This window comes from Pseudomonas sp. efr-133-TYG-5 (genome assembly GCF_030209175.1).
Taxonomy (GTDB): Bacteria; Pseudomonadota; Gammaproteobacteria; order Pseudomonadales; family Pseudomonadaceae; genus Aquipseudomonas.
In genome coordinates this window covers 284,833-396,946 of record NZ_JARVSM010000004.1, presented here as the reverse complement: position 1 = coordinate 396,946, position 112,114 = coordinate 284,833, and the positions used below count along the sequence as shown (strand labels likewise).

The 112,114-nt window shown below is 62.7% G+C and carries 110 protein-coding genes and 2 pseudogenes (1 of these 112 cut by a window edge); 55 read left to right on the top strand and 57 right to left on the bottom strand.

The features are described from left to right. Positions 1-6: 6 nt before the first annotated feature. Entirely contained in the window at positions 7-678 is a 672-nt protein-coding gene (locus QRN70_RS16620; protein ID WP_285419049.1) for a DedA family protein, read from the top strand. Here QRN70_RS16620 and QRN70_RS16615 read toward each other — a convergent pair. Beyond that, complete coding sequence (locus QRN70_RS16615; RefSeq protein ID WP_285419048.1) at positions 659-1,894, bottom strand: sterol desaturase family protein; 1,236 nt, start codon at positions 1,892-1,894, stop codon at positions 659-661. The two genes, QRN70_RS16620 and QRN70_RS16615, sit on opposite strands and share 20 nt — an antisense overlap. Positions 1,895-2,010: 116 nt before the next feature. Between QRN70_RS16615 and elbB the strand changes: the two genes are divergently transcribed. Continuing rightward, positions 2,011-2,679, top strand: coding sequence for an isoprenoid biosynthesis glyoxalase ElbB (gene elbB / locus QRN70_RS16610; RefSeq protein WP_285419047.1), 669 nt, complete (start codon positions 2,011-2,013; stop codon positions 2,677-2,679). Between the two features lie 153 nt (positions 2,680-2,832). On the opposite strand, the gene QRN70_RS16605 is transcribed toward elbB, so the two are convergent. The 4 genes from QRN70_RS16605 to QRN70_RS16590 all read right to left on the bottom strand — a co-directional run bounded on the left by QRN70_RS16605 (position 2,833) and on the right by QRN70_RS16590 (position 7,022). Beyond that, positions 2,833-3,288, bottom strand: coding sequence for a YaiI/YqxD family protein (locus QRN70_RS16605; RefSeq protein ID WP_285419046.1), 456 nt, complete (start codon positions 3,286-3,288; stop codon positions 2,833-2,835). 117 nt (positions 3,289-3,405) lie between these two features. Further along, positions 3,406-5,304 carry a cytochrome c/FTR1 family iron permease gene (locus tag QRN70_RS16600; protein ID WP_285419045.1) on the bottom strand — a complete coding sequence of 633 codons (1,899 nt, stop codon included), beginning with the start codon at positions 5,302-5,304 and terminating at the stop codon, positions 3,406-3,408. 86 nt (positions 5,305-5,390) lie between these two features. Continuing rightward, positions 5,391-6,290, bottom strand: coding sequence for a LysR family transcriptional regulator (locus QRN70_RS16595; protein WP_285419044.1), 900 nt, complete (start codon positions 6,288-6,290; stop codon positions 5,391-5,393). A 12-nt stretch (positions 6,291-6,302) separates the two neighbouring features. Beyond that, the gene (locus QRN70_RS16590; protein WP_285419043.1) at positions 6,303-7,022 is read right to left on the bottom strand and encodes a cysteine hydrolase family protein; all 720 of its coding nucleotides are present in this window, start codon (positions 7,020-7,022) and stop codon (positions 6,303-6,305) included. A 202-nt stretch (positions 7,023-7,224) separates the two neighbouring features. Between QRN70_RS16590 and QRN70_RS16585 the strand changes: the two genes are divergently transcribed. The 5 genes from QRN70_RS16585 (at position 7,225) to QRN70_RS16565 (ending at position 11,961) form a co-directional block, all read left to right on the top strand. Further along, a complete protein-coding gene (locus QRN70_RS16585) occupies positions 7,225-8,598 on the top strand; it encodes a COG3014 family protein (protein WP_285419365.1) in 1,374 nt (457 codons plus the stop codon). Positions 8,599-8,805: 207 nt separating this feature from the next. Continuing rightward, positions 8,806-10,200, top strand: a complete 1,395-nt coding sequence (locus QRN70_RS16580) for a COG3014 family protein (protein WP_285419042.1) — start codon at positions 8,806-8,808, stop codon at positions 10,198-10,200. Positions 10,201-10,215: 15 nt separating this feature from the next. Next, positions 10,216-10,590, top strand: a complete 375-nt coding sequence (locus tag QRN70_RS16575; protein ID WP_025113270.1) for a YcfL family putative periplasmic lipoprotein — start codon at positions 10,216-10,218, stop codon at positions 10,588-10,590. A gap of 36 nt (positions 10,591-10,626) precedes the next feature. Beyond that, a complete protein-coding gene (gene lpoB / locus QRN70_RS16570) occupies positions 10,627-11,214 on the top strand; it encodes a penicillin-binding protein activator LpoB (RefSeq protein ID WP_007951848.1) in 588 nt (195 codons plus the stop codon). Positions 11,215-11,217: 3 nt separating this feature from the next. Further along, entirely contained in the window at positions 11,218-11,961 is a 744-nt protein-coding gene (locus QRN70_RS16565) for a penicillin-binding protein activator LpoB (RefSeq protein WP_285419041.1), read from the top strand. A gap of 112 nt (positions 11,962-12,073) precedes the next feature. On the opposite strand, the gene rhtB is transcribed toward QRN70_RS16565, so the two are convergent. From rhtB to QRN70_RS16550, 3 genes are all read right to left on the bottom strand, one after another. Further along, positions 12,074-12,706: a homoserine/homoserine lactone efflux protein gene (gene rhtB, locus QRN70_RS16560; RefSeq protein ID WP_285419040.1), complete on the bottom strand. Its 633-nt coding sequence runs from the start codon at positions 12,704-12,706 to the stop codon at positions 12,074-12,076. A gap of 220 nt (positions 12,707-12,926) precedes the next feature. Next, on the bottom strand, positions 12,927-13,508 hold the full coding sequence (locus QRN70_RS16555) for a mechanosensitive ion channel family protein (RefSeq protein WP_285419039.1): 582 nt from the start codon (positions 13,506-13,508) through the stop codon (positions 12,927-12,929). Beyond that, positions 13,508-15,418: an ATP-binding cassette domain-containing protein gene (locus tag QRN70_RS16550; RefSeq protein WP_285419038.1), complete on the bottom strand. Its 1,911-nt coding sequence runs from the start codon at positions 15,416-15,418 to the stop codon at positions 13,508-13,510. Before QRN70_RS16550 ends, QRN70_RS16555 begins: the two co-directional genes overlap by 1 nt. A gap of 50 nt (positions 15,419-15,468) precedes the next feature. On the opposite strand from QRN70_RS16550, the gene QRN70_RS16545 reads away from it, so the two are divergent. Further along, positions 15,469-15,930 carry a TIGR02444 family protein gene (locus QRN70_RS16545; RefSeq protein ID WP_285419037.1) on the top strand — a complete coding sequence of 154 codons (462 nt, stop codon included), beginning with the start codon at positions 15,469-15,471 and terminating at the stop codon, positions 15,928-15,930. Here the strand turns inward: QRN70_RS16545 and QRN70_RS16540 are convergent. After that, the gene (locus QRN70_RS16540) at positions 15,927-17,081 is read right to left on the bottom strand and encodes an AlgP family protein (RefSeq protein ID WP_285419036.1); all 1,155 of its coding nucleotides are present in this window, start codon (positions 17,079-17,081) and stop codon (positions 15,927-15,929) included. The genes QRN70_RS16545 and QRN70_RS16540 overlap by 4 nt on opposite strands. A gap of 192 nt (positions 17,082-17,273) precedes the next feature. On the opposite strand from QRN70_RS16540, the gene QRN70_RS16535 reads away from it, so the two are divergent. Beyond that, the gene (locus QRN70_RS16535) at positions 17,274-17,939 is read left to right on the top strand and encodes an FKBP-type peptidyl-prolyl cis-trans isomerase (RefSeq protein ID WP_285419035.1); all 666 of its coding nucleotides are present in this window, start codon (positions 17,274-17,276) and stop codon (positions 17,937-17,939) included. A 60-nt stretch (positions 17,940-17,999) separates the two neighbouring features. Here QRN70_RS16535 and rsd read toward each other — a convergent pair whose 3' ends face one another. From rsd to QRN70_RS16500, 7 genes are all read right to left on the bottom strand, one after another. Next, on the bottom strand, positions 18,000-18,458 hold the full coding sequence (rsd, locus tag QRN70_RS16530) for a sigma D regulator (protein WP_285419364.1): 459 nt from the start codon (positions 18,456-18,458) through the stop codon (positions 18,000-18,002). A 186-nt stretch (positions 18,459-18,644) separates the two neighbouring features. Beyond that, positions 18,645-19,196: a disulfide bond formation protein B gene (locus tag QRN70_RS16525; protein WP_285419034.1), complete on the bottom strand. Its 552-nt coding sequence runs from the start codon at positions 19,194-19,196 to the stop codon at positions 18,645-18,647. 222 nt (positions 19,197-19,418) lie between these two features. Further along, positions 19,419-20,657, bottom strand: coding sequence for a heme biosynthesis protein HemY (locus tag QRN70_RS16520; RefSeq protein WP_285419033.1), 1,239 nt, complete (start codon positions 20,655-20,657; stop codon positions 19,419-19,421). Continuing rightward, the gene (locus QRN70_RS16515) at positions 20,654-21,808 is read right to left on the bottom strand and encodes a uroporphyrinogen-III C-methyltransferase (protein WP_285419032.1); all 1,155 of its coding nucleotides are present in this window, start codon (positions 21,806-21,808) and stop codon (positions 20,654-20,656) included. The genes QRN70_RS16520 and QRN70_RS16515 overlap by 4 nt, the downstream gene beginning before the upstream one ends. Positions 21,809-21,824: 16 nt before the next feature. Further along, positions 21,825-22,589 carry a uroporphyrinogen-III synthase gene (locus QRN70_RS16510; RefSeq protein WP_285419031.1) on the bottom strand — a complete coding sequence of 255 codons (765 nt, stop codon included), beginning with the start codon at positions 22,587-22,589 and terminating at the stop codon, positions 21,825-21,827. Beyond that, positions 22,586-23,527, bottom strand: a complete 942-nt coding sequence (gene hemC, locus QRN70_RS16505) for a hydroxymethylbilane synthase (protein WP_285419030.1) — start codon at positions 23,525-23,527, stop codon at positions 22,586-22,588. Before hemC ends, QRN70_RS16510 begins: the two co-directional genes overlap by 4 nt. A gap of 137 nt (positions 23,528-23,664) precedes the next feature. After that, entirely contained in the window at positions 23,665-24,411 is a 747-nt protein-coding gene (locus tag QRN70_RS16500) for a LytR/AlgR family response regulator transcription factor (protein WP_285419029.1), read from the bottom strand. A gap of 472 nt (positions 24,412-24,883) precedes the next feature. Between QRN70_RS16500 and argH the strand changes: the two genes are divergently transcribed. Then, positions 24,884-26,278: an argininosuccinate lyase gene (gene argH, locus QRN70_RS16495; protein ID WP_285419028.1), complete on the top strand. Its 1,395-nt coding sequence runs from the start codon at positions 24,884-24,886 to the stop codon at positions 26,276-26,278. A 131-nt stretch (positions 26,279-26,409) separates the two neighbouring features. Here argH and QRN70_RS16490 read toward each other — a convergent pair whose 3' ends face one another. Beyond that, entirely contained in the window at positions 26,410-27,069 is a 660-nt protein-coding gene (locus QRN70_RS16490; RefSeq protein ID WP_285419027.1) for a glutathione S-transferase family protein, read from the bottom strand. A gap of 122 nt (positions 27,070-27,191) precedes the next feature. Here QRN70_RS16490 and QRN70_RS16485 point away from each other — a divergent pair, with 122 nt between their 5' ends. The 3 genes from QRN70_RS16485 (at position 27,192) to QRN70_RS16475 (ending at position 30,978) form a co-directional block, all read left to right on the top strand. Then, positions 27,192-27,476, top strand: coding sequence for a hypothetical protein (locus QRN70_RS16485; RefSeq protein WP_285419026.1), 285 nt, complete (start codon positions 27,192-27,194; stop codon positions 27,474-27,476). A 219-nt stretch (positions 27,477-27,695) separates the two neighbouring features. Further along, a complete protein-coding gene (locus tag QRN70_RS16480) occupies positions 27,696-27,941 on the top strand; it encodes a TIGR02647 family protein (RefSeq protein WP_285419025.1) in 246 nt (81 codons plus the stop codon). Positions 27,942-28,134: 193 nt separating this feature from the next. After that, positions 28,135-30,978, top strand: a complete 2,844-nt coding sequence (locus QRN70_RS16475; protein ID WP_285419024.1) for a class I adenylate cyclase — start codon at positions 28,135-28,137, stop codon at positions 30,976-30,978. Between the two features lie 7 nt (positions 30,979-30,985). Here QRN70_RS16475 and rnk read toward each other — a convergent pair whose 3' ends face one another. From rnk to cyaY, 3 genes are all read right to left on the bottom strand, one after another. Next, positions 30,986-31,396, bottom strand: coding sequence for a nucleoside diphosphate kinase regulator (gene rnk / locus QRN70_RS16470; RefSeq protein WP_285419023.1), 411 nt, complete (start codon positions 31,394-31,396; stop codon positions 30,986-30,988). A 147-nt stretch (positions 31,397-31,543) separates the two neighbouring features. Beyond that, the gene (locus tag QRN70_RS16465; protein ID WP_285419022.1) at positions 31,544-31,765 is read right to left on the bottom strand and encodes a DUF1289 domain-containing protein; all 222 of its coding nucleotides are present in this window, start codon (positions 31,763-31,765) and stop codon (positions 31,544-31,546) included. Between the two features lie 4 nt (positions 31,766-31,769). Then, complete coding sequence (cyaY, locus tag QRN70_RS16460) at positions 31,770-32,102, bottom strand: iron donor protein CyaY (protein ID WP_285419021.1); 333 nt, start codon at positions 32,100-32,102, stop codon at positions 31,770-31,772. Positions 32,103-32,417: 315 nt separating this feature from the next. Between cyaY and lptM the strand changes: the two genes are divergently transcribed. Genes lptM through QRN70_RS16430 form a run of 6 tightly spaced genes read left to right on the top strand, consistent with a single transcriptional unit; the run spans position 32,418 to position 37,028 of the window. Further along, positions 32,418-32,591 carry an LPS translocon maturation chaperone LptM gene (gene lptM / locus QRN70_RS16455; protein WP_262193191.1) on the top strand — a complete coding sequence of 58 codons (174 nt, stop codon included), beginning with the start codon at positions 32,418-32,420 and terminating at the stop codon, positions 32,589-32,591. Positions 32,592-32,600: 9 nt separating this feature from the next. Then, positions 32,601-33,848: a diaminopimelate decarboxylase gene (gene lysA / locus QRN70_RS16450; RefSeq protein WP_285419020.1), complete on the top strand. Its 1,248-nt coding sequence runs from the start codon at positions 32,601-32,603 to the stop codon at positions 33,846-33,848. Between the two features lie 4 nt (positions 33,849-33,852). Then, positions 33,853-34,683, top strand: coding sequence for a diaminopimelate epimerase (gene dapF, locus QRN70_RS16445; RefSeq protein ID WP_285419019.1), 831 nt, complete (start codon positions 33,853-33,855; stop codon positions 34,681-34,683). 13 nt (positions 34,684-34,696) lie between these two features. Then, positions 34,697-35,422, top strand: coding sequence for a DUF484 family protein (locus tag QRN70_RS16440; RefSeq protein WP_285419018.1), 726 nt, complete (start codon positions 34,697-34,699; stop codon positions 35,420-35,422). A gap of 2 nt (positions 35,423-35,424) precedes the next feature. After that, positions 35,425-36,324 carry a tyrosine recombinase XerC gene (xerC, locus tag QRN70_RS16435; RefSeq protein WP_285419017.1) on the top strand — a complete coding sequence of 300 codons (900 nt, stop codon included), beginning with the start codon at positions 35,425-35,427 and terminating at the stop codon, positions 36,322-36,324. After that, the gene (locus QRN70_RS16430) at positions 36,321-37,028 is read left to right on the top strand and encodes an HAD family hydrolase (protein WP_285419016.1); all 708 of its coding nucleotides are present in this window, start codon (positions 36,321-36,323) and stop codon (positions 37,026-37,028) included. The genes xerC and QRN70_RS16430 overlap by 4 nt, the downstream gene beginning before the upstream one ends. Before the next feature lie 95 nt (positions 37,029-37,123). On the opposite strand, the gene sutA is transcribed toward QRN70_RS16430, so the two are convergent. From sutA to glnK, 4 genes are all read right to left on the bottom strand, one after another. Further along, positions 37,124-37,447, bottom strand: a complete 324-nt coding sequence (gene sutA / locus QRN70_RS16425) for a dormancy-specific transcriptional regulator SutA (RefSeq protein WP_285419015.1) — start codon at positions 37,445-37,447, stop codon at positions 37,124-37,126. Between the two features lie 101 nt (positions 37,448-37,548). Next, complete coding sequence (locus QRN70_RS16420; RefSeq protein ID WP_102354796.1) at positions 37,549-37,974, bottom strand: secondary thiamine-phosphate synthase enzyme YjbQ; 426 nt, start codon at positions 37,972-37,974, stop codon at positions 37,549-37,551. A 216-nt stretch (positions 37,975-38,190) separates the two neighbouring features. After that, positions 38,191-39,528, bottom strand: coding sequence for an ammonium transporter (locus tag QRN70_RS16415; RefSeq protein WP_285419014.1), 1,338 nt, complete (start codon positions 39,526-39,528; stop codon positions 38,191-38,193). Between the two features lie 35 nt (positions 39,529-39,563). Then, positions 39,564-39,902, bottom strand: a complete 339-nt coding sequence (gene glnK, locus QRN70_RS16410; RefSeq protein WP_002555808.1) for a P-II family nitrogen regulator — start codon at positions 39,900-39,902, stop codon at positions 39,564-39,566. Positions 39,903-40,316: 414 nt separating this feature from the next. Here glnK and QRN70_RS16405 point away from each other — a divergent pair, with 414 nt between their 5' ends. The 10 genes and pseudogenes from QRN70_RS16405 (at position 40,317) to QRN70_RS16360 (ending at position 50,837) form a co-directional block, all read left to right on the top strand. Continuing rightward, on the top strand, positions 40,317-40,577 hold the full coding sequence (locus tag QRN70_RS16405) for an accessory factor UbiK family protein (protein WP_011336527.1): 261 nt from the start codon (positions 40,317-40,319) through the stop codon (positions 40,575-40,577). 362 nt (positions 40,578-40,939) lie between these two features. Then, positions 40,940-41,450 (top strand): annotated as a pseudogene (locus QRN70_RS16400) (BRO-N domain-containing protein). A 195-nt stretch (positions 41,451-41,645) separates the two neighbouring features. After that, positions 41,646-42,230: an N-acetyltransferase gene (locus QRN70_RS16395; protein WP_350224501.1), complete on the top strand. Its 585-nt coding sequence runs from the start codon at positions 41,646-41,648 to the stop codon at positions 42,228-42,230. Positions 42,231-42,784: 554 nt separating this feature from the next. After that, on the top strand, positions 42,785-44,278 hold the full coding sequence (locus tag QRN70_RS16390; protein WP_285419013.1) for a YifB family Mg chelatase-like AAA ATPase: 1,494 nt from the start codon (positions 42,785-42,787) through the stop codon (positions 44,276-44,278). Positions 44,279-44,647: 369 nt separating this feature from the next. Continuing rightward, positions 44,648-45,820 carry a hypothetical protein gene (locus QRN70_RS16385; protein ID WP_285419012.1) on the top strand — a complete coding sequence of 391 codons (1,173 nt, stop codon included), beginning with the start codon at positions 44,648-44,650 and terminating at the stop codon, positions 45,818-45,820. Next, positions 45,817-46,434 (top strand): adenylyl-sulfate kinase, encoded by a 618-nt coding sequence (locus QRN70_RS16380; protein ID WP_285419011.1) that lies wholly within the window; start codon positions 45,817-45,819, stop codon positions 46,432-46,434. Before QRN70_RS16385 ends, QRN70_RS16380 begins: the two co-directional genes overlap by 4 nt. Beyond that, positions 46,431-47,180, top strand: a complete 750-nt coding sequence (locus tag QRN70_RS16375; protein ID WP_285419010.1) for a class I SAM-dependent methyltransferase — start codon at positions 46,431-46,433, stop codon at positions 47,178-47,180. Before QRN70_RS16380 ends, QRN70_RS16375 begins: the two co-directional genes overlap by 4 nt. A 6-nt stretch (positions 47,181-47,186) precedes the next feature. Then, positions 47,187-49,502 (top strand): PEP-utilizing enzyme, encoded by a 2,316-nt coding sequence (locus QRN70_RS16370; RefSeq protein ID WP_285419009.1) that lies wholly within the window; start codon positions 47,187-47,189, stop codon positions 49,500-49,502. After that, complete coding sequence (locus QRN70_RS16365; RefSeq protein ID WP_285419008.1) at positions 49,499-50,116, top strand: gamma-glutamyl-gamma-aminobutyrate hydrolase family protein; 618 nt, start codon at positions 49,499-49,501, stop codon at positions 50,114-50,116. Before QRN70_RS16370 ends, QRN70_RS16365 begins: the two co-directional genes overlap by 4 nt. A gap of 7 nt (positions 50,117-50,123) precedes the next feature. Further along, positions 50,124-50,837 carry a phosphocholine cytidylyltransferase family protein gene (locus QRN70_RS16360; protein ID WP_285419007.1) on the top strand — a complete coding sequence of 238 codons (714 nt, stop codon included), beginning with the start codon at positions 50,124-50,126 and terminating at the stop codon, positions 50,835-50,837. A gap of 17 nt (positions 50,838-50,854) precedes the next feature. Here the strand turns inward: QRN70_RS16360 and QRN70_RS16355 are convergent, their stop codons facing one another. Together QRN70_RS16355 and QRN70_RS16350 are read right to left on the bottom strand one after the other, a co-directional pair. After that, on the bottom strand, positions 50,855-52,831 hold the full coding sequence (locus QRN70_RS16355) for a methyl-accepting chemotaxis protein (RefSeq protein WP_285419006.1): 1,977 nt from the start codon (positions 52,829-52,831) through the stop codon (positions 50,855-50,857). Between the two features lie 186 nt (positions 52,832-53,017). Next, positions 53,018-53,938: a LysR substrate-binding domain-containing protein gene (locus QRN70_RS16350; RefSeq protein WP_285419005.1), complete on the bottom strand. Its 921-nt coding sequence runs from the start codon at positions 53,936-53,938 to the stop codon at positions 53,018-53,020. A gap of 157 nt (positions 53,939-54,095) precedes the next feature. Here QRN70_RS16350 and QRN70_RS16345 point away from each other — a divergent pair, with 157 nt between their 5' ends. Next, on the top strand, positions 54,096-55,493 hold the full coding sequence (locus QRN70_RS16345; protein WP_285419004.1) for a NorM family multidrug efflux MATE transporter: 1,398 nt from the start codon (positions 54,096-54,098) through the stop codon (positions 55,491-55,493). Positions 55,494-55,621: 128 nt separating this feature from the next. Here QRN70_RS16345 and QRN70_RS16340 read toward each other — a convergent pair whose 3' ends face one another. Then, the gene (locus tag QRN70_RS16340) at positions 55,622-57,295 is read right to left on the bottom strand and encodes a putative bifunctional diguanylate cyclase/phosphodiesterase (protein WP_285419003.1); all 1,674 of its coding nucleotides are present in this window, start codon (positions 57,293-57,295) and stop codon (positions 55,622-55,624) included. A gap of 274 nt (positions 57,296-57,569) precedes the next feature. Between QRN70_RS16340 and rep the strand changes: the two genes are divergently transcribed. Both rep and QRN70_RS16330 read left to right on the top strand, forming a co-directional pair. Continuing rightward, a complete protein-coding gene (gene rep, locus QRN70_RS16335; RefSeq protein ID WP_285419002.1) occupies positions 57,570-59,579 on the top strand; it encodes a DNA helicase Rep in 2,010 nt (669 codons plus the stop codon). 57 nt (positions 59,580-59,636) lie between these two features. Continuing rightward, positions 59,637-60,209 carry a xanthine phosphoribosyltransferase gene (locus tag QRN70_RS16330; protein ID WP_285419001.1) on the top strand — a complete coding sequence of 191 codons (573 nt, stop codon included), beginning with the start codon at positions 59,637-59,639 and terminating at the stop codon, positions 60,207-60,209. Positions 60,210-60,337: 128 nt separating this feature from the next. On the opposite strand, the gene QRN70_RS16325 is transcribed toward QRN70_RS16330, so the two are convergent. The 6 genes from QRN70_RS16325 to dadA all read right to left on the bottom strand — a co-directional run bounded on the left by QRN70_RS16325 (position 60,338) and on the right by dadA (position 66,431). Further along, positions 60,338-62,260, bottom strand: a complete 1,923-nt coding sequence (locus tag QRN70_RS16325; RefSeq protein ID WP_285419000.1) for an acetyl-CoA hydrolase/transferase C-terminal domain-containing protein — start codon at positions 62,258-62,260, stop codon at positions 60,338-60,340. 135 nt (positions 62,261-62,395) lie between these two features. Next, the gene (locus QRN70_RS16320; protein WP_064600380.1) at positions 62,396-62,812 is read right to left on the bottom strand and encodes a c-type cytochrome; all 417 of its coding nucleotides are present in this window, start codon (positions 62,810-62,812) and stop codon (positions 62,396-62,398) included. Between the two features lie 182 nt (positions 62,813-62,994). Next, positions 62,995-63,543, bottom strand: a complete 549-nt coding sequence (locus tag QRN70_RS16315) for a cupin domain-containing protein (RefSeq protein WP_003229444.1) — start codon at positions 63,541-63,543, stop codon at positions 62,995-62,997. An 89-nt stretch (positions 63,544-63,632) separates the two neighbouring features. After that, the gene (gene alr / locus QRN70_RS16310) at positions 63,633-64,706 is read right to left on the bottom strand and encodes an alanine racemase (protein ID WP_285418999.1); all 1,074 of its coding nucleotides are present in this window, start codon (positions 64,704-64,706) and stop codon (positions 63,633-63,635) included. Positions 64,707-64,801: 95 nt separating this feature from the next. Further along, on the bottom strand, positions 64,802-65,155 hold the full coding sequence (locus QRN70_RS16305; protein WP_285418998.1) for a RidA family protein: 354 nt from the start codon (positions 65,153-65,155) through the stop codon (positions 64,802-64,804). Continuing rightward, entirely contained in the window at positions 65,127-66,431 is a 1,305-nt protein-coding gene (gene dadA / locus QRN70_RS16300) for a D-amino acid dehydrogenase (RefSeq protein ID WP_285418997.1), read from the bottom strand. The genes QRN70_RS16305 and dadA overlap by 29 nt, the downstream gene beginning before the upstream one ends. Positions 66,432-66,586: 155 nt before the next feature. Between dadA and QRN70_RS16295 the strand changes: the two genes are divergently transcribed. Then, positions 66,587-67,075 carry an Lrp/AsnC ligand binding domain-containing protein gene (locus tag QRN70_RS16295; RefSeq protein ID WP_003177284.1) on the top strand — a complete coding sequence of 163 codons (489 nt, stop codon included), beginning with the start codon at positions 66,587-66,589 and terminating at the stop codon, positions 67,073-67,075. Positions 67,076-67,217: 142 nt separating this feature from the next. Here the strand turns inward: QRN70_RS16295 and QRN70_RS16290 are convergent, their stop codons facing one another. Then, entirely contained in the window at positions 67,218-67,571 is a 354-nt protein-coding gene (locus QRN70_RS16290; RefSeq protein ID WP_285418996.1) for a YkgJ family cysteine cluster protein, read from the bottom strand. Positions 67,572-67,718: 147 nt separating this feature from the next. Between QRN70_RS16290 and QRN70_RS16285 the strand changes: the two genes are divergently transcribed. Next, positions 67,719-69,029 carry an NAD(P)/FAD-dependent oxidoreductase gene (locus QRN70_RS16285; protein ID WP_285418995.1) on the top strand — a complete coding sequence of 437 codons (1,311 nt, stop codon included), beginning with the start codon at positions 67,719-67,721 and terminating at the stop codon, positions 69,027-69,029. Between the two features lie 142 nt (positions 69,030-69,171). On the opposite strand, the gene QRN70_RS16280 is transcribed toward QRN70_RS16285, so the two are convergent. After that, positions 69,172-69,417 carry a DUF1127 domain-containing protein gene (locus QRN70_RS16280; RefSeq protein ID WP_285418994.1) on the bottom strand — a complete coding sequence of 82 codons (246 nt, stop codon included), beginning with the start codon at positions 69,415-69,417 and terminating at the stop codon, positions 69,172-69,174. 179 nt (positions 69,418-69,596) lie between these two features. Here QRN70_RS16280 and QRN70_RS16275 point away from each other — a divergent pair, with 179 nt between their 5' ends. Then, positions 69,597-71,018 (top strand): aminotransferase-like domain-containing protein, encoded by a 1,422-nt coding sequence (locus QRN70_RS16275; RefSeq protein ID WP_285418993.1) that lies wholly within the window; start codon positions 69,597-69,599, stop codon positions 71,016-71,018. Positions 71,019-71,078: 60 nt separating this feature from the next. Next, on the top strand, positions 71,079-72,647 hold the full coding sequence (locus QRN70_RS16270) for a phospholipase D family protein (protein ID WP_285418992.1): 1,569 nt from the start codon (positions 71,079-71,081) through the stop codon (positions 72,645-72,647). Between the two features lie 9 nt (positions 72,648-72,656). Here the strand turns inward: QRN70_RS16270 and QRN70_RS16265 are convergent, their stop codons facing one another. After that, on the bottom strand, positions 72,657-73,799 hold the full coding sequence (locus QRN70_RS16265) for an MFS transporter (RefSeq protein WP_285418991.1): 1,143 nt from the start codon (positions 73,797-73,799) through the stop codon (positions 72,657-72,659). 186 nt (positions 73,800-73,985) lie between these two features. Then, positions 73,986-75,479 carry an aldehyde dehydrogenase gene (locus QRN70_RS16260; protein ID WP_285418990.1) on the bottom strand — a complete coding sequence of 498 codons (1,494 nt, stop codon included), beginning with the start codon at positions 75,477-75,479 and terminating at the stop codon, positions 73,986-73,988. 237 nt (positions 75,480-75,716) lie between these two features. Here QRN70_RS16260 and QRN70_RS16255 point away from each other — a divergent pair, with 237 nt between their 5' ends. Continuing rightward, positions 75,717-76,079 carry a cupin domain-containing protein gene (locus QRN70_RS16255; protein ID WP_025112716.1) on the top strand — a complete coding sequence of 121 codons (363 nt, stop codon included), beginning with the start codon at positions 75,717-75,719 and terminating at the stop codon, positions 76,077-76,079. A gap of 207 nt (positions 76,080-76,286) precedes the next feature. On the opposite strand, the gene rpmG is transcribed toward QRN70_RS16255, so the two are convergent. Beyond that, complete coding sequence (gene rpmG, locus QRN70_RS16250; protein ID WP_003177274.1) at positions 76,287-76,442, bottom strand: 50S ribosomal protein L33; 156 nt, start codon at positions 76,440-76,442, stop codon at positions 76,287-76,289. A gap of 11 nt (positions 76,443-76,453) precedes the next feature. Further along, complete coding sequence (gene rpmB / locus QRN70_RS16245; RefSeq protein WP_003229474.1) at positions 76,454-76,687, bottom strand: 50S ribosomal protein L28; 234 nt, start codon at positions 76,685-76,687, stop codon at positions 76,454-76,456. A gap of 446 nt (positions 76,688-77,133) precedes the next feature. Between rpmB and QRN70_RS16240 the strand changes: the two genes are divergently transcribed. Beyond that, positions 77,134-78,723, top strand: coding sequence for an ABC transporter substrate-binding protein (locus QRN70_RS16240; RefSeq protein ID WP_285418989.1), 1,590 nt, complete (start codon positions 77,134-77,136; stop codon positions 78,721-78,723). A gap of 76 nt (positions 78,724-78,799) precedes the next feature. Here the strand turns inward: QRN70_RS16240 and radC are convergent, their stop codons facing one another. Further along, the gene (radC, locus tag QRN70_RS16235; protein WP_285418988.1) at positions 78,800-79,474 is read right to left on the bottom strand and encodes a RadC family protein; all 675 of its coding nucleotides are present in this window, start codon (positions 79,472-79,474) and stop codon (positions 78,800-78,802) included. A gap of 135 nt (positions 79,475-79,609) precedes the next feature. Between radC and coaBC the strand changes: the two genes are divergently transcribed. The 4 genes and pseudogenes from coaBC to argB all read left to right on the top strand — a co-directional run bounded on the left by coaBC (position 79,610) and on the right by argB (position 83,834). Further along, positions 79,610-80,818 carry a bifunctional phosphopantothenoylcysteine decarboxylase/phosphopantothenate--cysteine ligase CoaBC gene (coaBC, locus tag QRN70_RS16230; RefSeq protein WP_285418987.1) on the top strand — a complete coding sequence of 403 codons (1,209 nt, stop codon included), beginning with the start codon at positions 79,610-79,612 and terminating at the stop codon, positions 80,816-80,818. Positions 80,819-80,823: 5 nt separating this feature from the next. Further along, on the top strand, positions 80,824-81,279 hold the full coding sequence (dut, locus tag QRN70_RS16225; RefSeq protein ID WP_285418986.1) for a dUTP diphosphatase: 456 nt from the start codon (positions 80,824-80,826) through the stop codon (positions 81,277-81,279). 228 nt (positions 81,280-81,507) lie between these two features. After that, positions 81,508-82,911: pseudogene (locus QRN70_RS16220) on the top strand (phosphomannomutase/phosphoglucomutase); the annotation flags it as partial. A 17-nt stretch (positions 82,912-82,928) separates the two neighbouring features. Continuing rightward, positions 82,929-83,834 (top strand): acetylglutamate kinase, encoded by a 906-nt coding sequence (argB, locus tag QRN70_RS16215; protein WP_007962366.1) that lies wholly within the window; start codon positions 82,929-82,931, stop codon positions 83,832-83,834. 165 nt (positions 83,835-83,999) lie between these two features. Here the strand turns inward: argB and pyrE are convergent, their stop codons facing one another. Then, positions 84,000-84,644, bottom strand: coding sequence for an orotate phosphoribosyltransferase (pyrE, locus tag QRN70_RS16210; RefSeq protein ID WP_285418985.1), 645 nt, complete (start codon positions 84,642-84,644; stop codon positions 84,000-84,002). An 82-nt stretch (positions 84,645-84,726) separates the two neighbouring features. Here pyrE and crc point away from each other — a divergent pair, with 82 nt between their 5' ends. After that, positions 84,727-85,506, top strand: a complete 780-nt coding sequence (gene crc, locus QRN70_RS16205; RefSeq protein WP_007920349.1) for a catabolite repression control protein Crc — start codon at positions 84,727-84,729, stop codon at positions 85,504-85,506. Between the two features lie 115 nt (positions 85,507-85,621). Here the strand turns inward: crc and QRN70_RS16200 are convergent, their stop codons facing one another. Together QRN70_RS16200 and rph are read right to left on the bottom strand one after the other, a co-directional pair. Then, positions 85,622-85,990, bottom strand: coding sequence for a DUF4870 domain-containing protein (locus QRN70_RS16200; protein WP_285418984.1), 369 nt, complete (start codon positions 85,988-85,990; stop codon positions 85,622-85,624). 28 nt (positions 85,991-86,018) lie between these two features. Beyond that, on the bottom strand, positions 86,019-86,741 hold the full coding sequence (rph, locus tag QRN70_RS16195; RefSeq protein ID WP_128604619.1) for a ribonuclease PH: 723 nt from the start codon (positions 86,739-86,741) through the stop codon (positions 86,019-86,021). Between the two features lie 268 nt (positions 86,742-87,009). Between rph and QRN70_RS16190 the strand changes: the two genes are divergently transcribed. From QRN70_RS16190 to QRN70_RS16165, 6 genes are all read left to right on the top strand, one after another. Next, a complete protein-coding gene (locus QRN70_RS16190) occupies positions 87,010-87,873 on the top strand; it encodes a YicC/YloC family endoribonuclease (RefSeq protein ID WP_285419362.1) in 864 nt (287 codons plus the stop codon). A 10-nt stretch (positions 87,874-87,883) separates the two neighbouring features. After that, positions 87,884-88,504: a guanylate kinase gene (gene gmk, locus QRN70_RS16185; RefSeq protein ID WP_285418983.1), complete on the top strand. Its 621-nt coding sequence runs from the start codon at positions 87,884-87,886 to the stop codon at positions 88,502-88,504. A 167-nt stretch (positions 88,505-88,671) separates the two neighbouring features. Beyond that, positions 88,672-88,935: a DNA-directed RNA polymerase subunit omega gene (gene rpoZ / locus QRN70_RS16180; RefSeq protein ID WP_285418982.1), complete on the top strand. Its 264-nt coding sequence runs from the start codon at positions 88,672-88,674 to the stop codon at positions 88,933-88,935. Positions 88,936-88,992: 57 nt separating this feature from the next. Continuing rightward, a complete protein-coding gene (spoT, locus tag QRN70_RS16175) occupies positions 88,993-91,098 on the top strand; it encodes a bifunctional GTP diphosphokinase/guanosine-3',5'-bis pyrophosphate 3'-pyrophosphohydrolase (protein ID WP_285418981.1) in 2,106 nt (701 codons plus the stop codon). Positions 91,099-91,125: 27 nt separating this feature from the next. Next, the gene (ridA, locus tag QRN70_RS16170) at positions 91,126-91,506 is read left to right on the top strand and encodes a deaminase RidA (protein WP_003229509.1); all 381 of its coding nucleotides are present in this window, start codon (positions 91,126-91,128) and stop codon (positions 91,504-91,506) included. 73 nt (positions 91,507-91,579) lie between these two features. Next, a complete protein-coding gene (locus QRN70_RS16165) occupies positions 91,580-92,320 on the top strand; it encodes a putative periplasmic lipoprotein (protein WP_285418980.1) in 741 nt (246 codons plus the stop codon). Positions 92,321-92,455: 135 nt separating this feature from the next. Here the strand turns inward: QRN70_RS16165 and QRN70_RS16160 are convergent, their stop codons facing one another. Continuing rightward, positions 92,456-93,313, bottom strand: a complete 858-nt coding sequence (locus QRN70_RS16160) for an SDR family oxidoreductase (protein WP_285418979.1) — start codon at positions 93,311-93,313, stop codon at positions 92,456-92,458. Between the two features lie 188 nt (positions 93,314-93,501). On the opposite strand from QRN70_RS16160, the gene exbB reads away from it, so the two are divergent. From exbB to QRN70_RS16130, 6 genes are all read left to right on the top strand, one after another. Then, positions 93,502-94,464: a tonB-system energizer ExbB gene (exbB, locus tag QRN70_RS16155; protein ID WP_285418978.1), complete on the top strand. Its 963-nt coding sequence runs from the start codon at positions 93,502-93,504 to the stop codon at positions 94,462-94,464. A gap of 6 nt (positions 94,465-94,470) precedes the next feature. Next, a complete protein-coding gene (gene exbD / locus QRN70_RS16150) occupies positions 94,471-94,899 on the top strand; it encodes a TonB system transport protein ExbD (RefSeq protein ID WP_285418977.1) in 429 nt (142 codons plus the stop codon). Then, on the top strand, positions 94,896-95,642 hold the full coding sequence (locus QRN70_RS16145) for an energy transducer TonB family protein (RefSeq protein WP_285418976.1): 747 nt from the start codon (positions 94,896-94,898) through the stop codon (positions 95,640-95,642). Before exbD ends, QRN70_RS16145 begins: the two co-directional genes overlap by 4 nt. A 215-nt stretch (positions 95,643-95,857) precedes the next feature. Further along, complete coding sequence (locus QRN70_RS16140; RefSeq protein ID WP_285418975.1) at positions 95,858-96,787, top strand: hydrogen peroxide-inducible genes activator; 930 nt, start codon at positions 95,858-95,860, stop codon at positions 96,785-96,787. 9 nt (positions 96,788-96,796) lie between these two features. Continuing rightward, positions 96,797-98,872 (top strand): ATP-dependent DNA helicase RecG, encoded by a 2,076-nt coding sequence (recG, locus tag QRN70_RS16135; protein WP_285418974.1) that lies wholly within the window; start codon positions 96,797-96,799, stop codon positions 98,870-98,872. A gap of 79 nt (positions 98,873-98,951) precedes the next feature. Then, entirely contained in the window at positions 98,952-100,352 is a 1,401-nt protein-coding gene (locus QRN70_RS16130; protein ID WP_285418973.1) for an aminoacyl-tRNA deacylase and HDOD domain-containing protein, read from the top strand. Between the two features lie 90 nt (positions 100,353-100,442). Here QRN70_RS16130 and QRN70_RS16125 read toward each other — a convergent pair whose 3' ends face one another. The 13 genes from QRN70_RS16125 to QRN70_RS16065 all read right to left on the bottom strand — a co-directional run. Continuing rightward, a complete protein-coding gene (locus tag QRN70_RS16125) occupies positions 100,443-100,577 on the bottom strand; it encodes a hypothetical protein (protein ID WP_285418972.1) in 135 nt (44 codons plus the stop codon). 36 nt (positions 100,578-100,613) lie between these two features. Next, positions 100,614-101,972, bottom strand: coding sequence for a delta-60 repeat domain-containing protein (locus QRN70_RS16120; RefSeq protein WP_285418971.1), 1,359 nt, complete (start codon positions 101,970-101,972; stop codon positions 100,614-100,616). Positions 101,973-102,225: 253 nt separating this feature from the next. Continuing rightward, positions 102,226-103,587: a delta-60 repeat domain-containing protein gene (locus QRN70_RS16115; RefSeq protein WP_285418970.1), complete on the bottom strand. Its 1,362-nt coding sequence runs from the start codon at positions 103,585-103,587 to the stop codon at positions 102,226-102,228. 141 nt (positions 103,588-103,728) lie between these two features. Next, positions 103,729-104,112, bottom strand: a complete 384-nt coding sequence (locus QRN70_RS16110; RefSeq protein WP_285418969.1) for an SCP2 sterol-binding domain-containing protein — start codon at positions 104,110-104,112, stop codon at positions 103,729-103,731. A gap of 297 nt (positions 104,113-104,409) precedes the next feature. Next, the gene (locus QRN70_RS16105; RefSeq protein WP_285418968.1) at positions 104,410-105,498 is read right to left on the bottom strand and encodes a hypothetical protein; all 1,089 of its coding nucleotides are present in this window, start codon (positions 105,496-105,498) and stop codon (positions 104,410-104,412) included. Positions 105,499-105,526: 28 nt separating this feature from the next. Then, positions 105,527-106,039 (bottom strand): hypothetical protein, encoded by a 513-nt coding sequence (locus tag QRN70_RS16100; protein WP_285418967.1) that lies wholly within the window; start codon positions 106,037-106,039, stop codon positions 105,527-105,529. A gap of 62 nt (positions 106,040-106,101) precedes the next feature. Continuing rightward, the gene (locus tag QRN70_RS16095) at positions 106,102-106,824 is read right to left on the bottom strand and encodes a lysozyme inhibitor LprI family protein (protein WP_350224502.1); all 723 of its coding nucleotides are present in this window, start codon (positions 106,822-106,824) and stop codon (positions 106,102-106,104) included. Between the two features lie 43 nt (positions 106,825-106,867). Further along, on the bottom strand, positions 106,868-107,707 hold the full coding sequence (locus tag QRN70_RS16090; protein WP_285418965.1) for a tetratricopeptide repeat protein: 840 nt from the start codon (positions 107,705-107,707) through the stop codon (positions 106,868-106,870). Continuing rightward, entirely contained in the window at positions 107,694-108,242 is a 549-nt protein-coding gene (locus QRN70_RS16085; protein WP_285418964.1) for a hypothetical protein, read from the bottom strand. The genes QRN70_RS16090 and QRN70_RS16085 overlap by 14 nt, the downstream gene beginning before the upstream one ends. Before the next feature lie 19 nt (positions 108,243-108,261). Then, positions 108,262-108,594, bottom strand: a complete 333-nt coding sequence (locus tag QRN70_RS16080; RefSeq protein WP_285418963.1) for a hypothetical protein — start codon at positions 108,592-108,594, stop codon at positions 108,262-108,264. Positions 108,595-108,667: 73 nt separating this feature from the next. Continuing rightward, positions 108,668-109,117: a hypothetical protein gene (locus QRN70_RS16075; protein WP_285418962.1), complete on the bottom strand. Its 450-nt coding sequence runs from the start codon at positions 109,115-109,117 to the stop codon at positions 108,668-108,670. 55 nt (positions 109,118-109,172) lie between these two features. After that, positions 109,173-109,682, bottom strand: coding sequence for a hypothetical protein (locus tag QRN70_RS16070; protein ID WP_285418961.1), 510 nt, complete (start codon positions 109,680-109,682; stop codon positions 109,173-109,175). Continuing rightward, a protein-coding gene (locus QRN70_RS16065) for an alpha/beta hydrolase (RefSeq protein WP_285418960.1) crosses the window boundary here: on the bottom strand, positions 109,679-112,114 show its 3' portion. The gene runs 15 nt beyond the window's last position; only the last 2,436 of its 2,451 coding nucleotides appear in the window; its start codon lies beyond the right edge, outside the window; the stop codon is at positions 109,679-109,681. Before QRN70_RS16065 ends, QRN70_RS16070 begins: the two co-directional genes overlap by 4 nt.

Genomic DNA, 112,114 nt, shown 5'->3' with positions numbered 1-112,114 from the left:
CAGACAATGCTCCAACAATTTCTGCATGACTTCGGCTACTTTGCCTTGTTTCTCGGCACGTTCTTCGAAGGCGAAACCATTCTGGTGCTCGCGGGCTTCCTCGCGTTCCGTGGATACATGGATATCAACCTGGTGGTGGTCGTGGCGTTCTTCGGCAGCTATGCCGGCGATCAGCTGTGGTACTTCCTGGGGCGCAAGCACGGACGCAAATTGCTGGCGCGCAAGCCGCGCTGGCAGATGATGGGCGACCGCGCGCTGGAACATATCCGCAAGCACCCGGACATCTGGGTCCTGAGCTTCCGCTTCGTCTACGGCCTGCGCACGGTGATGCCAGTGGCGATCGGCCTGTCGGGCTATCCGCCGGGACGCTACCTGCTGCTCAACGGTATCGGCGCGGCCATCTGGGCCACGGCGCTGGCCGCCGCCGCCTACCACTTCGGCGCGGTACTCGAGGGCATGCTCGGCAGCATCAAGAAATACGAACTGTGGGTCCTCGGCGCGCTGCTGATCCTCGGTGTCGTCCTGTGGCTGCGCCGGCGCTTCAAGAATGCACGGCTGGCCAAGCAGGTCTACGAGGACGAGCAACTGCGCAAGCGCACCGAACAGGCGGAAAAGGCCGAGCAACTGCGCCAGGCGGAAATCGCCAAGGCGGCCGACCCTAAGACGCCAGCCGAGTAAGCCGCTGCCGGCAGCAGTACAGGCCGATGCCGCTGAGCAGGCTGTAACTGAGCAGGCCGACCCACGCCAGCGGGCTGGCCGGCCATAGCCCGACCAGCGGCGCCAGCCACACCAGCGGCAGGTTCGCGGCCAGCCGCGACAGCTCCAGCCGGAACGCCCACGGGCGATTCTCCAGGGCCACGCCGAGCACGAATAGACCGAACGCCACCGCCCCCCAGCCGAGCAACAGCGCGGCCGTCGGCAGGCTGCGCTCCAGATTCATCAGGTAGCTGCCCAGCGCAATGTAGACGCCGAACTGCGCCGCCACGTACCACTGCTGGCGGCTGTCGAGCGGCACGTCGAATTTGCGGAACTGGCTCAGGTCCGGCTTGCTCATCGGGTATTTCAACGCGACGTCCGCCGGCCGCCAGCCGGTGCGCATGAACCAGATTCGCAGCTTGTCCCACTTGCGCTCGGCGCGCCGCGCGTCGTGCCACAGTTGCGCGTAGAACTGCAGGTTCGCCCACAGCGGATTCCAGCTCGCCAACGGTGTGGTCACGCCGAAGATCACCGGCTCGTTGTCGTCCTCTTCCTGAAACGAACCGAACAGCCGATCCCAAATAATGAACACCCCGCCGTAGTTGCGATCCATGTAGAGAGCGTTCTGTGCATGGTGGGCCCGATGATTGGACGGCGTGACGAAAAACCACTCGAACCAGCCGAGCTTGGGAATATGCCGGGTGTGCACCCAGAATTGATACAGCAGGTTAAGCGCCGCGACGCTGACGAACACCAGCAATGGCACGCCGAGCACGGCCAGCGGCAGGTAGAAGATCCAGCTCAGCAGAAACCCGGTGCTGGTCTGGCGCAGCGCCGTGGAGAGGTTGTAGTCCTCGCTCTGGTGATGCACCGAATGCGCGGCCCAGAGGATGTTGCGCTCGTGGCCCATGCGGTGCAGCCAGTAGTAGCAGAAGTCGTAGAGCACAAAGGCGAATACCCAGACCCAGACGCTGTCGGCCGGCAGCCTGAACAGCGCCAGGTGCTCGAGGGCAAACGCATAGGTCAGCAGCCCGACACCCTTGGTCAGCAGGCCGGTGGTGGTCGACAGCACCCCGGTGCTGATGCTGTTCACCGCGTCGGCCAGGCGATAGTTGCTGACCCCGCGCCAACGGTCGGCGACGAGCTCCAGCGCAATCAAAACGAAGAAGAACGGCACCGCATACAGAATGAAGTCCATGACGCGCCCTGATCGGAAACTTGAGCACTGATCCTAGGTGTAGCCGCGATTTAACCCTATGGCAACAAGCGACAAATTAGTGGACATTTAGCGCCATGAAACTGGAGAAAGAGCCCATGAGCAAAAAAGTTGCAGTGATCCTGTCCGGCTGTGGCGTATACGACGGCGCCGAGATCCACGAAAGCGTGATCACCCTGCTACGCCTCGACCAGCGCGGCGCCCAGGTGCAGTGCTTCGCGCCGAACATCGCGCAATTGCATGTGATCAACCACCTGACCGGTGAGGAAATGCCCGAGTCGCGCAACGTGCTGGTGGAGTCGGCGCGCATCGTGCGCGGCAACGTCAAGGACATCGCGGAAGCCGACGTCGACGAGTTCGACGCGCTGATTGTGCCGGGCGGCTTCGGCGCGGCGAAGAACCTGTCGAACTTCGCCGTCGAAGGGGCTGGTTGCAGCGTACAGCCGCAAGTGCTGGCGCTGGCCGAAGCGTTTGCCGAAGCAGGCAAACCGGTGGGCCTGATCTGCATCTCGCCGGCGCTGGCGGCGAAAATCTACGGCCCCGGCGTGACCTGCACCATCGGCAACGATGCCGACACCGCGGCGGCAATCGGCAAAATGGGCGCCACCCACGAAGATTGCGCGGTGACCGACATCATCGAGGACAAGGCGCGCAAACTGGTGACCACCCCGGCCTATATGCTGGCGCAGAACATCAGCGAAGCGGCATCGGGGATCAACAAGCTGGTAGATCGGGTGCTGGAACTGACCCACGAAAACGACGCCTGATTGGCGATAGCGATCGTTCCCCACGCTTGGCGTGGGAATGCAGCATTGGATGCGGCTGATCTGCATCGGCGGTGAGGCAGGGACGCGGAGCGTCCCGAGCGGCGTTCCCACGCAGAGCGTGGGAACGATCAAACCCGCCGAGCGTGGCAGCGATCAGACCTGACGGGACAGCCGCGTCAGGATCCGGTCCAGCGCATTGGCGAAAGCCTGCTTCTCCCGCTCGCCGAACGGTGCCGGGCCGCCGCTGACCTGGCCCTGTTCGCGCAGGTCGGTAAACAGGTTGCGCGTCGCCAGCCGCTCACCCATGTTCTGCGCGTCGAACTCCTTGCCTCGCGGGTCGAGCGCTGCCACGCCTTTCTTCACCAGCCGGTCGGCCAGCGGAATGTCGCTGCAGATCACCAGTTCGCCCGGCACCGCGTGCTCCACCAGATAATCGTCCGCCGCATCCGGGCCGCTCGGCACCACGATCAGCTTGACGATCGCCAGCGCCGGTTTGTTCTGCGGCTGCCCCGCCACCAGCACCACTTCGAAGCGGCGCTTGAGGGCGAACTTCACCACCAGTTCCTTGGCCATTTTCGGGCAGGCGTCGGCATCGATCCATACGCGCATGTTTTCTACCTCCAAAAAATTCGCGAGCAAGCTCGCTCCCACAGATTACGCAGCAACTCTGTGGGAGCGCGCTTGCTCCGGGCGGCGATCCGACGAATATGAGCGCAGCGAATGCCTTTAAGCAGCAGACACCCTACGTTTTTCAGCCACCCAACTGCGACCGTACAGCACGATGATCGCTGCAATCGCCACGGCCTGCGCCGTCAGCGAATAGGCATCGGCATGAATCCCCAGCCAATCGAAATCGAAGAACGCCACCGGCCGGGTGCCGAAGATTCCGGCTTCCTGCAGGGCCTTCACGCCATGCCCGGCGAACACCACCGACAACGCGCAGAGCAGCGCCGCGTTGATACTGAAGAACAGCGTCAGCGGCAGTTTCGCCGAGCCGCGCAGGATCACCCACGCCAGACCGAACAGCAGCACCAGCGCCGTCGCGCCGCCGGCCAGCACCGCGTTGTGCCCGGCCGGACCGGCCTGCAGCCACAGGGTTTCGTAGAACAGGATCACTTCGAACAACTCGCGGTACACCGAGAAGAACGCGAGGATCGCGAAGCCGAAACGTCCGCCACCGCCGACCAGGCTCTGCTTGATGTAATCCTGCCAGGCCGCCGCATGCCGGCGGTCGTGCATCCACACGCCGAGCCACAGCACCATGACACTGGCGAACAGTGCCGTGGCGCCTTCGAGCAATTCACGCTGCGAACCGCTGACGTCGATCACATACGCGGCCAGCGCCCAGGTGCCGAGGCCGGCCAGCAGCGCCAGGCCCCAGCCGACGTTGACGCTGCGCACCGCCGACTGCTGGCCGGTGTTGCGCAGGAAGGCGAGGATCGCGGCGAGTACCAGAATCGCTTCGAGGCCTTCACGCAGCAGGATCAGCAGCCCGGAAATGTAGCTCAGCGACCAGCTCAGGCCGTCGCTGCCGAGCAGGCCGGCGGATTCCTTGAGCTTGGCCTTGGCCGCGTCCAGCCGCGCCTCTGCCTGCGCCACCGGCAAGCCGTCCTGCAACGCTTGTCGATAGGCCATCAGCGACTTTTCCGTGTCCTTGCGCACGTTGGCGTCGACGTTATCCAGCGAACTTTCGACCAGCTCGAAGCCTTCCAGATAGGCCGCCACCGACAGGTCGTAGGCCTGGTCGTGCTCACCAGCGCGGTAGGCGGCGAGGCTCTTGTCGAGCGTCGCGGCGGTGTAGTCGAGCAACTGCGCCGGGCCACGCTTGACCTGCGGCGGCTGCGCCCGCTGTGCACGGAAGGTCGCTGCCGCCTCGGGGCCCTCGGCCGCCAGCACTTCGGCCGGGGTCTGCCGGGCCAGGTCAGCGATGTTGTAGGTCTTGTCCGCTTTGGCGCTGGCCGGATCGGCGCTGAACTGCGCGATGTAGGTGGCCAGATCCCAACGCTGACGATCATCGAGCTGATCGGCGAAGGCCGGCATGTCAGTGCCTTCGACGCCCTGCCCAAGGGTGCTGTAGATCGCGAACAGACTCAGGCGATCCATCCGCGCCGCGTCGCGCAGATTGGCCGGCGCCGGGGTCAGGCCGACACCCGCCGGACCGTCGCCGGCACCGCTGGCGCCGTGGCACACCGAGCAATTCTGCGCATACAGCGGCGCGCCACGGCTCGGATCGGGGGTGATGATCGGGGCCTGGCTGACTTCGTACGCCACCGCCAGTTTCGCCCCGAGTTGCCGGGCCTGACGGGCGACTTCGGTGCCGTCCTGCCTGGCGCTGATCGCGGCGTGCAAGGCGTCGACACCTTGCTCCAGTGCAGCCTTCTCCGGTTTGCCCGGCAGACCGGCGATCAGCCCTTGCAGAACCTCGGTGAATTCCAGTTGCTCGTGGTACTCGCCTTCGTCGACGACCTGGCCCGCGGCGACCGTTGGCGGGTAATCGGCGCTGATGTAATCGAGCAGGTGCAGCGCTTGCGGCGCGCCTTCCACGGTGTCGGCCAGCAGATTGAAGCTGCTCAGGGCAAACAGCGGGAACAGCAGCCAGGCCAGAAAGCGGGACGAGGCAGTCATGAATGAGTCTCAAATGGAAATGCGAAGTTACATATTGTTCACTTCGAACGCCTTTCCCTCAAGCTTTCTCGGCTGACCGACGGGTTTTAGCGCAAAGCCGAGCTGGCGTTGCGGTAATGCTCGGCCATGAACTCGACGAACACCTGCACCTTCAATGCGACATGCCGGGCGTGGGGATAGAGCGCGTAGTAATGCCGTTGGCCAAGGCTGTACTGCGGCAGGATCTGCACCAGCCGCCCGCGCAGCAGATCCTCCTGCACCGTGGCCCGGGTGAACGCGGCGATGCCGACCCCGGCCAGCGCCGCCGCATGCAGCGAGCTGATCGAGTCGGCCTTGAACCGGCCCTCGGCCCGCACGGCCGTGGTCACGCCGCGCGCGTCGGTCAACGACCAGTCCCCACCACCGGCAAACCCCAGCAACGCGTGATCCGCCAGGTCGTGCACCTGGCGCACCAGGCCCTGCCGCGCCACATAGGTCGGCGCGGCCACCAGCAGCCTGTCCGACACCGTGAGCAAGCGCGCCACCAGCGACGAATCCGCCAGCGGCCCGCAAATGCGCAGCGCGACGTCGAAACCCTCGGCGATCAGGTCGACAAAGCGGTCGTCGCAGGACAGATCGACCTCGATCTCGGGGTAGCGCTGCTGAAATGCCGGCAACCAGCTCGCCAGTTCCAGCGTGCCGATCACCACCGGTGCGCTGATGCGCAATACGCCACGCGGGCTTTCATGGGCCTGGCCGACCGCCAGCGCGGCCTGATCGAGGCGTTGGAGAATATCCACGCACGCGGCGTAGTACTGCTGTCCGGCGCTGGTCAGGCTGAAGCGCCGGGTGTTGCGGTTGATCAGGCGCGTGCCGAGCTGCGCCTCCAACTGCTGCAGCTGGCGGGAGATCGTCGAATGGGTGGTGTCGAGACGCTCGGCGGCAGCGCTGAAACCGCGACACTCGACGATGCAGCGAAACGCGCGCATGGCCAGCAGTTGATTCATCCAGGCCCCGAATCAGTTGAGCGGCAGGCGAACGATCTGCTGCGTGGTCAGGACGTCACCGAAGGTGTCTTCGATTTCGGCCAGCGCTGCGCGGTGCAGGCTGTCCTTGTCGACGGTGTCGCCGTTGCCGCGGGTGATCGCCCGGGTCGCCGAAGCGTCGGATGCTACCACGACCTGATAACCCAACGGCGCTGCATCCCGGGCTCCGCCGGCGACGCAGGCGTGGGTCATCAGCCCGGCGAAAATCACGGTCTTGACCCCGGCCTGTTTCAACTGCCGATCAAGGTCGGTACTGGCGAACACGCTGACCGTGGTCTTCTGCAGCACGTGATCCTGCGCCCTCGGCTGCATCAGCGGATGAAACTTCACGGTCTCGCCGCCCTGGGCAAACAGCGGCGAGCCGGCGGGCGCGACGTGCTGGACCTGGAACACCGGGATCTTCGCCTGATCGGCAAAGCGGATCAGCTCACGGGCCTTGTTCATGGCCGCGATGCCGTCGGGAATCGGCAGACGTCCGCTGAAGTATTCGTTCTGGAAATCGATCACCACCAGCGCCGTGGTCTTCGGGTCAAGGCGCGCGGTCGGCGCCGCCCCGGACAGGGCGCGCAAGGTTGGATGGGTGGGCGAATCGGCGGCTGTGCTGGCCATGGCGCTGCTGGCGGCCGCGAGGCCGAGACCGGCGAAAAAGGTTGTGAAGAACGAGGCAAAACGCGGCATTTGAGTCAGGCTCATGGTGCGGTTCCTGGACAGGTGCTTGAGGTGGGCGACCAGTCTAGGAAGGCTGCTGATCGCCAACAACGGCGGTTGCCGAACATGATCTGTGCGCGTTGAGCACCAATCCGATCTGACCAAAACAGCGCAGCACATGGCCACTACCGAACTCTATAATGCCCCCACCCTCAGCGCCTCTTCGTCCAAGGAAGAACCTGTCGCCATGCGCCACTGCTTGCTGCTCTGCCTGTTGTTCAGCACGTTCCTGCACTTGAGCGGGTGCGCCGCCTACCGCAATTACGACCAGGAAATGCAGCAGACCAACGAGCGGCTGATGCACGCTGACTACCAGGGTGCCCTGGATCTGCTGGAATGGAACAACCCCTGGGAAGACAAGGATCTGCTGTATTACTTCGAAAAAGGCTCGATCCTCAGCTTCGCCAATGCCCGGCCGCAGAGCCAGAAAGCCTGGCGCAGCGCCGACCGGATGGTGTTCCAGCGCGAAGAGGCCGTACCGTCCGCGCCCATGAAGCTGCTCAATCGCTTCACCTATGAAATGGGCACCATGCTGGTCAACGACAAGCTCAGTCGCTACGAAGGTTACGACTACGAAAAGGTCATGCTGACCACGCAGATGGCCCTCAATCAAGTGGCCGAAAGCGATTTCGACGGCGCCCGGGCCGACATCAAGAAAACCCACGAGCGCGAAACCCTGATCGCCCGCCAGCGGGAACGCCAGTACGAAGCACTCGAGGAGCAGGCCAAGGCTCAGGGCATCGCCGTTCATTACAAAGACTTGCAAGGCTATCCGGTCGCCACCCTCGATGCGCCGGCAGTCATTGAATTGAAGAACGGCTACCAGAGTGCCTTCAGTCATTACCTGGCCGGGTTCACCTACGAAGCGCTGGGCGAACGCGGCCTGGCCGCGCCGGGTTATCGCCAGGCAATCGAGTTGCGCCCGCACACGCCCTTGCTCGAGCAGGCGCTGCGCAATCTCGACCAGCCGCCGCCCAAGGCCGATGAAAGCGACGTGCTGATCGTCGTGCAGAGCGGCCTGGCACCGGCACGCAGCTCGGTGAGCGTGCCGATCCCGGTTCGGCTCAATGAAACCCTGGTCATCACCGCGCCGATCTCGTTCCCCATTCTGCTGCCGGACACCGTCACACCGGCGTTCGACCACATCATGGTGGATGGCCGCAAGCGGCCGCTGACCGTGATCAACAGCGTCACCGACATGGCCTTTCGCACGCTGCGCGACGACATGCCAGCAATCATTTCCCGGGCGATGTTCCGCGCCAACATGGCCGCCATTGCCCAGGCCCAGGAAAACGAACGCAATCCGGCCAAGGCCTCGCTGGTGGTGACCGCGCACGATCCGTTTGAAGAAGCCGACACTCGCACCTGGCGTACCCTGCCGGACAAAACCCTGGTGGCACGGGTGCGCCTGAAAAAAGGCAATCACCAGTTCGGCGCCCCCAATGCCCCGCAAGCGGCGCCGGTCACCCTGCGTATCGACCAGGATCACCAGTTGATCAACCTGCGGGTTCTGAACGACGTCGCCAACGTCATCGGCAACGCCAGACTGCCCGACAAGTAATGGCACCCAACTAATCGGTGCAATTAAAAAGCTATTACATAGCCAGCATCGGCCGCTTATAATGCCGCGCCCGCGCTATCGCGACGAGGCATTGAAGCTCCTCTTTTTATGAGGAATTGGCAGGAGGCCAACGCCACTGCCGATCGGTCACGCCAGCCCGACCCACATCTGTGGCTGGACTTACTCTCAGGGAAGAAGTAACCCCTTATGGCACTCCGCGCCCCCACTCTGCTCGCGCTCAGCGCTGTCACGCTGCTGTCCGGCTGCTCCGCCTTTCGCAACTACGACGCCGAACTGGCCCAGACCAACCAGCAACTGGCCAGCGGCAATGTCGATGCGGCCCTGACCCTGCTGGAAAAGAACAACAGCGGCCCGGACAAGGACCTGCTCTATTACTTCGAGAAGGGTGAGCTGCTGCGCGCCAAGGGCGACCTGTCCGGCAGCCAGAATGCCTGGGGCAGCGCCGACCGGGTAGTCGGGCAATGGGAAGATTCGGTCAAGCTCGACACCGACAAGTACCTGGCCCAGTTCGGCAGTTTCCTGGTCAACGACAAGGTGCGCCGCTACGAAGGCTACGACTACGAAAAAGTCATGCTGACCACGCAGATGGCCCTCAACCTGCTGGCGGTCAACGATTTCGATGGCGCCCGCACCGCGATCAAGAAGACCCACGAGCGCGAAGCGGTGATCGCCGACCTGCGCGACAAGGAATACCTCAAGAGCGAGGAGCAGGCCGAGAAAGAAGGCATCAAGACCCAGTACAAGGACTTGCAGGGCTACCCGGTCGCCAGCCTCGACGCGCCGGAAGTGGTCGGCCTGAAAAACAGCTACCAGAGTGCGTTCAGCCATTACCTGGCCGGTTTCGTCTACGAAGCCCTGGGTGAGAAAGACCTGGCAGCACCGGGCTACCGCAAGGCGGCCGAACTGCGTCCGAACACCCCGCTGCTGGAGCAGGCGCTGGTCAACCTCGACAAGCCGAGCAAATCCGACGACAGCGATATCCTGATCGTGGTGCAAAGCGGCCTGGCGCCAGCGCGCGACTCGATCCGCGTGCCGCTGCCATTGCCGATCTCCAACAACCTGGTGATCACCCCGCTGTCGTTCCCGATCATCAAGCCGGACACCTCCACCGCACCGTTCGCGCAGATTGGCGTCGATGGCCAGCAAGTCAACCTGACCGCCCTCAACAGCACCACCGCCATGTCCCGCCGCGCCCTGCGCGATGACATGCCGGGGATCATCGTGCGCACCACCGTGCGGGCGATCACCAAAGGCGTGGCGCAGAAGAAAATCAACGAAACCAACCCGCTCGCCGGCCTCGCGGTCGGTATTTCTTCAGCCGTGCTCGAAGGTGCCGATACCCGTACGTGGCGCACGCTGCCGGACAACACCCAGGTGGTGCGTCTGCGCTTGAAGAAAGGCGAGCACCAGGTCAGCCTGCCGAGCGCCGTCGGCGGCTCGCTGGTCAAGGTCAACGTCGATCAGCGTTATCAAGTGATCAGCCTGCGCGCCGTGGGCAACCAGGTGTTCGCCGCCGGCCTCGCCGCCCACGTGATCCCGAGCAGCGCCCAGACCGCTGTGGCCAGCCTCAAACAACCTTAAGAACGGAGTCTTTGCATGCGTTTCAAACTCATCGCCGTTGCCGCCCTCGCCGTGCTGGCAAGCGGCTGCGCCACCCCGCCCCCTCCTGAGCCGGGCAGCGCCGCGAGCAAGGTCGTGGCCATGGGCCCGCAGAAACACATTGCGGTCGGCGCCATGCGCGTCGCTCGCGAGAACGGCTTCATGACCGTCAATGTGCAGTTGACCAACACCCTCAACAGCAACAAGACGTTCTACTACCGCTTCGCCTGGTTGGGCCCCGAGGGCTTCCCGATTGCCGAGGAAGAAGTCTGGAAGAGCCAGATGATGTACGGCGCCCAGACCAGCTTCATCCAGGGCATCGCCCCAACCCCGAAAGCCGTGGATTTCCGTCTCGAACTCAAGACGCCGTAAGCCCGCCACCCTATTCCCGATTCAGAGAGCACTCCCATGTTTGCACGCTTTTCCTTCATCGCCGTCCTCGCCTTGCTGGCCAGCGGTTGCGCCAACACTTCGCCGACCCTGGGCAGCAAGAACATCAGCTACGGCGACACCAAAGCGGTTGAAACCGTGACCAACGAATTCGGTTCGACCGACCTGCAGATGATCGCCGAGTCGATGACCCGCTCCCTGGCCCAGTCCGGCATTCTGCAGGGCCGTCCGGTGGTGCAGGTCTACGACGTGAAGAACAAGACCAGCGAGTACATCGACACCCGCGAAATCACCACCAGCATCAAGACCCAGCTGATGAAGTCCGGCACCGCCCGCTTCGCCAGCGACAACACCGCGATGCAGAGCCAGGTCGACCAGCTCAAGCTGCAAAACCAGAGCGGCCTGTACAAGAAGAGCACCGTGGCCAAGACCGGCAACATGATCGCCGCCAAATATCGCCTGGAAGGCTCGATCAGCTCGATCGTCAAGCGCAGCAGCGACTACAAGGACGTCTTCTACAAATTCAGCCTGCAACTGATCGATGTTGAAAGCGGTCTGGCCGAGTGGATGGACGAAAAAGAGATCCGCAAAACCACGGAGCGTTAAGCCATGCGCACATGGATTGGCATGATGGCCCTGGCTTGTGCGTTCAGCGTGCAAGCGGCCCCGAAAGTCGCGGTGACCGACCTGGCGTATCAGGAGCGTGTGGAGCAATACATCCACGTCGTTTCGGCGCAGAGCAATTACCGCGAGGGTTACTACAGCGCCAGTGGCTCGTCGAGCTACAACGAGCTGGAGGCGACCACCAGTTACATCGAGCAGACCGAGCTGCGCAAGTTCACCGGCGACATCAAGGGCGAGATCCTGCGTACCGGCATGTTCCAGCTGGTGCAGGGCACGCCGTACACGGCGGCGTCCAAGGGTGACGTCTACGACGTGATCAAGCGCATCAAGGCCGGCAACTTCAAGGGTGCCGACTACGTGCTGTTCGGCACCGTGTCGGACATCGACTTCACCCAGGACATCAACGAGCTGGCGCACACCGACAGCTATTCGGCGGTGCTGGGCCTGACGCTGGTGGCCGACTTCAGCCTGATCAACACCAAGACCTTCGAGATCACTTCGGCCTTCACGGCGATGGGTGAAGCGCAGGACACCAAACTGGTGAACGGCCGCGACATCAAGATCTCGCTGAACCGTCCCCGGGTGGTGCGCGATGTGTCGAAGGCCCTCGGCGAAGACGTGGCCGGGCAACTGAGCCAGCAGCTCGGCGGCGGCGGTTACGAGCAGCCGCGCGAGCCGCAGCAGCGCAACAACCTGCCGCGCGATACGGCGCCGGTGATTCTGCGCTGATGGTTCCAGGCTGAGCGTTGCCGCGCCGTGCGTGGGAAGGCAGGCGCAGACGCGCGGCGTGCGAGGCACAAAAAAGGCGACCCATCAGGTCGCCTTTTTTTCTGCTGCGGGTCTACACCACCGCTTTGCGCAACGTCGCCATGAACGCTGCCGCACCGATGAACAGCCCGGCAAACGTGCGGTTCATGCGTTTCTGCTGTTTCGGCGTGCGCAACAGGCGCAGCACCTTCGACGCCAGCCCGGTGTAGCCGGCCATGACGATCAGGTCAACGCAGACCATCGTCACACCGATCACCAGGTACTGCATCAGCAGCGGCGCATGCGGATTGATGAACTGCGGCAGCACCGCCAGCATGAACACCAGCGCCTTGGGGTTGCTGATGTTCACCAGGAAACCACGGAACACCAGCGCCAGCGGCTTGCCGATCGGGCGCACCGCCGCGTCATCGCTCATGTCCATGGGCAGCGCACGCCATTGCTTGATCGCCAGGTAGACCAGGTAGGCCACACCGAACCACTTGATCGCATAAAACGCCGTGGCCGACGCCGTGAGAATCGCCCCGACCCCGGCGCCAACGATCGCAATCTGTACCGCCAGACCGATCTGCAGGCCCAGGGCGTTCCAGTAACCGCGCCAGAACCCGTATTGCAGACCGCTGGACATCGACGCAATCGCGCCGGCACCCGGGGACAGACTGATCACCCAACAGGCGGCGAAAAATGCCAGCCATGTCTGAAGCTCCATCGCACACCTCGACTCTGAATCGTGACAGACGTCAAAGCTAATGCGGTTTCGGGCGGATGACTACCGATTTTTGCTGGATGGTCTGAGCGCGGCTGATGGCCTCTGCGCGAGCAAGCCCGCGCCCACCGTGTCCTGGGTGGAACACACATCGTGTGAACACCAATGACCCATGTGGGAGCGGGCTTGCTCGCGAAGGCGTCAGATCAGACGCCCGGGGAATCTATTTTTCGAAACCGCTCGATGGAAACACATCCGTCCCGCGCCAGCGCCGCACCGAGCGCTGGAAGAACAGGCTGTTCGGCACCTGCACCATGGCGCTGCCGGTACCCAGTTCCTCGGCCTCGATCAGCGTGGTGTAGAGCAGGTTGATCGCCACCACCCGGCCCTTGACCCCGGGCTTGTCGGTGGTGTCCACCAGCTCGACCACATCGCCGAGGCGAAACGGCCCGACGGTGAAGATCAGAATCGCGCAGAGCAGGTTCGACAGCACGCTCCACATGGCGAAGAACGCCACCGCCGCCACCGCGACAAACCCGGACAGCGCCGTCCACAGCACCGTGGCCGACACGCCGAGGCGCTCCAGCACGACTATCACCGCGCTGCCCATGATCAGCCAGCGCAACACACCTCGCAGCGGCATCAGCAACTGCGGCGGAAACGGATAGCGCTCACCCAGGCGGGTCAGGCAGCGGGCGACAAAGCGCTGGGCGAAATAGCCGGCCAGCAGGATCAGCAGAATCTGCACGCCGAGCCAGACCGGCTCGACCCACACCGCCGGCAGCGGCAGCTTGAACGCTTCCATCAAGACAGCGACTCCAGCTCCGCCTGCATGCTCTCCAGCGTTTCCAGGGCTTGCATCCACGCTTCTTCGAGTTCGCCTTCGCGCACTTTCAGCCTGGCCTGCTCGGCCAGCAGATCACGCAGCTCGTTCTTGCGCGCCGGCTCGTAGAGGTCGCTGTCGCCGAGGCTGGCGTCGACCTTGGCCAGTTTCTCGTGCAGCTTGCCCAGCTCGGCTTCGAGCTTGTCGGCTTCGCGCTTGTGCGGCGCCAGTTGCTGACGCAACGCGGCGGCAGCCTGGCGCTGGGCCTTCTTGTCGGTCTTGTCCGGGTTGGCCAGCGTGGTGCTGACCGGGGCGTTGCGCTGACGGTACTCGACCAGCCAGCGTGCGTAGTCCTCGAGGTCGCCATCGAACTCTTCGACCTTGCCGTCGGCGACCAGGTAGAAGTTGTCGGTGGTGCTCTTGAGCAGGTGCCGGTCGTGGGAAACCACCAGCACCGCGCCGCTGAATTCCTGCAAGGCCATGGTCAGCGCCAGGCGCATTTCCAGGTCGAGGTGGTTGGTCGGTTCGTCGAGCAGCAACAGGTTCGGCCGTTCCCAGGCGATCAATGCCAGGGCCAGACGGGCCTTTTCGCCACCGGAGAAGTTCAGCACCGGTTCGTCGATACGCGCGCCACGGAAGTCGAAGCCGCCGAGGAAATCGCGCAGGGTCTGCTCGCGCTCGGTCGGCGCCAGACGCTGCAAGTGCAGCAAGGGGCTGGCCTTGGCATCCAGCGAATCGAGCTGATGCTGGGCAAAGTAGCCGACCACGGTGTTCTCGCCACGGGTCAGGCGCCCGGCCAGCGGTTCGAGCTCGCCGGCGAGGTTCTTGATCAAGGTCGATTTGCCGGCGCCGTTGGGCCCGAGCAGACCGATCCGCGCACCCGGGGTCAGTTGCAGCTTGACCTTCTCCAGCACGGTTTTCTCGCCATAGCCCAGGCGCGCATCGGACAGGTCGATCAGCGGGCTGGAGATCTTGCTCGACTCGCGGAAGACGAAATCGAACGGCGAATCGACGTGCGCCGCCGACAGCTCTTCCATCCGCTCCAGGGCCTTGATCCGGCTCTGTGCCTGACGGGCCTTGGTGGCCTGGGCCTTGAAGCGGGCGATGTAGCTTTCCATGTGCGCCCGTTGCGCCTGCTGCTTCTCGTAGGCCTGTTGCTGCTGGGCCAGACGCTCGGCGCGGGCGCGTTCGAACGAGGTGTAGCCGCCACGGTAGAGCACCAGTTTGCGCTGGTCGACGTGGGCCACGTGGTCGACCACTTCATCGAGGAAGTCGCGGTCGTGGGAAATCAGCAGCAAGGTGCCCGGGTAACTTTTCAGCCACTCTTCGAGCCAGATGATGGCGTCGAGGTCCAAGTGGTTGGTTGGTTCGTCGAGCAGCAGCAGGTCGGATGGGCACATCAAAGCCTGCGCCAGGTTCAGACGCATCCTCCAACCACCGGAGAAATCTCCTACCTGACGATCCATCTGCTCGTTGGTGAACCCGAGGCCGGCCAGCAGTTTGCGGGCACGCGCGTCGGCGGTGTAGCCGTCGGCGCTGTCGAGTTCGGCGTGCAGGCGGGCCAGGGCCTCGCCGTCATGGGCCGCTTCGGCGGCCGCGAGGTCGCGTTGCACCTGGCGCAGACGCAGGTCACCATCGAGCACATAGTCGACCGCCAGGCGCTCGAGGGTGTCGACCTCCTGGCGCATGTGCGCGATGCGCCAGTCGGCCGGCAGCAGGCAGTCGCCCGAGTCCGGGTGCAACTCGCCGCGCAGCAAGGCGAACAGGCTGGATTTGCCGGCGCCGTTGGCACCGATGAGGCCGGCTTTGTGGCCGGCGTGCAGGGTCAGCTCGGCGTCTTCTAGCAGACGTTGCGGGCCACGCTGTAAAGTCAGGTTCTGAAGTCGGATCATAATGGCGGCGGAGTCTACCAGCTTCGCTCACAACTGGCGCGAGTAGCACGATGTCCTCTGACCTGTGGAGCTTTGCCCTGGCCGTCTACGCCCGCTGCGGCGTGGAAGACGCCTGTCTGCACCTGCAATCGGCGGGGGCCAATGTCTGCCTGATGCTGTGTGGGTTATGGCTGGAACAACGCGGCGTGAGCTGCGAAGAGGAACGCCTGCGCGAGCTTGAGCAACTCACCGCGCCCTGGGACAGGGAGGTGGTGCAGCCGCTGCGCGAATTGCGCATGCAATGGAAGACCCGCGCCGAAACCGATGCCGTGCTCAAGGGTATGCGCGAGCAGGTCAAGGGCCTGGAACTGGAAGCGGAACGCGCCTTGCTGTCACGACTGGAAGGCGTCGCCCAAGGCTGGGCGAGAAACAGCGCCGATCAGGCGGTGTGGCTGGAAGGCCTGGCCGGCGCTGCGGCTCACCTGAACCGCGACGCGCTGCAGGTGCTGCGCGTCGCGGCGATCGGCACTTAGGAAGCGCTGGTCGGGTTGCTGGCGACGCTCGAGGCAGGCGCGGAGGTTGGCGCCGTGGTCGAAGTCGAGGTGGCGGGTGCGGACGCTGCCGGGGCGGCCGGAGTCGCCGGTGTGGCGGGTTTGGCAGCAGGAGCGGTGGTCGGTTTCGCGGCGGCGGGTTTGGCAGCGGCCGGCTTTTTCGCGGCAGGCTTGGTCGCGGGTTTCGCGGCTGGCTTGGCGGCAGCTGGTTTGGCAGCAGCGGGTTTGGCAGCGGTGGTCGCGGGCTTGGCAGCGGCGGCTGGTTTCGCAGCGGCTGCAGGTTTCGCGGCGGCTTTCACGGCTGGCTTGGCGGCTGGTTTCGACGCTGATTTCGCGGCGGGTTTGGCCGCTGCAGGCTTGGCGGCTGTCTTGGCTACAGGTTTCGCAGCAGCGGTTTTCGCCGCAGGTTTGGCGGCAGGTTTCACCGCAATTTTTGCTACCGGTTTAGCGGCAGGCTTGGCCGCTGCGGTTCTTGCCGGAGTCGCTTTGGCGGCGGTGGTTTTCGCCGCTGGCTTGGCGGCTGGCTTGGCAGCGGCAGGTTTGGCCGACGTGGTTTTTGCCGCCGGTTTTGCAGCGCTGGCTGCGGCCGGTTTTTTCGCCGCCGGTTTGGCCGCCGCTTTCACGGGCGCCTTGGCCGGTGCTTTCGCCGCTGGCTTGGCAGCAGGTTTGGCTGCCGCTTTCGCCGCAGGTTTGGCGGCTGGTTTCTTCGCCGCAACGGCTGCCGGTTTGGCGGCGCGAGCCGACAACGCCTTGCCCACCGCCTCTTGCACACGACCGACACCCTGGGCCAGTTTCAGGCTTTCCTGGGCATCGCGCTTGAGTTGCAGAATGTAGCTGCGGGTGTCGGACTGACGATCCTTCAGCGCATCGAGCAGGTCTTCGAGTTCCTTCACGGCAGCCTTGGCTTTGTTCTGCGCCTTGGCTTTGCCGGCAGTGGCTGCGTCCTGCAATTTGGTGCGCGACTTGTGCAGTTTTTCCTGCGCCTTGCCACGTTGCTTTTCCAGTTTGGCGAGCAGTTTTTCAGCATCAGCCAGGGCTTGCGAGCAAGCGTTTTCCAGATGCTCGAGCAGGCTGCCCGAGAGTTGTTGGAGTAAGTGCAACGGAGTGTTTACAGGCTTCTTGGTGGCCGACATGGTTTACCTCCTGGCTGACGTGAGTGCGGCTCATACTAGACCTCTGCTGCTACCGCCGCTAGGGCATGTTGACAGTATCGAAAGCGATGCGTTGCAGCGTTGCGAAAATCTTCTGCACATCGCCAAAAGCAGTTCACCGTTGCACGGCTCCGCACTGGCATAATCGCGCGCATCTCAGGACGGAGAGTGCCCATGTCGCGCTACCTATTGTTATCCCTCTGCATGATTTTTGCCGTGGCCCAGGCTGACGAAAAAACCGCGCCGAACCAAGCCCATGACCTGGCCTACAGCCTCGGTGCCAGTCTCGGCGAACGCCTGCGCCAGGAAGTCCCGCAGCTGCAATTGCAGGCACTGGTCGAAGGTTTGCAACAGGCCTATCAGGGCAAGCCGCTGGCGCTGAGCGAGGCCCGCATCGAGCAGATACTCGCCGACCACGAATCGCAGATCGCCGAGCAGAACGCGCTGCCTTCAAGTGACGCGGCAATGGAAACCGAGCGGCGTTTTCTCAGCAGTGAAAAAGCCAAGCCGGGGGTCAAGGAGCTGGCCGATGGCATCCTGCTCACCGAGATCACTCCCGGCACCGGCGCCAAGGCCGGCCCCGACGGCAAGGTCCAGGTGTTGTATGTCGGTCGCTTGCCGGACGGCACGGTGTTCGACCAGAACACGCAGCCGCAGTGGTTCAGCCTCGACAGCGTTATCGCCGGATGGCGCACCGCGTTGCAGAACATGCCGGTGGGGGCGAAATGGCGCCTGGTGATTCCCTCGGACCAGGCCTATGGCGCCGACGGTGCCGGCGACCTGATCGCGCCGTTCACGCCGCTGGTGTTCGAAGTCGAATTGCGCGGCGCCACCAGCTGATCGCCGAAACGAAAAACGGTACGCCTTGGCGCACCGTTTCAGGGTCTTGCAGAAATCGAATCAGGCCTGGACCGGGGCTTCTTGCTTGTGTGCGGTGTGCAGCACTTCGATCAGGCAGTCTTCCAGTTCGAAACGTTCGTGAAGCAGGCCACCCAGCTCCTTGAACTTCTCGGCAACGCATTTGCCTTCATCGCACAGATCGTTGAAGGCCAGCAGTTTTTCCGTGATGACATCAATGCGCGGATAGAGGGTATCGGCCAGTTCCAGGCCACGCTTGTCATTGAACGCCTTGGCTTCGCCAGTCAGCTGTTCATAGATCTCGAAGTGCCCGGCCGACACGTAATCGACCAGCACGCCGCAGAATTCCTGCAAGGGCTTGCGGTTGGCGGCAAGCGCCTCGGGCTCGGCGCCGAGATTGTCATAGGCGTCGATCAGCTCCTTACGCTCCTGCAACCAGCGGTCGATCAGCAGATGAACTCCACCCCAGCGTTCCTGAGCATTCTGACAACTTTCGAGCATGGCGATCTCTCTTCCCTTGTGGGTCATGCTGCTCTACTCCCCGACCCCCTTCTTGTAGCTTTTCTGGCATGGGGCTGCCGAGCAGAGCGTCATCGAGCAACATAATTCCAATGACACGTGCGGGCCAGATTATGCCCGCACGCCTGTCGCTTCAAGGTACGCAGGAGATAAAGTTCATACAAGTGTTTAATCCCTGATCAGCGTCCGCTGCGACGGTTCGCCGCTGAGCGGTCGCTGCAGCGCGCTCCAGGCACTGCGCAGCAATTGGTAAACCGCCAGAATCGACATCGCGACGAAGAACAGCAGGCTCCACTCCGGAACGCTCAGATCGAACAGCGTCCAGGACAATTCCGCACAATCGATGCTCTCGTTAAACATGCGCATGAGCGCGCACAGCCAGGGCAGGCTGCTGAACAGCTCCTGGGGTTGTGGCGTGCAATGCGCCCATTGCTGCAGCGAGCCGCTCTGCAACAAGACCTGGCGCCAGGCAGCCGTGGTGCCGCCCAGGCTGGCGAGCAGCGCCCATGCCCAGTACAGCGCCAGGCCGAACCGCTGCGGGCCGTGCACCGCCGCCACCGCACACCCGACCGTGAGCAACGCGAGGAACAGGCGTTGCACCAGGCACAACGTGCAGGGCGTCAGGCCGACCGCATATTCGAGGTAATAGGAAGCTCCCAGAGCCAGAGCTCCCGCAGTGAAAGCCATGAAAAACAAGGAGCGTGAGCAGGCCAACGACATGGCTTATCCGTAACAGTAAAGACAGGCAGTTACGGTAGAGGAAAGCGCGCCAGCCTTTCAAGGCGGGGCACTGCCGACACTTCACCAGAGGTGTAGGGAAATCCCGACAGCATCGAGAGGAATATGTGTAGTCCGCTGTAGGACGTTGCCTAGGACTCAATCCAGCGGTAACTATTCAGGCATCGAATGCAGAAAACGGGAGAGTCACCCCTCCCGTTGCACTCACGCCTGCGCCGCGACCGGCAGGGGCGCCGCCAACAGACGCTCGTCGAGCAGGCCGAGGCCCTCCTGGAACAGCTGATTGCTGCGCTCGGTGTCGCCGAGCCGGGCAAGCAGGCGCGCCAGCTCCGCACACGCTTCCGGGTTGCGCTGCACGCGCAGGCTGCTTTCCAGGTAATCGCGCGCCTTGCCCCACAGGCTGGTTTGCAGGCACAGCCGGCCCAGGGTCAGCAGCAGGCTCGGATCGGCCGGATGCTCCTTGAGCCAGCCTTCCGCCGTTTGCAATTGACGCGCCGGATCGCTGCCACGCACCAGGCCGTAAAGGCGCGCCAGGTGGCTGTCGTACTTGCGCTTGAGGGCCGCGCGCAGGACTTCCTCGGCCTGCACCTGAGCCCCCAGCTGACGCAACTGCTCGGCGTACGCGAGCACCAGCGGCGGCTCCTGGCGCTGGGCCGACGTCAGTTGCTGCCAGGCGCGATCCAGCGATTGCAGACCGACGCTGCCGTCTTCTTCGCGATGCGCGGCCAGCGACAGGTTCTCGCCCCAGGCACGACGCTCCAGTTCCGCCAGCTCGGACGGCGGCAGGACTTTGTCCTTGCGCAGTTCCGGCAACAGGCGAATCACCGCCGACCAATCGCCGCGCTGCTGATGCAGTCGCTGCAACTGACGCAGGGTCTGCACATTGTGCGGATGACGCTCGTGCATTGCCTGCAGGGTCACCAGTGCACCGTCGGTGTCACCGCGGTCGGTCTGCAGCTGTGCGTGATTCAAGGCGATCGCCAGCTCCGCCTGCGGCTGACGCTCGAGGGCGCGTTCGAGCAAGCGATCGCTTTCTTCGTAGTGGCCCTGCTCGTTGGCCGCACGGGCCGCCCCGAGGTAATACAACAACGGCTGGCGCTCGGCTTCGGCAGCGCGGTGCAAGTGCCGCTGGGCACTGGCCCAGCGCCCCTCGGCCAGATCCAGCTGACCGTGTTCGATCGCCACCTGCACGCGGCGGCTGCGGTTGCGTCGCGACCACGGATTGACTACACCGCCGGAGACCAGCAGCAACTCGACCAGCGCCTTGATGCCCCAGATCACCAGCCACAGCACCGCCACCAGTGCCAGGGTCGCCCACAGGCTCGATTCGAAACGAAAGCTCTTGTAGGCAATCAGCACGTAACCGGAATGCTCGGCAATCGCCAGCCCCAGCGCCGCCGTCGCGGCGATCACCAGAAAAACGATCACATACAGGCGTTTCATGGCGTCGCCTCCTGCGCGGTGCTGGCGGCAGGTTTGGCGAACGGTTTCACCGAGTCTTCAGCATTGACGTTGCGCCGCTCCAGATACGCCTGCACGGCGCTCAGCGTGCCGGCCAGATCCGGAGTGTCGACGGTCACCGGTTGCTTGCTCAGCTCGGCGACCTGTTCGAGCATGATCCTGCTCTGCGGGTTGTCCGGGTTGAAGTTGCCCTTGAGCACGTCGCGCGCTTCGGTCAGTGCCTGGGTGTACACCGGCGCCTGCCCGTTGAGCGCGGCCCACTGCGCCTGCTCCAGCGCCAGACTGAGGGCCAGGCGCACCTGGCTCAGGCTCTGCCCGGCGAGCAGCGGCCGGACGTTTTTGTCAGCGTTGAAATCGATGCGGATGTAGCGCGAGATCTGATCCCACCACTGCGCCCAACGACTGGCGCCATCGCCATCGGCGGTCAGGCCCAGCAGCGATTCGCCGCGATCCTTGTATTCCGGCGCCAGCTCGGTGAGCTGGATAACCTGATCACGCAGGGCGCCCAGGCGCAGGAACAACCCGGTGCGATCCGGCTGTGCGGTGCTGCGCAGGGCCACCAGGGTTTTCGCCACCTGCTCGCGGGCGGCAAAGGAGCCCGGGTCGTTCTGTTCGCGCAGGATTTCGTCGGCACCCTGCACCAGCGCCTGGGCGCTGCTGATGTCCTGCAGCGCCGAGAGACGCAGGCTGGCCAGGCGCAGCAGATGCTCCGCCTCGGCCAGACGCCAATCCTTGCGGCTGGCACCGAGCACGGTTTCCAGACGCTGGTTGAGACGCTGCTGATCGCCTTGCAGTTGCGTCACCAGACGCTGGCGCTCGGCGAGTTCATCGGCACCGGGCAATTGCCCGAGACGCTCGGTCAGCCGCTGCTCGTTGAGCTTGAGGGTCTGCGCCTGATCGTTCAGCGCCTGCACCTGGCTCAACTGCTGCTGGGTGTTGGCCTGCAGGTGACGCACCTGCCAGACACCCCAGCCGCCGACGGCGACACCGGCGGCACCGAGCAGCAGCGCAACCATCGCCAATCCGTTGCCACGGCGTGCGGGCGCGACCGCCGGGCGAGGTTCGGGGGACGGCTCAACCGGCGTTTCGATTACGGGTTGAACATCATCTTTAGGCAAGGCTGTTTCGCTCACGTATCCATCCTTTGCATTAGAGAACGGCCACGGGATGCTCCCGTAACGCCGTCAGCAAAGCCGCGGCACTGGCGCCGCGGCAATCCACAACTGTTCGGGCCCCGGCGGCACGTGCCTGCTCGGCGACCCTTGGGCTTGGAACAAACAACGGCAACTGCGCGAGCGTCGGCCAGGCGTCGCCGGCCAACTGGCGCAAGTGCACAAAACCCTGTCCACTGCTGACCACCAGCCCGTTCAGGCGTTCCGCTGCGATCCGCCGTGGCAGTTCGTGCGGCGGATAAGCGGGCAGCTCGCGGCGGTACAACTCCAGATAGTCGACACTAGCACCAAGCTCGCGCAGGCGCTCGGCCAGCAACTCGCGACCACCCTCCCCACGCAGGATCAGCACCCGGGAATTGGCCGTCACCGCTGCGCGCAGACGCGGCAGTTGCAACAAGGCTTCGCTGTCGTCGCCCTCGTCCGGATAACTGGCGTCCAGGCCGCGCTCCAGCAGGATCTGCGCAGTCGCTGCACCGACGCTGAACCAGGGCAGCGTCGACGCCGTTACCGCATAACGATCGAGCAGATCCACGGCAATGCGTGCCGCCGGCTTGCTGACCACGATCACCGCGTCGCAGCAGGGCAGCTCGGTAATTGCCTGGCGCATTGTGGCAGAGACCGGCAGCGGGGCGATTTCCAGAAGCGGCAGGCAGTTGCTGAAAATCCCCTGCCCGGCCAACACCTCGGCGAGCGCCGCGCAGTCATCCGCAGGGCGGGTCAGCAGCAGGCGCCAGGCGGTCACTCGTGACCTGCCTCGCCGTAGACCGCCTTGAGAATGTCGGCGGCGCCCTGGCTGAGCAGGTCTTGCGCGACCCGCACGCCCAACGCCTCGGCATCGCCGCGCGGCGCCCGGGCCTGGGCGCTGAGCAGCTTGCCGCCGCTCGGTTCGCCGACCAGGCCGCGCAGCCACAGTTGCTCGCCTTCGAGCACGGCATAGCAGGCGATGGGCACCTGGCAGCCGCCATTGAGATGTTTGTTCAAGGCACGTTCGGCGAACACCCGCGAGGCGGTGTCGAGGTGATGCAGCGGCGCCAGCAGGGCCTGAATTTCGCTGTCGGCGCTGCGGCATTCGATGCCGACCGCGCCCTGGCCACCGGCCGGCAGACTGTCGTCGACGCTGATCGCCGAGGTGATGCGCTCTTCGAAGCCGAGGCGGATCAGGCCGGCCGCGGCGAGGATGATCGCGTCGTATTCGCCGGCATCCAGCTTGGCCAGCCGGGTGTTGACGTTGCCGCGCAGGAAACGGATCTCGAGGTCGGGACGACGGCTCAGCAGTTGCGCCTGGCGGCGCAGGCTGGAGGTGCCGACGATGCTGCCGGGCGGCAACGCATCAAGGCTGGCGTAGGTATTGGAAACGAACGCATCGCGCGGGTCTTCGCGCTCGCAGATGCAGAACAGGCCCAGGCCCGGCGGGAAGTCCATCGGCACGTCTTTCATCGAATGCACGGCGATGTCGGCTTCGTTTTCCAGCAGCGCAGTTTCCAGTTCCTTGACGAACAGGCCCTTGCCGCCGATCTTCGACAGCGGCGAATCGAGCAGTTTATCGCCGCGACTGACCATGGGCACCAGCGTCACCAGCAGACCCGGATGGGCCTCCTCCAGACGGGCTTTGACGTATTCGGCCTGCCAGAGGGCCAAGGCACTTTTGCGGGTGGCGATGCGGATTTCGCGAGAGGACATGGATCAATCCGTACTGAATAGATACGGCGGATAATAACAGCTCAGCCAAATCCACTTTGACCTGAATCAGAAACGGCGTGGCCTCCCTGGCCGGCGATGCCTGGTTGAACGCGGGTGATTGGCCCGCTGCGGGCGGGCTAAAGCCCCTGCATCATTTTGCGCACGCCTGCCACATGCCGGCGGCTGACGATCAGCGCGTCACCGTTGAGGCCTTTGAGGAACAGCTGGAAGTGTCCCAGTGGCGTGCGTTGCAGGCGTTCGATGCGGTCGCGGGCGACCAGGGCGTTACGGTGGATGCGCACGAAGCGCTCACCGAACTCGTCCTCCAGGGCCTTGAGCGGTTCATCCAGCAGCACCTCGCCAGCCTCGTGACGCAGGGTCACGTATTTGTGGTCGGCAATGAAGTACACCACCTGATCCAGGGGGATCAGCTCGATGCCTTTGCGGGTACGGGCGCTGATGTGACTGCGCGGGCCGCTGCCGCTTTCGGCGGCGGGACGGGTCAGGGCCGAGAGCTGCGCCCGGTTCGGACGTTCGGCCTTTTTCAGGGCGTCATGCAGATGTTCGGTTCGCACGGGTTTCACCACATAGCCCACGGCGCTGGCCTGCAGGGCTTCCACGGCAAATTCATCGGGACCGGCGCAAAACACCACGGCCGGTGGCGTCTCGCGTTCGCACAGACGGGCAGCCACCTGCAGGCCATCGAGGCCTGGCATGCGGATATCGAGCAAGACGATATCCGGCTTGTGGCTGTCGATCAGCGCCAACGCCTCTTCGCCATTCGTGGCGCTGGGCTCCAGGACTGTGTAGCCCTCGAGCTCGCTCACCATTCGGCTGAGGCGCTCGCGGGCAAGTGGTTCGTCATCAACGATCAGGACATTCATATTGCGCTGGATTCCTGCGTGAGTCTCGCACAAGGATAGCGTAGACAGGTGGAGTGACGTCCGTCACCGCGATCCACGCTAAGACTAGCGCGAGCGGCAAAAAGTGCCGTACGTCGGCCGGCAATATTTGCCGGATGGCCGATCGAACCGCTCAACGCCGCCTGTTGCCCGCGTTTTTCACCGGATCCGTCAAATGACAATACACCCACTCCCCTCTCCTTATAGTCGGCGCCCGGCGCTTTGCATGTTGCGCATTGGCGCCGACCCTTCTGTCCAACTGTAGACGTTCGTCGGGCCGATATTGCTCAATCGAAAAATATCCTTGGGCAAAACGGCGCCGGCCTGCGGGAACTATGGATGAGCAGATGAGAAAAAAACGTATCGACCAGTGTCAGCGACAGGATTGGCAACCCTGTTATTATCCGCGCCAGCGTTTCACGCCTTCCTTTTTCAAGCCGATACGAGCGAATTCATGAGCACTGACAAGACCAATCAGTCCTGGGGCGGCCGCTTCAGTGAACCCGTCGACGCCTTCGTCGCCCGCTTCACCGCCTCCGTCACTTTCGACCAGCGCCTGTATCGCCACGACATCATGGGCTCGATCGCCCACGCCACCATGCTGGCCAAGGTCGGCGTGCTGACGGATGCCGAGCGCGACAGCATCATCGATGGCCTGAAGACCATCCAGGGTGAAATCGAGGCTGGCCAGTTCGACTGGCGCGTCGACCTCGAAGACGTGCACATGAACATCGAAGCGCGCCTGACCGACCGCATCGGCATCACCGGCAAGAAACTGCACACCGGCCGCAGCCGCAACGACCAGGTCGCCACCGACATTCGCCTGTGGCTGCGTGACGAGATCGACCTGATCCTGGCCGAAATCACCCGCCTGCAGAAAGGCCTGCTGGAGCAGGCCGAGCGCGAAGCCGGCAGCATCATGCCGGGCTTCACCCACCTGCAGACCGCGCAGCCAGTGACCTTCGGCCACCACATGCTGGCGTGGTTCGAAATGCTCAGCCGTGACTACGAGCGCCTGGTCGACTGCCGCAAGCGCACCAACCGCATGCCGCTGGGCAGCGCCGCGCTGGCCGGTACCACCTACCCGATCGATCGCCAATACACCGCGCAGCTGCTGGGCTTCGACGCCGTCGGCGGCAACTCGCTGGACAACGTGTCCGACCGCGATTTCGCCATCGAATTCTGCTCCGCCGCGAGCATCGCGATGATGCACCTGTCGCGTTTCTCCGAAGAGCTGGTGCTGTGGACCAGCGCGCAGTTCCAGTTCATCGATCTGCCCGATCGCTTCTGCACCGGCAGCTCGATCATGCCGCAAAAGAAAAACCCCGACGTGCCGGAGCTGGTACGCGGCAAGACCGGCCGCGTGTTCGGCGCGCTGATGGGCCTGCTGACCCTGATGAAAGGCCAGCCGCTGGCCTACAACAAGGACAACCAGGAAGACAAGGAACCGCTGTTCGACGCCGCCGACACCCTGCGCGACTCGCTGCGCGCCTTTGCCGACATGATCCCGGCGATCAAGCCCAAGCACGCGATCATGCGCGAAGCGGCGCTGCGCGGTTTCTCCACCGCCACCGATCTCGCCGACTACCTGGTACGCCGTGGCCTGCCGTTCCGTGACTGCCACGAAATCGTCGGCCACGCGGTGAAGTACGGCGTCGACAGCGGCAAGGACCTGGCGGAGATGAGCCTGGACGAACTGCGTCAGTTCAGCGACCAGATCGAGCAGGACGTGTTCGCCGTGCTGACCCTGGAAGGCTCGGTGAATGCCCGTGACCACATCGGCGGCACCGCGCCGGCGCAGGTCAAGGCTGCCGTGGTTCGCGGTCAGGCGCTGCTCGCCAGCCGCTAAAGGTCAAAAGCTTCGCGAGCAGGCTCGCTCCCACATTTGGATTTTTGTTAAACACAACATTTTGTGGCCGACAAAAATCCCCTGTGGGAGCGAGCCTGCTCGCGAATGCGTTCTTCAGAGCGCTATAAAATTCACTTCTTGGCAGCGATCATCGCCAAAAACGCCGGCATCGCTCCTTCTTTGTCCGCCGCAATCTTCTGCACATGCGGATTCTGCTCAAGCCGCTCCAGCAGCGCCTTGGCCTTCGGCATCTCTGCCAGCAAATCGATCCCGAACAACTTCTGCCCGACCGCACACGCCAGCGGCACACTGTAGAGAAAGTACAGGTCGGCGATGCTCAGGCTGTCGCCCGCCACGTACGGGGCGAACTTGCCATGCCGGCCCAGCGCGGCAAATCCCAGCAGCAATTCGGCCTTGGTCTTGTCCTTGATCGCATCCGGCAACGTCACGCCGAAAAACGCCTCGCCATAGCAGGCACGCCCTGGCAGCTCGATGTACAACTCGATTTCCCTGGCCATGGCCAGCACCTGCGCCCGCTCGAACGGGTCGCTCGGCAGCAGCGCCTTGCCCTGCCGGGTTTGCTCGAGGTATTCGAGGATCACCGAAGTTTCGTTGATGTAGCCAGCGTCGACGCCCAGCACCGGCACTTTGCCGCGCGGGCTGATGGCCAGCGATTGCGGGGTCGGCGTCGGGTAGAAGGTGACTTCCTCGAACGCCAGGCCCTTTTCCAGCAGCGCCAGTTTGACCATGTTGTAGTAGTTGCTGACAGCGAATCCGTAGAGTTTGAGCATCACAAGCCTCCAGGCCGTGCGGGGTGGGCAGTGCCTGTTTATAGATCGCCGGGGGGATTCGCGCCAGCAGCATCACGCCGCTGAATGCGGGTAAACTGGCGCCTTTCCCTGAGGAGCCTGCCATGAGCGAGCCAACCGATATCGACGGCGACGAAGAAGCGTTCACCGAGACCACGCTGATCGAAGCCATCGAGAACCAGATCGAAAGCGACAACCCGCCAGCTGCCAAGGCGACGTTCAACAAGCTGACCCTGGTCGGCTATGAGCGCGAAGACATCCTCAACCTGATGGCGCACGTGCTGGCCTACGAAATCGACGCGATGCTCGATGACGACCGCGCGTTCGATACCGAGTGGTACGAAGCCGCGTTGCGCGCGCTGCCTGAGCTGCCACCGGAAAAGGCATAAGTTCGCCAGATCGACCGCTCGCGACTCGCACCTGCGGCAGCTCCGGCATGGGCCGGCTGCTCATCCTGCAGGCGCTGGCGCAGGCGGCGAGGTTTTTTCTGCGGACTACACTGGAATCCGCGCCCCGACAAAAACCCTGACGCGCACACTGGACAGTCCGCGTCGGCAGGTTCACTTTAGGGGCGCTGTCGTCCAATTCCTAGAAAGTCTGGAGTCCTTATGTCGCTTACCCCTGAGTTGGTTGCCGAACTGGAAGTCCTCGCACTCTTCAACCTGGACAGTTCCCAGGAAGGTCTGAAAATTCATCAGACCGCTGCCCCGAAACACATCGCCGCCGCCAAACGCCTCTTTGACAAAGAGCTGATCGACCAGCCCGATGGCGGTTATCTGACCAGCCTGGGTCGTGATGCCGCGCAAAATGTCCAGACCCTGCTGACCATCCTCAGCGTCACCGAAACAGCCTGATCGTCACCCCATTGCCCACGGGAACTCCTGCCACGGGATTTCCGCGGGCCCGCTGCGGCCATCCTTCCTGCCGAACGATAGAAATCTGACGTCAAAAACCAAATTCCGCTTAATCGCCACGTCCTACAGACGCTAAACTCCGGACATTCCGAGACCCTCTGTTTCCGAGCCCCGCGAGCCGGTTTGAGCTGACATGACCCGCACCCATGAAATTCGCCCCGATCTGGACGAGGGAATCGACCGCAAGGTACTCAGCCAGCTGCGCGCACGCTTTCTCAAACTCAATGACGGCCGCCTGAGCCGGGCGCGCGAAGGCCTGTCGACGCGCCAGCAAAGCGTGCTGACGCTGCTGCCGCTGTTTTTTCATGTCAATCATCCGTTGCTGCCGGGCTACGTGTCGGGCAGCACGCCGGCCGGCCTGTCGAACTATGAACCGGACGCCGACACCCTCGTCGAAGCCCAGCGCCTGACCCGCTCGTTCTCCTACAAGCCGCGCCATGGCAGTAACCCGCCGCGGCCGATTCACGGGCTGTTCCTGATGGGCAGCCTCGGCACCCTGGCCCAGGCCGACCAGAGCGACATGGACGTGTGGGTCTGCCACGCGCCGGACCTGAGCGACAACGAGCTCGGCGAATTGCGCCGCAAGTGCCAGTTGCTCGAAACCTGGGCCGCCAGCCAGGGCGCCGAGGCGCACTTCTTCCTGATCGACGCGCAGCGCTTCGTCAAAGGTGAGCGCGACACTCAACTCAGCTCCGAGGACTGCGGCACCACCCAGCATTATCTGCTGCTGGACGAGTTCTATCGCACCGCAATCTGGCTGGCCGGGCGCACCCCGATCTGGTGGCTGGTGCCGGTCTATGAAGAACACGCCTACCACGCCTATACCCATACGCTGCTTTCCAAGCGTTTCATCCGCAACGATGAAACCCTCGATCTCGGCCACCTGGCGCATATTCCGCCGGGCGAGTTCATCGGCGCCGGCCTGTGGCAGCTGTTCAAGGGTATCGAGTCGCCGTACAAATCGGTGCTCAAGCTGTTGCTGATCGAGGTCTATGCCAGCGAACACCCGCAGGTGCAGTGCCTGAGCCTGCGCTTCAAGCGTGCGGTGTTCGCCAATCAGCTGGATCTGGATGAGCTGGACCCGTACATGGTGGTGTACCGGCGCATCGAGGAATACCTCACGGCGCGCAACGAGCCGGAGCGCCTGGAACTGGTGCGGCGGGCGCTGTACCTCAAGGTCAACCGCAAGCTCACCGGCAGCTCGCGCACCCAGAGCTGGCAGCGGGCGCTGCTGGAGCGCCTGGCCAGCGAATGGCATTGGGATCAGCGACAACTGGTCCTGCTCGACAGCCGCAGCCAATGGAAAGTGCGCCAGGTCGGCGCCGAACGCCGGGCGCTGGTCAACGAGCTGAACTACAGCTATCGCTTCCTGACCCAGTTCGCCCGCACCGAACAGACCGTCAGCCTGATCAACAAACGCGACCTCAACGTGCTCGGCCGGCGCCTGTACGCCGCGTTCGAACGCAAGGCCGACAAGGTCGAGTTCATCAACCCCGGCATCGCCCCGGACCTGGCCGAGGACACCCTGACCCTGGTGCAATCGCCGAACAAAAAGGAACCGGGGCAGACTCACTGGGGCCTGTACAACGGCAGCCTGACGGCGCTGGAGTGGGAGCATTTCGCGCCGATCAAGCGCAGCCGCCAGTTGCTCGAATTGCTGACCTGGTGCCATCGCAACGGCGTGATCGACAGCGGCACCCGCCTGGCCCTGCACCCTGGCACCAGCGACCTCAGCGAATTCGAGCTGTTCAACCTGCTTGGCAGCCTGCAACAGAGCATCGCCCTGCCCCTGCCCACCGTGGCTGAAGAGCCACTGCTGCGCGCCAGCGAACCGCATGAAGTGCTGATCCTGGTGAATGTCGGCGTCGACCCGCTCAAACATCACCGCGACCTGAACATTCTGATGACCACCGAGCGCACCGATTCGCTGAGCTACGCCGGCGTGCGGGAAAATCTCGTGCTGACCCTCGACCAGGTCACGCTCAACAGCTGGAACGAAGTGCTGGTCAACCGTTTCGACGGCCCGCACGCCCTGCTCGACTGCCTGCGCGACTACCTCAACAACCTGCCGCGCGGGCCGCGTCAGCCGACGCTGCGGGTGCGCTGCTTCTGCCACAACCGTGCGCAGTTCATTGCCCGGCGGGTCGAGGAAATCGTCGACACCGCGCAGAACCTGCTGCTCAGCGAGCTCAATCACCGTTACCTGATCCAGGTGCAGCAGCACTATCACGTGCTGGAGCTGGTGCCGGGCCAGGTCAACCATGTCGCCCTCGCCACCCTGCCGGCGCTGCTCGAATACCTCGGCGAGGAACAACCGCGCTACAGCCCGCTGCACCTCGACCCGATGGCGCTGGAAGATCACGACCTCGCGCTGATCCTGCCGATGGGTCAGCCGGAGTGCATCCAGGTGTTCTACCGGATCAGCGAGGCGCACGCCGAGCTGTACGTGCTCGATGAATACAATGCGCTCTGGCAGCAGCACCTGCCGTATCACGACGAACAGAGCCTGTTGGTGCCCCTGCAGCGCTTCCTGCAATCGATCCAGTACCGCCGCGACGCGCTGATGCCGATGGACACCGCACAAGCGGTCAGCCTCGAGACGTTGTATTACCAATTGCTGCCATCGGGCCCGGGACGGGCGCGGCGGGTCGAAGCGCGGCCGGCGCCGCAGACACCGGCCAACAAACCGTTCTACGACGTGCAGGCGATCATCGGCAAAGCCGCACCGGGGCAGGTGCAGGTCACCCTGTATTGCAATCAGCGCGAATTCAGCGAGCTGGAACATGGCGACCAGCTGTTCAGCGTGGTCGCCCGGGAGATCGTCGAGCAGCGCCGGGAAACCGAGCGCTACCGCTGCTACATCACCGACCTCGACCTGTCGGGCCTGCTCGGTGACGGGCAGAGCTCAAGCAATCTCTATCTGCGCTACAAGGCTGACCTGGAGCGCGCCCTGAACGAGGCGCTCGAACAGGTCTGAGGCGGGGTCAGACCGGGTAGTCGCCACCGTTGGCCGGTTGCGATTCGACTTCCAGCAGGGTCAGTTTCAGGGTCTTGCCACCGGGCGCCGGCCAGTCGATGTGCTGGCCGACCTTCAAGCCCAGCAGCGCACTGCCGACCGGTGCCAGGATCGAGATTTTGCCTTCGTCGGCGTTGGCATGCTTGGGATACACCAGCGTCAGGTGATAGTCCTTGCCACTGCCTTCTTCGCGGCAGTGCACGCGGGAATTCATGGTCACTACGTCGGCAGGCACGTCATCGTGGCTGACCAGGGTGTCGGCGCGATCCAGCTCGGTCTGCAGCGCAATCACGCCCGGCAGCGTCTCGTCCAGGCTGTCGATCAGGCGTTCCAGACGTTGCACGTCCAGACGGGTAAGGGTGATGGAAGGTGCGGTCATGATCCGGGCAGACTCCTTTCTTCTGCACAAAAAAAGCAAAACCCCGCCAAAAAAGACGGGGTTTTCACCGAGCCTCGATGGGTTGAGGCGTGCTCGGACACTATCACAGCTCAAAAAATATACAAGTCACCGCCGGACGACCCGCGCCTACAGGGAGGTCGCTCGGCGATTGGCGGCCTGGACGACGATCACCCGGCGCCGCTCGTCATCGGCCGAACGCCATTCGCGGATGTCCTCGACATGGCGGAAACAGCCGAGGCAGACCTTGTGTTCATCCAGGCGGCAGACGCCGGTGCACGGCGACGGCACTGCCGGGCTGACGTTGCTGTAGAGCGGCTTCGGCGCGCGGGCCGGGGCGGTGGCAGTCACGAAATCACAGACCTTCGAAATCGAACTCGGCACCGGCCTGCTGCTGGACGATGCGCTCGAGCATTTCGCCCAGCTGCTCGTCGCTCTTGTCACACATCCAGCGCTGGCTGTCTTCGTCGTAATCGAAGTGGAAACCACCGGACACCGCGGCCAGCCACAGTTGGCGCAGAGGCTCCTGGCGGCTGAAAATCAGCTGGCTACCGTTTTCGAACTTGACGGTCAGCACACCCGCCGAGTTCTCCATGTCGATGTCCAGGTCGCTGTCGTCAAAGATGTCTTCCAGCGTTTGCTGGGTGGCATCGACCAGATCGTGGAAACGGGCTTCGGACAAACTCATTGCGGCAACCTCAAAAATGTCTGATCAGGCTCAAGCGCCGCAAGATACGGACGCTGCCGGCCGATTGCAAAGGATAACGACCAAGGGCCTGCCCGCCCATCCAAGACAACACTTGTGGCAGCGGGCCTGCCCGCCAAGGGGCCGGCACATCCGGCATTTTTCTCGACTGGACCGCCGCCTTCGCGAGCAAGCCCGCTGCCACAGGGGTTTGTGCGTATTCAGGAAGCCCCGCCGGACGGGAACCCCCTCGCATAGGCAAGCTGCCGGGTGGCCGGTATACTCCGGCGCAATTAACGCATTTTCAAGGATTTCGCCATGAAGCGCCTGATCTCTTCCCTTGCTGCGCTCGTCGCGGTTGCCTGCCTCGTTTCGGCCTGCGGTCAAAAAGGCCCGCTGTACCTGCCTGACGAAGATCAGGACCCGGCCGAGCAAGCCAAGTCGTCGCAACAACAACCGGCCTCCAAGGCACACAAGCACGACGTCTACTAAGGGATCGCCATGGACGCTTTTGATTACCGTGGCGGGGAGCTGTTCGCGGAAGGTGTGGCGCTGTCCGCCATCGCCGACCGCTTCGGCACACCGACCTACGTCTATTCCCGCGCGCACATCGAGGCCCAGTACCTGGCCTACGCCGATGCGCTGGCCGGCATGCCGCACCTGGTCTGCTTCGCGGTCAAGGCCAACTCCAACCTCGGCGTGCTGAATGTCCTGGCCCGCATCGGTGCCGGTTTCGACATCGTGTCCCGCGGCGAGCTCGAGCGTGTGCTCGCCGCCGGCGGCAGCCCCGACAAGATCGTGTTCTCCGGCGTCGGCAAGACCCGTGACGACATGCGTCGCGCCCTGGAAGTCGGCGTGCACTGCTTCAACGTCGAATCCACCGACGAGCTGGAGCGCCTGCAAGTGGTGGCCGCCGAGCTCGGCGTTCGCGCGCCGATCTCGCTGCGGGTCAACCCGGACGTCGATGCCGGCACCCACCCGTACATCTCCACCGGTCTCAAAGAGAACAAGTTCGGCATCGCCATTGCCGACGCCGAGGACGTGTACGTGCGCGCCGCGCACCTGCCCAACCTGGAAGTGGTCGGTGTCGACTGCCACATCGGCTCGCAACTGACCACCCTGCCACCGTTCCTCGACGCCCTCGACCGCTTGCTCGACCTGGTCGACCGCCTCGGCGATTGCGGCATCCACCTGCGCCACATCGATCTCGGTGGCGGCCTGGGCGTGCGTTATCGCGAAGAAGAGCCGCCGCTGGCCGCTGACTACATCAAGGCAGTGCGCGAGCGTCTCGACGGCCGCGACCTGGCGCTGGTCTTCGAACCCGGGCGCTTCATCGTCGCCAACGGCGGCGTGTTGCTGACGCAGGTCGAGTACCTCAAGCACACCGAACACAAAGACTTCGCCATCGTCGATGCGGCCATGAACGACCTGATCCGTCCGGCGCTGTACCAGGCCTGGATGAACGTCACCGCCGTCAAGCCACGCGACACCGCCGCACGCAAGTACGACATCGTCGGGCCGATCTGCGAAACCGGCGATTTCCTCGCCAAGGATCGTGAACTGGCGCTGGAAGAAGGCGATCTGCTGGCGGTGCATTCGGCCGGCGCCTACGGTTTCGTGATGAGCTCCAACTACAACACCCGCGGCCGTGCCGCCGAGGTGCTGGTGGATGGCGATCAAGCGTTCGAAGTGCGTCGCCGCGAAACCGTGGCCGAGTTGTTTGCCGGCGAAAGCCTGCTGCCGGAGTAACCCCATGCTGCTGCGTTTTACCAAAATGCACGGCCTGGGCAACGACTTCATGGTCCTCGACCTGGTCAGCCAGCACGCGCACATTCAGCCCAAGCACGCCAAGCAATGGGGTGACCGACACACCGGCATCGGTTTCGACCAGTTGCTGATCGTCGAGGCGCCGAGCAATCCGGATGTGGATTTCCGTTACCGGATCTTCAACTCCGACGGCTCGGAGGTCGAGCAGTGCGGCAACGGTGCCCGCTGCTTCGCGCGCTTCGTGCTCGACAAGCGCCTGACCGCCAAACGGCAGATCCGCGTCGAGACCAAGGGCGGCATCATCGAACTGGACGTGCGTAACGATGGCCAGATCGGCGTGAACATGGGCGCCCCGCGCCTGGTGCCGGCGGACATTCCGTTCGACGCGCCGGCCCAGGCGACCAGCTATCAACTGGATGTCGACGGCACCACGGTCGAGCTGGCAGCGGTGTCGATGGGCAACCCTCACGCCGTGCTGCGGGTGCAGGACATCAACAGTGCACCGGTGCATGAACTGGGGCCGAAGATCGAACACCACCCGCGCTTTCCGGCGCGGGTCAACGTCGGCTTCCTCCAGGTCATCGACCGCAACCGCGCGCAATTGCGCGTCTGGGAACGCGGTGCCGGGGAAACCCAGGCCTGCGGCACCGGCGCCTGCGCCGCGGCCGTGGCTGCGATCAGCCAGGGGTGGATGGATTCGCCACTATTGATCGACCTGCCGGGCGGGCGCCTGTCCATCGAATGGGCAGGCCCCGGCCATCCGGTGCTGATGACCGGCCCGGCAGTGCGCGTATACGAAGGACAAGTGCGTCTTTGAGTGAGCAGAAGCCATGACCGATAAGCCTCAGGTACCCGCCCGACAGTCCGACGAATCAGCGTCCGAGAGCCTGGAGGCGGCAGCGGTTGCCGCGTACCTGGAGGCTCATCCGGACTTCTTCGTCGAGCATGAAGAACTGCTGCCGGCGATGCGCATTCCCCATCGCCGCGGCGACACCGTGTCGCTGGTCGAGCGGCAGATGACCATTCTGCGCGACCGCAACATCGAGATGCGTCACCGCCTTTCGCAACTGATGGACGTCGCCCGCGACAACGATCGCCTGTTCGACAAGACCCGCCGCCTGATCCTCGCACTGATGGACGCCAGCAGCCTCGAAGACGTGGTGATCAGCGTCGAAGACAGCCTGCGCCAGGACTTCCAGGTGCCCTTCGTCAGCCTGATCCTGCTCGGCGACAACCCGGCGCCGGTCGGTCGCTGGGTGACCCACGCCGACGCACAGACCGCCATCGGCGGCCTGCTCACCGAAGGCAAGAGCGTCAGCGGCAGCCTGCGCGAGCATGAGCTGGACTTCCTGTTCGGCGAAGAACAGCGCAAGCAGATCGGCTCCACCGCGGTGGTTGCCGTCAGCCATCATGGCATTCACGGCATCCTCGCCATCGCCAGCCGCGATCCGCAGCATTACAAGAGTTCGGTCGGTACGCTGTTCCTCAGCTACATCGCCGAAGTCATGGGTCGCGTGCTGCCACGGGTCAACAGCTCCCTGCGCTCGGTACGCTGAGCATGGAACGACAACTGGACGCTTACTGCGAACACCTGCGCAGCGAGCGGCAGGTGTCACCGCACACGCTGTCCGCCTACCGCCGCGACCTCGACAAGGTCGTCGGCTGGTGCGCCAAACAGAACATCGGCAGCTGGCAGGCCCTGGATATCCAGCGCCTGCGCAGCCTGATCGCGCGCCTGCACGCCCAGGGCCAGTCCTCGCGCAGTCTGGCACGCCTGCTCTCGGCCGTCCGCGGGCTCTATCACTACCTCAATCGCGAAGGCCTCTGCGACCACGACCCGGCCACCGGCCTGGCCCCGCCGAAAGGCGAACGGCGCCTGCCGAAGACCCTCGACACCGACCGCGCCCTGCAACTGCTCGAAGGGGCGGTGGAGGACGATTTTCTCGCCCGGCGCGATCAGGCGATTCTCGAGTTGTTCTACTCTTCCGGCCTGCGCCTGTCGGAACTGACCGGGCTTGACCTCGACCAGCTCGATCTGGCCGACGGCATGGTCCAGGTGCTCGGCAAGGGCAGCAAGACCCGCCTGCTGCCGGTCGGCACCAAGGCTCGCGAAGCGCTGGAACAATGGCTGCCGCTCCGCGCCCTGAGCAACCCCGCGGACGACGCCGTGTTCGTCAGCCAGCAGGGCCGGCGCCTCGGCCCGCGAGCGATCCAGGTGCGGGTCAAACTGGCCGGCGAGCGCGAGCTGGGGCAGAACCTGCATCCGCACATGCTGCGGCACTCCTTCGCCAGCCACCTGCTGGAATCGTCGCAGGACCTGCGGGCGGTGCAGGAGCTGCTCGGCCACTCGGACATCAAGACCACGCAGATCTATACCCACCTGGACTTCCAGCACCTGGCGGCGGTCTACGACAGCGCCCATCCTCGGGCCAAACGCAGCAAAGGCGACGACTCATGAACATCCAGCTGATCACCTTCGACCTCGACGACACCCTGTGGGACACCGCCCCGGTGATCGTCAGCGCCGAAGCCGTATTGCGCGAATGGCTGAGCGAACATGCGCCGAATCTCGGCGCGGTGCCGGTGGAACATCTGTGGGCGATCCGCGAGCGGGTCCTGACCAGTGAGCCGGGCCTCAAGCATCGCATCAGCGCCTTGCGGCGGCGGGTGTTGTTCCATGCGCTGGAAGAGGCCGGCTACGGCCATGGCGAAGCGACGGACCTGGCCGACAAGAGTTTCGAAGTGTTCCTGCATGCGCGGCACCAGATCGAGGTGTTTCCCGAGGTCGAGCCGACCCTGGAAATCCTCGCCAATCACTACGCCCTCGGCGTGGTCACCAACGGCAACGCCGACGTGCGCCGCCTCGGGCTGGCCGATTACTTCAAGTTTGCCCTGTGCGCCGAAGACATCGGCATTGCCAAACCGGATGCCCGACTGTTCCACGAAGCCTTGCAGCGCGGTGGCGTCAGCGCCGCAGCGGCGGTGCACATCGGCGATCATCCGGGCGACGACATTGCCGGAGCCCAGCAGGCCGGGATGCGCGCGGTGTGGTTCAACCCCACCGGCAAGGCCTGGGAAGCGGAGCGCCGGCCGGATGCCGAGATTCGCAACCTGACTGACCTGCCAGCCGTGCTCGCACGCTGGAATGCCACCTCGAACTGACACCGTTGCGTTGCAGGACTGCATCGGCGGCGTTTATTCCAGGCATGAAAAAGCCCGCAGCGACGGCGGGCTCTTTCAGCAAGCAGGCAGCGCGATCAGATAGGACGGCTGCCGTACTTGTTGTCCGGTTTCTTCGGCGGATCGGCGACCACATTGGCCTCCACTTCCTGCACCTTGCCACCACGGGACAGGAATTCCTCCATGGCCTTGGCCAGGGCATCCCGTTCCTTTTGCTTGGCTTCGATGCTCGGCAGCTCATCGACCGATACCGCTGCCTTGGCCTTGCCTTTGGCAGTGGGCGCCGGCGCATCGCTACCGTCATCGTCAGCAACGTCTTCAGCCGCCGCTTCCAGGCCTTCCTCGGCCTCGTCTTCGTCGCCTACTTCGAGGTCGTCGTTTTCCAGATCATCGTCGCTCATGTTCTACCTCATGACTTGCGAAAAGCAGATTAGTTATAGACCAGCTTTGGCGACTGTCGAAAGTCGCCGGAAAAAAATCACTCACCGCTGCTGACCAGCGGTTATGCCCCTTCACCGTACAAGGTGGCGAGGACTTTGCGAGCACCGCCATGATCACGGTGCTCGCCCAGGTAAACGCCTTGCCAGGTTCCCAATGCCAGGCGACCTGCCGAGACCGGCAGACTGATCTGGCAGCCAAGCACGCTGGCCTTGAAGTGCGCCGGGAGGTCGTCCAGGCCTTCGTCGTTATGCTCATAGCCGTCTGTTCCTTGTGGGATCAGACGATTGAAAAATCGTTCGAAGTCGCGACGTACCGCCGGATCGGCGTTCTCGTTGATGGTCAACGACGCCGAGGTATGCTGCAGCCACAAATGCAACAGACCGACCCGGCAGGCCCTGAGTTCAGGCAGGCCGGCGAGTAACTCGTCCGTTACCAGATGAAAGCCCCGGGGCCGAGCCCGCAGGGTTATCAGAGTCTGTTGCCACATACAGTTCTCCGCACGTTCGGGGCGCATTCTAGCGCGCTCTGGGAAAAAACAAAGGCCCTAATATTCCTGCCATTGCGTAAGCCATTGGCCGCAGAAAAACGCCCGTCGTAAACACGACCAAAGCCGTACGAAAAATCCTTTCAGCTATGTTTTGAATGACAAAATCCGGACAAAAAAATGCCCGGCGAGCCGGGCAAATTTTTTCGATGCGCGTACTTACAGGTTGTAGCCGCGTTCGTTGTGTTGTGCCAGGTCCAGGCCCACCGACTCTTCTTCCTCGGTAACCCGCAGACCCATGACTGCGTCCAGCACCTTGAGGATGATGAAGGTGACGATCGCGGTGTAGATCACCGTGAAGCCGACACCTTTGCACTGGATCCAGACTTGTGCGGCGATGTCGGTGACGGTGCCGAAGCCACCCAGCGACGGTGCAGCGAACACACCGGTGAGGATCGCGCCGAGGATACCGCCGATACCGTGCACGCCGAAGGCATCCAGGGAGTCGTCGTAGCCGAGTTTGCGTTTCAGCGTGGTGGCGCAGAAGAAGCACACCACGCCCGCGGCCAGACCGATCACCAGGGCGCCCATCGGGCCCACGGTGCCAGCGGCCGGAGTGATGGCCACCAGGCCGGCAACCACACCCGAGGCGATGCCCAGGGCGCTAGGTTTGCCGTGGGTGATCCACTCGGCGAACATCCAGCCCAGTGCGGCGGCAGCGGTCGCGATCTGGGTGACCAGCATCGCCATGCCCGCGGTGCCGTTGGCGGCTGCAGCGGAACCGGCGTTGAAGCCGAACCAGCCGACCCACAGCATCGCCGCGCCCATCAGGGTGTAGCCGAGGTTGTGCGGCGCCATCGGCGTGGTCGGGAAGCCTTTGCGCTTGCCCAGTACCAGGCAGGCAATCAGCCCCGCCACACCGGCGTTGATGTGCACGACGGTACCGCCGGCGAAGTCGAGGACGCCCCAGTCCCACATCAGGCCGCCGTTGCCGGACCAGACCATGTGCGCAATCGGTGCATAGACCAGGGTGAACCAGATGCCCATGAAGATCAGCATCGCCGAGAACTTCATGCGCTCGGCGAACGCACCGACGATCAGCGCCGGGGTGATGATCGCGAAGGTCATCTGGAAGGTGACGAACACGGCTTCCGGGAACAGCGCCGCCGGGCCGGTCAGGCTGGCCGGGGTGATGCCGGCGAGGAATGCCTTGCCGAAGCCGCCGACGAACGAGTTGAAGTTGACGACGCCCTGCTCCATGCCGGTGGTGTCGAACGCGATGCTGTAGCCATAAATGACCCACAACACGCTGATCAGACCGGTAATGGCGAAGCACTGCATCATCACGGAAAGAATGTTTTTCGAGCGGACCATGCCGCCGTAGAACAGCGCCAGGCCAGGAATGGTCATGAACAGCACGAGGGCTGTGGAGGTGAGCATCCAGGCAGTGTCGCCGGAGTTCAGGACTGGAGCTGCCACTTCGTCTGCCGCCATGGCCAGGCCGGGCATTACGATAGACAACAGGGCTCCTAGCCCTGCGAATTTACGCAGAGTCATATTGTTTTCTCCTGGGGCGTTGGGTTTGTGGCGGCTTAGATGGCGTCGGTATCGGTTTCGCCGGTACGGATGCGAATCGCCTGTTCCAGATTCACCACGAAAATCTTGCCGTCACCGATCTTGCCGGTGTTGGCAGCCTTGGTTATCGCCTCGATAACCCGGTCCAGATCCTTGTCGTCAATCGCAACGTCGATCTTCACCTTGGGCAGAAAATCCACCACATACTCCGCGCCGCGATACAGCTCGGTGTGACCCTTCTGCCGACCGAAGCCTTTGACTTCAGTAACGGTAATGCCCTGCACGCCGATCTCGGACAGCGACTCGCGCACGTCGTCCAACTTGAACGGCTTGATGATGGCAGTGACTAGCTTCATGAAACTCTCTCCCGAATTGGTGGACTTGCCCCAGGAAAACAAACCCGACTCAAGTCTAAGCGCAGTGCCTGGCTTTGTAACGCATCGTCGGCCTTGCCTGCCCGACTGACGCCAGCTAACCGCATCCAGACGAAACTCCCCGCTCCGTCTGCCGCACTGCATTCGTCACAGCGACTGCATCAGTGCATGGGTCGAGGGTGACTAAGCAGAAAGCTTGCCATCTCGCCAAAAGCCTCTGATTTCAATCCCTTGGCCGCTGCCGCAGGCGCTATCGCGCAAAAGCCCGAATGGATACGCACAACAACGGTGCGCCACCGTCCGTCCGCTTGCGCGAAAAGCGTGCATCCGTGCCTGCGCCAGTGACTATAGACACTGCGTGATACACTGCCGGCCATTGTTTCCAGGACATTTCCCATGCTCGCGCCAAAAGACTTCCTCGACGCCCTGAGCGGCACCGCCTCCCGCCTGTTCAGCGGCGACACGCCCCTGCCCAAAGCCGAAATCGAGAGCCAGTTCAAAATGCTGCTGCAAAGCGCCTTCAGCAAACTCGACCTGGTCAGCCGCGAAGAATTCGACAGCCAGATGGTCGTCCTCGCCCGTACCCGCGCCCGCCTCGAAAGCCTTGAAGCGAAGGTGGCGGAGCTGGAAGCGAAGCTGACGCCGCCGGCTGAATAATCCGCGCCCCCTTCAGGAGCTGCCGAAGGCTGCGATCTTTTGATCTCCAGCCCTTCAAACATCCCGGCAACGTCCTACAACTTGCACCACCGCCGTCCGATTGCGCCGAAAAGCCCAGATTTCCAAGCATCACCCGATGTTGAATGTTCAGCACCGGGTTTGGCGACCTTGATCGAATTTGACGCAATGCAACTAGACTCACAGAGAGTTTTCACTCAACGAGTTATGGCGGCTTTGCGTGGGAGACCTCAGGGTCTGCCGGTTTCGAATTCACCGGTTCGCCAACCCGCGCATAGCTGCCACCCTTTTCGTTTGGCGACGAACAGGAGCAGTTTTCTTCACTTGAATTCGAGAACTGAACCATGGACGAAAACTATCTGACACCTAGCATCTTCACCCGCCACAAACTCCCCCTCCACGCCCTGCTCATCCAGAACCAACCCTGGTTCTGCGCCCGAGACCTGAGCCGCCGGCTCACATCTACCTCAACGAACGCATGCTGCGAAAACTCGACCCCGACCAATACCAGACCCGCAGACCCCTGATCCACAACCAGATCGAAAACACCCTGCTGATCAGCGAATCCGGCATCTACGCCCTCTCGTCTACCACTACTGCGGCGAATACCGAGCGCTACGCGAATGGCTCACCCACCAGGTGATCCCCATCCTGCGCGACGCCCAACATCCCAGCACAAGCGAACGTCCACACCTGAGCCTGCTCAGTTGGCCGGACATGACGTTGAGTTTGTTGCACTGGAATAACCAGCCGTGGATTCGGTTGCAGGATGTGCCACACATGGTGACGGAACGAGAACAGGTAAACCGCACGGTTGTAACCTCATGGTGGAGAAAGGCTCTGCAATTGATCTGATTTTTTGCGCTGCAACCTTACCAACGGTCATTTCAGTGACACCACTGAAATGACCTTTTTTTGTCTTCGTCATCTCCACCCCCCCTACTCCGAAATCCTCCACTCGCAGAAGTAACGTCCTACAAAACGCGTGCCCCACGTCTGATTTCGCTGCTTCCTCTCTGCTGGCTATCTTCTGCGACCAGATCCAGACAGATGAAAACAATGAGAAGAAAAGGCAAAGCAACGGATCTTCGTAACCAGACATTCAGATCAAACTCGCGAAAGATCGCCTACAAATTCTTTCTCAAGGACATTGCCCCGAGGATCCCGACTATTGATGCAGCAGCGGTCAAGTTTGAGCCAATTACCCCAGCAGCGATAAAGCAATACTTTCTCTGGGAGGGACCAACAGTTTTCCCTTGGGATGATGTTGCAGACTGGAAAAGTAAAGATGCGAAAGGTCTGGATTTGGCGATATGGTACAAACAGATTCTTTGCGGGATGTGCTATGCGACCCCACGCGCAAGCTCCATCTGCTTGAATGTTGTTCTGCTGGAAGGGCATCCGGACAGGGCACACCCGCTTCGCGGCAGGATCGCGCCGATTGCTCTGCTTGTCGCAGATCACTATGCGCGAGCGCTAGGATGCAAAGAAATCGAGATTCAAGATCCTGATCCGAATGTTGTTTTTTACTACCGGAAACTGGGGTTCGAATTCGACCACACCAACCGACTTGTCATTTCTGTGGACGGTCAACAACATCGAAATCAACAAACCAATCGCACGAGGTGCGTATGAGCCCAAAAAAGCGAAAGGCAAAGCTTCTTCAGATTGTTGAACTACATCTCGAAGCACTCCGGTTAGCGGGGGATATGTCAGCCAACCAACGGCGATTTATTGAAGTTGCTGTTACATGTGGGCCAGAGCTTGAGCCAAGCGGCCCGCTGGCCGGTAGAAGATCCTGAGTCAAAAAAAAGGCGTCCATAGGACGCCTTTTTTGTGTTTAGAGGAGTAGTCGCAGCGATTCTTTAGCTCCGGGCTTTACGGCCTTGGGTTCAGAATCCGACAGGCTAGCCCGTCGTCACTACTTCAGAGAAACCAGCTTTCTCTGCTGCCAAAAATGCGGGGGAGCTTTTGCTGGTGCCCAGTCCCGACGAATGCGCAGTTGCAGTCCTCGAACGGGATGATCCTTCAATGCCAGGCGAGAGTCATCGCTCCAATTCAGGCAAGCAGTGACAGACCATCGGGGTCTTGATACGTCTTGTAAACCTCTATTTCAGCACTGAAACCCGGCTCAACTACCCTTGGAAAATCCGCAGGAAGCGGCCCCCGATTCAGCTCAAGGAACGACCATGTCCCTCTCCATCGTCCACAGTCGCGCCCAGATAGGCGTGGATGCCCCCGCCGTCACCGTTGAAGTACACCTCGCCAATGGCCTGCCGTCGCTGACCATGGTCGGTTTGCCGGAAGCCGCGGTGAAGGAGAGCAAGGATCGGGTGCGCAGTGCGATCATCAATTCCGGGCTGCAGTTTCCGGCGAGGCGGATCACCCTGAATCTGGCTCCGGCGGACTTGCCCAAGGATGGCGGGCGCTTCGATCTGGCGATTGCCCTGGGGATTCTCTCGGCGAGCGTGCAGGTGCCCTGCCTGACCCTGGACGACGTGGAGTGCCTGGGCGAGCTGGCGTTGTCCGGTGCGGTACGGCCGGTCCGCGGGGTGTTGCCGGCCGCACTGGCGGCGCGCAAGGCCGGGCGTACGCTGGTGGTGCCACGGGCGAATGCCGAGGAAGCGTGCCTGGCGTCAGGGCTGCGGGTGATCGCGGTGGATCATCTGCTGGAAGCGGTGGCGCACTTCAATGGACATACACCGCTCGAGCCGTATGTCGGCGACGGCCTGATCCACGCCAGCAAACCCTACCCCGACCTCAACGAGGTACAGGGCCAGCTGGCGGCCAAACGGGCCCTGCTGATTGCCGCTGCGGGGGCGCATAACCTGTTGTTCAGCGGCCCCCCGGGAACCGGCAAGACCCTGCTCGCCAGCCGCTTGCCGGGTCTGTTGCCACCGCTGGCGGAAAGCGAGGCGCTGGAAGTGGCGGCGATCCAGTCGGTCGCCAGCGGCGCGCCGCTGACCCATTGGCCGCAGCGCCCGTTTCGCCAGCCACATCACTCGGCCTCCGGCCCGGCCCTGGTCGGCGGCAGTTCCAAACCGCAACCCGGCGAGATCACCCTCGCCCACCACGGCGTACTGTTTCTCGATGAACTGCCGGAGTTCGACCGCAAGGTTCTCGAGGTACTGCGCGAGCCGCTGGAGTCGGGGCATATCGTGATTTGCCGGGCCAGGGAACGGGTGCGTTTTCCGGCGCGGTTTCAACTGGTGGCGGCGATGAATCCGTGTCCCTGTGGATATCTTGGCGAACCGAGCGGCCGCTGCTCCTGCACGCCGGACATGGTGCAGCGCTATCGCAACAAGTTGTCCGGCCCCTTGCTTGATCGCATCGATCTGCACCTGACGGTGGCGCGGGAAGCCACGGCGCTGAACCCGACACACAAGCCCGGCGGGGACAGCGCCAGCGCTGCCGGGCGGGTCGCCGAAGCTCGCGAGCGCCAGCAGAAACGCCAGGGCTGCGCCAATGCCTTTCTCGACCTGCCGGGGCTGCGCCGTCACTGCACGTTATCCACAGCCGACGAACACTGGCTGGAGTCGGCGTGCGAACGATTGACCCTGTCGCTGCGCTCGGCGCATCGACTGCTCAAGGTTGCGCGAACCCTGGCCGACATAGAACAGGCAGATCGCATCGCACGCGAGCATCTGGCCGAGGCATTGCAGTATCGCCCCGCGACGCAATGATGACGCGCAGGGCAGTCGGCGACCGGACGATTTCGCCAGGAATAAACCCCCGACGCGCTGATAGCCATTAGCCAATGTGTGATATAACGACGACGCTCTACGCCATGGACCCAGGTTCAATTACTTAACGCGTAGAACGTTAAAAGCAATTAATGGAGGCGGCACATCATGGATAAGATCTTCTTCTGCCCAACGGGCACATCCACTTAATAAACAACTTTCCATTGTTCGGCAGATTGTAAATCCCTGCCTGCGACGAAATTCGTTACGACGATTGCGCCAAGACAACAGCAAGTTTGTTTATCTGCGCGCATTCATTTCGCCCAATCAGTATTTGCTGCGGCAAATAACAAAAAGTACGCCACCCTTATGAAAAATGTCTACTTCATCAACAATGTCACTCGTGGCGGAAAAACCTATCTCGAATACCTGATTCCGGCGCTCAATGCTCTGCGTGACAAGTACCACTGCATCGTCCTGCAAACCGACAAGAGCGGCCTGAGCCGGCAGGAAGCGGAAGAGATCCTTGATTTTCCGGTGGAACAAGTCGGCGTCGACGTCATCTCGCATCTGCAATCACAGATCATCATCTCCAACGATGCCTGGGTGGGGCGCCTGCTGGACGAGTCGAACTTCGGCATCTTCATTACCCACGGCAATGTCGGCATGCCGACCAAAGACAAATACTATTATTCCGAGCTGACGTCCTATTGGGATGTACTGATTGCCTCTTCGCGCTCGGGCCTCGAACTTGTCACAGCGGGACTGCAGGCTTACCGGCGTGATCGCAAGAACTTGAAAGCCTTGGTCGCGGACGGCATCGTATTGCGTGGCGATCTGCGCAACACCACGCCGGTTTCGACCTTGCCGATCAAAATCCCGAATTTCTTTGCCGCACCGCAAGCCTCGCAAAAGACGTCCGACCGGCATGTCGTCGGTCTGCTGCCGACCCAGTTGGGCATTTGTCCCAGCCATGCTTCGCTGTATGAAAATCTGCAGACCGTGATCAATACGGTCAAGGCACAGATTCCGCACGCGACATTCATTCTGCGCCCCTACATGGCTGACCTCGAGCATCCGACCGTCAAGGAGCTGTGCGAACAGCTGACCGCGCATGAATGGATCAGCATCGACCAGCCGGGCACCAGCAGCACCGTGTTCTACCAGCAATGCGACACCATCATCACCGACGCCTCCACCGGTGGCGTATCGTTCATGCTCAACACCGGAAAGTTGCCGATCTACTACGTTCCCACCGCTGAAGAACACAATCCGACGGTCGAGACCTGGCTGGCGCAAATGGACAACTTGCTGCCCATCGCGACAAACCGCGATGAACTCAAGGATCTCGCACTGGGCTTCAGCCTGCTGACCACCGCGGACAGTTATTTCATTTACAAGAAGTTCTACGAAAGCCAGTACGGCAACTTGTCGGCGCCGCAAGACGTGTTCCTCGACCTGGTCGAGCACCGGCACGCATCGAAATTCTGCCAGTTGACGATCGATTCCTTCGGCAACCTAGACCAACGCCTTGCCGATTGAGCGCCACGGCTGAATCCGTGGCAGGCCCGGCAAATCGACACACTCACAGCACAAGCCAGACCGATATGAACAGAGACCTTGGCGGACAGGTAATTTGGATCACCGGCCTTTCCGGCGCGGGCAAATCGACATTGGCCCGTGAACTCGTCGCGCGTCTGCGCAGCCATGGCCAATCAGTGGTGATGCTGGATGGCGACGAGTTGCGCGAAGTCTTTGGCGCGGTAGCCGACAGTTCCCGCAACCATGGCCGCGAAGGTCGTCTGGCGCTGGCCCTGCAATACGCCCACCTGTGCCGAATGATCGCCGCGCAGGGGCAGACCGTGGTGATCGCAACGATTTCGCTGTTCCACGAAGTTCACCAATGGAACCGCGCGCACCTGCCCGGCTATTTCGAAGTGTATTTGAAGGTGCCGGTGGAAGAACTGCGACGGCGTGACCCGAAGGGCATCTACCGGCGATTCGACGCCGGTGAACTGCGCGACGTCGCCGGGCTCGACCTGAACATTGATGAACCGCAAGCGCCGGACTGGCAGGTCGAGTTCGACCCGCAACGGTCCGGGGCAACCCTTGCACAAGATCTGGTCAATAAAATTCAACAAAGGAATGCAGTATGAAAACCGAATGGGACTACACCACCCTCGCCGACGCCTACCTCAAGCGCCCTGACTACGCCGACGCCGCCATCGACGCCATGCTGTCGATCGCCGGTGCCGAACAGGGCGACGCGTTCTGCGACGTCGGCGCCGGTGTTGCGCACTTGACGCTGATGCTCGCCGCCCGTGGCCTGGAGGTCACCGCGGTAGAGCCTAACGATGCGATGCGTGGCAACGGCATCAAGCGCACCGCGGAACTGGCCAACGTCAAATGGCACGAAGGCACGGGCGAGGCCACCGGCCAAGCGACCCAGGCGTTCGACATGGTCACGTTCGGCAGCTCGTTCAACGTCTGCGACCGCCAGCAGGCGCTCAAGGAAACCGCGCGCATTCTCAAGCCGCGCGGCTGGTTTGCCTGCATGTGGAACCACCGCAATCTCGAAGACCCGATCCAGGCTCGCATCGAAGCCATCATCAAGGAGCGCGTGGCCGGTTACGGTTACGGCACCCGTCGTGAAGACCAGACCGCCGTGATCGACGCCAGCGCACTGTTCGGCCCGGTCGTGCACCTCGATGCCCGCGTGATCCACGAACAATCCATCGCCGAGTGCCTGGAAGCCTGGCGCTCCCATGCCACCCTCGAGCGTCAGGCCGGGGCGAAATTCCACGAAGTGATCAGCGCCATCGACGACTACCTGCAAAGCCTGCAGACGCCGTCGATCCAGATTCCGTACTCGACGAACATCTGGGTCGCGCAACTGAGATAACGTCCGATGGCCCTGCACTTCTCTACCAAGGCCGGCACGCTGTCGAGCCTGCAAGGGCGGCTTGTGGCGGCGCGCATCGCGCCGTTGCTGGCGTTCACCGTGGCGCACTGGCAAGCGGATCGGCGCGCCTGCGTGGCCGACATTGCGCGGCAGCTGCCCCCCGCGCCGTGGATCGTCCGCTCCAGTTGCGGCCGCGAGGACAGCGCCCAGGCCTCCTTCGCCGGCGCTTTCCTTTCGCTGCCGGATGTCGATGAAGCAGGGCTTGAATCGGCGATTGACCAGGTCATTGCCAGTTACGGCGATGTGCATCCGGCTGACGAGGTGCTGATCCAGCCGATGCTGGACAACGTGGTGCGCTCCGGCGTGGCGTTCTCCCACGACCCGAACACCTGCGCGCCGTATCGGGTGGTGAACTGGTGCGAAGGCAGCGACACCGCGTCGGTCACCGGCGGCATGGGCGGCCGGCTCTGGCAGCAGGCCGCGCACAGTCAGGTGCCGGCACCCGCCGCCCTCGCCCCGGTGGTGGCGCTGCTGGAAGAATTGCTCGAGCTGTTCGGCGACGGGCCGGTCGATTGCGAGTTCGCGGTCACCCGCGAACTCGCCGGCGAAACGTTATGGCTGTTGCAGGCCCGGCCATTGATCCTGCCCGCCCGCGCGGAATCCGCCGCGCTGCAGGCTGCACGCCTGGAAAGCATTCAGCGCAAGGTCGCGCGCGGCATGCGCCCGCACCCGTTCCTGATCGGCCAGCGCACGGTGTACGGCGTGATGCCGGACTGGAACCCGGCGGAAATCATCGGCATCCGCCCCAAACCGCTGGCGCTTTCGCTGTATCGGGACCTGGTGACCGATTCCATCTGGGCCTACCAGCGTCACAACTACGGCTACCGCAACCTGCGCAGCTTCCCGCTGATGCCGCACTTCTTCGGCTTGCCGTACATCGACGTGCGCCTGTCGTTCAACTCGTTCATTCCGGCCGACCTCGATGAAGGCCTTGCCGGGCGCCTGGTCGATTACTACATCGAGCGGCTGCTGGCGGAACCGACCCTGCACGACAAGGTGGAGTTCGAGATCGTCTTCTCCTGCTACACCCTGGACCTGTCGCAACAGCTCGAGCGCCTGGCCGACGCCGGGTTCACCCCGTCCGAACTGGAAGCGATCAGCACCAGCCTGCGCAAGCTGACCAACCGTATCGTGCATCCCAAGGATGGCCTGTGGCGCAGCGATGCCAACAAGCTCGACGTGCTCAACGCGCGTCGCGAGGCGTTGCTGGCGTCCAATGCCGATCCTCTGGAGCGCATCTACTGGCTGCTCGAAGATGCCAAACGCTACGGCACCCTGCCCTTCGCCGGCCTGGCCCGCGCAGGGTTCGTCGCGGTGCAGATGCTGCGCTCGCTGGTCAGCGTCGGGGTGTTCTCGCAGGCTGACTACGATGCGTTCATGGCCGGGGTGTCCACCGTCAGCGGCCAGTTGGCGCGGGATCGGGCGACGCTCGACAAGACCTCGTTCCTGGCGCGCTACGGGCACTTGCGTCCGGGCACCTACGACATTCTGTCGCCGCGCTACGATGAAGCGCCGCAGCTTTACTTCGACTGGGATCAGCGCCCAGCGGCCCCCGCGCCGCTGCAACCGTTCTCGCTGACGCTGCCGCAGATGCGCGAGATCGTCAAACTGCTCGAGGCCCATGGCCTGCAGCCGGACCCGGTGGGGCTGCTCGACTTCCTGCAGAACGGCATCGAACTGCGCGAGCTGGCCAAGTTTCATTTCACCCGCAACCTCTCGGATGCCCTGGCGCTGATCGCGCAGGTCGGCGCCGAGTACGGCATCAGTCGCGAAGACCTGGCCTATTGCGATATCAGCGCGTTCCAGGAATTGCACGTGGCCGCCGCCGATCCGCGAGACGTGCTGCTGCGCAGCATCGAACAGGGCAAGGCGCGGTACGCGGACACGCTCAAAATCTCGCTGCCGCCGGTGATTACCCGGCCCGAGGATGTCTGGAGTTTCGAGTGGCCGGAAACCGCGCCCAACTTCATCACCCAGAAGCGGGTGACCGCGCCGGTGGTGCAATGCGATGACCGCGACAGACTCGCCGGAGCGATCGTCTGCATCCCCAATGCCGACCCTGGCTTCGACTGGCTCTTTGCCTACCCGATCGCCGGGCTGATCACGGCGTGGGGTGGGGCCAACTCGCACATGGCGATCCGTGCCGGCGAGCTGGGTTTGCCGGCGGTGATTGGCGCGGGCGAGGTGCTCTACCGGCGTTGGTCGACGGCAGATTTCCTGCACCTGGATTGCCCGGGGCGGCGGGTGGAGATGATGGCATGAAGCTCGTCGCGGTCAGTCAGCGCGTCGACACGCACCCCGAGCGCGGCGAAAGCCGCGATGCCCTGGATCAGCGCCTGAGCGCTTTTCTCCTGGCGGCGGGTTTCCTTGCGGTGCCCGTGCCAAACGGCCTGGACGCTGCCGGCCTCGAACACTGGCTGGCGGCCGTCGCACCCCAGGCCATCGTGCTTTCCGGCGGCAATGACATCGGTCAGTGCCCGGCTCGCGACCTCACCGAAAGCCGGCTGCTGGCGCATGCCTGCGCGCAGGATCTGCCGCTGCTGGGCATCTGCCGCGGCATGCAGATGCTCGCGCACTGGGCGGGCACGGGGTTGAAGCAGCTGTCCGGCCATGTGCGCACCCGGCATCAGCTGTCCGGGCAGATCGTGGCCGAGGTGAACAGCTATCACACCCTCGTGCTTGCTGCTTGTCCGGAAGATTTCGAAGTGCTGGCCCGCAGCGAGGACGGCGCAATCGAAGCCATCGGCCACCGGCACCGCGCGTGGCAAGGCTGGATGTGGCACCCCGAGCGCGAGGCGCAATTTTCCCCCCTCGACCTGCAACGCCTGCAACGCTTGTTCGGCGAACCGGCGTCCACTCAAGAACTCACGGGATAGCACTGTTGTGAAAGCCATAATCCTCGCTGCCGGGCGCGGCAGTCGCATGAAAAACCTCACCGATGAACGCCCCAAGTGCCTGGTCGAACTGCGCGGCAAGACGCTGCTGGAGTGGCAGCTGCAATCCCTGCGCGCAGCGGGCATCAGCGACATCGCGGTGGTCACCGGCTACAGGCGCGAGCTGCTCGCAGCACATGGCCTGAGCGAATTCCACAACCCGCGCTGGGCCGAGACAAACATGGTCGCGTCGCTGGCCTGTGCCGAAGCGTGGCTGCAGCAGGCACCGTGCATCGTCAGTTATTCCGACATTTTCTACAGCCCTGCCGCCGTGCAATCGTTGCTGAGCAGCGACGCCGCGCTCGCCGTCACCTACGACCCGAACTGGCTGCAGCTGTGGACGGAGCGCTTCGGCGATCCGCTGCTGGACGCGGAAACGTTCCGCCTGACCGCCGCCCACACGCTCGCCGAAATCGGCAACAAGCCGCAATCGGTGGACGATGTTCAGGGCCAGTACATGGGGCTGTTGCGTTTCACCCCCGCAGGCTGGGCGGAAGTGCAGCGCCTGCGCGCGCAGTTGACTGCGGCGCAGCGTGACAGCATGCACATGACCAATACCCTGCAACGGGTGATCGAGGCCGGCCGGGTGCCGGTCCATGCGCTTGCCTACAGCGGGGAATGGGGCGAAGTCGACTCGGGTGACGACCTCGCCCTGTATCAGTAGAGACGGCGCAGAGCGCGTCAGCGGAAGCGGTCGACTTCCTGGCGCAGATCCGCTGCCAGGCTTTCCAGTTCCTTGGCGGTGACCGCCAGGTTCGACACCACTTCGCGCTGTTCACTGTTGGCCAGCGCAATGCTCTGCAGGTTGCTGCTGAGCAGGGTCGCGGTGCTGCTCTGCTCCTGGGTCGCGGTGGTGATCGCCGCGAACTGCTCGCCCGCCGAGCGGCTTTGCTCATCGATCCGCGCCAGCGCCGAGGCCACATTGGCGTTGCGCGACAGACCTTCCTGCATCAGCAGGTTGCCCTGCTCCATGGTGCTGATGGCGTTGCCGGTTTCCTGCTGAATGCTGTGGATCATGCTGGAAATTTCATCGGTAGCCTGGCGAGTGCGCGAGGCCAGGCTGCGCACTTCATCGGCCACCACGGCGAAGCCGCGCCCCTGCTCACCGGCACGCGCCGCTTCGATTGCCGCGTTGAGCGCAAGCAGGTTGGTCTGCTCGGCGATCGAAGTGATCACGCTGACGATGCCACCGATTTCCTGCGAACGCTGACCCAGGGTGTTGATCACCGTCGCCGTGGTGTTCAGCGCACCGGCGATTTGCTCCAGCGAAGACGAGGCCTCTTCCATCGAGGAGCGGCCGATCTGCGTCTGCTGGGCGTTTTCCTGGGCCAGACGCTGGGTGTTGCCCATGTTGTCGGCGATGTTCAACGACGTGGCGCTGAACTCCTCGACCGCACCGGCCATGCTGGTGATCTCGCCGGACTGCTGCTCCATGCCGTCGTACGCCCCACCGGACAGACCGGACAACGCTTGCGCCCGGCTGTTGACCTCTTCCGAGGCGCGGCGGATGTGCTCGACCATGGTCGACAGCGCCTGGCTCATCTGATTGAAGGCTCGGGACAGCTGACCGATTTCGTCGTGGCTCGACACGTTCAGGCGTACGCTCAGGTCACCGGCGCCCAGTGCCTCGGCCTGGCGCACCAGATCACTCAGCGGCGCCAGTTTGCTGCGCAGCAGCCACACCACCGAACCGACCGCCAGCAACATGGCCAGCAGACTGCCGATCGCCAGTTGCGTGCCGACGCTCCAGGTCACCGCGCGGATCTCGGCTTTCGGCATGCTCGCCACCACCGACCACGGACCGCCGTCGAACGGCACCGCGATACTGTAGAAGTCTTCGCCCTTGTCGCTCCAGAACTGGCCCTTGCCCGGCGTCTTGGCCAGGCCGTTGACCACCGGTACGGCTTGATCCGGGGCCTGCACGCCCGCCGGCGCCACCAGCCATTTGTTCTGCTCGTCGAGCAACGCCAGCGAACCGGTCTGGCCGATGCGGAAGCGCTTGAGGTTGGCGAACTGGGCGTTCTGCGCGTCGGTGTAGTCGAAACCGACGAACAGCACCGCAATCACCTTACCGCTGCTGTCGCGCACCGGGGTGTACTGGGTCATGTAGGAACGGTCGAACAGCAGCGCGCGGCCGACGTAACCCTGCCCCGCCATCAGTTTGGCGTACGCCGGGTGAGCATGATCGAGCAAGGTACCGATGGCGCGACTGCCATCCTGCTTGGTCAGCGAGGTGCTGACGCGCACGAAGTCTTCGCCGCTGCGCACGAACAGTGTGGCCACACCGGCCGTCATCTGCTTGAACTCGTCGACTTCCTTGAAGTTGTTGTTGAGCACTTCGCTGCCCAGGTGCAGGCCCGGGGTCTGGGTGCCGGCAACACTCACCGGCTCGTCCGGATGAATGCTCAGGCCAGCGCTGAAACGCTTCTCGAACAGCCCGCTGAGGCGCTGGGTGCTCTCGCGCAGCGTGCCGTGGAAGGTGCTCAACTGGTCGGCGAGCAGGCGTGCCTCACTGGCCAGGTGCTCTTCACGGGTGGCAAGGTTGGCGGTATCCAGCGAACGCAGGGCGAACACCGTACTGCCGCTGATGACAATCGCCAGTATCACGGCGAGCGCGAGGCCCAGCTGCGAGGCGATCCGAGCGCGAGGTTGAGACATGAACAGCTCCTGGCCGAGCGGCGGATCCTCCTTGATCGCGGCACTTGCTCGGAAAATTTCTATAAGGGGGTGAATCCTGGATACCGGCACGACGGTTCCACATGCACGTATTCGGCGGTAAACGCCAATACTTGAGTAGCCAGCACGGTTATGGCACAAGGCCGGCATTGTGATAGCTCGAACGTTTCAGCTCAAGCGCGTCACCGGCGGCAGCACCATGGCGCGGACTTCGCCCTGGAGGAAGTCGCTGAGGCGGCGCAGACGTTCACCTCCGGCACGGGTTTTCGGCCACACCAGGTAGTAATTCAGGCCGCTGGCGACGGCCGTCGGCCACGGCAGGCTCAATCGCCCCTGGGCGACATCTTCGGCAACCATCAACAGATCGCCCATCGACACACCGTAGCCACGAGCCGCGGCAATCATCCCCAATTCCAGCGTATCGAACACCTGCCCGCCCTTGAGCGAAACCTGCTCGGACAGCCCCATGTGCTCCAGCCAGCTGCGCCAGTCACGCCGATCCGGGGTCGGGTGCAGCAACTCGGTACTGGCCAGCCGCGCCACATCCCAGGGTTGATCGTTGAGCAGGTTGGGCGCCCCCACCGGAATCAGCTCTTCCGGGAACAGCAGGCTGGCTTCCCAGTCCGGCGGGAAATGCCCGTCGCTCAGCAGCACGGCGCAGTCGAAGGGCTCATCGTTGAAATCCACCGAATCGACGTCCATCCAGGCGCTGGTCAGTTGCACCTCGTTGCCCGGTTGCAGGTGGCGGAAGCGACTGAGCCGCGCCAGCAACCAGCGCATGGTCAAGGTCGACGGTGCTTTCATGCGCAGGATGTCGTCTTCGGCACGCAGGGTGTTGCAGGCGCGCTCAAGCGCGGCGAAACCGTCGCGGATGCCCGGCAGCAGCATGCGCGCCGACTCGGTCAATTGCAGGTTGCGCCCGCTGCGGTGGAACAACCGGCAGGCGAAATGCTCCTCCAGCGTGCGGATATGCCGGCTGACCGCGCTTTGAGTGATCGACAGCTCCTCGGCGGCGCGGGTGAACGAGCGATGCCGCGCCGCAGCTTCGAATGCGCGCAGGGCATACAGGGCAGGTAGACGACGGGACATGCAGCGGACTCCTGGAGCGGGGTCACGCCAACTTAGCAGAATCCCGCCTGGATGAGTTTTAATCATGCCACCCATCCTTTTTATCCCTTTGTGCAAAGCCCGCCAAGCGCCGAGAATCGACGCTCTCTTGTGCCTCTTTGAATGAGTGGTGGTGATCATGCAGCATCCCGTGCGTAGCGAACTCTGGGCCATCCTGCGGCTGGCAGGGCCGTTGATCGCCTCGCAGCTGGCGCACATGCTGATGGTGCTGACCGACACGCTGATGATGGCCCGCCTGAGTCCCGAAGCGCTGGCCGGCGGCGGCCTCGGTGCGGCGAGTTATTCGTTCGTGTCGATTTTCTGCATCGGCGTGATTGCAGCGGTCGGCACGCTGGTGGCGATCCGTCAGGGCGCCGGCGACATCCTTGGCGCCGCGCGGCTGACCCAGGCCGGCCTGTGGCTGGCGTGGCTGATGGCGCTGGGCGCCGGGTTGCTGCTGTGGAACCTGAAACCGCTGCTGTTGCTGTTCGGCCAGACCGAAACCAACGTCAATGCAGCCGGGCAGTTTCTGATCGCGCTGCCATTCGCCCTGCCTGGCTACCTGAGTTTCATGGCGCTGCGCGGCTTCACCAGCGCCATTGGCCGAGCGACGCCGGTGATGGTCATCAGCCTCGGCGGCACCGTGGCCAACTTCCTGCTCAACTACGCGTTGATCACCGGTCTGTTCGGCCTGCCGAAAATGGGCCTGACCGGCATCGGCCTGGTCACCGCGATTGTCGCCAACTGCATGGCCCTGGCGCTGGCCTGGCACATTCGCCGGCATCCGGCCTATGACGCCTATCCGCTGCGCCAGGGCCTGTCGCGGCCGAACCGGCAGTACCTCAAGGAACTGTGGCGCCTCGGCCTGCCGATTGGCGGTACCTATGCGGTGGAAGTCGGCCTGTTCGCCTTCGCCGCGCTGTGCATGGGCACCATGGGCAGCACGCAACTGGCAGCCCACCAGATCGCCCTGCAGATCGTTTCGGTGGCGTTCATGGTGCCGGCAGGAATGTCCTACGCGATCACCATGCGCATCGGCCAGCATTACGGCGCCGGGCAATTGAGCGATGCGCGGATGTCCGGGCGGGTCGGGATCGCGTTCGGTGCAGTGGCGATGCTGTGTTTCGCCATGGTGTTCTGGCTGCTGCCGAATCAACTGGTCGGGCTGTTCCTCGACCACCAAGATCCGGCGTTCGCCGAGGTGATCCGCCTGGCCGTGAGCCTGTTGGCGGTGGCGGCGTGGTTCGAGCTGTTCGACGGCACCCAGACCATCGCCATGGGCTGCATCCGCGGCCTCAAGGACGCCAAGACCACTTTCCTGGTCGGCCTTGGTTGCTATTGGCTGATTGGCGCACCGGCGGCGTGGTGGATGGCGTTCCACCTCGACTGGGGGCCAACCGGGGTCTGGTGGGGGCTGGCACTGGGCCTGGCCTGCGCGGCGGTGAGCCTGACGCTGGCTTTCGAATGGAAGATGAAACGGATGATTCAGCGCGAACCTCTGTCATCAAACCAGTACACAGTCGCTCAGGCAGACTGAGATTCTCTTGTGGAAGCGGGCTTGCCCGCGAAAGCGGTGGGTCAGGCAGGCTATGCTTTGACTGACACGACGCCTTCGCGGGCAAGCCCGCTCCCACAGGGGGTTATGCATTCATCCGGATACTCTGTTCAGCTGACGATTTCGAGCGTTGGCTGTTGGTTGGCGCCAAAGGTCAGGTACTCCACCAGCTCCGCCAACGGCAAGGGCCGGCTGATCAGGTAACCCTGCACCTGATCGCAGCCGAAGCCACGCAGCAGCTCCAGTTGCTCCGGGGTTTCCACCCCTTCGGCGACCACTTCCAGGTGCAGGTTGTGCGCCAGGTTGATCATCGCGTGCACCAGTTTGCGGTTCTCTTCGCGCTGCTCCATGCCGCCGACGAAGCTCTTGTCGATCTTCAGCAAGGTGATCGGCAGGCTGTTGAGGTGGACGAACGAGGAGAACCCGGTGCCGAAGTCGTCCAGCGAGAAGCGCACGCCGAGCCGGCCGAGGGCGTCCATGGTCTGTTTGACCAGATCGCTGCGCCGCATCACCGCGGTTTCGGTCAGTTCGAATTCCAGCCACTGCGCCTCGACGCCCCGCTCGGCAATCAGCCGGCTGAGGGTCGGCAGCAACTGGCTGTCCTGGAACTGGCGGAACGACAGGTTGATCGCCATGTGCAGCGCCGGCAGGCCGCGTTCGCGCAACGCCTGCATGTCGCGCAGGGCCCGGGAAATCACCCAGTAGCCCAGCGGCACGATCAGGCCGCTCTGCTCGGCCAGCGGCACGAACTCGCTCGGCGGCAACAGGCCACGCTCGTTATGGCGCCAGCGCACCAGCGCTTCGAGGCCGACGATCTGCCCGTCTTCCAGGTTCAGCCGTGGCTGATAGTGCAGTTCCAGCTCGTCGCGACGCAGGGCCCGGCGCAGCTCGCTTTCGAGGTCGGCCATGCTCCGTGCGTTGCGGTTGATGCGTTCGTTGAAGATATGAAAGGTGCAGCCCTGGGTGCTCTTGGCCTGCTGCATGGCAATGTGCGCGTGCCACATCAGCGGATCGGCACCGCCCTGGGCCCGGGCGTGGGCGATGCCCAGGCTGGAGCCGATCAACAGGCTTTCGCCGTCGACCCAATACGGCTCGGCCAGTGCTTCGGTGATGCGCTCGGCCATCCACTCGGCGCGTTGTGGCGCGCGGCGCGTGTCGATCAGCAGGGCGAACTCGTCGCTGCCCAGGCGCGCCAGCTGATCGCCGGCCTCGAGCTGGCTTTTCAGCCGCGACACCACTTGCAGGATCAGCCGGTCGCCGGCCTGGTGGCCGAGGGCGTCGTTGGCATGGCGGAAGTTGTCGAGATCGAGATGGCCGAGGGCCAGGCCGCGGCCGTCGTTTTCCGCCAGCCGGGCGGTGAGCAGGGTCTGGAACCCCTGGCGATTGGCGATGCCGGTCAGTGGATCCTGTTCGGCCAGGCGTTGCAGGGTGTTTTCCAGGACGCCGCGTTCGCGCACATGGCGCAGGCAACGGCGGAGCATGCCGCTGTCGAGCACGTCGCGCGCCAGCCAGTCGCTGACGCCGTCGGGCGCGGTGGCCGGTTCGTGTTCCAGCAGCAGAACGGTCGGCAGGCTGCAGCGGCCGGGCGCGGGCTGCAATGCCGGGACGGTCAGCAACACCGCATTGCGGTTGTCGGCGAACAGACTGCTGACTGACTCCCAGCTCGGCGCGCTGATCAGCACCGCCGCGCTCCCCATCGGAGCCAGACACTCGCGCAATAACGCTGTCCACGCTGGCTCTTCGGCCAGTAGCAGCAAACGCAAGGGTTCGACAGGCGTAGACAAGCTAGCTCCCTAGACTCTGCAATGATGTGGGCGGGGCATTATGCCGTTGTGCCGGGCAATGACCAATCACATGACCCAATGAAAACGGCTATCAAAACGTTATTTTGTGTCACGAATGAGAACATTAGCCGCAAAATCACCGCGCATCCTGCGTGAAAGTAACAAAAGCGGCAAATTTGAATAGCGTGCTGCGTCACAAGTCGGAGAGAGCAGCACAAATCGCTGAGCCTGTTAAAATGCCGGCCCATTTCGTCAACGACTCCTGAATTCCCGTATGTCCCGACTCAATCCCCGGCAGCAAGAAGCCGTGAGCTACGTCGGCGGCCCTCTTTTGGTGCTCGCCGGCGCTGGTTCCGGCAAGACCAGCGTGATCACCCGCAAGATTGCGCATCTGATCCAGAACTGCGGCATCCGTGCCCAGTACATCGTCGCCATGACCTTTACCAACAAGGCCGCGCGCGAGATGAAGGAACGGGTCGGCACCCTGCTGCGTGCCGGCGAAGGCCGTGGCCTGACGGTCTGCACCTTCCACAACCTGGGCCTGAACATCATCCGCAAGGAACACGTGCGCCTGGGCTACAAACCCGGTTTCTCGATTTTCGACGAGACCGACGTCAAGGCCCTGATGACCGACATCATGCAGAAGGAGTATGCGGGCGACGACGGCGTCGACGAGATCAAGAACATGATCGGCGCCTGGAAAAACGACCTGATCCTGCCAGCCCAGGCCCTGGAAAACGCGCGCAACCCCAAGGAACAGACCGCTGCCATCGTCTACACGCACTATCAGCGCACGCTCAAGGCGTTCAACGCGGTGGACTTCGACGACCTGATCCTGCTGCCGGTCAAGCTCTTCGAAGAGCACGCCGACATCCTCGAAAAGTGGCAGAACAAGGTGCGTTACCTGCTGGTCGACGAATACCAGGACACCAACGCCAGCCAATACCTGCTGGTGAAAATGCTCATCGGCAAACGCAACCAGTTCACCGTGGTCGGCGACGACGACCAGTCGATCTACGCCTGGCGCGGCGCGCGCCCGGAAAACCTGATGTTGCTCAAGGACGACTACCCGTCGCTGAAAGTGGTGATGCTGGAGCAGAACTATCGCTCCACCAGCCGCATCCTGCGCTGCGCCAACGTGCTGATCTCCAACAACCCGCACGAATTCGAGAAGCAGCTGTGGAGTGAGATGGGCCACGGCGACGAGATCCGCGTGATCCGCTGCCGCAACGAGGACGCCGAAGCCGAACGAGTGGCCATGGAAATCCTCAGCCTGCACTTGCGCACCGACCGCCCGTACAGCGATTTCGCCATCCTCTATCGCGGCAACTACCAGGCCAAGCTGATCGAGCTGAAACTGCAGCACCACCAGGTGCCGTATCGCCTGAGCGGCGGCAACAGTTTCTTCGGCCGCCAGGAAGTGAAGGACCTGATGGCCTACTTCCGCCTGATCGTCAACCCGGACGATGACAACGCCTTCCTGCGCGTGATCAACGTGCCGCGCCGGGAAATCGGCTCGACCACCCTGGAAAAACTCGGCAATTACGCCACCGAACGCAAGATCTCGATGTACGCCGCCACCGACGAGATCGGCCTCGGCGAGCACCTGGACAGCCGCTTCACCGATCGCCTGGCGCGCTTCAAGCGCTTCATGGACAAGGTCCGCGAGCAGTGCGCCGGCGAAGACCCGATCTCGGCGCTGCGCAGCATGGTCATGGACATCGACTACGAGAACTGGCTGCGCACCAACAGCTCCAGCGACAAGGCTGCGGACTACCGGATGAGCAACGTCTGGTTCCTTATCGAAGCCTTGAAGAACACCCTGGAAAAAGACGAAGACGGCGAAATGACCGTCGAGGACGCCATCGGCAAACTGGTCCTGCGCGACATGCTCGAGCGCCAGCAGGAAGAAGAGGATGGCGCCGAAGGCGTGCAGATGATGACCCTGCATGCGTCCAAGGGCCTGGAATTCCCTTACGTGTTCATCATGGGCATGGAAGAGGAAATCCTCCCGCACCGCTCCAGCATCGAGGCCGACACCATCGAAGAGGAACGCCGCCTGGCCTACGTGGGCATCACCCGCGCGCGCCAGACCCTGGCCTTCACTTTCGCCGCCAAGCGCAAGCAGTACGGCGAGATCATCGACTGCGCGCCGAGCCGCTTCCTCGATGAACTGCCGCCGGACGACCTCGCCTGGGAAGGCAACGACGACACACCGACCGAAGTCAAAGCCGTGCGCGGCAACAACGCATTGGCCGATATACGCGCGATGTTAAAGCGCTAGAATTGACCCCTTTTTACTAGACCTTCGGCGCACAAGGCGCCAAATGAGGACAGCTTCATGGAAGCATTGCAGCAGAAAATCCGCGAACAAGGCATTGTGCTTTCCGACCAGGTCCTGAAGGTCGACGCCTTTCTGAACCACCAGATCGACCCGGCCCTGATGAAGCTGATCGGCGACGAATTCGCCACGCTGTTCAAGGACTCGGGCATCACCAAGATCGTCACCATCGAAGCCTCGGGCATCGCCCCGGCGATCATGACCGGGCTGAACCTCGGCGTGCCGGTGATCTTCGCCCGCAAGCAACAGTCCCTGACCCTGACCGAAAACCTGCTGTCGGCGACCGTCTACTCGTTCACCAAGAAGACCGAAAGCACCGTGGCCATCTCGCCGCGTCACCTGACCAGCAGCGACCGCGTGCTGATCATCGACGACTTCCTGGCCAACGGTAAGGCGTCGCAGGCGCTGATCTCGATCATCAAGCAGGCCGGCGCGACCGTCGCCGGCCTGGGTATCGTCATCGAGAAATCGTTCCAGGGCGGCCGTGCCGAGCTGGACTCGCAGGGCTATCGCGTCGAGTCGCTGGCTCGCGTGAAATCGTTGAAGGACGGCGTCGTTACCTTCATCGACTAAAGCCACACCGCAATACTCTGTGGGAGCGAGCCTGCTCGCGAATGCTCTGTGTCAGTCGACATCCTGGTTGACTGATACACCGCTTTCGCGAGCAGGCTCGCTCCCACAGTGGGTTTTGGGGTGGGCCGTTATTGTGCGGTGGCTTTCAGGCCAGTGAGCAGCAACCGCTGAAACAGCTCCTCTTTCAGACCTTCCGGGTGGGTCAGTTGCATACGTTCAAGATGTTCGGGGAACGTCGCAGCCTGCGGCGCATCCAGCGCAGCCTTGCCCAACTCCAGAATCTCCGTCAGCTTGAACTTGCTCTTGAGCCAGTTCAGCGCGCGCAACAGATCGCGCTCGATCGGCGTGAAATCACAACCCAGCGGGTACTCCGGAAACAGGTTCGGATGGCGCGCGGCAATCGCCTGCAGGCGTTGCGGCGTGTTGTCGGCAAAACGTGGATCGAGGCGGAAATCCTTCGGTAGCTTGCCGACCTTCTGCGCCTGTTCGATCAGCCCCGGCTGAAAGCGTGAATCGCTGATGTTCAGCAACGACTCGATCACCACCGCATCGGACTTGCCGCGCAGATCGGCGATGCCGTACTCGGTGACCACGATGTCACGCAGGTGCCGTGGAATCGTGCAGTGGCCGTATTCCCAGACGATGTTCGAACTGACCTCGCCGCCGGACTCGCGCCAGCTGCGCAGGATCAGCATCGAGCGCGCGCCGTGCAGCGCATGGCCCTGGGCGACAAAGTTGTATTGCCCGCCCACGCCGCTCAAGACACGGCCGTCTTCCAGTTGATCGGACACCGCGGCGCCGAGCAGGGTCATGGTGAACGCTGTGTTGATGAAGCGCGCGTCCAGGCGTTGCAGGCGCTTGAGCTCTTCCTGGCCATACAGCTCGTTGATGAAGCTGATGCGGGTCATGTTGAATTCGCGGCGCTTGCTGTGCGGCAACGCGTGCAGGCGCTCATAGAAACTGCGCGGGCCGAGGAAGAAACCGCCATGCACCGAGATGCCGTCGGTTTGCGCCGCTTCATCGAGGGTGCCGGCGTTGGCTTGCTCCTGAGTCGCCACGTCCGGGTAGACCTTGCGCCGGATGATCCCGGCATCCGCCAGCACCAGCAGGCCGTTGACGAACATCTCGCTGCAACCGTAGAGGCCCCGGGCGAACGGCTCGACGCCACCTTCGCGCGCGATCAGTTGCGCCCACTGGCTGAGGTTCAGGTCGGCCAGCAGGTCCTGATAACCGGCGTTGTCGGCCTGGCGCGCCAGCAGCGCAGCGGTCAGTGCATCGCCCATCGAGCCGATGCCGATCTGCAACGTGCCGCCATCGCGCACCAGCGTGCTGGCGTGCAGACCGATGAAGTGATCCTGAAACCCCACCGGCATGTTCGGCGTGGAGAACAGGGTGCTGCTGTCCTTCGCGTCGATCAGCAGGTCGAAGGTGTCGATGTCGACTTCGGCATCGCCGGGCATGTACGGCAACTCGGTGTGCACCTGGCCGACCAGCAGAATGGTCTCCCCTGCCGCCCGGCGTTTGCCGATCATTGGCAACAGGTCGAGGGTGATGTCGGGGTTGCAGCTCAGGCTCAGGCGATCGGGATGTTCGCTGCTGCTGGCCAGCAGTTGCGCGACCAGGTTGAGGCCGGCGGCGTTGATGTCGCGGGCGGCGTGGCTGTAGTTGCTGCTGACGTAATCCTGCTGGGCCGACGCGCTGTCGAGCAGGCTGCCGGGCTGCATGAAGAACTGCTCGATGCGGATGTTGGCGGGCAGGCTGTCGCGGCGCAGGTCGGCGAGGAAATCGAATTCCGGGTAATCGCCGAACACCCGCTCGACGAAGGGCTCGATGAAGCGCTTCTGCAAACCGTCGCCCAGCGCCGGACGGCCGAGGCACAGCGCGGTGTAGATCGTCAGCTGGCGCTCGGGCAGATCCTTGACGCGCCGGTACAGCGCGTTGACGAAGTGATTGGGTTTGCCCAGCCCCAGCGGCAGGCCCATGTGGATGTGCGCCGGCAACCGGGCCAGCACGTCATCCACTGCCTGTTCGATCGAACACAACTGCACCATCTGAAGCCTCCTGCCCGTTCCGTGAATAGAGGTAGACCGAGCTTGCCCCGACTTTGCTGCAAAGGACAGCCCAAGCCGCCAATCGCAGGCACAAAAAAACCGTCCGGAGACGGTTTTTTTCGTCACAAGTGCGGCTTATTTCAGGCCGGACATCTTCTGGATCGCACCCTTCAGCTCTTCATCGGAACAATCGGCGCAGGTGCCTTTTGGCGGCATGGAATTGATGCCGGTGATCGCTTTGGCCAGGATGCCGTCGAGGCCGCCCTGGTGATCGGCGCGTTCTTTCCAGGCCGCCGCGTCACCGATTTTCGGTGCGCCCAGCAGGCCCGAGCCGTGGCAAGCATTGCAATGTTTTGCAATCACTTCGTCCGGGGTTTTCGCACCACCGCCGCCACCGGCAGACGCTGCCACTTCCATGCCCTTGCATTCCTGCCCCTGTACACACACCTGGCCGACGGGCTCGAGGCGTTTGGCAATGTCGTCATTCGTCGCAGCTTGAGCGCTGACAGCCCAGAGGGCCAGTACGGTTGCTGGTGCAGCCAGCATTTTCATAATTAGATTCACGCGTTCACCCTCAATGGTGGCTATTCACGCCTGCGGCCACGGTTCGCAGGCGGGCGCAAGTATAGCGGTAAGCCCGCTTCACTGAAACAACCCCAAAGTTAAAGGGGTCTTGTTGCGCATCGGTCCAACGCTGCGGACGCCTTCGCCGTCATGGCCTGGCGCCTCTTTGTCTAGAAATTCGCCGGCGTGGCTGCGCTGATTAGTCGCGCCGGTGCATCAAACGGATTGCGGAAACGATGCGGCTTGGTACTTTCAAAATAGTAGCTGTCACCGGCTTCGAGAATAAAAGTTTCCAGGCCGACCACCAGCTCCAGGCGCCCCTCCACCAGAATCCCGGTTTCCTCGCCTTCGTGGGTGAGCATTTCTTCGCCGGTATCGGCGCCCGGCGGGTAGATCTCGTTGAGGAACGCGATAGCCCGGCTCGGGTGCGCACGGCCAACCAGTTTCATGGTCACCGCGCCGTCGGAAATGTCGATCAGCTCGTTGGCCTTGTAGACGATCTGGGTCGGTTTTTCCTGCAGGATTTCTTCCGAGAAGAACTCGACCATGGACATGGGAATCCCGCCCAGAACCTTCCTCAGCGAACTGATCGAAGGGCTGACGCTGTTCTTCTCGATCATCGAAATGGTGCTGTTGGTGACGCCCGCGCGTTTGGCGAGTTCACGCTGGGAAAGCCCTTTGAGCTTGCGGATCGATTGCAGTCGTTCACCGACGTCCAAGGCGGGAGCCTCCAGAGTGTTGTAGAAATATTGAGCGTTATCATGGCGACAGCGTTCAGTATTTACAACACTTGGCCCCCGCAGCGGCGTCAACCCTCGGAATAGAGCCTTGGCACCCGACGCAGGTTGCAGAAGATCTGGTAGGGAATGGTGTCCGCCCACTGCGCCACTTCGCTGGCGAGGATGTTTCTGCCCCACAGCTCGACGGTCGAACCCAGGCCTGCTGCCGGCACATCGGTGAGGTCGATGCACAACATGTCCATCGACACCCGGCCGAGAATCCGGCTGCGCTGGCCGGCTACCAGCACCGGGGTGCCGGTCGGCGCATGACGCGGATAGCCATCGGCATAGCCCAGGGCAACCACACCGATGCGCATCGGCTTGTCGGTGATGAACCGGGCGCCGTAGCCGATCGGCTCGCCGGCCGGCAGTTCGCGCACACAGATGACTTTCGATTCCAGGGTCATCACCGGTTGCAGGCGCTCGGCCACGGCGTTGGCTTCATCGAACGGGGTGGCGCCGTAAAGCATGATGCCCGGGCGCACCCAATCGCTGTGGATCTGCGGCCAGCCCAGCACGGCCGGCGAGTTGCGCAGGCTGACTTCGGCGGCCAGGCCCTGGCGCGCCGCCTCGAAGACGGCGACCTGGTCGGCGCTGCTCTGCTCATGCAGTTCATCGGCGCGGGCGAAGTGGCTCATCAGGACGATCTTCGCCACCTTGCCGCTGGCCAGCAGGCGCTGGTACGCCGACGCATAATCCTTGGGATGCAGACCCACGCGGTGCATGCCGGAATCGAGCTTGAGCCACACGGTGATCGGCTTGCTCAACGACGCCTGCTCGATCGCTTCGAGCTGCCACAACGAATGCACCACGGTCCAGAAATCGTGCTCGACGATCAGCGCCAGCTCATCGGCTTCGAAGATCCCTTCGAGCAGCAGCACCGGAGCGTGAATGCCTCCGGCGCGCAGCTCCAGGGCTTCTTCGATGCAGGCCACCGCGAAACCGTCGGCTTCGGCTTCCAGCGCCTGGGCACAGCGCACCGCGCCGTGGCCGTAGGCATCGGCCTTGATCACCGCCAGGGCCTTGGCCCCGGTGACTTCGCGGGCGATTCGGTAGTTGTGACGCAGGGCTTCTAGGTCGATCAGAGCACGGGCAGGACGCATGGCAGCAGACTTCTTGGCGGTCATGGGAAGAAAAACCGGCGCTGGCTGGCGGCGTGAACCGCCAACAGCACCGGGAGAGGGATCTTTACAACGGGTTACGGCAACGCGGCGACGATGGAGATCTCGACCAGGATGCTCGGCTTGGCCATCTTCGCTTCGACGGTGGCACGGGCCGGGGCGGCGCCCTTGGGCAGCCACTGATCCCACACCGAATTCATGCCGGCAAAGTGCGCCTCGATGTCGTTCAGGTAGATCGTCGCCGACAGCAGATGCTGTTTGTCGGTGCCGGCCAGATCGAGCAGGCGCTCGATGTTGGCGAGTACGTCGCGGGTCTGCTGCTCGACACCGGCGGTGAAGTCATCGCCAACCTGCCCGGACAGGTACACCGTACCGTTGTGGCTGACGATCTGACTCATGCGCTCATTGGTGAGCTGGCGCTGGATTGCCATGCTTTGCGGACTCCTGGGTGGTGTTGCCGTAACGGGAAATATCGAGGCCTTCGGCGCTGATCTGCGGCTTTTTCTTCGCCATCAGATCGGCCAGCAAACGACCGGAACCGCACGCCATGGTCCAGCCCAGGGTGCCGTGCCCGGTATTGAGGAACAGATTCTTGAACGGCGTGGCGCCGACAATCGGCGTGCCGTCCGGGGTGGTCGGACGCAGGCCGGTCCAGAAACTGGCCTCGGCCAGATTGCCGCCCTGAGGATAAAGGTCGTTGACGATCATCTCCAGGGTTTCGCGCCGGCGCGGGTTCAGCGACAGGTCAAAACCGGCGATCTCGGCCATGCCGCCGACGCGGATGCGGTTGTCGAACCGGGTGATCGCGACCTTGTAGGTCTCGTCGAGAATGGTCGAAGTCGGCGCCATGGCCGGGTTGGTGATCGGCACGGTCAGCGAGTAACCCTTGAGCGGGTACACCGGGGCCTTGATACCCAGCGGCTTGAGCAGTTGCGGCGAGTAGCTGCCCAGGGCCAGCACGTAGCGGTCGGCGGTTTCCAGCTTGCCGTCGATCCACACGCCGTTGATGCGATCACCGGCAAAGTCGAGACGCTGGATGTCCTGGCCGAAGCGGAACTCCACACCCAGTTTCACCGCCATTTCGGCGAGACGGGTGGTGAAGATCTGGCAGTCGCCGGTCTGGTCGTTCGGCAGGCGCAGGGCACCGGCGAGGATATCGGTGACGCCCGCCAGGGCCGGTTCGACGCGGGCGATGCCGGCGCGGTCGAGGACTTCGAACGGCACGCCGGACTCTTTCAGCACGGCGATGTCCTTGGCGGCGTTATCCAGCTGCGCCTGGGTGCGGAACAATTGCGTGGTGCCGAGGCTGCGGCCTTCGTAGGCGATGCCGGTTTCGGCGCGCAGTTCGTCGAGGCAGTCGCGGCTGTACTCGGACAGGCGCACCATGCGCTCCTTGTTCACCGCGTAACGGCTGGCGGTGCAGTTGCGCAGCATTTGCGCCATCCACAGGTACTGGTCGATGTCGGCGGTGGCCTTGATCGCCAGCGGCGCGTGGCGTTGCAGCAGCCACTTGATGGCCTTGAGCGGTACGCCCGGCGCGGCCCACGGCGAGGCATAGCCCGGCGACACCTGGCCGGCGTTGGCGAAACTGGTTTCCATGGCCGCGGCAGGCTGCCGGTCGACCACCACCACCTCAAACCCGGCACGGGCCAGATAGTAAGCACTGGCGGTACCGATGACGCCGCTACCCAGGACCATAACGCGCATTTTTCTATCCCTCATCGCGGCGAGCCGCGTACGTCTGTTGTTAGAGCAATGATGCGCGCAGTGTAAAAAAGAAATGCCAGTGCTTTTCACTATATAAGCGCCTATATTTGGCGACAATTCCCGGCAAAAACCCTTTTCACGGAGGCGCATCTCCTATGCGTACCAACACTCAGACCAAACGTGAGCTGGACAAGATCGATCGCAACATCCTGCGCATCCTGCAGGCGGACGGGCGGATTTCCTTCACCGAGCTGGGGGAAAAGGTCGGCCTCTCGACCACGCCGTGCACCGAGCGGGTCCGGCGCCTGGAGCGCGAAGGGATCATCATGGGCTACAACGCCCGGCTCAACCCACAGCACTTGAAGGGTAGCCTGCTGGTGTTCGTCGAGATCAGCCTCGACTACAAGTCCGGCGACACCTTCGAAGAGTTCCGCCGCGCGGTGCTGAAACTGCCGCACGTGCTGGAATGCCACCTGGTGTCAGGGGATTTCGACTATCTGGTGAAAGCGCGGATTTCCGAGATGGCCTCGTACCGCAAACTGCTGGGCGACATCCTGCTCAAGCTGCCGCATGTGCGCGAATCCAAGAGCTATATCGTCATGGAAGAAGTGAAAGAGAGCCTGAGCCTGCCCATTCCAGACTGAGATTCGTCGCGCCTGATCCGGCTCCATCGCTGGCAAGCCAGCTCCCACAATGATTGCGGGTGTTAACAAAATCCCCGCTCGCCGCCGAACCTGTGGGAGCTGGCTTGCCAGCGATGGCGTCAACTCGGTTCAGAGTGAACCCTTAGACCAGCACCTGCCGATTGGAAGCCATGTACTCGAATATCTGCTTCTCGACCCGTGGATGAATCAGTTCCACCGGCCCTCGCCCGTTCGGGCACGGCAGGGTTTTGGTAGTGCCGAACAACCGGCAGATCAGCGGCCGCTCGTCATACACCGTGCAGCCGTTCGGCCCCAGGTGCACACAGTTCAGCGCTTCCATGGCTGCGTCCTGCTCGGCGCGGGTCTTGCGCGGCAGCCGCGCCATTTCTTCCGGCGAGGTGGTCACCGGCCCGCAGCAGTCATGACAGCCCGGCACGCAGTCGAACGTGGGAATCTGCTGACGCAGGGTGCGGATTTTCTGACTGTTGCAGCTCATTGCAGCGGTAACCGGAGCGAAATAGGCGGCAATTGTGCCGCAAAAGACGCGACCCAGACAGCAACGGCCGACCAGTGTTGCCCGTCCTCGGGCGTGCGGCTTATGCTCCGTCAAATTTTCTCGACACCCAGCCGTTGGATGATGCCCATGAATGCCCGCGCCCGAACCCTCGCGAGCCAACCCCACGTTGCCTCTTATTACGCCGCCAGCAGCCTGCCGCAGCCCGATCATCCGCCGCTGCAGGGTGAAGTGATTGCAGACGTGTGCGTGGTCGGCGGCGGCTTCTCCGGGCTCAACACCGCGCTGGAACTGGCCGAGCGCGGCCTCAGCGTGGTGTTGCTGGAAGCGCATCGGATCGGCTGGGGCGCCAGTGGTCGCAACGGCGGGCAGTTGATTCGCGGGGTCGGCCACGGTCTCGATCAATTCACCAACGTCATCGGCACCGAGGGCGTACGCCAGATGAAACTCATGGGCCTGGAAGCAGTGGAAATCGTCCGCCAGCGCGTCGAGCGCTTCCAGATCCCGTGCGACCTGACCTGGGGCTACTGCGACCTCGCCAACAAGCCTGCCGACCTCGAAGGCTTTGCCGAAGACGCCGAAGAGCTGCGCGGCCTCGGCTATCGCTACGAAACCCGTCTGCTGCAAGCCGATGAAATGCACACGGTGGTCGGCTCCACGCGCTACGTCGGCGGCTTGATCGACATGGGTTCCGGGCATCTGCATCCGCTCAATCTGGCGCTTGGCGAAGCCGCCGCCGCGCAGCAACTGGGCGTGCAGCTGTTCGAGCAGTCGGCGGTGACGCGTATCGATTACGGCCCCGAAGTTCGCGTACACACCGCACAAGGTTCAGTGCGGGCGAAAACGCTGGTGCTGGGCTGCAACGCCTACCTCAACGGCCTCAACGCGCAACTCAGCGGCAAAGTGCTGCCCGCCGGCAGCTACATCATCGCCACCGAACCGTTGAGCGCAGAACAGGCACACGCCCTGCTGCCGCAGAACATGGCGGTCTGCGACCAACGGGTGGCGCTGGATTACTACCGGCTCTCGGCGGATCGACGCCTGCTGTTCGGCGGCGCCTGCCACTACTCGGGGCGCGATCCGCAGGACATCGGCGCCTACATGCAGCCGAAGATGCTGGCGGTGTTCCCGCAGTTGGCCGGGGTGAAAATCGCCTACCAGTGGGGCGGCATGATCGGGATCGGCGCCAACCGTCTGCCGCAGATTGGCCGACTCGCCGAACAGCCGAACGTGTATTACGCCCAGGCGTACTCCGGTCACGGGGTGAATGCCACGCACCTGGCGGGCAAGCTGTTGGCCGAGGCGATCAGCGGCCAGCACAGCGGCGGTTTCGACCTGTTCGCCAGAGTGCCGCACATCACCTTCCCCGGCGGCAAGCATCTGCGCTCGCCGTTGCTGGCACTGGGGATGTTGTGGCATCGGCTCAAGGAGCTGGTCTGATGTATTTGCAGCGATCATGAGGCCGCTATCGCTGGCAAGCCAGCTCCCACAGGGTTTGGGATGAACACCGCGATTGTGAACAGCCACGATAACCGTGGGAGCTGGCTTGCCAGCGACGAGGCCCGCAAGACCACTACAGATCTCAGATCCGCCAGAACGGCTTCAACCCCTCCTCCAGCGCCTGCTCGCGCGTCAGCCCGATGTCCTTGAGCTGCTCCGGCGTCAGGCGCAGCAACGCCTTGCGTGTGTGCAGACGATGCCAGAACAGGTCCCAGCGACTCAGGCCGGACGGCGCGTTGCGCAGGATCTCGTTGCGCGCGTTGTCCTGTTGCCCCGCCTCCAGTTCCTGACTGTGTAACGTCAGCCGCACATCGCTCAAGCCGTTCATTTTCGTTGCTCCTGTTTACTTGGGTAGCCAGAGATTCCATGATGCGCGGGTGAGCAAAACCATTACAGATTCAAAGCAACTGTATTAACTCCATACAGATTTGCCGCTGCGAAGACTGAATTGTCGATTTTTGCCGTATCTGTACTGGTTTTCCGAATCACCTGCACCGAGGCAGTGCCATGACCCTCTACGTCAATCTCGCCGAATTGCTCGGTACACGCATCGAACAGGGCTTCTACCGCCCCGGCGACCGGCTGCCGTCGGTGCGCGCCCTGAGCGTTGAACACGGGGTCAGCCTGAGCACGGTGCAACAGGCCTACCGGATGCTCGAGGACAGCGGCCTGGCCACGCCGAAACCCAAGTCCGGCTACTTCGTACCGGTCGGCCGCGAGCTGCCGGAGCTGCCCGTGGTCGGGCGCCCGGCGCAGCGGCCGGTGGAGATTTCCCAGTGGGATCAGGTGCTGGAGCTGATCCGCGCGGTGCCGCGCAAGGATGTCGTGCAGCTCGGCCGCGGCATGCCGGATGTCAGCTCGCCGACGATGAAACCGCTACTGCGCGGCCTGGCCCGCATCAGCCGGCGCCAGGACATGCCGGGCCTGCATTACGACAACATCCACGGCACCCTCGAACTGCGCGAACAGATCGCCCGGCTGATGCTCGATTCCGGCTGCCAGCTGAGCGCCAGCGACCTGGTCGTCACCACTGGCTGCCATGAGGCGCTGTCCACCAGCATCCACGCGATCTGCGAGCCCGGCGACATCGTCGCGGTGGATTCGCCAAGCTTCCATGGCGCCATGCAGACCCTCAAGGGCCTGGGCATGAAAGCCCTGGAAATACCCACCGACCCGCTCACCGGAATCAGCCTCGAAGCACTGGAACTGGCGCTGGAACAATGGCCGATCAAGGTCATTCAGATCACGCCCAACTGCAACAATCCGCTCGGCTACATCATGCCGGAGTCGCGCAAACGTGCCCTGCTCAGCCTGGCCCAGCGCTTCGACGTGGCGATCATCGAGGACGATGTGTATGGCGAACTGGCCTACACCTACCCGCGCCCGCGCACGATCAAATCGTTCGACGAAGACGGTCGCGTGCTGTTGTGCAGTTCGTTTTCCAAGAGCCTGGCGCCGGGCCTGCGCATCGGCTGGGTCGCCCCCGGGCGTTACCTGGAACGGGTGCTGCACATGAAATACATCAGCACCGGCTCGACCGCGCCGCAACCGCAGATTGCCATTGCCGAATTTCTCAAGGGCGGCCACTTCGAACCGCATTTGCGGCGGATGCGCACACAATACCAACGCAATCGCGACGTGATGATCGACTGGGTAAGCCGTTATTTCCCGGCGGGCACCCGCGCCAGTCGCCCGCAGGGCAGCTTCATGCTCTGGGTCGAACTGCCGGAAGGCTTCGATACCTTGAAACTGAACCGGGCGTTGCACGACCAGGGCGTACAGATTGCCGTCGGCAGCATCTTTTCCGCCTCCGGCAAGTACCGCAATTGCCTGCGGATGAACTACGCTGCCAAACCGACACCGCAGATCGAAGAAGCGGTGCGCAAGGTCGGCGCAGCGGCGATCAGACTGCTGGCCGAAGCCGACTGACCTTTTTCGAGCCGCCAGCGTCCATATGCCGACCTTTGCCGCCAATCGGAACGATCCTACGTGAGCTTCAGACAGCCCCTACTCGCTCTGCTGTTACTCGCCGCGTTCCTTGGCGGTTGCGCAACCCTCGATGTGCCGCGCGAACCGAGCCAGGCACTGCCGGCCGCCGACTCGGCGTTCGGTCGCTCGGTCCAGGCCCAGGCCGCGCCCTATCAAGGCCAGTCGGGTTTCCGCCTGCTGTCCAACAGCACCGAAGCCTTTACCGCCCGCGCCGAACTGATCCGCCACGCGCAAAGCAGCCTCGACCTGCAGTACTACATCGTTCATGACGGCATCAGCACGCGGATGCTGGTCAGCGAACTGCTCAAGGCTGCCGACCGTGGCGTGCGCGTGCGCATCCTGCTCGACGACACCACCAGCGACGGCCTCGACCAGATCATCGCCACCCTGGCTGCGCATCCGCAGATCCAGATCCGCCTGTTCAATCCGCTGCATCTGGGGCGCAGCACCGGGGTGACGCGCGCTGCCGGGCGGCTGTTCAATCTGTCGCTGCAACACCGGCGCATGCACAACAAACTGTGGCTGGCCGACAGCAGCGTGGCCATCGTCGGCGGGCGCAACCTCGGCGACGAGTATTTCGATGCCGAGCCCAACCTGAATTTCACCGACATCGACATGCTCAGCGTCGGGCCGGTCGCCGAGCAGCTCGGGCACAGTTTCGACCAGTACTGGAACAGCGCCCTGAGCAAGCCGATCGACGAATTCCTTTCCAGCCGACCGACCGGCAAGGACCTGCAGAACACCCGCACGCGCCTGGAAGAATCGCTGGAGGAAACCCGCAAGCAGAACCATGCGCTGTATCAGCAACTGATGACGTTCAAGACCGCGCCGCGCATGGACATCTGGCGCAAGGAGCTGATCTGGGCCTGGAACCAGGCGCTGTGGGACGCACCGAGCAAAGTGCTGGCCAAGCAGGAACCGGATCCGCAGCTGCTCCTGACCACGCAACTGGCGCCGGAGCTGCGTGGCGTCAGCAAGGAGCTGATGATGATCTCGGCGTATTTCGTACCGGGCCAACCGGGGCTGGTGTACCTGACCGGGCGCGCCGATGCCGGGGTGTCGGTGAGCCTGCTGACCAATGCGCTGGAAGCCACCGACGTACCGGCGGTGCACGGTGGTTATGCGCCCTATCGCAAGGCGTTGCTCGAGCACGGGGTGAAACTGTACGAACTGCGCCGCCAGCCTGGGGATAACCCGGGCAGCGGCCCGCGCGTGTTCTACAGCAAATCGTTTCGCGGCTCGGATTCCAGCCTGCACAGCAAGGCGATGATCTTCGACCGGCAGAAATCGTTTATCGGCTCGTTCAACTTCGACCCGCGCTCGGTGCTGTGGAATACCGAAGTCGGCGTGCTGGTCGACAGCCCGGAGCTGGCCGCACATGTGCGCGAACTCGCGCTGCAGGGCATGGCGCCGGCGTTGAGTTATCAGGCGAAGCTGGAGGCTGGCAAAATCGTCTGGGTGACCGAGGACAATGGCCAGCTGCACACACTGACCAAGGAACCGGGGAGCTGGTGGCGGCGCTTCAATGCCTGGTTCAGCACCACGGTCGGCCTGGAGAAAATGCTTTAGAAAGCAACCTCAGGCCGGTTGCACCGTACCGAATGCACCTTGGCGCATCAGCAGAAGCACCAGCCCAAACGCTCCCGCCGCCATCAGCAACGGCAACGCATGCCCGCTGATCCACTGGCTGCCCGCCCCGGCCAGCAGCGGCCCGATCAGACAACCGACACCCCACAACTGCGCAATGTGGGCATTGGCGCGCACCAGCGCATCGTCGCGGTAACGTTCGCCGATCAGGATCAACGACAGCGTGAACAGGCCCCCGGCACTGGCCCCGAACAGCACCCACAGTGGCCAGATCAGCAGCGTGTCGAGCAGCATGGGAATCGCCAGGCTCGACAGCATCAACACCACGGCGCAACCGCTGAACAAGGTGCGTCGCGACAGGTAATCGGCCAACGCGCCAATCGGCAACTGCAGCAGCGCATCACCGACCACCACGGTACTGACCATCGCCAGCGCAATCTCGGCGCTAAAGCCCTGTTGCAGGCAATACACCGGCAACAGCGTGAGGATCATCGCCTCGAACGCGGCGAACAGCGACACCGCCCAGGCAATCGCCGGCAGCTCGCGGGCAAAGCCCCACAGGTCGCCGAAGGTGACACTGCTGGCTTCGCTGCTCGGCGCTCCGCTGCGACCGAGCAGCAGCAAGGGCGACACCGTGAGCAAGCCGACACCCACCCAGAAACCGTAATCATGTTCGGTGCCCAACGCCCCCAGCAGCAGCGGACCAGACAGTTGGCTCAGCGCATAGCTGCTGCCATACAGGGCGACCAGGCGTCCGCGCCAGTTTTCCACCACCAGTTGGTTGATCCAGCTCTCGCCGAGGATGAACACGATGGTCAGGATCACCCCGATCATCAGGCGCAGGACCAGCCAGACCGGATAGCTCGGCAACAGCGCCAGCAGCCCGATCGACAGCGCCCCGGCCCACAGGCACAGGCGCATCAGGTTCGCCGTGCCGAAGCGCGCCGCCAGATGACTGGAAATCTTCGCCCCGAGCAGCACGCCAATGGCCGGCATCGCTGCCATGACACCAATGGCGAACGAACCGTAGCCCCAGCTCTCCAGGCGCAGCGACACCAGCGGCATGCTGACCCCCAGGGCCAGGCCGACACTCAAGACAGACGCCAACACGGCGAAATACGTCGCCCAACGCATGTTCCACGCTCCTGTGGATATTTTTATAGGCACCACAAAACCACTGTGGGAGCGGGCCTGCTCGCGAATACGGTTTCACATTCAGCGCATGGCTGACTGATACACCGCTTTCGCGAGCAGGCTCGCTCCCACAGGGGATCGCTGTTTCGTCAGGAAGCCCGGCGTTGCCGGGCTCCCGTTAACGGCTTACAGCTTGATCCACGTCGCTTTCAGCTCGGTGTACTTGTCGAACGCATGCAGCGACTTGTCACGACCGTTGCCCGACTGCTTGAAGCCGCCGAACGGTGCAGTCATGTCGCCGCCGTCGTACTGGTTGACCCACACGCTGCCGGCACGCAGTGCCTTGGCCGTCAGGTGCGCCTTGGAAATGTCCTGGGTCCAGACAGCGGCGGCCAGGCCGTACGGCGTGTCGTTGGCAATCTGGATCGCTTCTTCGGCGGTGTCGAAGGCGATGACCGACAGCACCGGGCCAAAGATCTCTTCCTGGGCAATCTTCATCGCGTTGCTCACGCCGTCGAAAATCGTCGGTTCGACGTAGGTGCCACCGGTTTCCTGAAGGATGCGCTTGCCGCCGACCACCAGCTTGGCGCCGTCGCTGTGGCCAGACTCGATGTACGACAGCACGGTGTTCATCTGCTGGGTATCGACCAGCGCACCGACGTTGGTCGCCGGGTCCAGCGGGTTGCCCGGCTTCCAGGCTTTCAGCGCCTCGATCACCATCGGCAGGAATTTGTCCTTGATCGAACGCTCGACCAGCAGGCGCGAACCGGCGGTGCAGACCTCGCCCTGGTTGAAGGCGATGGCGCTGGCGGCGGATTCGGCAGCGGCTTGCAGATCCGGCGCATCGGCAAAGACGATGTTCGGGCTCTTGCCACCGGCCTCCAGCCACACGCGTTTCATGTTCGATTCGCCGGAGTAGACCATCAGTTGCTTGGCGATCTTGGTCGAACCGGTGAATACCAGGGTGTCGACGTCGTTATGCAGGGCCAGCGCCTTGCCGACGGTGTGGCCGTAGCCCGGCAGCACGTTGAGCACGCCTTTCGGAATGCCGGCCTCGACCGCCAGGGCGGCGATGCGGATGGCGGTCAGCGGGGATTTTTCCGACGGCTTGAGGATCACCGAGTTACCGGTCGACAGCGCCGGGCCCAGCTTCCAGCACGCCATCATCAGCGGGAAGTTCCACGGCACGATGGCGCCGACCACGCCCACCGGCTCGCGGGTCACCAGACCCAACTGATCGTGCGGGGTGGCGGCGACTTCGTCGTAGATCTTGTCGATCGCCTCACCGCTCCAGCTCAGCGCCTGCGCCGCACCCGGGACATCGATGTACAGCGAATCGCTGATCGGCTTGCCCATGTCGAGGGTTTCGAGCAGGGCCAGTTCTTCGGCGTGCTGTTTCAGCAGGCCGGCGAAACGGATCATGGTGGCTTTGCGCTTGGTCGGCGCCAGGCGCGACCAGACGCCGGAATTGAAGGTGGCGCGAGCGTTTTCCACGGCGCGCTGGGCATCGGCGGCGTCACAGCTGGCGATCTTGCCCAGCAGACGGCCATCGACCGGGCTGATGCACTCGAAGGTCTCGCCGGAGACGGCATCGGTGTACTCGCCATTGAGGTAAGCGCGGCCTTCGATCTTCAGGTCGCGGGCGCGTTGTTCCCAGTCGGCACGAGTCAGGGTGGTCATTCGAGTGTCCTCCTCATAATGAATACGAGCGCCGCGCGATCTTCGCCGGCGTCTTCGAGAATTCTGCCCGGCCAGCCTGCATTTCGGCCGAAGGCACCCGCCACCCTAAACCAGCCGCCGGGTTTGTTTCAATATATTTGACATAAGCGCGCCATACGGCCTTGCGGTGTTCATTTTAATAAACATAGACTTTGGCCCTTTCAAGCCACCGCGCCGTCATCACGGGAGAAAACAACAATGAACATCCAGAACGTCGTCGACATCAGCCTGACGAGCAGCGAAGCCGAACGCTATCGTCCGGACCCGGCCAAGGTGCTCAAAGGTGACCCTGAACAAGCCGTGTTCCATCAATACGAAAGCCCTTGTGGGCAAATGGGCGTTGGCGTGTGGGAAGGTGCGGTTGGCCAATGGACGGTGAATTACACCGAACACGAATATTGCGAAATCCTGCAGGGGGTTTCGGTGCTGCGCGACAGCGATGGCAACGCCAAGACCCTGCGCGTGGGTGACCGCTTCGTGATTCCGGCCGGGTTCCGTGGCACCTGGGAAGTGCTGGAAGCTTGCCGCAAGGTCTATGTGATCTTTGAACAGAAGGCCTGAGGATTTTCGCTGGCTGATCCGGCCCTGTCGCTGGCAAGCCAGCTCCCACCGGTTTTGTGGTTAACACAGATTTTGTGAACACCGGCGCTCACTGTGGGAGCCGGCTTGCCAGCGAAGCGGCCCGGCCAGATGCCGCAAGAACTCGAGGCAACAAAAAAGGCCCGTATCGTGAGATACGGGCCTTTTTCGTAAGTCGGGAAAAATCAATTACTTGATTTTGCCTTCCTTGTAGATCACGTGCTTGCGAACAACCGGATCATATTTCTTGATCTCGATTTTGTCCGGGGTAGTACGCTTGTTCTTGTCGGTAGTGTAGAAGTGACCAGTACCGGCGCTCGAGATCAAACGAATCAATTCACGCATGATTAGCTCCCTTAAATCTTGCCATCGCGGCGAAGTTCGGCGAGCACGACACTGATGCCACGCTTGTCGATGATGCGCATGCCTTTGGCAGATACGCGCAGACGCACAAAACGTTTCTCTTCTTCAACCCAGAAGCGATGATGCTGCAGGTTCGGCAGGAAACGACGACGGGTTTTGTTGTTTGCGTGGGAAATGTTATTCCCAGTCACCGGACCCTTACCGGTAACTTGACATACTCTCGACATGCCTCAGCCCTCTAAAACCACATGCCCAACCCGGCATGGGTTGGCCGCTTAATCTCTAGTCATTGTGGCGCCAGGCGCCGCGATTCTTTAGAGGTCTTACCGGCTACACCTACAGTGAAGGAACCGGGCCCCTAGAAAAGAGCGCTGCTTTATACCAGAAAGACCAACGAGCAACAACAATCGCTGTGCAAACAATTGACAAAAAGCCGGCTTTTCCGGCCGCAGGCGCTTTGGACAAAGGCCGCTGGCAATTTATACCATTCGTCGCAGAAAACCGAGCGCCGTCGCGCCAGCGACTTTTCCTGCGTCCATTTCAGGCAAATACCCTGCGTGCGTCGCCGCGAAAATGCAAAAAGGGGATAGTCATTTGCAATCGCGACCACTAGGGTAGGCCTTTTCCAGACTGCACTTGCAGATGGGCCTTCGATCTGTAAAGGAAGCCGACCATGCGCCTCGCTGCCCTCCCCCTGCTCTTCGCCCCGCTCCTGCTGAGCCCTCTGGCACAGGCCGCCGCCCTGACCGTCTGCACCGAGGCCAGCCCCGAGGGCTTCGACGTGGTGCAGTACAACTCGCTGACCACCACCAATGCCTCCGCCGACGTGCTGATGAACCGCCTGGTGGATTTCGACACCGCCAGCGGCAAGGTCGTGCCGAGCCTGGCCGACAGCTGGGAAATCAGCACCGACGGCCTGAGCTACGTGTTCAAGCTGCACCCGCAGGTGAAATTCCACAGCACCGACTATTTCAAGCCGAGCCGCGAGCTCACCGCCGAAGACGTCAAGTTCAGTTTCGAGCGCATGCTCGATCCGGCGAACCCGTGGCACAAGGTCGCCCAGAGCGGCTTCCCGCATGCCCAGTCGATGCAGCTGCCCAGCCTGATCAAGAAAATCGACGCCCTCGACCCGCTGACCGTGCGCTTCACCCTCGATCACCCGGATTCGACGTTCCTCGCCACCCTGAGCATGGGCTTCGCCTCGATCTATTCCGCCGAATACGCCGACAAACTGCTCAAGGCCAACGCGACCGACAAGCTCAACAGCCAGCCGATCGGCACCGGTCCGTTCGTGTTTACCCGGTTCCAGAAAGATGCCGCGGTGCGCTACAAGGCCAACCCGGACTACTTCGGCGGCAAGCCGGCGGTGGACCCACTGATCTTCGCCATCACCCCGGACGCCAACGTGCGCCTGCAAAAGTTGCGGCGCAACGAGTGTCAGATCGCCCTGTCGCCGAAGCCGCTGGACGTCCAGGCGGCTCAGCAGGAACCGACGCTCAAGGTAGAAAAGACTGACGCGTTCATGACCGCTTTCGTCGGCATCAACAGCCAGCATCCGCCGCTGGACAAGCCGGAAGTGCGCCAGGCGATCAACCTGGCCTTCGACAAGGCCAACTACCTCAAGGCCGTGTTCGAAGACACTGCCGAAGCGGCCAACGGCCCTTATCCGCCGAACACCTGGAGCTACGCGAAGAATCTGCCGGGCTACCCGCACGACGTGGCCAAGGCCAAGGCGTTGATGGCCAAGGCCGGCCTCAAGGACGGTTTCCAGACCACCCTCTGGACGCGCCCGTCCGGCAGTCTGCTCAACCCCAACCCGAGCCTCGGCGCCCAGTTGCTGCAATCGGACCTGGCGGAAATCGGCATTCAGGCGGAAATCCGCGTGATCGAGTGGGGTGAGCTGATCCGCCGCGCCAAGGCGGGTGAACACGACCTGCTGTTCATGGGCTGGGCCGGCGACAACGGTGACCCGGACAACTTCCTCACGCCGCAGTTTTCCTGCGCGGCGGTCAAGTCCGGTACCAACTTCGCCCGCTACTGCAACGCCGATCTGGACAAGCTGATCAGCGCCGGCAAGACCACCAGCGAGCAAGGTGTGCGCACCAAGCTCTACGAACAGGCGCAGGCGCAGATCCAGCAGCAGGCGCTGTGGCTGCCGCTGGCGCACCCGACCGCTTACGCCCTGACACGCAAGGATGTGCAGGGCTACGCCGTGAGCCCGTTCGGCCGGCAGGACTATTCCAAGACCAGCGTCAAGCCATAAGCGACAAGCTCCACGCTAGAGCCCTCCGCGCATGGCTCTAGCGTGCCGCTTGTAGCTCAACGCTTGCCGCTGCTTTTTACATCCAGCCACACTCCGCCATCGACAACGGCTCGCCGTCGCCGACGATGAAATGATCGAGCACCCGCACGTCGATCAGCTCCAGAGCCTTTTGCAGACGCTTGGTCAGCACCCGGTCAGCCTGGCTCGGATCGCTGTTGCCCGACGGATGGTTGTGGCACAGGATCAGCGCTGCGGCGTTGTGCACCAGGGCGCGTTTGACCACCTGCCGCGGATGCACGCTGGTGTTGTCGATCGAGCCGCGAAACAGCGCTTCGAAGGTCAGCACCTGGTGCTTGGAATCGAGGAACAGACAACCGAACACCTCGTGCGGCTCGTGGCGCAGCATGGCCTTGAGGTAATCACGGACCACCTGCGGGTTCTCCAGCGCCGGTTTCTGCCGCATGCGCTCGGCCAGGTGCCGCCGGCCCATCTCCAGCACCGCTTGCAGTTGGGCGAATTTCGCCGGGCCGAGACCCAGTTGTTCGTTGAACTCGGCCAACTCCGCTTCGAGCAGGGCTCGCAGGCTGCCGAATTGCCCCAACAGGTGTCGCGCCAGGTCCACCGCGCTTTTTCCGGACACGCCGGTACGCAGAAAGATCGCCAGCAATTCGGCATCGGACAGGCTCGCCGAGCCCTGTTCCAGTAGCTTCTCCCGCGGTCGTTCCGCCGCGGGCCAATCGCGAATACTCATAGCACCTCCATGTCTGTGGGCGCCGCTGTTCCCTAGCGGTCGCTGTGATATCGTAGCCCATCTTTTTTGCGGGCGAATTCACCCTGGGGAGGGGGTTTCGCCACGTATGTCACCAACGAAATGAAAGGCAGACCTATGCAGCGGCTGTATCGGAAACGCATCGTTCTGGGCGTCGGCGGCGGCATTGCTGCCTACAAGAGCGCCGACCTGGTTCGTCGCCTGATCGACCAGGGCGCCGAAGTGCGCGTGGTCATGACCCGTGGCGGCAGCGAATTCATCACCCCGCTGACCATGCAGGCCCTGTCCGGGCACCCGGTGCACCTGGATTTGCTCGACCCGGCCGCCGAAGCGGCGATGGGCCACATCGAATTGGCGAAATGGGCCGACCTGGTGCTGATCGCCCCGGCCACCGCCGACCTGCTCGCGCGCCTGGCCCAGGGCATCGCCAACGACCTGCTGACCACCCTGGTGCTGGCCACCGACGCCGTGGTCGCCGTGGCCCCGGCCATGAACCAGGCGATGTGGCGCGATCCGGCGACCCAGGCCAACCTGCAACTGCTCGAAAGCCGCGGCCTGAAGACCTTCGGCCCGGCCTCCGGCAGCCAGGCCTGCGGCGACGTCGGCATGGGCCGGATGATGGAAGCCACCGATCTGGCCCAGCTCGCCGCGGACTGCTTCCAGCGTCAGGCACTGACCGGCAAGCACGTGGTGATCACCGCCGGCCCGACCCAGGAAAACATCGACCCGGTGCGCTACATCACCAACCACAGCTCCGGAAAAATGGGCTTTGCCCTGGCCGAAGCGGCGGTGGAAGCCGGCGCCCGCGTGACCCTGATCAGCGGCCCGGTGCACCTGCCGACGCCGGATCGGGTCACCCGCATCGACGTGGTCAGTGCCCGCGACATGCTCGCGGCCTGCGAATCCGCCATTCCGTGCGACGTGTTCATTGCCTCGGCAGCCGTGGCGGACTACCGCCCGGAAGTCGTTGCCCCGCAAAAACTCAAGAAAGACCCTACGAGCGGCGACGGCTTCGTCCTGCAAATGGTGCGCAACCCGGACATCCTGGCCACCATTGCGACCCGTCCCGACCGTCCGTTCAGTGTCGGCTTCGCCGCCGAGACCGAACACCTGCTCGACTACGCTGCACGCAAGCTCAAGGACAAGAATCTCGATTTGATCGTCGCCAACGACGTGGCCAACCCGAGCATCGGTTTCAACAGCGAAGAAAACGCCTGCAGCGTTATCGACCGTGGGTTGCACGCCACGGTTTTCGCCCAGACCAGCAAGAGCAAGATCGCTCGCCAACTGGTCACTTTTATCGCCGAACGTCTGAACCAGGTTTAATTTACATGCACGCTTTGCAAGCCAAGATCCTCGACCCCCGCATCGGCACTGAATTCCCGCTGCCGCAATACGCCACAAAGGGCTCCGCCGGCCTCGACCTGCGCGCCATGCTGGAGCAGGACATCGTCATCAAACCGGGTGAAACCGTGCTGATCCCTACCGGCCTGTCGGTGTACATCGGCGACCCCAACCTTGCTGCGCTGATCCTGCCGCGCTCGGGCATGGGCCACAAACACGGCATCGTCCTCGGCAACCTCGTCGGCCTGATCGACTCCGACTACCAGGGCCCGTTGATGGTGTCCTGCTGGAACCGCGGCCAGAGCGACTTCACCATGACTGTCGGCGAGCGCCTGGCGCAGCTGGTGCTGGTACCGGTGGTGCAGGCGCACTTCGAAATGGTCGAAGAATTCGTCGAAACCGAGCGCGGTGCGGGCGGCTTCGGCCATACCGGCAGCAAATAACCGGATGACGCCCTTGTAGGAGCTCCTACAGGGGCAATTTGTGCAGATTCATACCGAAGGTTTAGCGCCGAAAATCAAGGTTTTGCCGGCCACGGACCCCGTCCGACGGGGCATCATGGCCCTTTCACACCACGAACTCTCTGTGGAAAACGCCGTCATACCCTTCAGTTTGAGCCTGCCGCCGAGTGAATCGTCGGTCTGTCCCGCCACTTTCGAGATGGAGCATTTCCGCAGATGAGCACCCCCGCCAAAGTCGCCCCGAAGCTTCCCGACAGCATCTTCCGCGCCTACGACATTCGCGGCACCGTGCCGGAATTCCTGAATGCCGAAACCGCCTACTGGATCGGCCGCGCCGTCGGTTCGCAAAGCCTGGCCCAGGGCGAGCCGCACGTGTCCGTCGGTCGTGACGGGCGCCTGTCCGGCCCGGAACTGGTTGCCGAACTGATCCGCGGCATCGCCGAAAGCGGCTGCCATGTCAGCGACGTCGGCCTGGTGCCGACCCCGGCGCTGTATTACGCCGCCAACGTCCTGGCCGGTAAATCCGGGGTGATGCTGACCGGCAGCCACAACCCGTCGAACTACAACGGCTTCAAGATCGTGATCGCTGGCGACACCCTCGCCAACGAACAGATCCAGGTGCTGCACGAGCGCATCCGGACCAATAACCTGAGCAGCGGCCAGGGCAGCGTGACCCAGGTCGAGATCCTCGACCGCTACACCACCGAAATCGTCCAGGACATCAAACTGGCCCGGCGCCTGAAAGTCGTGGTCGACTGCGGCAACGGCGCGGCCGGCGTGATCGCTCCGCAACTGATCGAAGCGTTGAACTGCGAAGTCATCCCGCTGTTCTGCGAAGTCGACGGCAACTTCCCCAACCACCACCCGGATCCGGGCAAGCCCGAGAACCTCGTCGACCTGATCGCCAAGGTCAAGGAAACCAACGCCGACCTCGGCCTGGCCTTCGATGGCGACGGCGACCGTGTCGGCGTGGTGACCAACACCGGCAGCATCGTCTACCCGGACCGCCTGCTGATGCTGTTCGCCCGCGACGTGGTGGCGCGCAACCCGGACGCGGAAATCATCTTCGACGTCAAATGCACCCGCCGCCTGGTGCCGCTGATCAAGGAATACGGGGGTCGGCCGCTAATGTGGAAGACCGGTCACTCGTTGATCAAAAAGAAAATGAAACAATCCGGCGCACTGCTGGCCGGCGAAATGAGCGGGCACATCTTCTTCAAGGAGCGCTGGTTCGGTTTCGACGACGGCATCTACAGCGCTGCACGGCTGCTGGAAATCCTCAGCAAGGAAAAATCCACCGCCGAAGAGCTCTTTGCGACCTTCCCGAACGATATTTCTACGCCGGAAATCAATATCCATGTGACCGAAGAGAGCAAATTCAGCATCATTGATGCACTGCACGACGCACAGTGGGGCGCAGGCGCCGACCTGACCACCATCGACGGCGTGCGGGTCGACTACGCCAAAGGCTGGGGCCTGGTGCGCGCCTCCAACACCACGCCGGTGCTGGTGCTGCGCTTCGAGGCCGATGACGAGGCTGAATTGCAGCGCATCAAGGACGTGTTCCACGCCCAACTGAAACGCGTTGCACCTGATCTCCAACTACCGTTCTGATTCACCCGGAGCCCTGAATGACCCTCGAACGCGAAGCCGCCGCCCACACCGCCCAGGTCCTGTCCGAAGCGTTGCCTTACATCCGACGTTATGTCGGCAAGACCCTGGTGATCAAATACGGCGGCAACGCGATGGAAAGCGAGGAGCTGAAAACCGGCTTCGCCCGCGACATCGTCTTGATGAAAGCCGTGGGCATCAACCCGGTGGTGGTTCACGGCGGCGGCCCGCAGATCGGTGACCTGCTCAAGCGCCTGTCGATTGAAAGCCACTTCGTCGACGGCATGCGCGTCACCGACGCCGCGACCATGGACGTGGTGGAGATGGTCCTCGGTGGCCAGGTCAACAAAAGCATCGTCAACCTGATCAACCGTCACGGCGGCAGCGCCATCGGCCTGACCGGCAAGGACGCCGGGCTGATTCGCGCGAAGAAGCTCACCGTGACGCGCCAGACGCCGGAGATGACCCAGCCGGAAATCATCGACATCGGTCAGGTCGGGGAAGTGGTCGGGATCAATACCGAGCTGCTGAACCTGCTGGTCAAAGGCAACTTCATCCCGGTGATCGCGCCGATCGGCGTCGGTGAAAACGGCGAGTCGTACAACATCAACGCGGACCTGGTGGCCGGCAAGGTCGCCGAAGCCCTGAAAGCCGAGAAGCTGATGCTGCTGACCAACATCGCCGGCCTGATGGACAAGTCGGGCACGGTGCTGACCGGCCTGAGCACGCAGCAGGTCGACGACCTGATCGCCGACGGCACCATCTACGGCGGCATGCTGCCGAAGATCCGCTGCGCGCTGGAAGCGGTCCAGGGCGGTGTCGGCAGCTCGCTGATCATCGACGGTCGGGTGCCCAACGCGATCCTGCTGGAAATCTTCACCGACACCGGTGTCGGTACGCTGATCAGCAATCGCAAGCGTCACTGAGTTGCAGTGTAAAAAGACCCCGCTCAGCCTGGCTGAGCGGGGTCTTTTTTTTGCCTCGTGCTTGCTGTGGGAGCGAGCCTGCTGGCGAAAGCGCTCTTCGCATCACATCAGCGCTGGATGTGAAGGCCTCTTAGCGAGCAGGCTCGCTCCCACAGTGCTCTGCGGTTAAACGCCGAACTGCGCGCGATAGGCTTCAACGGCCGGCAGATGCTGCTTGAGCTGCGGATCGTCGGCGAGGAACTCCAGCACCTGGTTCAGCGACACGATGCTGATCACCGGGATACCGAAGTCGCGCTCGACTTCCTGGATCGCCGACAACTCGCCGTTGCCACGCTCCTGGCGGTTCAGGGCGATCAGCACGCCTGCGGCCTTGGCGCCGTCCTGGGAAGCGATGATCTGCATCACTTCACGGATCGCGGTGCCGGCGGTGATCACGTCATCGATGATCAGCACGTCGCCGGTCAGCGGTGCGCCGACCAGGCTGCCACCTTCGCCGTGGGCCTTGGCTTCCTTGCGGTTGAAGCACCATGGCAGGTCGCGGCCGTGGTGCTCGGCCATTGCCACAGCGGTAGTGGCCGCCAACGGGATGCCTTTGTAGGCCGGGCCGAACAGCACGTCGAAGGCAATGCCACTCTCGGCGATGGCTGCCGCATAGAAACGCCCCAGCTGCGCCAGGGCCGAACCCGAGTTGAACAGGCCGGCATTGAAGAAGTAAGGACTGGTGCGCCCGGACTTCAGGGTGAACTCACCGAAGCGCAAAACGCCGCGATCGATGGCAAAACGAATGAAATCGCGCTGATACGCTTGCATGAAAAAAACCCCAAATACCACGGATTTAGCTAATTAGCTTGACGCCGTGTATCATACACGCACGCGATTTTTGGGGCCATTTATGCGGATCATCAGTGTGAACGTCAATGGTATTCAGGCTGCAGTCGAGCGTGGTTTGCTCAGTTGGCTGCAAGCACAGAATGCCGACGTCATCTGCCTGCAGGACACCCGTGCCTCCGCCTTTGAACTGGATGACCCAGCCTTCCAACTGGATGGCTACTTCCTTTATGCCTGCGATGCTGAAGTCCCTGCCCAAGGCGGCGTGGCTTTGTATTCGCGGTTGCAACCGAAGGCTGTCATCAGCGGTCTCGGTTTCGAGACGGCCGACCGCTACGGGCGCTACCTGCAAGCAGATTTCGACAAAGTCAGTATTGCCACCTTGCTGCTCCCTTCGGGGATGAACGGCGATGAGGACTTGAACCAGAAGTTCAAGCTCATGGACGACTTCGGCAAGTACCTGGACAAACAGCGGCGCAAACGTCGCGAGTACATTTATTGTGGCTCGCTGTACGTGGCGCAGCAGAAGCTCGACATCAAGAACTGGCGCGACAGCCAGCAATCCCCCGGCTTCCTGGCGCCAGAACGCGCCTGGATGGACGAGATTGTCGGCAACATGGGTTATGTCGACGCCCTGCGCGAAGTCAGCCGCGAAGGCGACCAGTACAGCTGGTGGCCGGACAACGAACAAGCCGAGATGCTCAATCTGGGCTGGCGTTTCGACTACCAGATCCTGACCCCGGGCCTGCGGCGCTTCGTGCGCAGCGCACGCCTGCCGCGTCAGCCGCGGTTCTCGCAGCATGCGCCGCTGATCGTCGACTACGACTGGACGCTGACTATCTAAGCGTCGATTCATCGATGCAAAAAAGCCGACATCGCTGTCGGCTTTTTTGTGGGCGCTGTTCTTGCCTTGCTGCCGGAGTGAGCGTGCTCACGCCTGCAAAGGATTGCGCTGATTATTATTTGATCAAGCGCCAGGTGAAGGGATAGCGGTACGGGAAGCCTTCGTTGGCCTTCACCCCGCCGATGATCGTCAGCACCAGTGCACCGATGGCCAGCAGGCCGAACAGGAAGAAGCCGATGATCAGCACCATCAGCAGGAAGCAGATGGCCGAGGCAATCGCCACGGTGATCTGGAAATTCAGCGCTTCCTTGCCCTGGGCGTCGATGAACGGATCCATCTCGCGCTTCATCTGCCACAGGATCAGCGGCCCGATCAGCGTGCCGAACGGAATCCAGATCCCCAGCAAGGCGGACAAGTGACAAAACATCGCCCACTGGCGAACCTCGTGGCTCGGCTTGGGTAACAGCTGTTGCTCTTCACTCATCGCGTCCTCCTTGCGGTTGTGAACCTGCTCAGTCGGCCAGCGCAGCCTTCTGCAGGTCGAAGATCTCGTTCATGCCTTTCTTCGCCAGTTCGAGCATGGCGTTCAGCTCTTCAGGCTGGAACGGTGCGCCTTCGGCGGTGCCCTGGACTTCGATGAAGCCACCGGAGCTGGTCATCACCACGTTGAGGTCGGTCTCGGCGGCGGAGTCTTCAAGATAGTCCAGATCCAGCACCGGCTCGCCCTGGTACATGCCCACGGACACGGCACCGATCATCTGCTTGAGCGGGTCGCCGCCCTTCAGGCCGCCACGCTTCTTGATCACTTTCAAGGCATCGACCAGGGCCACCATGGCGCCGGTGATCGACGCGGTGCGGGTGCCGCCGTCGGCCTGGATCACGTCGCAGTCGACGTACAGGGTGACGTCGCCCAGCTTGGACATGTCCAGCGCCGCGCGCAGGGAGCGACCGATCAGACGCTGGATTTCCAGGGTGCGGCCGCCCTGCTTGCCACGGCTCGCTTCACGCTGGTTACGCTCGCCGGTAGCACGCGGCAGCATGCCGTACTCGGCGGTCAGCCAGCCCTGGCCCTGGCCCTTGAGGAAGCGCGGCACGCCGTTTTCGACGCTGACGGTGCAGATGACCTTGGTATCACCGAATTCGACCAGTACGGATCCCTCGGCGTGTTTGGTGTAGTTGCGGGTAATGCGGATCGAGCGGAGCTGATCGGCAGCGCGACCACTTGGACGTTTCATAGGAGATACCTGTACTGGGGACGGAAAACTGCGGAGCATTATAGAGCCGTGCACCGCGCCTGGGCACTGCTTAAAAATTCCGGGCGACGACCGAAGCCCTTGAAACACCGCTTGCCGACGGCCTGCAGCCCTTTGTCACACCGTGTGTTTGGGCGCATCCACCGCACTGCGCTACAATCCTGCGCCTTTGCTGCCAGTCGGCTTAAATTCATTGATATCGAGCTGCGCAACGCCGTTGCGTGCCGATCTGCATTGCGAGGTCACCGCCATGGTGCACAGCATGACCGCCTTCGCCCGCGTCGAAAAAGCCGGCGCCCAGGGCACCCTGAGCTGGGAACTGCGCTCGGTCAACAGCCGCTATCTGGAACCCCATCTGCGCCTGCCGGAGTCGTTCCGCGACCTCGAGGGCGCCGTGCGCGAAGCGCTGCGCCAGGGCCTGTCGCGGGGCAAGCTGGAATGCACCCTGCGCTTCACCGAGGAAAGCACCGGCAAGCCGCTGCAGGTCGATCGCGAACGCGCCGCGCAACTGGTCGCAGCCGCCGAAACCGTGGCCGGGCTGATCACCAACCCGGCGGCGCTGAACCCACTGGAAGTGCTGGCCTGGCCCGGCGTACTGGTGGCCGACGCCAGCGACCCGCAGGCGCTGAATGCCGAAGCGCTGGCGCTGTTCAATCAGGGCCTGACCGAATTGAAGGCCGGTCGCGAGCGCGAAGGCGCGGAGCTGGCGCGGCTGATCAACGAACGTCTGAGCGCCATCGAGCAGGACGTGGCGACCCTGCGCGAACTGGTCCCGCAGATGCTCGCCACCCAGCGGCAGAAGGTGCTCGACCGCTTCGCCGACATGAAGGCCGAGCTGGATCCGCAGCGCCTCGAACAGGAAATGGTCATCCTCGCGCAAAAGAGCGACGTGGCCGAAGAACTGGATCGCCTGAGCACCCACATCATCGAAGTTCGCCGGGTGCTCAAGTCCGGCGGTGCCGCCGGCCGGCGCCTGGACTTCCTGATGCAGGAGCTCAACCGCGAAGCCAACACACTGGGCTCCAAGGCCTTCGACCCGCGCAGCACCCAGGCGGCGGTCAACCTCAAGGTGTTGATCGAGCAGATGCGCGAACAAGTGCAGAATATTGAGTAAGGCAACAGACATGACCCACAGCACCGGCACCCTGTACATCATTTCCGCCCCATCGGGCGCGGGCAAGAGCAGCCTGGTCAAGGCCCTGACCGACGCCAACCCGGAGATCCGCGTATCGATCTCCCACACCACCCGCGCCATGCGCCCGGGTGAAGTGGACGGCGTGAACTATCACTTCGTGACCCGCGAAGAGTTCGTGAAGATGGGCGAGCACGGCGACTTCCTCGAACGCGCCGAAGTCTTCGGCAACTTCTACGGCACCTCGCAAAGCCGCCTGCAGCAGACCCTGGACGAAGGTCACGACCTGATTCTGGAGATCGACTGGCAGGGCGCCGAGCAAGTGCGCAAGCTGATGCCGCAGGCGCGCTCGATCTTCATCCTGCCGCCATCGCTGCAAGCCCTGCACCAGCGCCTGACCAACCGTGGCCAGGACAGCGACGAGATCATCGACGGGCGGATGCGCGAAGCGGTCAGCGAGATGAGCCACTACGTCGAGTACGACTACCTGATCATCAACGACGATTTCGCCCATGCGCTGGACGACCTGAAGGCGATTTTCCGCGCCAATCAGCTGCAACAGAAGCGCCAGCAGGTGCGTTTCGGCAGACTGCTGGCGGAATTGCTCGGTTAACCGGCACTTCCCAAAACCGCTGCAAGGGCTTTACATTGGCACTTGTAGCGCGTTGCAGCGCTTGGTTAAAAAATCAGCGCTTCCCTAATCGCTGGCGTTTTTTTAAACTGCTGAGTCCGCTCGCCCATCCGGGCACCGCGCATATTGCATTTGCTACGAGGAAGACCATGGCCCGCGTAACCGTTGAAGACTGTCTAGAACACGTGGATAACCGCTTTGAGCTGGTCATGCTCTCTACCAGGCGTGCCCGTCAACTGGCCACCGGCGGCAAAGAGCCGAAGGTTGCCTGGGAAAACGACAAGCCTACCGTCGTCGCCCTGCGCGAAATCGCCGAAGGCCTGGTCAGCTATGAAATGATCGCCAACGAAGAGATCGTTGAAGACGAACCGCTGTTCGCAGCGTTCGAGGACGAGTCCAACGAGGCCGTCTAAGCCTATGCCTGGTCGACGTAGCACGGCGCGGGATCACAGCTTACGGCAGGAGTCATCATGCCGAGCATAGACGCCCTCGCCGATCGCTTATCGACCTACCTCGGCAAGGACCAGGTCAATCTGGTCCGCCGAGCGTATTTCTACGCCGAACAAGCCCACGACGGCCAACGCCGCCGCAGCGGCGAGGCGTATGTCACGCATCCTCTTGCCGTGGCCAATATTCTCGCCGACATGCACATGGACCATCAGAGCCTGATGGCCGCGATGCTGCATGACGTGATCGAAGACACCGGGATCGCCAAGGAAGCGCTGCAGGCGCAGTTCGGTGAAACCGTGGCCGAACTGGTCGACGGGGTCAGCAAACTGACCCAGATGAACTTCGAGACCAAGGCCGAAGCCCAGGCGGAAAACTTCCAGAAAATGGCCATGGCCATGGCGCGCGACATTCGCGTGATCCTGGTCAAGCTCGCCGATCGCCTGCACAACATGCGCACGCTGGAAGTGCTGTCCGGCGAGAAACGCCGCCGGATCGCCAAGGAAACCCTGGAAATCTACGCGCCCATCGCCAACCGCCTGGGCATGCACGCCATTCGCATCGAATTCGAAGACCTCGGCTTCAAGGCGATGCACCCGATGCGTTCCGCGCGGATCTACCAGGCGGTCAAGCGCGCCCGCGGCAATCGCAAGGAAATCGTCAACAAGATTGAGGAGTCCCTCGGCCATTGCCTCGCTATCGACGGCATCCAGGGCGAAGTCAGCGGTCGCCAGAAACACCTCTACGGCATCTACAAGAAAATGCGCGGCAAGCGTCGGGCCTTCAACGAGATCATGGACGTCTACGCGTTCCGGATCATCGTCGACAAGGTCGATACCTGCTACCGCGTGCTGGGCGCTGTACATAATCTGTACAAACCGTTGCCGGGGCGCTTCAAGGATTACATCGCGATCCCCAAGGCCAACGGCTATCAGTCGCTGCACACCACCTTGTTCGGCATGCACGGCGTCCCGATCGAGATCCAGATCCGTACCCGCGAAATGGAAGAAATGGCCAACAACGGCATCGCCGCCCATTGGCTGTACAAATCCAGCGGTGACGAACAGCCCAAAGGCACTCACGCCCGCGCCCGCCAATGGGTCAAAGGCGTGCTGGAAATGCAGCAGCGTGCCGGCAACTCGCTGGAATTCATCGAGAGCGTGAAGATCGACCTGTTCCCGGACGAGGTCTACGTGTTCACGCCAAAAGGCCGGATCATGGAGCTGCCCAAAGGCTCCACGGCGGTCGACTTCGCCTACGCGGTGCACACCGACGTCGGCAACAGCTGCATTGCCTGCCGGATCAACCGCCGTCTCGCACCGCTGTCCGAACCGCTGCAGAGCGGCTCCACGGTCGAGATCGTCAGCGCGCCTGGCGCCCGGCCGAACCCGGCGTGGTTGAATTTCGTGGTCACCGGCAAGGCGCGCACGCACATCCGCCATGCCCTGAAGCTGCAACGCCGCTCCGAATCCATCAGCCTCGGCGAGCGCCTGCTGAACAAAGTGCTCAACGGCTTCGACAGCTCGCTGGAGCAGATTTCCGCCGAGCGAATCAAGGCGATGCTCAGCGAGTACCGTCTCGAACTGATCGAAGACCTGCTCGAAGACATCGGCCTGGGCAATCGCATGGCCTACGTCGTCGCGCGCCGCCTGCTCGGCGAAGGCGAACAGCTGCCGAGCCCGGAAGGCCCGCTGGCGATTCGCGGCACCGAAGGCCTGGTCCTCAGTTACGCCAAATGCTGCACGCCGATCCCGGGCGACCCGATTGTCGGCCACCTGTCGGCGGGCAAGGGCATGGTCGTGCACCTGGACAACTGCCGCAATATCAGCGAAATCCGGCACAACCCGGAAAAATGCATCCAGCTTTCGTGGGCCAAGGATGTCACCGGCGAATTCAACGTCGAACTGCGCGTCGAGCTGGAACACCAGCGCGGCCTGATCGCCCTGCTGGCCAGCAGCGTCAACGCGGCCGACGGCAATATCGAGAAAATCAGCATGGACGAACGCGATGGCCGCATCAGCGTCGTCCAACTGGTGGTCAGCGTCCACGACCGTGTGCACCTGGCCCGCGTGATCAAGAAACTGCGCGCCCTGACCGGGGTGATCCGCATCACTCGCATGCGCGCGTAGCCCTCCAGCCATTACAAGGAGTCATACATGACCAAGACCGTTATCACCAGCGACAAGGCCCCGGCCGCCATCGGCACCTACTCCCAGGCGATCAAGGCTGGCAACACCGTGTACATGTCGGGCCAGATCCCGCTGGACCCGAAAACCATGGAACTGGTCGAAGGCTTCGAAGCCCAGACCGTCCAGGTGTTCGAGAACCTCAAGGCCGTGGCCGAAGCTGCCGGCGGTTCGTTCAAGGACATCGTCAAGCTGAACATCTTCCTCACCGACCTGAGCCACTTCGCCAAGGTCAACGAGATCATGGGCAAATACTTCGACCAGCCGTACCCGGCCCGCGCCGCCATTGGAGTTGCCGCCCTGCCAAAGGGTTCGCAGGTTGAAATGGATGCCATCCTGGTCATCGAGTAATGCCGACGGCGCGGCCCGCAAGCGCCGCGCCGACAGCTCTGCGGTAAAGAAAAGGTTTTGAAAGGATTCCACCATGCGCAAAGCGCTTGCTCTCTCGCTGCTCGCCATTTTCCTCGGCGGCTGCGCCAGCAACCCTGCCGATCGTGACATCAGCGGCACCTGGATCAACCAGGTGGCCATCGATGCCGCTGCCAAGGGCGGTCCCCTGCGCGAAGCGCTTCAGGCCTACGGCCCGAACCTGGAGTGGGACGTCAACACCAAGGCCGGCCAGGCCCGCTACACCAACGGTTTCGAGAATGTCGAAGGGCGGCTGCTGGGCGAACAGTCCGGCGCCTGGAAAATCGACTTCTATGGCAGCTCCGGCAGCGAACTCAAGCGTGACGGCGGGCAGATGAAACAGGCTGCCACCGAAAACGAACCCGAACAGCTGTTCGACCGCGCGCAGATCCCGGTACCGGAAGGCGCGCCGATCGGCGCCAGTTTCGAACGCGCCCTGTATGCGGCCTACCTCGGCGGCAACTGGACCATCGCCAGCGGCCAGGGCGAAGGCAACACCGTGCAGTTCCAGGCGGACGGCCAGGTTTCCGGCCTGCCCGGCGCCGATCGCTACGCCCTGTGCCTGGCCGGCGATTGCGCCTCGATGAACAGCGACCACGACAGCATGTGGCTGCAGCAGAACGGCCAGGGCAACAACTGGATCTTTGTGCGCAAGGGCAAGCAACTGGAGATCTTCCAGGCGGTAAACAGCGCGCTGGCCGATGAAATGCCGCAGTTCACCCCGGGTGAACGCAAATGGCTGCTCGAGAAGCAGTAAGCCTCGCGCAAGCAACACCTACCCTGTGGGAGCGGGCTTGCCCGCGATGAGGCCATCAGACTCAACGCTTTGGTTGACTGCCAAGCCGCCATCGCGGGCAAGCCCGCTCCCACAGTGGTTTGTGGCGTTAGAAGGTCAGCACTTGCCTTCCAGAATCGCGGCATAACCTTCGCGGTAACTCGGATACTTCGGCGCCCAGCCCAAAGCCTTCGCCCGCGCATTGCTGCAACGCTTGCTGCCGGTGCGGCGCACGCTGGCATCCTCCGCCCACTCGGTCACGCCCAGGTACTCGCGCAGCCACGCCACCACGTCGGCCAGCGGCGCCGGCGCATCGTCCACGCCGATATAGATATCGTCCAGAGCCGTGCCACGGCGATCCGCCTCCAGCAGAAACGCCAGCAGCCCCGCCGCGTCATCGGCGTGGATGCGATTGCCGTACAGCGGCGGCTCGACCGCCACCCGATAACCGCGGCGCACCTGGGTCAGCAGCCACTCCCGACCCGGCCCGTAGATACCGGTCAGGCGCACAATGCTCGCCGGGATGCCACTGTTCAGCGCCACCTGCTCGGCTTCGAGCATCAGGCGCCCGGAGTAGCCGCTGGCGAGGGTGGCGGAAGTTTCGTCGACCCACTCGCCGCCCTGCTGCCCGTAAACGCTGCTGCTGGAAACGAAGAGAATCCGTTTCGGCTGCTGGCCATGCTGCTGCAACCAGCCCAGGACATGCTGCAACCCCTCGACGTAGGCGGCGCGGTAACCGGCCTCGTCGTGGTCGGTGGCGGCGGCGCTGTACACCAGATAGTCAAGCGGGCCGCTCGGCCAGTCGGCCGGACAGGTGTCGCTGAAGAGGTCGCCCGCGACACCGAGCACGCCGGCCGGCAAACGGGAAATCGAACGGCGCAGACCGTAAACCTGCCAGTTGCCAGCCAGCAATTGCGTGGCCAGGCGACTGCCAACATCACCACAGCCGGCGATCAAAACAGAAGGCGCGGACATCAAAAATCTCCCATCGGAAAGCGACAGACTAGCCTCGGCACAGGACGAACGGCTAGCAATCAAGGAAAAAAAGATACTCTATTACTTCTGTTAACAAGAATTACTTGCAATAATGCACGCCACTTTTGTTCTCGGCCTCACGAGGCCTGGAAGAGCATTACCGTTTTTCTATCTCAGGTCCGGCCAGCATGACACGTAATCAAACCCCCGCTTCGCCAACCAAACGACCTCGCGCCTGGAGCGCGGCAGCCGCCCTGCTGCTCAGCCTGATGCTGGCACCGCTAGCGTTCGCGGATGCACAGGCGCCCGCGGCCCCAGCCGCCACCGAGCAGGCCGCTGCGCCTGCCAATGCTGCTCCAGCCACTCCAGCCGCCACCGATCCGGTACAGGCTGTCGATGCCACCGCCGCCGACGCCCCGCAAGTCCTCGAGGCCGACAACTCCCTGGGCATGGCCCACGACCTGTCGCCCTGGGGCATGTACCAGAACGCCGACATCATCGTGAAGATCGTCATGATCGGCCTGGCCATCGCTTCCATCATCACCTGGACCATCTGGATCGCCAAAGGCTTCGAGCTGATGGGCGCCAAGCGTCGTCTGCGTGGTGAAATCGCTCAACTGAAAAAATCCGCCACGCTCAAGGAAGCCAGCGCCACCGCGGCGAAGGAAGGCACCCTGGCCAACCTGCTGGTCCACGATGCGCTCGAAGAAATGCGCCTGTCGGTCAACAGCCGCGAGAAAGAAGGCATCAAGGAGCGCGTCAGCTTCCGCCTCGAGCGTCTCGTCGCAGCCTGTGGCCGCAACATGAGCAGCGGCACCGGCGTACTGGCCACCATCGGTTCCACCGCGCCGTTCGTCGGCCTGTTCGGTACCGTGTGGGGCATCATGAATTCCTTCATCGGCATCGCCAAAACACAGACCACCAACCTCGCCGTCGTGGCCCCGGGTATCGCCGAAGCGCTGCTCGCCACCGCCCTGGGCCTGGTCGCCGCGATTCCAGCGGTGGTCATCTACAACGTGTTCGCCCGCTCCATCGCCGGTTACAAGGCCCAGGTGTCCGACGCTTCGGCACAGGTCCTGCTGCTGGTCAGCCGCGACCTCGACCACCAGCCTGAGCGCAGCTCGCAACCGCACATGGTGAAAGTGGGGTAATCGGCCATGGGCCTGCATTTGAAAGAAGGCGCAGACGACGATCTGGCCGAGAACCACGAAATCAACGTCACTCCGTTCATCGACGTGATGCTGGTGCTGCTGATCATCTTCATGGTGGCTGCACCCCTGGCCACCGTCGACATCAAGGTCGACCTGCCGGCCTCGACTGCCAAACCGGCACCGCGCCCGGAGAAACCGGTGTTCCTCAGCGTGAAAGCCGACCAGCGCCTGTTCCTCGGCGAGGACGAAGTGAAGCCCGAAGCACTCGGCGCCACCCTCGACGCCCGGACCAAGGGCAAGAAGGACACGACGATCTTCTTCCAGGCCGACAAGGGCGTGGATTACGGCGACCTGATGAGCGTCATGGATAACCTGCGTTCGGCCGGTTACCTGAAGGTCGGTCTGGTCGGGCTCGAGACGGCAGTCAAGAAATGATCACGACGCGCCATAAGCTGACGCGTTACGGCGGTAGCCTGGCCGTGGTGCTGGGCGTGCATGCCCTGGCTATCGCGCTGGCGCTGAACTGGACCAGCCGCCCGCCCATCGAACTGCCGCCGCAGGCAATGATGGTCGAGCTGGCACCGGTTCCGGCCCCACCGCCGCCGGCTCCGCCGAAAGTCGTCACCCCGCCGCAGCCACCGACGCCGGTGGAAGAGCCGCCGATGCCGAAACTGGCCGAAGCGCCGAAGGCCGAGATCGCCGTGCCGAAGCCGAAACCCAAGCCGAAGCCAAAACCTCAGCCGCCGAAACCGGTCGAGAAACCGCAGCCGCCGAAGGAAAAACCTTCCGAGGAAAAACCGGCCGACACGCAACCGACCCAGGCACCGACGGAGAAATCCGCGCAGCCTGCGCCAGGCCCGTCACCTGCGCAAATGGCCGCCAAGGCCAGCTGGCAAGGCACCCTGCTGGCGCATTTGGCCAAGTATAAAAAGTACCCGGCCAGCGCTCAGGCGCGTGGCAAGGAAGGCTTGAACCGCCTGCGCTTCGTGGTCGATGGCGAAGGCAACGTACTGTCGTTCGAACTGGTGGGCCGTTCCGGCAATGCCGATCTGGACCGGGCCACCCTGGAAATGATCCGCCGCGCACAACCGCTTCCCAAGCCACCGGCCGACATGCTCAACAATGGCTCGATCGAAATTGTGGCGCCGTTTGTGTACTCGCTCGAAAGACGCCGCTAAGCCACTGCAAAACCTGTGGGAGCTGGCAGGCCATGTCCCACAGGGGTTCTCCACCCACCCAGAACCCAGCCAAAAAGGCACCGAAAGGTGCCTTTTGCCTATCTGGCAACGGCAAACTCACATTGCCCGGTGTCGCATTCCGTACTCAGTCTGATAACGTGCGTCTATCGATTGCAGCCGGTATGCTTGGCCCGCAACTTCATGGACGCTTTGCTATGACTCTCACAGAATTACGCTACATCGTTACCCTCGCCCAAGAGCAACATTTCGGTCACGCGGCCGAGCGTTGCCACGTCAGCCAGCCGACCCTCTCGGTGGGCGTGAAAAAGCTTGAAGACGAACTCGGTGTGCTGATTTTCGAGCGCAGCAAAAGTGCCGTGCGCCTGACTCCGGTCGGCGAAGGCATCGTCGCCCAGGCGCAGAAAGTGCTGGAGCAGGCCCAGGGCATCCGCGAACTGGCCCAGGCCGGCAAGAATCAGCTGACCGCGCCACTGAAGGTCGGCGCGATCTACACCGTCGGCCCGTACCTGTTCCCGCACCTGATTCCACAACTGCACCGGGTTGCCCCGCAGATGCCGTTGTACATCGAAGAAAACTTCACCCATGTGCTGCGCGACAAACTGCGCAACGGCGAGCTCGACGCGATCATCATCGCCCTGCCGTTCAACGAAGCCGACGTACTGACCCTGCAGCTCTACGACGAACCGTTCTATGTGCTGATGCCGGCGCAGCATCCGTGGACACAAAAGGAATCCATCGACGCCGCCCTGCTCAACGACAAGAGCCTGCTGCTGCTCGGTGAAGGCCACTGCTTCCGCGACCAGGTGCTCGAAGCCTGCCCGACCCTGACCAAGGGCAACGACGGCGCCAAGCACACCACGGTCGAATCCAGTTCGCTGGAAACCATCCGCCACATGGTCGCTTCGGGCCTGGGCATTTCGATCCTGCCGCTGTCGGCGGTGGACAGCCACCACTACGCGCCGGGCGTGATCGAAGTGCGGCCACTGTCCGCACCGGTGCCGTACCGCACCGTGGCCATTGCCTGGCGCGCGAGCTTCCCGCGGCCAAAAGCCATCGAGATTCTCGCCGACTCCATTCGCCTGTGCTCGGTGGCCAAACCCGCCGCGCCGGTCACGGCCGGTTAAGCCAGGGTCATGACCGAGCTGTCGCAAGTGTCGGTGACGGCACTCAAGGGTGTCGGCGAAGCCATGGCCGAGAAGCTGGCCAAGGTCGGCCTGGAGAACCTCCAGGACGTGCTGTTCCATCTGCCGCTGCGTTATCAGGATCGCACCCGCGTGGTGCCGATCGGCCATTTGCGCCCGGGACAGGACGCCGTGGTCGAAGGCACCGTCAGCGGCGCCGACGTGGTCATGGGCCGCCGCCGCAGCCTGGTGGTGCGCCTGCAGGACGGCACCGGCGGCCTGAGCCTGCGCTTCTACCATTTCAGCAACGCGCAGAAGGAAGGCCTCAAGCGCGGCACGCGGATTCGCTGCTACGGCGAAGCCCGGCCCGGCGCTTCGGGGCTGGAGATCTACCACCCGGAATACCGCGCCATCACGGGCGACGAGCCGCCACCGGTGGACGAGACCCTGACCCCGGTCTATCCGCTCACCGAAGGCCTGACCCAGCAGCGCCTGCGCCAGCTGTGCATGCAGACGCTGACCCTGCTCAAGCCCAGCACCCTGCCCGACTGGCTGCCGACCGAACTGGCGCGCGACTACCAACTGGCGCCGCTGGCCGATGCGATCCGCTACCTGCACAACCCGCCGGCCGATGCCGATGTCGACGAACTCGCCCTCGGCCATCACTGGGCCCAGCATCGCCTGGCGTTCGAAGAGCTGCTGACCCATCAGCTGTCCCAACAGCGCCTGCGCGAAAGCATGCGCTCACTGCGCGCACCGGCCATGCCCAAAGCCACCAGGCTGCCGGCGAAATACCTGGCCAACCTTGGCTTCAACCCGACGGGCGCCCAGCAACGGGTCGGCAACGAAATCGCCTACGACCTCAGTCAGCACGAACCGATGCTGCGCCTGATTCAGGGTGACGTCGGCGCGGGCAAGACCGTGGTCGCCGCCCTCGCCGCGCTGCAGGCGCTGGAGGCCGGTTATCAGGTCGCGTTGATGGCACCGACCGAGATCCTCGCCGAACAACACTTCATCACCTTCAAACGCTGGCTCGAACCGCTGGGCATCGACGTCGCGTGGCTGGCCGGCAAGCTCAAGGGCAAGAACCGCGTCGCCGCACTGGAACAGATCGCCAGCGGCACGCCGATGGTGGTCGGCACCCACGCGCTGTTCCAGGATGAAGTGCAGTTCAAGAATCTCGCGCTGGTGATCATCGACGAACAGCACCGCTTCGGCGTGCAGCAGCGTCTGGCCCTGCGGCAGAAAGGCGTCGGCGGGCGCATGTGCCCGCATCAGCTGATCATGACCGCCACACCGATTCCTCGCACGCTGGCGATGAGCGCCTACGCCGACCTCGACACCTCGATCCTCGACGAACTGCCGCCGGGGCGCACGCCGGTCAATACCGTGCTGGTCACCGACACCCGCCGTGTCGAAGTCATCGAACGGGTGCGCAGCGCCTGCGCCGAAGGGCGTCAGGCCTACTGGGTGTGCACGCTGATCGAAGAATCCGAAGAGCTGACCTGTCAGGCCGCCGAAACCACCTTCGAAGACCTCACCGCCGCCCTCGGCGAGCTCAAGGTCGGGCTGATCCACGGGCGCATGAAGCCCGCCGAGAAAGCCGCGGTCATGGCCGAATTCAAGGCCGGCAACCTGCAACTGCTGGTCGCCACCACGGTGATCGAAGTCGGCGTCGACGTGCCCAACGCCAGCCTGATGATCATCGAAAACCCCGAACGCCTGGGTCTCGCGCAGCTGCACCAGTTGCGCGGCCGGGTCGGGCGCGGCAGCGCGGTCAGCCATTGCGTGCTGCTCTACCATCCGCCGCTGTCGCAGATCGGCCGCCAGCGCCTGGGCATCATGCGCGAAACCAACGACGGCTTCGTCATCGCCGAAAAAGACCTCGAACTGCGCGGCCCCGGCGAAATGCTCGGCACGCGCCAGACCGGCCTGCTGCAATTCAAGGTCGCCGACCTGATGCGCGACGCCGACCTGCTGCCGGCCGTGCGTGACGCCGCGCAAGCGCTGCTGGAACGCTGGCCGACTCACGTCAGCCCATTGCTCGACCGCTGGCTGCGCCATGGGCAGCAATACGGCCAAGTGTGAGCACCGTCGCAGTTTGTGCAGGATCGTTCCTACAGAGCTGGTTATACTCCTGCCATTGTTTCAAAAACGGATACAGACCATGACTGACGCAGCTCTCGCCCCCGAACTCCCGCACGCGCCGTCTGTAATTCGGCTGCTGCTCGGCAAGCTGGGTATCGCCTACGAAGAAGTGCTCGACCACCACGGCCTCAATGCCTCGCGCAAGGTCCAGGCGGTATTGCTCGACGACGCCGTGGGCGCGCTGATGGTGCTGTTTCCACAGAGCCAGTTGCTCGACCTCAACCGCCTCGCCGAACTCACCGGCCGGCGCCTGACCGCCGTGTCCACCGAGCGCCTGGAAAAGATGCTCGGCAAACACAGCCTGAGCCTGCTGCCGGGCCTGCCGGCGCTGACCAGTTCGCCGTGCCTCTACGAAGAGAGCCTGCTGCGCGAGCCGAAGCTGCTGATCAACTCCGGCGAGCCGGGCGTGCTGCTGGAAATCACCAGCGAAGCGTTCAAGACCATGTTGACCAAGGCCAGCGCCGCCAATTTCGGCGAAGCCCTGAGCAGCATCCGCCCGAACCTCGACCGCCCGGACGATGACCGCGAGGAAATCACCCAGGCCGTGCAGGCCTTCACTGCGCGGCGCATCCAGCAGCGTCTGGAAGCGACCATCGAGATTCCGCCGCTGGCCGAAACCGCGCAGAAGATCATCAAGCTGCGCGTCGACCCGAACGCCACCATCGACGACATCACCGGCGTCGTTGAAACCGACCCGGCACTGGCCGCGCAAGTGGTGAGCTGGGCGGCATCGCCGTACTACGCTTCGCCGGGCAAGATCCGTTCGGTGGAAGACGCCATCGTCCGCGTGCTCGGCTTCGATCTGGTGATCAACCTGGCGCTGGGCCTGGCCCTCGGCAAGACCCTGAGCCTGCCCAAGGATCACCCGCAACACACCACGCCGTACTGGCAGCAGTCGATCTACACCGCCGCCGTCATCGAAGGCCTGACCCGCGCCATGCCGCGCGCCCAGCGCCCGGAAGCCGGCCTGACCTACCTCGCCGGCCTGCTGCACAACTTCGGCTACCTGTTGCTGGCGCACGTGTTCCCGCCGCACTTCTCGCTGATCTGCCGTCACCTGGAGGTCAACCCGCACCTGTGCCACAGCTATGTCGAGCAGCACTTGCTGGGCATCAGCCGCGAACAGATCGGCGCATGGCTGATGCGCTACTGGGACATGCCCGATGAGCTGGCCACCGCCCTGCGCTTTCAGCACGACCCGAGCTACGACGGCGCCTACGCCGAGTACCCGAACCTGGTCTGCCTGGCCGTGCGCCTGCTGCGCGGGCGCGGCATCGGCTCCGGCCCGGATGAAGACATCCCGGATGCGCTGCTCGAGCGCGTGGGCCTGACCCGCGACAAAGCCAACGATGTTGTGAGCAAGGTGCTTGAAGCCGAAGTGCTGCTGCGCGAACTGGCTTCGCAGTTCAGCCAGGCCTGAACGCAAACAGGCCCGCGCCCACGGGACTCAACTGATCCCCGTGGGCGCGGGCCTGTTAACCAAGCATGCAGTCCCGATCAAGTGCCCGGCTTAACCCAGGTAGCGCAACATCCAGCCCTCGCCACCGGATAACAACCGGCCACACAGCACGATGCGTCCGTCCGCCATCAGCGCCATGTCTCTCAAATCCTCGTGTCTGCCTTCGGCAGCGATCAGTCGGTTCATGATTTCTCGCTCCATCAAGATAAACACGGCAATCGATCAAGTCAGATAACACACCATCCAGCCAGCCAACGGATTGAACACCTGCGCCAGGTGATGTCCGCCGCAAACGACAATCCGCTGTTGCGCCGAGAGGGTCATGCCCCGGGTAGCTTCCAGCCACTGCGGGTCATCGAACACCACGAAGCCGACTTCATTGAACGCGCTATCCAGTTGCCCGGTCATGAGATAACGCGCGGTACAGGCCTCGCTGTTTTCGCTGAAGAACTCGCTGCCGGTGGTGCCCGAAACGATCAACAGATCATCCCCCGCTCCGCCAAAGGTGCAACGGCTCCAGCGCTGGCCGATATCCGTCAGCTTGGAATACAGCGGCTGGCCGTTGTTGAACACCAGGTTGAACCCGCCATCGCGGTTCAGCAGCAAAATCGCGCCGATTCCAGTCTTGAGGGTTTCCGACTTGCCACCGACCAGCACGATCAAATCGTCCTTCGCCCTGACCCGGATATCGTAAATCGCCAACAGATCAGGATTGGCTTGCAGCAGGTTGGCAAACCCCGAGTCCTGGCGTCCGTCAGGATTGAAACGCACCACGTACAGCCCATAGTCGTTGTTCGTGCGGTAACTGCCATGCGCGACCAGCTTGCCATCACGCTGGAGCGCCACGCCGCGGCCTTCGCTGTAGACCGCATCGGGCAACTCGACGAACGTGCGGCCACTGCCATTGAACGTCTGGTCGAACGAACCGTCACGATTGAGACGCACGACCTGGCCCTTGTAGGTACCCGCGGAAAAGTCCGCCGCCGAGGTCATGACCACGATCTTGCCATCGGGCTGCTCGATGCCCGACGCCTGGGCGCTGCCGCCGGACCGGATGCCCGCGCCGACGCCTCCGGCAACGGGCTGCCCGGTCTCGCGCGGCTTGAGTGCTGCCAATTGCTCAGCCGTGCCACCCGCCACCGGATCGAGGAAAACCACCCCGCCATCGCCAAAGCCCGCATCGAGCTGGCCCGTTTCGAGCAGCCGGATGACCGCCAGGCCACCACCGTCAACGCCGTCATTGAGGTATTGCGCAGTGAACAACAGCCCGCCGTCACTCAGTCGGCTGCCGGCAAAAATCGAATCGATGCGTTTGCCGGGGAAAGACACCTCGACAAAGCCCTGGCCGTCTCCGAAGTCCGATCCGTAATCGAGTTTGCCATCCGGCGTAAGGCGTACCGCCGCGAAACCGACCATCCCCTCGAGGGGGAAACTCGCGGCAATCAACTTGCCATCGGGTAATGCGATGACCGCCTCGGGCGAAGTGCCGGGCACGCCGGCAATAGGCCAGTCGAGCAAGCCTTGATGAGCAAATGTGGGGTCGAGCGTGCCTGCCTGTGCAGTGCGAGATGCTTGAGTCATGCTGATGTGCTCCAGAGTCGTCCAAGTGCCCCTCACGGCGGGACAACTGCGATGGAACACCAATACCTGGCGCCGAACACCTGTCAGTTCTGACAGTTCGATTGGCTTTGCCAGCCAATGTCATGACTGCGCAGGCCAGACTCAGGCGTCGGGCTTGGCCTTGCGTGGCTTCAGCTACTTCATCAGGCCCTGGAACCAGATCACCGGCGCCGGGTTGACCTTGCTGGACGCGCCAGCCGAGGCAACATCTGAGTCACGTCAGATACCGCAACATCCAGCCAGCCTGTGGATTGATTTCCTGCCCGGTGTAGTGCTCACCGCACATGACAATTCGGCCGTCTGACGTGAGAGCCATGTCGCTGGTGACATCCAGCCAATTACGGTCATCGAACACCGCCCAGCCGACATTGGCGAAGGTCGTCTCCAGCGCACCCGTCAGCAAATAGCGCGCAGTGAAGGCCACGGTGTGAGCCGTCAGGAACTCGCTGCCCCCCGTCCCCGCCACGATCAAGCGATCACCGTCGTCACCGCCGAATGCGCAACGGCTCCATTGCTGGCCCATGTCGGTCAGTTTGGAATACAACGGCCGGCCCTGGTTGAAGACCCGATTGAACGTGCCGTCCCGGTTCAACAGCGAGATCATGCCCACTCCGGTGTGAAAATCCTCGAACACGCCGCCGACGAGCGCGATCAGGCCATCTTTTGCCCTTACCGAAATATCGAAAACCGTCAGGGCAAACTGCGGGTCCGGCATTTTCAACGTCGCAAACTGCGCATCCTGCTGACCCTGCGCGTTGAAACGGGTCACGTACCAGCCATTCGCCCCTTGTTCGCGATAATCACCAAATACCACCAGTTTGCCGTCGGGTTGCAGCGCCAGGCCCCGGCCATAACTCTCGGCCACATCCGCCAGCTCGACAAACGCGCTGCCCGTTCCATTGAAGGTTTTATCCAGCGAACCATCCGGATTCAGACGTACGAGCTGCCCCTTGAAATCGCCGAAGGAAAAATCCACCGCCGAGGTGATCAAGACGATTTTGCCGTCAGGTTGCTCGCCTGCGCAGGCATGGGAGCGTCCATTCAATTTGCGATGTGCGCGAGTGTCTTCAGCACTTTTTTGCTCGGCACGGCGCGAACGCATGTTTCTCGTCTGCTCAGGCGTTCCACCCTCGAGGGGGTTGAAAAACACCGCGCCTCCGCGGCCGAAACCTTGGTCGAGTCGACCATCCTTGAGCAATCGGACAAGCGCCCGCCCGCTCGAGGCTTCACTTTGATTGCTGTACTGACAGGTAATCAGCACGCCATCATCGATTAACAACGCCGCGCCAAAAATGATCTCGATGTGCGTATCGGCGAAGCTGATCTGCACAAAACCGCGCCCATCGCCGAACCCGGTCCCCGTATCCAGCGCGCCTTTGTCGGTGAGGCGCACCACTGCAAAGCCACTCTGGAATCCCGACAGGCGACTGACGGCAATCAGCTTGCCGTCCGCCAACGAAAGCACCGCCTGCGGGGCTCTGCTGGCAATACCGGGGATTTGCCAATCGAGGACACCGTCCTCGGCAAACATTGGGTCGAGCGTGCCTGGCTGCGTTTGGCGGAGTGCTTGAATCATGGTGGCGTGCTCCAAAGTCTTGCGAGCGGCCCTCACTGCGGGACAACTGCGATGGAACACCATTACTCCGCGCCGAACACCTGTCAGTTATGACAGTTCGACAGGCTTTGCCAGCCAATGTCATGACTGCACAGGCCAGACTCAGGCCTTTGGCTTGGCCTTGCGCGGCTTCAAATACTTCATCAGGCCCTGGAACCACATGACCAGCGCCGGGTTGCCCTTGAGCTGGATCGACTTGTCCTGAATGCCCTGCATGAACGCCAGTTGCTTGTTCTTCGCCTGCATCGTGGCGAAGCCGTACGCGGCATCCTTGAAGGCAATGGCGAACGCCGGCTCCGCTACCGTTCCCGACTTGCTGGTGATGCGCTGATCCTTGACCACGAAATGCCGTGCCACTTTGCCGTCCAGGGTCTGTAGCTGGAACACCAGTTCCTTGTCACCCAACTGCTGTTGGAACGCAGGATTTGTCCGACTGGCCTTACCCATCAACAAACCCATCATCCACAGAAGAAAACGAAATTTCATGCACACAGCCTCAAAAGGAAAATGAACGGCCGGGGCAGTGTAAGGGATTCGTACGGATCCGCCACTATTTGCAACGGATAGAAGACGATGCGGCGATTTTCCTGTCAGATGACTACCAAGTCACTCCCAGGCTTGATCGTTCCCATGCTCCGCGTGGGTGAGTTGTTCACCTTTTCCGCAACATCGACGCCGAAGCCCTCATGGCCAACGCCTGCGGAGTCAGGCCAAGCCGTAACTGAATCGAGGGCAGAAAAAGGGGGTCGTTGAGTCCTCTTTCCTGAGCCTCGGCAACAGCAACTAGCGAAAGTCCTCTGCGCTTTTTAGTTGTGACTCCACCCCTTGGAGCGCCGCCCGGTTTATGGAGGAATAACTTCCTGAGCCACATCGCTGCCGGAATACGACTTTGTCCTCCTTGAACACCGTCAGAAAACTCACGAGGGCCTGGCTAACGAGGTAGGTATACGCACCGCTTTTGAACTTGATGATGTTCAGATTCACGCTGCCCTCCGACGCATCTACAACAAAGAATTTTCCCTTGGGTGGCATAGCAGTCTTCGGGTAAACCATCTCGATGTTTCCCGGCACACCGTAGCGATACTGAACAGAACCGGCCGTGGGCTTGCTGTTTCCCCGCGCACAAACCGAAACCGTCTTGCCACCCTTCAGCGGGCAGCTGAAGTAAATGTCTTCGTCATCCGAGCACAACGTTACTTCCTGCCCCCACCTCACTGGCGCTGTCTCCTGCGAGACGCGCTCCGGCGTTTTCGCGGTATCGGCACAGTTGGACAGACAAACCAGCTTCGAAAGATCCGGAACATCGCTTTCAGTAAACAAGTACGTCGCTGAACCCTCACGGTTACGCGCGTGGTAAACGGGAACACTGACGGCCAGCCCGTTGGCCGACACCGGCACCTTGGCATCCCCGCCCGAGACGACCCAGCCTTCAGCCTCCCCGCACAACGCCTCCAAAGCCACTTCACTGAACGAGTCTTCCGTGGGCACCGCGAACGGCTTGGCGTCACCTCGGCAGTCGTAGCCATGCCAGTAAGGCCCGGTGTTCATATCAATGTCGATCGAGAAAACATAAGCGCCGTCCAGCACCACTTTGCCGCTGTCGTAGGTGAAAACCAGCCAGCGCCGCGTCTTCGACTGTGAGGAGTTTTCTTCCTCCAGGATGTAACGCTCGCCATCGCGATACAGCCAGAAAACGCTCGCGGCTCCGGCCGATACCGGCTTTTCGGAGAGACGCTGCCCGGAATTGGCATCCACCAGGAAATCGTCTCTCAGCGCCAGCGCACAGTCGCTGTTGGCGCCCATGCACGACTTGAGTGACGGGAACATCGGTCCCGCCACTGCAGAGAAAGAACACAGCAATAACGCGATCAAACCTGATCTTTTCAACTGGTCACCTGTTTCAAAGCGAGTAATCCATCACTTCTTCAAGCTGCCAGCATTGCCCACGGACAAACCGATACTCGAAGACATAATCGGTATCCGGTTTCTGCAGGATGGCGACGGCGTGATCACCCTGCTCTTCCTTGACGGTCAACGTCAGGCCCTGGGCCTCTCGCTTCGCCAGATCCGGGATGATCGGGAACTTGAGCTGATCACCGCTGAGACTGCTTTTTTGCATCTCGGGCTCGGGATCACCGGGCACGGTCGTGAGCATTTTCAGCGGCTGCTGGACGAAGGCTTTTTGCACCTCTGCGCTTTCAGCGAAGGCTGAGAGAAACGCTGAAAAGTCAGGTGAGGGGCAAGCGGCATTCGCTGTGCTGCTTTCGGACTTGAGTGGATTCTGACGGTTGCCCTGGTCACCCGACGCAACGACCAGCGGAGGATGCAGCTCGCCGATGTTCTGTGGCTCGCTTGCAGATGCCGATGGCATCAATAAGCCGACCAATAATCCAAACGCAGCAATACCATTCAAGAGCCTGGTCAATTCCACCCACTTCCCTGTTGATCAATCTTTGAATATTTACGCTGAGGGTTTCAGGTTGACTCAGGTGCGCCGCATTTCAGCTCTTTGATCTGCTCGTCCTGAATCGGAATCACGCAGGCGAGGCGCTTCTCTCCAGGTGCACGAAGCTCCGTCAAACTGAGCGTCACGTGCAACCCGTCCTCGGCAAACGCATGATCCTCAAACCCGGCATCGGCATAGTCCGTCCAGAATGCCTTGCCGGCAAAACTGCAAAAGCGCCTGGACGACAGCACTCTCCAGTGTCCATCGGGTGCGAGAATCTGAACGTTGAGGCACGGACTACCGTAGGTCGTGACATAGCGAGCCACTACATCGCCAAACCGTTGCGAGGCAGAGGCAGAAACCTCGGCCATGTCGACCACTTCACTCGTGCCGTCGGAGACGATCGCATCCAGGTAGGCGGCACGCTCCAGACTCAATCTGGCAATGCATTTATCAATGACGAGTGTATGTGTCGGCGACCCCTGTTCAACATGGGTGGCTTCGAGGGGGCAAGTCGTGTCACGCAACTTGATCCAGGCGCGCTGCGAGTCTTTGGCCGTCGCCATATAGGCCTTGCGTTGCTCGGATCCACGCTTCCAGCGAGACTCGAACCGCGCCATCAGTTTTTTGTAGCTGGCATTGAGTTTGGCGTCGGCATCCTCGCGGTCAGCTTTCACGCATTGCTCAACTTGCGAACTCGCGTCAATGACTTTGCAATCATCCTTAGCCTGCGCGATCGACGCGCACAGCATGCCAATGGGCAGCGCGATAAAACGGACAATCCTGTTCAATTTTTCATCCTTGATGTGCAGTTCGCTCAGCGACCCGTTGCGGAATTTTCTGTGCATTACCAGCGGCTGTCATCGCCTCGCGGTACTCGCCGTAATACCGTTTTGCTTCGTCTTTGCGATCAAGGCGCCAGAGTGAATCGGCGATGTTCAACATCAGCACTGTGCGTTTACCGACCGCCTCGACGCCGCGGTAAAACTTCAGTGCCAATTCATCTTTGCCGCCCTCGGCCAGGTAAAAACCCAAGTCGTTGTAGGCCTGAACACTTTGCGCCGGGGGATGACACGCCATGTAGGACTCGGGACTCAAAAAGGTCAGGCCCGATTCGATGGAGTCGGCGCGGGACTGCGCAGCTTTGATGGTCGAGATATATTTCAACCACTCCTTCGGGGACTCCGTTTCCAGGCTAGGCGTGAGGACTTCGCCATCTTCCGAAAACCACTGATTACCCACCCATTTGCCAAGACAAAAACGCGGGGAGCGCTCGGCCAGCATGCAACCGGTTTCCATGGAGATCACAGCGCAATGCTGTTGCGACTCCAGTTTTTCTTCACCATTTTCAAGCGACAACATGCCGAAGACGACTGGGTCGAGCAATACAGTTTTCTTGTCAGGGCTGAGCCAGTCCGGGTGTCCATCAGCGCCAACGTCGGTGCTGAAGAGCGGGAAGGATTTGCCGTTGGCGGTGAACCATGCGGTCGCTGAATCCACCCCGGGCATCGTCCATTTTGTTGCTCGAAACGTCACTGTGTGCCCGTCGCTGCCGACGATCGGTGGATCCTCGGCAAATGCACTTGTGGCGGCCAGAAGACTGCCGATCATCAACACCCATTTAAGGCTGGCCATAGACGATCCTCTTCACCGCCGGGCTTTCTGACATCAGCTGTCTCTTCGTCACGCCATAGGACTTGATCAGCGCTTCCCACGAACCCTTCGAGCCAAACGATCGCTGGCTATTATCGAAGCTGTATTGTTCCAATCGCCCCGCCGTCGAGTAATACCCGCGCCATTCAGGACAGGCACCACAACCGCCGTAGCCGCCTATCGAAACAAGGCTGCCCTTGGTGCCTTTCACGCAATCCATCGCCACGACAACGTTACTCAGCATCGTCGCTTTCTTACCGTCAGATGTGAGCTGCGCAACCGTATCGATGTTGCGCCGCAACACTTTGCCGCCGATGTTGATCGTCTGGTCGGAACAGACCGGGATGAGATGGGTTTCGGCGTCATCCACCGTCACGGATCGGCAGGACGACACCATCACCACTTCAACACCGCCGCATTGCATGACTTCGCGCTGGGTGTAGGCGTCCTGGGGAGCGGCGAAAGCTGGAAACGAGAGCAACAGCGAAAGGCTGCCCGCGAGAAGATACTGATTCATGGAAAACTCCCTTTTGCCGTTAACCGGCCTGTTGTCCAGCCAGGCACTTTGCATAGCCGTCGGCGAACTTGACATCGAATGACAATTCCACCGGTTCTTCCAGTTCAGCCGAGGTATTGAGCAACACCCGAGTGGCCGGGGTGTATTTGATCCAGCCGATGGTGCCGCTGCCGTCCGTATCAAAGAGCAACTGGGCTTGCACGGTTTCACCGTCGTCTTCATCAATCAGCAGATTGACCTTGTCCTTGCCGACATAGCGGAACGGGAAGTTGCTGCTCCTGACCATTTCCGTGAGATAGCCATAGCAACTCCCTTCTTCGGCAGCTGCCGGAATGGCGTAGGTGAGGGGCAAAAGTAGAAGTGCTCCCAACATGGGCCGAATGCAAAAGCGGTTCATCCAATCATCCTTAATCAAACGGCGGCGATCACAAATCTTGGTACGTCAGCAGCCGGAACTCGTTGTTCACGAACTCGTAGTAACGGGTTCTGTAGCGAATCTCCAGCTCATTACCCTGCGCGTCCTCTTCGGTATCGGCGGCAATGCCGGAAACAATGAGCAGGCGGCTATCAGGCTGGCTCGCCAGGCTGAGAGTCGTGCCGTCGTACGCATTCGGCAGCCCGCCAACCACCTCCCCCGTGCGCACGTCCAGCACTTCGCCGCACATTGCACTGCCGCCACAACCGAGTCGGTGCAGGATGTAGTGGCCGGCAAAGTTGACCTTGCCTTTGAGTGCCTGCGCGCGCGCCTGATTGATCGTCGCGTTGCTGTCGGCTTGCGGCAGCAGTTCGTGATGGGGCCCGGTGAACACTGGGGTGACGGTGTAATCCTTGAAATCCGGGTCAGCGGCGAAAGCCACGGACGTGGCAATGGCCAAGAGGCCACCGAGTAGAACTGAGCATCCTTTCACGCTGTAACTCCGTCACTGAAATCTATTCGGACTGACCTTCATAAAGTTGCGTCTGCGGGTTGAATTGCCACAGATGCGGTCGGGTCAGGGCTGCGTTGTTTTTGTAGCGAATCTGCCCGCGTTTATCCCTGATGTAGGAATAAATCTCGATGTCTTTGAAGTCGCCGCCGTTCTTGGGTGGACCGTCTAGCACCTTGATCCCGGCAAAGTAATCGCCGCCAGTATGTTTCAGGTAACCACGGCACTGGATCAGGAAGGCGTACGTCATGTCGCCGGCCGACCCGTGACTTGAATAGGAGAGGAAGATGAAATCGTCTCGGCCATCGCCATTGAGATCGCCTTGGTACACCACCTTGCCACGCTCCAGAGAAAATCCGTCATCGTAGAAGCCAGAGTGTATGTCCACGACACTTTCTCCACTGTCTTTCCATTGCGTAAGAAAGGTCTTGGTATCGCTTTTCTCATTGCAGACATCCGACGCCATCGCTGCCATCGGCAGCCCGCTCATAAATAACACCAGCAGTCGTTTCACTTCATATCCTTCGAATTCATCAATTCCAGTTCACCATCGCGATACAACACTTCGCAGCCGATCCACGCCAGATCCACCTGCGGCATCACCGCCGAAGGCTTGCGCAGTTCCCGCAACAACGTCGAACCATGCGACAACCGCCCACCCATCCGCGCAATCACTGCCCGCGCCGCTTGATAGTGCGCATGCCGCCCCGGGTCGAGGGTGTCTTCCAGCAGGATGTCGACGCCAAGGATGCCCCGCACCTGTCCCGGATAAATCATGAATCCAGTAGCCTGCTCGGCACCTTTGCGGCCGTCCTGCCAGAAGCTGCCGTCACGAGTACGGATGTCAGGGTGCGGCGCGAACCAATGTTCGCGATCCGCCACGGGCATGGCGTGATGCAGACGGAAGAAGATGCGCATCAGGTTGTCGCGATACCACTCGCGCACTTGCAGGTAGTAACCACGCAGGCCCGGCAGGCCGGTCGAATGCGCGAGACGGATCAGTCGGGACCATTGCGGGAACGCCTGCAAGGGAAGGTCGCCCGCCGGCGGCCGGGGCGTAGCCGGATCGGTCTCCCACGGCAGTCGATGAGGACTGTTTTCCAGGTTGTCGTAAGCGGTGGGCGGTCGGCCCAGCACGTCGCCGCCGCTGCTGGCCAGCGCCGTGGCGATGCACAGGTTGCCTTGCACGACGAAGACGTAGAACCGCGTGAACCAGTCGGCCAATTGCTGGCCATCGGCACCCTGGGCGACGAGTTCGGCCAGTTCCCGATCGAAGCGCTGCAAGCCTTGTTCAAGGTTCAGCAAATGGCCGCGAGCCTTGCGTTGCATACGCAGGAACAGCGGCAGCGAACGCAGCATCTGCAGCGGTCGCCACGGCAGATGCGGAGTCGCGCCGCCAACTTCACCGGCGTAGTTAGCGGCGCTGATGCCCCAGTCGGCCAACCGGGCGAGGAACAGATCATTGTTGATGTAGGACGCGCCACCGAACACTGCGGTAAAGGGCTCGTTGTCCTGCAACACCCGCGCATCCCAACGCGCCATGATCGCCGGAATACTTGCTGCCGCTCGGCGCTGGGCGTACTCCACCAGCACGCTCGGTTGCGGCGGCAGGATCTCGGCAATGTTGGCGGCGGTCAGGTGGCGGCGCCAGCCGTAGTCGCTGATCGGTCGGTATTGCAGCAACCACAGTTGCGCACCGTCCCAGGCCCATTCGACGTCACCGGGTACGTAGTGGAACACGCGCAACACGTCTTGCAGAAAGCGCCACAGCAGGTCCTCGGTCAAACCGTGGGATGGCGTGAACGTGCCGCTGCGCCAGGCATCGCCAAGCCGCGACAGCGTTGCTCGTGAGGGGCTGACGTGACCGTCGGCCAGCGATTCGAGATGGCCTGCAACCCATTCCAGCTCGACCGACAGATGTCGCACAAACGCGATCCCGGAAACCACCGGGGTGATGAAGCGCTGCACCACCACTTCCTCGACGCCTGCGGCCGTCAGTTCGGCGATGCGTTTCGGCACATGGGCGGCGGGCTCGCGCAGATAGGTCGTGCTCAAACCGGCATTCGCCGAATCGGCCTGGTCTTCGCCATAACTGGAGGAGCGCACCGCCCAGGTCACATCAGGTTGGGCGGCGAGAAATGCCGGGAGACGCGGATCGGTGCAATCGTTGAGCGTCAGCGCCGCCGGCACCGCCTGCCGGGCCAGCTCCGCCAGACGCAAACGCCCGCCCTTGGTGTGCGCGACGAACCCGCGCTCGCCCGACTCCAGCCACTGTGCGAATTGCGCAGGCGCGTCGATCCACGGGTAATGCCCCCAACCGGGCTTGAGACTGATGGTCAGATCGGCGCGAGCCAGAATCGCCGACCACGCCGCCGCCTGCTCAATGCCGAGTACGGCGTCCTGATCACCCCAGACCAGCTCGACCGGATCGGTGATCCACTCCAGCAGCGGCAGCGCGGTGTCGGCGCGAATCAGCTGCCAGTGCGGCACGAACGCCCGGCAGCGCGCATAGCCGGCGCCCATGCGCTGGTACTGCGCGGGCGTCCAGGTCTGATTGGAGAACTTACGCGCGAACAGCGTGGGCTTGTTCGACAGCAGCCAGTGAATGGTCTTGCGGATCGGCAGCGGTGACATCAGTGCCGGCAAGCGCCGCTGCCACAGAAACGCCCCGACCGGCGCCAACAACACGCTGCGGGAAAAGTGCCCGGGCCGCCGTTGCAGCGCATGCAACACCAGCAAGGCATTGACCCCGACCGCCATGATTGCGCTGCCCGGCGCCGTCATCGCCAGCAAGGTCTGCGCGTAGTCCGCCAGATCCGCGCAGGGTGGTTGCGGGTTGGCGCCGAAGCCCGGCAACTCCAGCGGCACCACGTCGTAAGTCTGGAAGTGCGGCAGTGCGTCATCCCACCAATCGGCGGCGCTGCCGTTGCCGGCGAGCAGGTACAT

Excerpts from the sequence above, each read along its gene's own strand:
- radC (WP_285418988.1), bottom strand. The coding sequence starts at position 79,474 with ATGAGTATTCGCGATTGGCCCGCGGCGGAACGACCGCGGGAGAAGCTA.
- hemC (WP_285419030.1), bottom strand. The coding sequence starts at position 23,527 with ATGTCCTCTCGCGAAATCCGCATCGCCACCCGCAAAAGTGCCTTGGCC.
- glnK (WP_002555808.1), bottom strand. The coding sequence starts at position 39,902 with ATGAAGCTAGTCACTGCCATCATCAAGCCGTTCAAGTTGGACGACGTG.
- argH (WP_285419028.1), top strand. The coding sequence starts at position 24,884 with ATGAGCACTGACAAGACCAATCAGTCCTGGGGCGGCCGCTTCAGTGAA.
- QRN70_RS16115 (WP_285418970.1), bottom strand. The coding sequence starts at position 103,587 with ATGATTCAAGCACTCCGCCAAACGCAGCCAGGCACGCTCGACCCAATG.
- QRN70_RS16165 (WP_285418980.1), top strand. The coding sequence starts at position 91,580 with ATGCGCAAAGCGCTTGCTCTCTCGCTGCTCGCCATTTTCCTCGGCGGC.
- QRN70_RS16265 (WP_285418991.1), bottom strand. The coding sequence starts at position 73,799 with ATGCGTTGGGCGACGTATTTCGCCGTGTTGGCGTCTGTCTTGAGTGTC.
- lpoB (WP_007951848.1), top strand. The coding sequence starts at position 10,627 with ATGTTTGCACGCTTTTCCTTCATCGCCGTCCTCGCCTTGCTGGCCAGC.
- QRN70_RS16290 (WP_285418996.1), bottom strand. The coding sequence starts at position 67,571 with ATGAGCTGCAACAGTCAGAAAATCCGCACCCTGCGTCAGCAGATTCCC.
- QRN70_RS16330 (WP_285419001.1), top strand. The coding sequence starts at position 59,637 with ATGGAAGCATTGCAGCAGAAAATCCGCGAACAAGGCATTGTGCTTTCC.
- QRN70_RS16305 (WP_285418998.1), bottom strand. The coding sequence starts at position 65,155 with ATGGCAATCCAGCGCCAGCTCACCAATGAGCGCATGAGTCAGATCGTC.
- QRN70_RS16540 (WP_285419036.1), bottom strand. The coding sequence starts at position 17,081 with ATGTCGGCCACCAAGAAGCCTGTAAACACTCCGTTGCACTTACTCCAA.
- QRN70_RS16620 (WP_285419049.1), top strand. The coding sequence starts at position 7 with ATGCTCCAACAATTTCTGCATGACTTCGGCTACTTTGCCTTGTTTCTC.
- QRN70_RS16545 (WP_285419037.1), top strand. The coding sequence starts at position 15,469 with ATGTCCTCTGACCTGTGGAGCTTTGCCCTGGCCGTCTACGCCCGCTGC.
- rsd (WP_285419364.1), bottom strand. The coding sequence starts at position 18,458 with ATGCTCGAAAGTTGTCAGAATGCTCAGGAACGCTGGGGTGGAGTTCAT.
- QRN70_RS16575 (WP_025113270.1), top strand. The coding sequence starts at position 10,216 with ATGCGTTTCAAACTCATCGCCGTTGCCGCCCTCGCCGTGCTGGCAAGC.
- QRN70_RS16480 (WP_285419025.1), top strand. The coding sequence starts at position 27,696 with ATGTCGCTTACCCCTGAGTTGGTTGCCGAACTGGAAGTCCTCGCACTC.
- QRN70_RS16490 (WP_285419027.1), bottom strand. The coding sequence starts at position 27,069 with ATGCTCAAACTCTACGGATTCGCTGTCAGCAACTACTACAACATGGTC.
- rep (WP_285419002.1), top strand. The coding sequence starts at position 57,570 with ATGTCCCGACTCAATCCCCGGCAGCAAGAAGCCGTGAGCTACGTCGGC.
- QRN70_RS16145 (WP_285418976.1), top strand. The coding sequence starts at position 94,896 with ATGATCACGACGCGCCATAAGCTGACGCGTTACGGCGGTAGCCTGGCC.
- pyrE (WP_285418985.1), bottom strand. The coding sequence starts at position 84,644 with ATGCAAGCGTATCAGCGCGATTTCATTCGTTTTGCCATCGATCGCGGC.
- QRN70_RS16160 (WP_285418979.1), bottom strand. The coding sequence starts at position 93,313 with ATGTCCGCGCCTTCTGTTTTGATCGCCGGCTGTGGTGATGTTGGCAGT.
- QRN70_RS16120 (WP_285418971.1), bottom strand. The coding sequence starts at position 101,972 with ATGACTCAAGCATCTCGCACTGCACAGGCAGGCACGCTCGACCCCACA.
- QRN70_RS16355 (WP_285419006.1), bottom strand. The coding sequence starts at position 52,831 with ATGTCTCAACCTCGCGCTCGGATCGCCTCGCAGCTGGGCCTCGCGCTC.
- QRN70_RS16325 (WP_285419000.1), bottom strand. The coding sequence starts at position 62,260 with ATGGTGCAGTTGTGTTCGATCGAACAGGCAGTGGATGACGTGCTGGCC.
- QRN70_RS16095 (WP_350224502.1), bottom strand. The coding sequence starts at position 106,824 with ATGCTGTGCGCGTCGATCGCGCAGGCTAAGGATGATTGCAAAGTCATT.
- QRN70_RS16255 (WP_025112716.1), top strand. The coding sequence starts at position 75,717 with ATGAACATCCAGAACGTCGTCGACATCAGCCTGACGAGCAGCGAAGCC.
- QRN70_RS16440 (WP_285419018.1), top strand. The coding sequence starts at position 34,697 with ATGACCGATAAGCCTCAGGTACCCGCCCGACAGTCCGACGAATCAGCG.
- cyaY (WP_285419021.1), bottom strand. The coding sequence starts at position 32,102 with ATGAGTTTGTCCGAAGCCCGTTTCCACGATCTGGTCGATGCCACCCAG.
- QRN70_RS16550 (WP_285419038.1), bottom strand. The coding sequence starts at position 15,418 with ATGATCCGACTTCAGAACCTGACTTTACAGCGTGGCCCGCAACGTCTG.
- rph (WP_128604619.1), bottom strand. The coding sequence starts at position 86,741 with ATGAAACGTCCAAGTGGTCGCGCTGCCGATCAGCTCCGCTCGATCCGC.
- argB (WP_007962366.1), top strand. The coding sequence starts at position 82,929 with ATGACCCTCGAACGCGAAGCCGCCGCCCACACCGCCCAGGTCCTGTCC.
- QRN70_RS16275 (WP_285418993.1), top strand. The coding sequence starts at position 69,597 with ATGACCCTCTACGTCAATCTCGCCGAATTGCTCGGTACACGCATCGAA.
- QRN70_RS16345 (WP_285419004.1), top strand. The coding sequence starts at position 54,096 with ATGCAGCATCCCGTGCGTAGCGAACTCTGGGCCATCCTGCGGCTGGCA.
- QRN70_RS16370 (WP_285419009.1), top strand. The coding sequence starts at position 47,187 with ATGGCCCTGCACTTCTCTACCAAGGCCGGCACGCTGTCGAGCCTGCAA.
- rpmG (WP_003177274.1), bottom strand. The coding sequence starts at position 76,442 with ATGCGTGAATTGATTCGTTTGATCTCGAGCGCCGGTACTGGTCACTTC.
- QRN70_RS16590 (WP_285419043.1), bottom strand. The coding sequence starts at position 7,022 with ATGAGCCTGACTCAAATGCCGCGTTTTGCCTCGTTCTTCACAACCTTT.
- exbB (WP_285418978.1), top strand. The coding sequence starts at position 93,502 with ATGACACGTAATCAAACCCCCGCTTCGCCAACCAAACGACCTCGCGCC.
- QRN70_RS16595 (WP_285419044.1), bottom strand. The coding sequence starts at position 6,290 with ATGAATCAACTGCTGGCCATGCGCGCGTTTCGCTGCATCGTCGAGTGT.
- exbD (WP_285418977.1), top strand. The coding sequence starts at position 94,471 with ATGGGCCTGCATTTGAAAGAAGGCGCAGACGACGATCTGGCCGAGAAC.
- QRN70_RS16140 (WP_285418975.1), top strand. The coding sequence starts at position 95,858 with ATGACTCTCACAGAATTACGCTACATCGTTACCCTCGCCCAAGAGCAA.
- coaBC (WP_285418987.1), top strand. The coding sequence starts at position 79,610 with ATGCAGCGGCTGTATCGGAAACGCATCGTTCTGGGCGTCGGCGGCGGC.
- QRN70_RS16565 (WP_285419041.1), top strand. The coding sequence starts at position 11,218 with ATGCGCACATGGATTGGCATGATGGCCCTGGCTTGTGCGTTCAGCGTG.
- QRN70_RS16485 (WP_285419026.1), top strand. The coding sequence starts at position 27,192 with ATGAGCGAGCCAACCGATATCGACGGCGACGAAGAAGCGTTCACCGAG.
- crc (WP_007920349.1), top strand. The coding sequence starts at position 84,727 with ATGCGGATCATCAGTGTGAACGTCAATGGTATTCAGGCTGCAGTCGAG.
- rpoZ (WP_285418982.1), top strand. The coding sequence starts at position 88,672 with ATGGCCCGCGTAACCGTTGAAGACTGTCTAGAACACGTGGATAACCGC.
- lptM (WP_262193191.1), top strand. The coding sequence starts at position 32,418 with ATGAAGCGCCTGATCTCTTCCCTTGCTGCGCTCGTCGCGGTTGCCTGC.
- QRN70_RS16350 (WP_285419005.1), bottom strand. The coding sequence starts at position 53,938 with ATGTCCCGTCGTCTACCTGCCCTGTATGCCCTGCGCGCATTCGAAGCT.
- sutA (WP_285419015.1), bottom strand. The coding sequence starts at position 37,447 with ATGAGCGACGATGATCTGGAAAACGACGACCTCGAAGTAGGCGACGAA.
- QRN70_RS16475 (WP_285419024.1), top strand. The coding sequence starts at position 28,135 with ATGACCCGCACCCATGAAATTCGCCCCGATCTGGACGAGGGAATCGAC.
- spoT (WP_285418981.1), top strand. The coding sequence starts at position 88,993 with ATGCCGAGCATAGACGCCCTCGCCGATCGCTTATCGACCTACCTCGGC.
- QRN70_RS16520 (WP_285419033.1), bottom strand. The coding sequence starts at position 20,657 with ATGAAACGCCTGTATGTGATCGTTTTTCTGGTGATCGCCGCGACGGCG.
- QRN70_RS16500 (WP_285419029.1), bottom strand. The coding sequence starts at position 24,411 with ATGAATGTCCTGATCGTTGATGACGAACCACTTGCCCGCGAGCGCCTC.
- QRN70_RS16240 (WP_285418989.1), top strand. The coding sequence starts at position 77,134 with ATGCGCCTCGCTGCCCTCCCCCTGCTCTTCGCCCCGCTCCTGCTGAGC.
- QRN70_RS16090 (WP_285418965.1), bottom strand. The coding sequence starts at position 107,707 with ATGGCCAGCCTTAAATGGGTGTTGATGATCGGCAGTCTTCTGGCCGCC.
- QRN70_RS16110 (WP_285418969.1), bottom strand. The coding sequence starts at position 104,112 with ATGAAATTTCGTTTTCTTCTGTGGATGATGGGTTTGTTGATGGGTAAG.
- alr (WP_285418999.1), bottom strand. The coding sequence starts at position 64,706 with ATGCGTCCTGCCCGTGCTCTGATCGACCTAGAAGCCCTGCGTCACAAC.
- QRN70_RS16130 (WP_285418973.1), top strand. The coding sequence starts at position 98,952 with ATGACTGACGCAGCTCTCGCCCCCGAACTCCCGCACGCGCCGTCTGTA.
- QRN70_RS16605 (WP_285419046.1), bottom strand. The coding sequence starts at position 3,288 with ATGCGCGTATGGATCGATGCCGACGCCTGCCCGAAAATGGCCAAGGAA.
- QRN70_RS16285 (WP_285418995.1), top strand. The coding sequence starts at position 67,719 with ATGAATGCCCGCGCCCGAACCCTCGCGAGCCAACCCCACGTTGCCTCT.
- rpmB (WP_003229474.1), bottom strand. The coding sequence starts at position 76,687 with ATGTCGAGAGTATGTCAAGTTACCGGTAAGGGTCCGGTGACTGGGAAT.
- dadA (WP_285418997.1), bottom strand. The coding sequence starts at position 66,431 with ATGCGCGTTATGGTCCTGGGTAGCGGCGTCATCGGTACCGCCAGTGCT.
- QRN70_RS16260 (WP_285418990.1), bottom strand. The coding sequence starts at position 75,479 with ATGACCACCCTGACTCGTGCCGACTGGGAACAACGCGCCCGCGACCTG.
- dut (WP_285418986.1), top strand. The coding sequence starts at position 80,824 with ATGCACGCTTTGCAAGCCAAGATCCTCGACCCCCGCATCGGCACTGAA.
- QRN70_RS16525 (WP_285419034.1), bottom strand. The coding sequence starts at position 19,196 with ATGTCGTTGGCCTGCTCACGCTCCTTGTTTTTCATGGCTTTCACTGCG.
- QRN70_RS16085 (WP_285418964.1), bottom strand. The coding sequence starts at position 108,242 with ATGAATCAGTATCTTCTCGCGGGCAGCCTTTCGCTGTTGCTCTCGTTT.
- QRN70_RS16295 (WP_003177284.1), top strand. The coding sequence starts at position 66,587 with ATGCGTACCAACACTCAGACCAAACGTGAGCTGGACAAGATCGATCGC.
- rnk (WP_285419023.1), bottom strand. The coding sequence starts at position 31,396 with ATGACCGCACCTTCCATCACCCTTACCCGTCTGGACGTGCAACGTCTG.
- QRN70_RS16430 (WP_285419016.1), top strand. The coding sequence starts at position 36,321 with ATGAACATCCAGCTGATCACCTTCGACCTCGACGACACCCTGTGGGAC.
- elbB (WP_285419047.1), top strand. The coding sequence starts at position 2,011 with ATGAGCAAAAAAGTTGCAGTGATCCTGTCCGGCTGTGGCGTATACGAC.
- recG (WP_285418974.1), top strand. The coding sequence starts at position 96,797 with ATGACCGAGCTGTCGCAAGTGTCGGTGACGGCACTCAAGGGTGTCGGC.
- QRN70_RS16385 (WP_285419012.1), top strand. The coding sequence starts at position 44,648 with ATGAAAAATGTCTACTTCATCAACAATGTCACTCGTGGCGGAAAAACC.
- QRN70_RS16365 (WP_285419008.1), top strand. The coding sequence starts at position 49,499 with ATGAAGCTCGTCGCGGTCAGTCAGCGCGTCGACACGCACCCCGAGCGC.
- QRN70_RS16555 (WP_285419039.1), bottom strand. The coding sequence starts at position 13,508 with ATGGAAGCGTTCAAGCTGCCGCTGCCGGCGGTGTGGGTCGAGCCGGTC.
- QRN70_RS16415 (WP_285419014.1), bottom strand. The coding sequence starts at position 39,528 with ATGACTCTGCGTAAATTCGCAGGGCTAGGAGCCCTGTTGTCTATCGTA.
- QRN70_RS16615 (WP_285419048.1), bottom strand. The coding sequence starts at position 1,894 with ATGGACTTCATTCTGTATGCGGTGCCGTTCTTCTTCGTTTTGATTGCG.
- QRN70_RS16580 (WP_285419042.1), top strand. The coding sequence starts at position 8,806 with ATGGCACTCCGCGCCCCCACTCTGCTCGCGCTCAGCGCTGTCACGCTG.
- QRN70_RS16585 (WP_285419365.1), top strand. The coding sequence starts at position 7,225 with ATGCGCCACTGCTTGCTGCTCTGCCTGTTGTTCAGCACGTTCCTGCAC.
- xerC (WP_285419017.1), top strand. The coding sequence starts at position 35,425 with ATGGAACGACAACTGGACGCTTACTGCGAACACCTGCGCAGCGAGCGG.
- QRN70_RS16280 (WP_285418994.1), bottom strand. The coding sequence starts at position 69,417 with ATGAACGGCTTGAGCGATGTGCGGCTGACGTTACACAGTCAGGAACTG.
- gmk (WP_285418983.1), top strand. The coding sequence starts at position 87,884 with ATGACCCACAGCACCGGCACCCTGTACATCATTTCCGCCCCATCGGGC.
- QRN70_RS16375 (WP_285419010.1), top strand. The coding sequence starts at position 46,431 with ATGAAAACCGAATGGGACTACACCACCCTCGCCGACGCCTACCTCAAG.
- QRN70_RS16125 (WP_285418972.1), bottom strand. The coding sequence starts at position 100,577 with ATGAACCGACTGATCGCTGCCGAAGGCAGACACGAGGATTTGAGAGAC.
- dapF (WP_285419019.1), top strand. The coding sequence starts at position 33,853 with ATGCTGCTGCGTTTTACCAAAATGCACGGCCTGGGCAACGACTTCATG.
- QRN70_RS16535 (WP_285419035.1), top strand. The coding sequence starts at position 17,274 with ATGTCGCGCTACCTATTGTTATCCCTCTGCATGATTTTTGCCGTGGCC.
- QRN70_RS16200 (WP_285418984.1), bottom strand. The coding sequence starts at position 85,990 with ATGAGTGAAGAGCAACAGCTGTTACCCAAGCCGAGCCACGAGGTTCGC.
- ridA (WP_003229509.1), top strand. The coding sequence starts at position 91,126 with ATGACCAAGACCGTTATCACCAGCGACAAGGCCCCGGCCGCCATCGGC.
- QRN70_RS16405 (WP_011336527.1), top strand. The coding sequence starts at position 40,317 with ATGCTCGCGCCAAAAGACTTCCTCGACGCCCTGAGCGGCACCGCCTCC.
- QRN70_RS16420 (WP_102354796.1), bottom strand. The coding sequence starts at position 37,974 with ATGTGGCAACAGACTCTGATAACCCTGCGGGCTCGGCCCCGGGGCTTT.
- QRN70_RS16395 (WP_350224501.1), top strand. The coding sequence starts at position 41,646 with ATGAAAACAATGAGAAGAAAAGGCAAAGCAACGGATCTTCGTAACCAG.
- rhtB (WP_285419040.1), bottom strand. The coding sequence starts at position 12,706 with ATGGAGCTTCAGACATGGCTGGCATTTTTCGCCGCCTGTTGGGTGATC.
- lysA (WP_285419020.1), top strand. The coding sequence starts at position 32,601 with ATGGACGCTTTTGATTACCGTGGCGGGGAGCTGTTCGCGGAAGGTGTG.
- QRN70_RS16390 (WP_285419013.1), top strand. The coding sequence starts at position 42,785 with ATGTCCCTCTCCATCGTCCACAGTCGCGCCCAGATAGGCGTGGATGCC.
- QRN70_RS16600 (WP_285419045.1), bottom strand. The coding sequence starts at position 5,304 with ATGACTGCCTCGTCCCGCTTTCTGGCCTGGCTGCTGTTCCCGCTGTTT.
- QRN70_RS16190 (WP_285419362.1), top strand. The coding sequence starts at position 87,010 with ATGGTGCACAGCATGACCGCCTTCGCCCGCGTCGAAAAAGCCGGCGCC.
- QRN70_RS16320 (WP_064600380.1), bottom strand. The coding sequence starts at position 62,812 with ATGAAAATGCTGGCTGCACCAGCAACCGTACTGGCCCTCTGGGCTGTC.